The organism is Paenibacillus ottowii (genome assembly GCF_050516475.1).
Lineage (GTDB): Bacteria > Bacillota > Bacilli > Paenibacillales > Paenibacillaceae > Paenibacillus > Paenibacillus ottowii.
In genome coordinates this window covers 1,727,041-1,810,582 of the sequence record NZ_CP191577.1, presented here as the reverse complement: position 1 = coordinate 1,810,582, position 83,542 = coordinate 1,727,041, and the positions used below count along the sequence as shown (strand labels likewise).

71 protein-coding genes and 2 pseudogenes are annotated in these 83,542 nt (G+C 44.9%); 41 read left to right on the top strand and 32 right to left on the bottom strand.

Going from position 1 to position 83,542, the window contains the following annotated elements; genetic code table 11:
• A partial coding sequence (locus ACQQ6X_RS08515) for an IS3 family transposase (RefSeq protein WP_305165070.1) occupies positions 1-93 on the top strand: 93 nt, incomplete at its 5' end.
• A 92-nt stretch (positions 94-185) separates the two neighbouring features.
• Here the strand turns inward: ACQQ6X_RS08515 and ACQQ6X_RS08510 are convergent.
• On the bottom strand, positions 186-1,190 hold the full coding sequence (locus ACQQ6X_RS08510) for an LLM class flavin-dependent oxidoreductase (protein WP_305165052.1): 1,005 nt from the start codon (positions 1,188-1,190) through the stop codon (positions 186-188).
• Positions 1,191-1,342: 152 nt separating this feature from the next.
• On the opposite strand from ACQQ6X_RS08510, the gene ACQQ6X_RS08505 reads away from it, so the two are divergent.
• Positions 1,343-1,666, top strand: coding sequence for a DUF3817 domain-containing protein (locus ACQQ6X_RS08505; protein WP_016324638.1), 324 nt, complete (start codon positions 1,343-1,345; stop codon positions 1,664-1,666).
• Between the two features lie 161 nt (positions 1,667-1,827).
• On the opposite strand, the gene ACQQ6X_RS08500 is transcribed toward ACQQ6X_RS08505, so the two are convergent.
• The gene (locus tag ACQQ6X_RS08500) at positions 1,828-2,784 is read right to left on the bottom strand and encodes an acetylxylan esterase (RefSeq protein WP_305165051.1); all 957 of its coding nucleotides are present in this window, start codon (positions 2,782-2,784) and stop codon (positions 1,828-1,830) included.
• A 38-nt stretch (positions 2,785-2,822) separates the two neighbouring features.
• Positions 2,823-3,086, bottom strand: a complete 264-nt coding sequence (locus tag ACQQ6X_RS08495) for a YkgJ family cysteine cluster protein (protein ID WP_197492064.1) — start codon at positions 3,084-3,086, stop codon at positions 2,823-2,825.
• Between the two features lie 295 nt (positions 3,087-3,381).
• On the opposite strand from ACQQ6X_RS08495, the gene ACQQ6X_RS08490 reads away from it, so the two are divergent.
• A complete protein-coding gene (locus ACQQ6X_RS08490) occupies positions 3,382-3,639 on the top strand; it encodes a GlsB/YeaQ/YmgE family stress response membrane protein (RefSeq protein WP_013372531.1) in 258 nt (85 codons plus the stop codon).
• A gap of 123 nt (positions 3,640-3,762) precedes the next feature.
• On the opposite strand, the gene ACQQ6X_RS08485 is transcribed toward ACQQ6X_RS08490, so the two are convergent.
• Positions 3,763-5,055: an MFS transporter gene (locus tag ACQQ6X_RS08485; protein ID WP_305165050.1), complete on the bottom strand. Its 1,293-nt coding sequence runs from the start codon at positions 5,053-5,055 to the stop codon at positions 3,763-3,765.
• Between the two features lie 280 nt (positions 5,056-5,335).
• Between ACQQ6X_RS08485 and ACQQ6X_RS08480 the strand changes: the two genes are divergently transcribed.
• The 3 genes from ACQQ6X_RS08480 to ACQQ6X_RS08470 are packed head-to-tail and all read left to right on the top strand — an operon-like array spanning position 5,336 to position 7,664.
• Entirely contained in the window at positions 5,336-6,187 is an 852-nt protein-coding gene (locus tag ACQQ6X_RS08480; protein WP_305165048.1) for an amino acid ABC transporter substrate-binding protein, read from the top strand.
• Between the two features lie 41 nt (positions 6,188-6,228).
• On the top strand, positions 6,229-6,897 hold the full coding sequence (locus ACQQ6X_RS08475) for an amino acid ABC transporter permease (protein ID WP_025676010.1): 669 nt from the start codon (positions 6,229-6,231) through the stop codon (positions 6,895-6,897).
• A 14-nt stretch (positions 6,898-6,911) separates the two neighbouring features.
• Positions 6,912-7,664 carry an amino acid ABC transporter ATP-binding protein gene (locus ACQQ6X_RS08470; RefSeq protein WP_305165042.1) on the top strand — a complete coding sequence of 251 codons (753 nt, stop codon included), beginning with the start codon at positions 6,912-6,914 and terminating at the stop codon, positions 7,662-7,664.
• A gap of 85 nt (positions 7,665-7,749) precedes the next feature.
• Here ACQQ6X_RS08470 and ACQQ6X_RS08465 read toward each other — a convergent pair whose 3' ends face one another.
• The 3 genes from ACQQ6X_RS08465 to ACQQ6X_RS08455 form a co-directional block, all read right to left on the bottom strand.
• Entirely contained in the window at positions 7,750-8,910 is a 1,161-nt protein-coding gene (locus tag ACQQ6X_RS08465) for an MFS transporter (RefSeq protein ID WP_305165039.1), read from the bottom strand.
• Positions 8,911-9,168: 258 nt separating this feature from the next.
• Positions 9,169-10,452 (bottom strand): AAA family ATPase, encoded by a 1,284-nt coding sequence (locus ACQQ6X_RS08460; RefSeq protein ID WP_305165037.1) that lies wholly within the window; start codon positions 10,450-10,452, stop codon positions 9,169-9,171.
• Positions 10,452-11,909 carry an RtcB family protein gene (locus ACQQ6X_RS08455; protein WP_305165035.1) on the bottom strand — a complete coding sequence of 486 codons (1,458 nt, stop codon included), beginning with the start codon at positions 11,907-11,909 and terminating at the stop codon, positions 10,452-10,454. The genes ACQQ6X_RS08460 and ACQQ6X_RS08455 overlap by 1 nt, the downstream gene beginning before the upstream one ends.
• A gap of 542 nt (positions 11,910-12,451) precedes the next feature.
• Between ACQQ6X_RS08455 and ACQQ6X_RS08450 the strand changes: the two genes are divergently transcribed.
• The 5 genes from ACQQ6X_RS08450 to ACQQ6X_RS08430 all read left to right on the top strand — a co-directional run bounded on the left by ACQQ6X_RS08450 (position 12,452) and on the right by ACQQ6X_RS08430 (position 23,308).
• Positions 12,452-12,781: an ArsR/SmtB family transcription factor gene (locus tag ACQQ6X_RS08450; protein ID WP_007431533.1), complete on the top strand. Its 330-nt coding sequence runs from the start codon at positions 12,452-12,454 to the stop codon at positions 12,779-12,781.
• A gap of 29 nt (positions 12,782-12,810) precedes the next feature.
• Entirely contained in the window at positions 12,811-14,592 is a 1,782-nt protein-coding gene (locus tag ACQQ6X_RS08445) for a SulP family inorganic anion transporter (RefSeq protein WP_305165032.1), read from the top strand.
• 515 nt (positions 14,593-15,107) lie between these two features.
• A complete protein-coding gene (locus tag ACQQ6X_RS08440) occupies positions 15,108-16,730 on the top strand; it encodes a S8 family serine peptidase (protein ID WP_305165030.1) in 1,623 nt (540 codons plus the stop codon).
• Between the two features lie 527 nt (positions 16,731-17,257).
• Positions 17,258-22,771 carry a S8 family serine peptidase gene (locus tag ACQQ6X_RS08435; protein WP_305165028.1) on the top strand — a complete coding sequence of 1,838 codons (5,514 nt, stop codon included), beginning with the start codon at positions 17,258-17,260 and terminating at the stop codon, positions 22,769-22,771.
• A 186-nt stretch (positions 22,772-22,957) separates the two neighbouring features.
• Positions 22,958-23,308, top strand: a complete 351-nt coding sequence (locus ACQQ6X_RS08430) for a hypothetical protein (protein WP_305165026.1) — start codon at positions 22,958-22,960, stop codon at positions 23,306-23,308.
• A gap of 8 nt (positions 23,309-23,316) precedes the next feature.
• Here ACQQ6X_RS08430 and ACQQ6X_RS08425 read toward each other — a convergent pair whose 3' ends face one another.
• A complete protein-coding gene (locus tag ACQQ6X_RS08425) occupies positions 23,317-23,904 on the bottom strand; it encodes a hypothetical protein (RefSeq protein ID WP_149033927.1) in 588 nt (195 codons plus the stop codon).
• A 220-nt stretch (positions 23,905-24,124) separates the two neighbouring features.
• Between ACQQ6X_RS08425 and ACQQ6X_RS08420 the strand changes: the two genes are divergently transcribed.
• Entirely contained in the window at positions 24,125-24,496 is a 372-nt protein-coding gene (locus tag ACQQ6X_RS08420; RefSeq protein WP_305165022.1) for a DUF4190 domain-containing protein, read from the top strand.
• A gap of 92 nt (positions 24,497-24,588) precedes the next feature.
• Entirely contained in the window at positions 24,589-24,864 is a 276-nt protein-coding gene (locus ACQQ6X_RS08415; RefSeq protein WP_305165020.1) for a hypothetical protein, read from the top strand.
• A gap of 79 nt (positions 24,865-24,943) precedes the next feature.
• On the opposite strand, the gene ACQQ6X_RS08410 is transcribed toward ACQQ6X_RS08415, so the two are convergent.
• Together ACQQ6X_RS08410 and fabV are read right to left on the bottom strand one after the other, a co-directional pair.
• Positions 24,944-25,096, bottom strand: a complete 153-nt coding sequence (locus ACQQ6X_RS08410; RefSeq protein WP_142613222.1) for a DUF1540 domain-containing protein — start codon at positions 25,094-25,096, stop codon at positions 24,944-24,946.
• Positions 25,097-25,358: 262 nt separating this feature from the next.
• Positions 25,359-26,546 carry an enoyl-ACP reductase FabV gene (gene fabV / locus ACQQ6X_RS08405; RefSeq protein WP_305165018.1) on the bottom strand — a complete coding sequence of 396 codons (1,188 nt, stop codon included), beginning with the start codon at positions 26,544-26,546 and terminating at the stop codon, positions 25,359-25,361.
• A 189-nt stretch (positions 26,547-26,735) separates the two neighbouring features.
• Here fabV and ACQQ6X_RS08400 point away from each other — a divergent pair, with 189 nt between their 5' ends.
• The 5 genes from ACQQ6X_RS08400 (at position 26,736) to ACQQ6X_RS08380 (ending at position 37,230) form a co-directional block, all read left to right on the top strand.
• Positions 26,736-32,978, top strand: a complete 6,243-nt coding sequence (locus tag ACQQ6X_RS08400) for a WIAG-tail domain (protein ID WP_305165016.1) — start codon at positions 26,736-26,738, stop codon at positions 32,976-32,978.
• A 157-nt stretch (positions 32,979-33,135) separates the two neighbouring features.
• Positions 33,136-33,669, top strand: a complete 534-nt coding sequence (locus ACQQ6X_RS08395) for a hypothetical protein (protein ID WP_305165014.1) — start codon at positions 33,136-33,138, stop codon at positions 33,667-33,669.
• 174 nt (positions 33,670-33,843) lie between these two features.
• A complete protein-coding gene (locus ACQQ6X_RS08390) occupies positions 33,844-34,554 on the top strand; it encodes a response regulator transcription factor (protein WP_305165012.1) in 711 nt (236 codons plus the stop codon).
• Positions 34,555-34,557: 3 nt separating this feature from the next.
• A complete protein-coding gene (locus ACQQ6X_RS08385) occupies positions 34,558-35,937 on the top strand; it encodes a sensor histidine kinase (RefSeq protein WP_305165010.1) in 1,380 nt (459 codons plus the stop codon).
• 225 nt (positions 35,938-36,162) lie between these two features.
• Complete coding sequence (locus tag ACQQ6X_RS08380; RefSeq protein ID WP_063211243.1) at positions 36,163-37,230, top strand: ABC transporter ATP-binding protein; 1,068 nt, start codon at positions 36,163-36,165, stop codon at positions 37,228-37,230.
• 144 nt (positions 37,231-37,374) lie between these two features.
• Here ACQQ6X_RS08380 and ACQQ6X_RS08375 read toward each other — a convergent pair whose 3' ends face one another.
• Complete coding sequence (locus tag ACQQ6X_RS08375) at positions 37,375-38,658, bottom strand: pectate lyase family protein (protein ID WP_305165006.1); 1,284 nt, start codon at positions 38,656-38,658, stop codon at positions 37,375-37,377.
• 400 nt (positions 38,659-39,058) lie between these two features.
• Here ACQQ6X_RS08375 and ACQQ6X_RS08370 point away from each other — a divergent pair, with 400 nt between their 5' ends.
• Entirely contained in the window at positions 39,059-39,796 is a 738-nt protein-coding gene (locus tag ACQQ6X_RS08370; RefSeq protein ID WP_305165004.1) for a cyclase family protein, read from the top strand.
• 161 nt (positions 39,797-39,957) lie between these two features.
• On the opposite strand, the gene ACQQ6X_RS08365 is transcribed toward ACQQ6X_RS08370, so the two are convergent.
• Positions 39,958-40,371, bottom strand: coding sequence for a DUF4183 domain-containing protein (locus ACQQ6X_RS08365; RefSeq protein ID WP_149033917.1), 414 nt, complete (start codon positions 40,369-40,371; stop codon positions 39,958-39,960).
• A 484-nt stretch (positions 40,372-40,855) separates the two neighbouring features.
• Between ACQQ6X_RS08365 and ACQQ6X_RS08360 the strand changes: the two genes are divergently transcribed.
• From ACQQ6X_RS08360 to ACQQ6X_RS08345, 4 genes and pseudogenes are all read left to right on the top strand, one after another.
• A complete protein-coding gene (locus ACQQ6X_RS08360; RefSeq protein WP_305165002.1) occupies positions 40,856-41,446 on the top strand; it encodes a DUF4183 domain-containing protein in 591 nt (196 codons plus the stop codon).
• Between the two features lie 357 nt (positions 41,447-41,803).
• Positions 41,804-42,388, top strand: a complete 585-nt coding sequence (locus tag ACQQ6X_RS08355) for a TetR/AcrR family transcriptional regulator (RefSeq protein ID WP_063211232.1) — start codon at positions 41,804-41,806, stop codon at positions 42,386-42,388.
• 71 nt (positions 42,389-42,459) lie between these two features.
• Entirely contained in the window at positions 42,460-43,041 is a 582-nt protein-coding gene (locus ACQQ6X_RS08350) for an NAD(P)H-dependent oxidoreductase (RefSeq protein ID WP_305164999.1), read from the top strand.
• 31 nt (positions 43,042-43,072) lie between these two features.
• A pseudogene (locus tag ACQQ6X_RS08345) lies at positions 43,073-43,453 on the top strand (endonuclease V); the annotation flags it as partial.
• Positions 43,454-43,536: 83 nt separating this feature from the next.
• Here ACQQ6X_RS08345 and ACQQ6X_RS08340 read toward each other — a convergent pair.
• Both ACQQ6X_RS08340 and ACQQ6X_RS08335 read right to left on the bottom strand, forming a co-directional pair.
• On the bottom strand, positions 43,537-43,866 hold the full coding sequence (locus tag ACQQ6X_RS08340; RefSeq protein WP_305164997.1) for a hypothetical protein: 330 nt from the start codon (positions 43,864-43,866) through the stop codon (positions 43,537-43,539).
• A 250-nt stretch (positions 43,867-44,116) separates the two neighbouring features.
• Positions 44,117-45,310, bottom strand: coding sequence for a glycoside hydrolase family 5 protein (locus ACQQ6X_RS08335; protein ID WP_305164996.1), 1,194 nt, complete (start codon positions 45,308-45,310; stop codon positions 44,117-44,119).
• Positions 45,311-45,565: 255 nt separating this feature from the next.
• Between ACQQ6X_RS08335 and ACQQ6X_RS08330 the strand changes: the two genes are divergently transcribed.
• A complete protein-coding gene (locus tag ACQQ6X_RS08330) occupies positions 45,566-46,009 on the top strand; it encodes a HEAT repeat domain-containing protein (protein ID WP_305164992.1) in 444 nt (147 codons plus the stop codon).
• A 926-nt stretch (positions 46,010-46,935) separates the two neighbouring features.
• Here the strand turns inward: ACQQ6X_RS08330 and ACQQ6X_RS08325 are convergent.
• Positions 46,936-47,304, bottom strand: coding sequence for a hypothetical protein (locus ACQQ6X_RS08325; protein WP_326399968.1), 369 nt, complete (start codon positions 47,302-47,304; stop codon positions 46,936-46,938).
• Between the two features lie 453 nt (positions 47,305-47,757).
• Between ACQQ6X_RS08325 and ACQQ6X_RS08320 the strand changes: the two genes are divergently transcribed.
• From ACQQ6X_RS08320 to ACQQ6X_RS08310, 3 genes are all read left to right on the top strand, one after another.
• Complete coding sequence (locus ACQQ6X_RS08320) at positions 47,758-48,018, top strand: MerR family transcriptional regulator (protein ID WP_369425851.1); 261 nt, start codon at positions 47,758-47,760, stop codon at positions 48,016-48,018.
• Between the two features lie 719 nt (positions 48,019-48,737).
• Positions 48,738-49,007 carry a hypothetical protein gene (locus ACQQ6X_RS08315; RefSeq protein ID WP_305164990.1) on the top strand — a complete coding sequence of 90 codons (270 nt, stop codon included), beginning with the start codon at positions 48,738-48,740 and terminating at the stop codon, positions 49,005-49,007.
• A gap of 63 nt (positions 49,008-49,070) precedes the next feature.
• Positions 49,071-49,172 (top strand): hypothetical protein, encoded by a 102-nt coding sequence (locus ACQQ6X_RS08310; RefSeq protein ID WP_305164988.1) that lies wholly within the window; start codon positions 49,071-49,073, stop codon positions 49,170-49,172.
• 116 nt (positions 49,173-49,288) lie between these two features.
• Here ACQQ6X_RS08310 and ACQQ6X_RS08305 read toward each other — a convergent pair whose 3' ends face one another.
• The gene (locus ACQQ6X_RS08305; protein WP_326399973.1) at positions 49,289-49,927 is read right to left on the bottom strand and encodes a TetR/AcrR family transcriptional regulator; all 639 of its coding nucleotides are present in this window, start codon (positions 49,925-49,927) and stop codon (positions 49,289-49,291) included.
• A 186-nt stretch (positions 49,928-50,113) separates the two neighbouring features.
• Between ACQQ6X_RS08305 and ACQQ6X_RS08300 the strand changes: the two genes are divergently transcribed.
• From ACQQ6X_RS08300 to ACQQ6X_RS08290, 3 genes are all read left to right on the top strand, one after another.
• The gene (locus ACQQ6X_RS08300) at positions 50,114-50,320 is read left to right on the top strand and encodes an SDR family oxidoreductase (protein ID WP_305164984.1); all 207 of its coding nucleotides are present in this window, start codon (positions 50,114-50,116) and stop codon (positions 50,318-50,320) included.
• Positions 50,321-50,765: 445 nt separating this feature from the next.
• The gene (locus tag ACQQ6X_RS08295; RefSeq protein ID WP_305164982.1) at positions 50,766-51,524 is read left to right on the top strand and encodes an SDR family oxidoreductase; all 759 of its coding nucleotides are present in this window, start codon (positions 50,766-50,768) and stop codon (positions 51,522-51,524) included.
• A gap of 52 nt (positions 51,525-51,576) precedes the next feature.
• Positions 51,577-52,401, top strand: a complete 825-nt coding sequence (locus tag ACQQ6X_RS08290; RefSeq protein ID WP_305164981.1) for an SDR family oxidoreductase — start codon at positions 51,577-51,579, stop codon at positions 52,399-52,401.
• A gap of 385 nt (positions 52,402-52,786) precedes the next feature.
• Here the strand turns inward: ACQQ6X_RS08290 and ACQQ6X_RS08285 are convergent, their stop codons facing one another.
• From ACQQ6X_RS08285 to ACQQ6X_RS08275, 3 genes are read right to left on the bottom strand one after another with little or no spacing between them, the layout of a single operon-like run.
• Positions 52,787-53,080 (bottom strand): hypothetical protein, encoded by a 294-nt coding sequence (locus ACQQ6X_RS08285; protein WP_326399979.1) that lies wholly within the window; start codon positions 53,078-53,080, stop codon positions 52,787-52,789.
• An 18-nt stretch (positions 53,081-53,098) separates the two neighbouring features.
• Positions 53,099-53,527 carry a MarR family winged helix-turn-helix transcriptional regulator gene (locus ACQQ6X_RS08280; protein WP_305164979.1) on the bottom strand — a complete coding sequence of 143 codons (429 nt, stop codon included), beginning with the start codon at positions 53,525-53,527 and terminating at the stop codon, positions 53,099-53,101.
• A gap of 14 nt (positions 53,528-53,541) precedes the next feature.
• A complete protein-coding gene (locus tag ACQQ6X_RS08275) occupies positions 53,542-53,949 on the bottom strand; it encodes a hypothetical protein (RefSeq protein ID WP_305164978.1) in 408 nt (135 codons plus the stop codon).
• A 503-nt stretch (positions 53,950-54,452) separates the two neighbouring features.
• Here ACQQ6X_RS08275 and ACQQ6X_RS08270 point away from each other — a divergent pair.
• The 5 genes from ACQQ6X_RS08270 to ACQQ6X_RS08250 all read left to right on the top strand — a co-directional run bounded on the left by ACQQ6X_RS08270 (position 54,453) and on the right by ACQQ6X_RS08250 (position 60,342).
• Positions 54,453-56,213 (top strand): cache domain-containing sensor histidine kinase, encoded by a 1,761-nt coding sequence (locus ACQQ6X_RS08270; RefSeq protein WP_305164976.1) that lies wholly within the window; start codon positions 54,453-54,455, stop codon positions 56,211-56,213.
• A 2-nt stretch (positions 56,214-56,215) separates the two neighbouring features.
• Positions 56,216-57,016, top strand: a complete 801-nt coding sequence (locus tag ACQQ6X_RS08265) for a response regulator (protein WP_305164974.1) — start codon at positions 56,216-56,218, stop codon at positions 57,014-57,016.
• Between the two features lie 139 nt (positions 57,017-57,155).
• Positions 57,156-58,496 (top strand): extracellular solute-binding protein, encoded by a 1,341-nt coding sequence (locus ACQQ6X_RS08260; RefSeq protein ID WP_305164972.1) that lies wholly within the window; start codon positions 57,156-57,158, stop codon positions 58,494-58,496.
• Positions 58,497-58,522: 26 nt separating this feature from the next.
• Positions 58,523-59,404 (top strand): carbohydrate ABC transporter permease, encoded by an 882-nt coding sequence (locus tag ACQQ6X_RS08255; RefSeq protein ID WP_063211210.1) that lies wholly within the window; start codon positions 58,523-58,525, stop codon positions 59,402-59,404.
• A 56-nt stretch (positions 59,405-59,460) separates the two neighbouring features.
• Positions 59,461-60,342: a carbohydrate ABC transporter permease gene (locus ACQQ6X_RS08250; RefSeq protein WP_305164969.1), complete on the top strand. Its 882-nt coding sequence runs from the start codon at positions 59,461-59,463 to the stop codon at positions 60,340-60,342.
• 193 nt (positions 60,343-60,535) lie between these two features.
• Here the strand turns inward: ACQQ6X_RS08250 and ACQQ6X_RS08245 are convergent, their stop codons facing one another.
• The 3 genes from ACQQ6X_RS08245 to ACQQ6X_RS08235 form a co-directional block, all read right to left on the bottom strand.
• The gene (locus tag ACQQ6X_RS08245; protein ID WP_305164967.1) at positions 60,536-60,958 is read right to left on the bottom strand and encodes a hypothetical protein; all 423 of its coding nucleotides are present in this window, start codon (positions 60,956-60,958) and stop codon (positions 60,536-60,538) included.
• A gap of 408 nt (positions 60,959-61,366) precedes the next feature.
• Positions 61,367-61,732 (bottom strand): hypothetical protein, encoded by a 366-nt coding sequence (locus ACQQ6X_RS08240; protein ID WP_025365544.1) that lies wholly within the window; start codon positions 61,730-61,732, stop codon positions 61,367-61,369.
• 15 nt (positions 61,733-61,747) lie between these two features.
• The gene (locus ACQQ6X_RS08235; protein WP_305164965.1) at positions 61,748-64,822 is read right to left on the bottom strand and encodes a contractile injection system protein, VgrG/Pvc8 family; all 3,075 of its coding nucleotides are present in this window, start codon (positions 64,820-64,822) and stop codon (positions 61,748-61,750) included.
• A 381-nt stretch (positions 64,823-65,203) separates the two neighbouring features.
• On the opposite strand from ACQQ6X_RS08235, the gene ACQQ6X_RS08230 reads away from it, so the two are divergent.
• The 5 genes from ACQQ6X_RS08230 (at position 65,204) to ACQQ6X_RS08210 (ending at position 69,587) form a co-directional block, all read left to right on the top strand.
• Positions 65,204-66,166, top strand: coding sequence for a helix-turn-helix transcriptional regulator (locus tag ACQQ6X_RS08230; RefSeq protein ID WP_305164963.1), 963 nt, complete (start codon positions 65,204-65,206; stop codon positions 66,164-66,166).
• A gap of 109 nt (positions 66,167-66,275) precedes the next feature.
• Positions 66,276-66,902 carry a type 1 glutamine amidotransferase family protein gene (locus tag ACQQ6X_RS08225; protein WP_305164962.1) on the top strand — a complete coding sequence of 209 codons (627 nt, stop codon included), beginning with the start codon at positions 66,276-66,278 and terminating at the stop codon, positions 66,900-66,902.
• A gap of 51 nt (positions 66,903-66,953) precedes the next feature.
• Positions 66,954-67,478: a VOC family protein gene (locus ACQQ6X_RS08220; RefSeq protein ID WP_305164961.1), complete on the top strand. Its 525-nt coding sequence runs from the start codon at positions 66,954-66,956 to the stop codon at positions 67,476-67,478.
• 266 nt (positions 67,479-67,744) lie between these two features.
• Positions 67,745-69,250 (top strand): alpha/beta hydrolase family protein, encoded by a 1,506-nt coding sequence (locus ACQQ6X_RS08215; protein ID WP_305164960.1) that lies wholly within the window; start codon positions 67,745-67,747, stop codon positions 69,248-69,250.
• Between the two features lie 88 nt (positions 69,251-69,338).
• Complete coding sequence (locus ACQQ6X_RS08210; RefSeq protein WP_305164958.1) at positions 69,339-69,587, top strand: helix-turn-helix domain-containing protein; 249 nt, start codon at positions 69,339-69,341, stop codon at positions 69,585-69,587.
• Positions 69,588-69,645: 58 nt separating this feature from the next.
• Here the strand turns inward: ACQQ6X_RS08210 and ACQQ6X_RS08205 are convergent, their stop codons facing one another.
• The 10 genes and pseudogenes from ACQQ6X_RS08205 to ACQQ6X_RS08160 form a co-directional block, all read right to left on the bottom strand.
• Positions 69,646-71,073 (bottom strand): pyridoxal phosphate-dependent decarboxylase family protein, encoded by a 1,428-nt coding sequence (locus tag ACQQ6X_RS08205; RefSeq protein WP_305164957.1) that lies wholly within the window; start codon positions 71,071-71,073, stop codon positions 69,646-69,648.
• A 612-nt stretch (positions 71,074-71,685) separates the two neighbouring features.
• Positions 71,686-72,045 carry a putative zinc-binding protein gene (locus ACQQ6X_RS08200; RefSeq protein ID WP_013311396.1) on the bottom strand — a complete coding sequence of 120 codons (360 nt, stop codon included), beginning with the start codon at positions 72,043-72,045 and terminating at the stop codon, positions 71,686-71,688.
• Positions 72,046-72,232: 187 nt separating this feature from the next.
• Positions 72,233-72,565, bottom strand: a complete 333-nt coding sequence (locus ACQQ6X_RS08195; RefSeq protein ID WP_305164956.1) for an Imm8 family immunity protein — start codon at positions 72,563-72,565, stop codon at positions 72,233-72,235.
• Positions 72,566-72,775: 210 nt separating this feature from the next.
• Complete coding sequence (locus ACQQ6X_RS08190; RefSeq protein WP_430493563.1) at positions 72,776-73,426, bottom strand: hypothetical protein; 651 nt, start codon at positions 73,424-73,426, stop codon at positions 72,776-72,778.
• 329 nt (positions 73,427-73,755) lie between these two features.
• Positions 73,756-74,355, bottom strand: coding sequence for a hypothetical protein (locus ACQQ6X_RS08185; RefSeq protein WP_305164953.1), 600 nt, complete (start codon positions 74,353-74,355; stop codon positions 73,756-73,758).
• 260 nt (positions 74,356-74,615) lie between these two features.
• Positions 74,616-74,807 (bottom strand): hypothetical protein, encoded by a 192-nt coding sequence (locus ACQQ6X_RS08180; RefSeq protein ID WP_305164952.1) that lies wholly within the window; start codon positions 74,805-74,807, stop codon positions 74,616-74,618.
• A gap of 36 nt (positions 74,808-74,843) precedes the next feature.
• Entirely contained in the window at positions 74,844-75,143 is a 300-nt protein-coding gene (locus tag ACQQ6X_RS08175) for a hypothetical protein (protein ID WP_305164950.1), read from the bottom strand.
• A gap of 354 nt (positions 75,144-75,497) precedes the next feature.
• On the bottom strand, positions 75,498-75,983 hold the full coding sequence (locus ACQQ6X_RS08170; RefSeq protein WP_430493562.1) for a hypothetical protein: 486 nt from the start codon (positions 75,981-75,983) through the stop codon (positions 75,498-75,500).
• 2 nt (positions 75,984-75,985) lie between these two features.
• The gene (locus ACQQ6X_RS08165) at positions 75,986-79,219 is read right to left on the bottom strand and encodes a contractile injection system protein, VgrG/Pvc8 family (protein WP_305164948.1); all 3,234 of its coding nucleotides are present in this window, start codon (positions 79,217-79,219) and stop codon (positions 75,986-75,988) included.
• A 1,107-nt stretch (positions 79,220-80,326) separates the two neighbouring features.
• Positions 80,327-81,157: pseudogene (locus ACQQ6X_RS08160) on the bottom strand (methyltransferase domain-containing protein).
• A gap of 565 nt (positions 81,158-81,722) precedes the next feature.
• Here ACQQ6X_RS08160 and ACQQ6X_RS08155 point away from each other — a divergent pair.
• On the top strand, positions 81,723-83,542 hold a 1,820-nt coding region (locus ACQQ6X_RS08155; protein WP_430493561.1), incomplete at its 3' end, for an ATP-dependent nuclease.

Sequence of the window (83,542 nt, the reverse complement as noted above, 5' to 3'; positions counted from 1 at the left end):
TATATTCACTACTACAACTATCGAAGAACCAAACAAAAGCTCAGAGGACTGTCGCCGGTAGAATACCGCATTCAGTCCTCTGTAGCAGCCTAAGTCTGTCTGTGTCTAACTTTTTGGGGTCAATTCATTATAGGCAGGCGGGGGTTTTAATGTTTCTGAAAATTAGCCTTAGTTCAACCGTATGTTTATACCAAATTAAAAGCTTTGGCCAGCAGCCGGTAGGACTGAACACGTTTATCAAAGTCATGAATCGATGAAACGATCAGTAACTCATCAGTAAGATACTGCTCAGCCAGTCTCAGCAGCTGTTCCTTACACTGTTCAGGTGTACCCACGACACGCCATGCTGCGGACTGACGCAGCCGCTCACGATCAAATTCCGTATATGGATAGGACAGGGCTGTTTCCACCGACGGAAGAGAATTCATTTCTTTACCCTGCATGAGTAAAAGGAAATACAAACTAGCACTGGACGCCAACTGTTCAGCTTCCTCTTCGGTTTCAGCGCAGGCTACTGTAACTGCTGCCATGGAGCGGGGCTTATCTCCTAAGATCGAAGGCATGAATTGCTCGTGATAACGCGCAGTAGCTTCTACGCCGCCCGGAGTACCAAAAAATTGGGCAAAGGCATAGGAGGCGCCCATCATCGCGGCCAATCTGGCACTCTCCCCGCTGGAGCCAAGCAACCATAACTCAGGAACGGTCGATATCATCGGGGAGGCGTGAAGACCGGCAAACCGATGATTGTCAGGCACCGAATCATGGAAGTAGTCAATTAAATCTAAAATCTGCTGTGGATATTGTTCGACAGCTTGGTATTTCCCTTCCTGCAAAGCGCGGGTAGCCAGTGGCAAGCCGCCTGGAGCACGCCCTATTCCCAAGTCAATACGTCCAGGGTGGAGCGCTTCCAGCAAGCGGAAATTTTCAGCTACTTTATATGCGCTATAGTGTGGAAGCATAATCCCGCCTGAACCCACACGAATGCGCGATGTATGAGCAGCCAAATGCGCGATCAGCACCTCGGGGCTGGAGTGCGCTAGTGTCTTGGACGCATGATGCTCGGATACCCAATAACGGCTGTACCCCAGTTGATCAGCTTCACGTGCTAAATGGGTTGTATTAGATAATGCATCTTGAGCGGTACCGCCTTCAGGAATATGAGACTGGTCCAGTATACCCAGTTTAAGCATTTTGCAATCACCTCTTACACAACTTTATCAAACACAACTCATTAGGTCAAAATTCAAAATGGATAGGTTGGAGTTTGGGCATCTTTTCGTTATAATAAAAGATGCATAAGGGATGAGAGAACATCCCTGCTCATGGAGAGGGGATTGAATTTGTGTTAAGAACACCTTTGGGGCGTGTACGGCTCATGCTCTGGATTCAAGCTATAGCGTATTTGGCGATACTATTCACCCACCAGCCGCTGCAAGCTGCGGGCATGACCCAGGCGGTTATGGTGATTGGTAACATATACCGGGTGAGCTTTCTGTTGCTCCTCGTTGCTTTGATCTATGGAAAAACCGCATTGCATTGGTCGATACGAAGACCTCTTTTTATTATGTTTGCCTCCTTCATTCCGTTTGGTCTAATGATTATGGATTTTGTTTGGGTGCGAAAATGGACAGGGGATTCGGCAGCAGAACAGCGAACTGCATCGTAAACCTGGTAGAGGTGTTTTGTTGTGAGTGCCATAGGAGCTTGTCTTTTGTCTCCTGTCTGTGGAAGCGGGACTTGCTCCGATGCAGTAGAAAGAACATTGCGCAGATGGATGCGTGGTGTTCTTTCTTTTTTTATGCACCGAAACCGGAGGAAACCGTCAACTCAATGTAATGCTAGGGTTTGAACTAAAAATTCAGCCGTCTTGCGTCTGTGGAAACCTTCAACCCAATGTCCGGTGAACGGATAAACTTCAATCGTTTTGGGTGATTCAATGCGGTTATAAGCGGCAAAAATCGTCTCTGGCATGCACACCGTATCCTTCAGCCCTACAGATACCATGACCGGGATACGAATGCGATGAGCCAGATTCATCACGTCAAAATAACTTAATGTATGTAGTACCTGCTCCAAATGCTCAGGGAAGCGGTTTGCGAATTCAGCAGCTTCGGTCAGTGAACTGGTAGAATTCATCATACCAAAATCCATATGACACATATTGGGAATGTCTGCTACTGTAGTTGCAGCTTTATCGCTGAGCGCAGCCACCACTAATGCAAGCCCACCGCCCTGGCTCGCGCCGCTAATGGCGATTTTAGCCGAGTCGACATCGGACTGCTCCGCCGCCCAATCTACAGCTCTAAGGGCATCGGTTGTAATCGTTTTGTAGTAGCAGGTATCCTTGTCCAATATTCCTTTTGTGACCCAACCTTTAACCGTCCCGTGAGGATCATTCTGATGATCTCCCGTTTCTCCTCCCTGACCACGGACATCTACCGCCAATACAGCAAAGCCCAGCATTAGCCAGGATGAATAATCTTCAGGATAGCCTTTTCCGCCTGTGTAGCCATGGAATAGAACGATGCACGGCAGCTTTTGATCTCCAGCAAATCGGGGGCGGACATACCAGGCATGCAGAGGCGTATCATCGACCCCCTCAAAAGTAACCCGATAGGCCGTCATATGAGGATATGGTGTTTCTATGGGCGTTTTGAACGCACGTACAGGTTTGGCGTGAACTTCTTCCAGTGTTTTGTCCCAGAATAAATCCATATCTTTAGGGGTGGTAAGATCGGGATCATACTGCTTCAATTCGGCAATTCTTTTTTCAATAACATTCATAATCAAAAATTCTCCTTACATATAGAATGGAGTTCGACTTATGCTTCACTCGGTAAAGTGGACTTCTCCAGCTCTCTCAGCAGTTCAAATGCTTGTTCATTAGTGTTTCCGCATGTATCTTCATCAGCATGAAAGCCACTGCATACGGCGGGCCGCTCAGGTTTGCCAAATAATTGGCAACGGTAATCGGGCGTGAGCTGAGGGCAAGGAACACCGGCGGGTTTTCCATCTGGCATGCCGGGAATAGGGGAAGAAATCGTAATGGCAATGCAACACGCAGCACATCCTACTCGACACTCCAATGGGGTCACTCCTTCTAATCTGTATTTTTTTAACTTATGCATGAAGTGACTTGAATGAAGCCATAATGTGAGGATGGCACAAAAAAAGCAGGAATACAAGGATAAAACGGATAGGAGACACACTTTCCATACAAAGAGCATAAATAGTCTGGGAGGAACGTAGGATGGTATCGAGCCCCCAAATCAGCGTTCCATTGAGTGGGAATATTAACCATTTGGTCTCTGTGTGTTCAAAAGGAGTTCGAGTGGTTAATAATAGAACACAACGATAAAAACTAAAACGAGGTGACGCAAAATGAGTTGGTTATGGGCATTGATTGTTGGTGGTATTATTGGTTGGTTGGCAGGAATTATCGCAGGTCGTGATGTTCCGGGTGGTGTGATTGGTAACATCATCGCTGGTTTTATCGGTGGATGGTTGGGTAGCTTGATTCTGGGAGACTGGGGTCCTGAAATCGGATCGTTCTACATCGTTCCTGCACTAATTGGTGCGATTGTGCTGGTCGTAATTGTAAGCTTGATCTTCCGTTCGGTTGGACGGAGCAGAGGCTAACTTTACGAATCAGTGAATAGACTTGCCCCTATGGGGTGCAGGCAAAATGGAGAAAGCTGCTTCCACAAGGTTCACAAATGACCTGTGGGAGCAGCTTTTTTTGCGAAGAGTTTACATAGTTTCCTATTGAAAACGCCTGATATGAGGAACAATTAGAACTCCCAATACGATACACATGCCAATGGTTGCAAACATGGCAATGGTAAGGATCCCACCAAGCTTGTCCGCCACGGCACCTACGGCCAGATAGCCAACAGGAAGCAGTGCAAAGGAGAACATCAGATCCAGACTGGCTACACGTCCAAAGGATTCAGCAGGAACTAATTCCTGCAGGCTTGTCTCCCAGATAATCGCAAAGATCATAATGCCAAATCCTTCGAGCATCATGCTTAGAATCAATCCAGGCATCCAGGTGACTATAGACAACAGCAGCAAGGCAAGACCACTGACAAAAGCTCCTAAGTAAGCGAGCAGGCCGCGGTGCTTCCAATGCTTGCGTGATCCATACACAAAGGCGCCCAGCATGGCACCAATACCACTACTTGCCATTGCCGTGCCATATACGACTGGATTATAGCCATGATGAACCTTGAACAGCCACGGAATGAGTACAGCGATAATGCCGGAATAACAAATATTAATGAAGGAAAAGGCAAGAATCGTAATCCATAGCCAAGGATGGCTTTTGAGAATAGCAAAGCCTGCAATAAAATCCTTGAGAAAATGTTGTCCGCCCTGATCCTCCTGTTCTGAATCGGATTGACGTTTGCCAATGACGGAGGCCAAATGAGCACTTAGCATCCAAAAACAGGAGAAGGATACCAGATAAGCGATAGAATCCAGTCCAAAGCCGACACCTGTGGAGGAAAAGGATACAATAAAGCCTCCTAACGGAGGACCGAGTAAACGAACGGCTTGTATACTGATTTGACTTAGCGCATTGGCAGCATTGCGGATGTCCGGCGTGAAAATCTGTGCACGTAAGGCCGAATAAGCCGGATTAAAGATACCATCCATCAATCCGTACAACGCAAGGCCTATGAATAGATACGGCAATTTCATTCCGTCCGTAAACATCAGCACAGCTGCAACGAACATCAGACCAAAGCGGGCGATATTCGTGAACAAAAGGAGACGAATCCGGTCAATTCGGTCCACAATCATTCCTGCGAAAGGAAGAATAAGTACGTTTGGCAGCATATAAACCGTCATCGCCAGTCCCATGATGGTGGTCGAGCCTGTCAGAGAATAGATAACCAGTGGCAAAATGACTGTCGTGACGGAGCTCCCTAACATAGCAATCCAATGTCCAAGCCACAAGAGGGTAAACGCTTTGGACTGCTTTAAAGGTGAAGTAAAGGTAGCCCAGGCTGAGTGCCTTCCTTCGGGGGATAAAGTTGAATTTTGGGTATCCATGATCACACTCCGGTAAATATTTCTAATCTGCATATTAAAACCTATTATACGAAATCTCTTATGTAATGGTACACAAAAAGTTACTGCGAGGAGAGCGAAAAATGAATAGCCTACCTAGGATTGAGTCAACCTAGAATCGTATTGCATGATAAAAATAATATAACAAACCTTTTGGATAGGGATTATTGGATAAAAGCATTGACGTGTGAAAATGAATGATGTACTATTCAATGACCAGCCTGCGCTAGGTTATCAAGAAAAGGGAAAGAGTGTGGATAACATGAGAAAACTTAATTTTTTACCGATTGTACTTCTCGTAATGGCATTGCTGGTTTCGGCTTGCGGCAACAATGATAAAGGCGCTAGTACGAACAATGCATCTACGGGAGAGAACGGTTCTAATAATGGAAAAGCAGATACAACTGCTGCGGCAACTCTTGAATCTGTCAAAGCGAGTGGCAAGCTTAGAATCGGTACGGAAGGTACCTATGCTCCGTTTACGTACCATGATGCTGCTGGAAAACTGACAGGTTTTGACGTTGATATTGCAACTGAAGTAAGTAAGCGTCTGGGTGTGCAACCGGAATTTATCGAGACACAATGGGACGGCATTTTTGCAGGCTTGAACTCCAAGCGGTTTGACACGGTATTCAATGAAGTGTCCATTACAGATGAGCGTAAGCAAAAATATGATTTCTCCGATCCGTACATCGTCTCCAAGGCGGTTCTGATCGTGAGTGAAGATAATACCGACATCCACAAATTTGCTGATCTGAAAGGTAAAAAGGCAGGACAATCCCTGACCAGCAACCTGACTCAAATCGCGAAAAGCAACGGGGCGGAAATTGTAGCAACCGAAGGCTTTAACCAAGCTATTGATCTTCTCACTTCCAAACGGGTAGATGCGACCGTCAACGACGGATTATCCTATCTCGATCTGAAAAAGCAAAAGCCTGATGCTCCGATCAAAAAGGTGGACGAATCTGCGGATGCGTCACACAGTGCAGCTGTATTTAATAAAGGCAGCGAAGATTTGATCAAGGCAGTCAACAAAGCGTTGGCTGATATGAAGGCTGACGGTACGTACTTGAAAATTTCCGAGAAATATTTCGGAGCCGACGTTTCCAAATAATAAATGAAGACCAAACCTTCTTTTTAAAGGATGTCTGTACAATGGATGATCGCCAAATACAAATTATTATGGATTCATTATTGCCTCTGCTAAAAGCAGGGGTTTCTTTTACGATTCCGCTCACCCTGATCTCATTTGCTCTGGGACTGGTGCTGGCGCTGATTACTGCACTTGCCCGGTTGTCCAAATGGAGAATACTCAAGCTGATTTTCGGCTTTTATGTATGGGTGATTCGAGGAACTCCTTTGCTGGTGCAATTGTATATTATTTTCTACGGTTTACCTTCTGTTGGTATCACACTAGACCCGTTTATTGCCTCAGTGATCGGCTTTACGCTTAGCGTAGGGGCCTACAGCTCTGAAATTATGCGTGCGGCTATTATTTCCATTCAGGAGGGGCAATGGGAGGCGGGATATTCCTTGGGGATGACACGCTGGCAAGTGCTGCGGCGGATCGTGCTTCCTCAAGCTTCCCGAGTGTCCGTACCTCCGCTGGCCAATTCATTTATCAGCTTGGTAAAGGATACCTCACTGGCTGCCACCATCACCTATGTGGAAATGTTCAGAACGGCTAATCAGATTGTAGCTACCACCTACGAACCGTTATTAGTGTATACCGAGGCTGGAGTTATTTACCTGCTGTTTAGCACGATATTGACTGTGCTGCAAAATTATTTGGAAAAGCGCCTAAGCCGTTTTTCCGTTAGATAAAGGAGATAGTACCGGTGATCCAAATTCGGAATATACACAAGTCGTTCGGCTCGCTGGAAGTGCTTAAGGGGATTGACGTGACCTTGGATAAAGGGAAAGTGCTTGTGATTATCGGTCCTTCCGGTTCGGGTAAAACAACGCTTTTACGCTGCTTGAATTTGCTGGAGGTTCCCGACCAGGGAGAAATTCAGGTAGGTGATATTGCCCTGAATTTTGCGAAAGGAACGAAGCTTCGGCAAGAAAACATTTTGGCGCTGCGTAAGCGGACAGGGATGGTATTCCAATCCTACAACCTATTTCCGCATATGACTGCCGTACAAAATGTGATGGAGGGGCAAGTCACGGTTCAGAAAAAGAGCAAGGACGAGGCGCGCAAACGGGCATTGGAGCTGCTGAAGAAGGTAGGTTTGGCTGATAAAGCCGAATCCTATCCACATCAATTGTCGGGAGGACAGCAGCAACGGGTCGGTATTGCCCGGGCAATGGCGGTTGAACCCGAGGTGCTTTTGTTCGACGAGCCCACCTCTGCTCTTGATCCCGAATTGGTAGGTGAGGTGCTCAAGGTCATGAAGCAATTGGCTGCCGAAGGGATGACGATGGTTATTGTCACCCACGAAATGAAATTTGCGGCAGAGGTTGCGGACCATGTAATCTTAATGGATCAGGGCGTCATCATTGAGCAGGGTACGCCATATCAGGTGCTGGAGCAGCCTACCAGTCCACGGGCTATCCAGTTTCTGGATCGACTGAGTGGGGAAACGGAATAAACTGAACAGACAGGCAGCTACAGCCGGGGGTTAAAAATAACGCCCCCAGGCCAGTAGCTGTCTTTTTTTCATCAGTGATCCTCTTTTATTTCACTTTCATTTTTAATGTAATCAAGAAGGTCATCAAAAGAATACAACAGCCTGTTAAAAATGGAGCGAACATATTCGCATCAAATAAAAAACCCGCTAGAGTGGGACCTAAAATATTCCCGACACTCATATAGGCATTGTTCATACCAGCTACATATCCTTGCTCATTGCCTGCCATCTTCGACAATTGTGTATTAAGAGCTGGACGAAGCGTAGCTGTGGCAAAGAAAATAAGGGAGGTCACAAGAAAGATGCTCCAAAAATCTTTGGCGAAGAGGAATAAAATATAAGCAGCAGAGGTGAAGAGAAGCGAGCCTTTGATCAACCTTTTTTCGCCAAACTGCTTGATCATTTTAGCGACAACCAATGCCTGCATACCGACACCGATCACAGCGCCTGCGGTTAGAAGGATTGAAATATTTTGCGGTGAGAATTGGAAGCGGTTCGTTACATATAAGCCAAGAACGGATTCAAAGTTAGCGAGTCCAAAAGTCATCACCAGGACAATGACAAAGAACATCGCATATTTTGACTTTAAAGACCTTGCATACTGTTTGAAAATAGACTCTCTTTGATGAATTGTTGCCCGTGCTGCCTTCATTTGTTCTTTGGATAAACTTTCAGGTAAACAAACGATTGAAAAAATAACTGCAATCATAGCCGCACCTGTTGCTGTATACAGCGGTACTCTCGTTCCATATGCTGCAAGAAGGCCACCAAGTCCTGGACCAATAACAAATCCAAAGGACATCGCTGCCGCTAGTAGACTATTCCCTTTGGCACGTTCTTCGGTTGTGGTGATATCAGCTACATATGCCATCATGGGCGGAATAATGAGGGCTGCTGCCACTCCTTCCAGAAGTCTTGAGGTATACAGCATCCACAGCTCATCTCCAACTGCAAACATAAATTTAGCTACAGCAAAAACTATAACACCTACAACGATAAAAACTTTTCTCCCATACCGATCAGACAGCTGCCCAGTCATGGGCGAGAGCAGGAATTGCGTTATGCCATAGGCTGCTACTAATAAACCGATGGCCCGCCCACTGGCACCAAATTCAATGATTAGTTCCGGCAGAATAGGGGTAATCAAACCAACGCCGACCATCACAATAAATATATCGATCATGAGAATTGCGAGTATTCTTTTCATACAAAAAAACCTCCTTATCCATTGGTTTCTGGATAGGAGGCAGACATGCAACAAAAAGACACACTGCTCCCGTCAACGAGGCAATGATCTTATTGTGAATCCCCAAAAGCCTACACTAATCCTATCCAGAAAATTCGTAAAATTACGTTTTTTCTTTGCAAATAGGATTAGTAGATCATTGGCTTAAGGTCACCCTTTCGGTACTTTATTGTTGATCAGTGTAACATAAATTTGATAATAAGGCAATAAAAGGATGGATCAGAAGAACCCAACTCGTCCTTCGGAGGCATTTTTTAGCCAGTCCTGCTTGCGGCTTTTATCAAGCTCGCCTCGCATGCCCTTAATAATCAGCTCAATATCGGCTTTTCCTTGCTCATGCCATTCCAGCGCCGTACTGACATACAGTTCTCCGAGCTGAGCCAGGGAGAAGCCGTCCGTCATCGCAGCTGCCTTCTGTGTACCTGTCTCACCTGCAAAAACAAGGAAGTTACGCAGCTTGAGATACGCGAGTCGCAGCTCTTCGTCAGGCAAACTGATTTCATAAGCCCGGTCGAAGCGGCCTGCCCGGTTCATCAGACCTGGGTCGATTTTTTCTGGATAATTGGTCGTTCCGATCAGGAAGATGCCCTCCTTGGATGTAGCACCGTCGAGCGTATTCAGGAAAAAGGAACGAACCTCCTGAGGCATAGAATCGATGTCCTCAATGACCAGCACCATCGGCGCCAGGCGAGTAGCTGCCTCAAACACCTCTTTGACCGATTCGCTGGTTGTATATTCTGTAATTTGCCAGTAAGCGGCCGGACCCGGTACACTGCTGGCAATAGATTTCACAAGAGTTGTTTTACCGTTGCCCGGATGGCCGTATAGCAGAATCCCACGCTTGTAAGGGATGTTATAAGTCTGATAGAAGGTACGATCTGCTTCAAAAAACTGATCAAGTGATCGGAAGATATCCCGCTTGATTTCCGCTTTCAAAATCACATCATCCCGTGTAATGGCACGGGTTATCGGCTCTGCCTGCCGGGAGAGTCCTCGGCTTGTATCGGTGAAGACGGTGACACGCTTCATATTTTGCTTGCGTTCACGCCCGCGTACGCCTGCGAGGAAGCGTTGCAGCTCCTGGTCGCCTGTAGCAAATACGTAATCTTCATTGTATACGCCATTCTCACGGAAAAAGGGAACTCGTGCCAGTGCGATGCCCCACTTGGGATAGGCAAATACATTATTACGCATCGAAAGGTGCACACCGTATTCAGGAGTCGGTCCGTCATCGTCATACTGGATAGTGCGTTCCTCCAAACGATCGAACACCCGTGCCACATGCTCCAGCTCAGGGCTGCCTGAACGAATATCCTCCTCTAGCAGATCCCAATATTCAATATTGGGATCGTCGCTGGCATATAGCTCGTATTTTACGCCATAGCGGTTATAAAGTGCCTCACTGATACCGTCGATCAGACGGGCATAAGCAGCATAACCAGTAATGCGTCCATCTGTACGTTCGTCAAATTCATAAATAGCTGGAGTGTCTATACTCAACATTATTTTGCTCCTTTCAGGGCGGCCAGCGGTTTGCATTTGGCTACAACAGCTGCGAGTCCTGCCCCGGTAACACTTTCGATAATATCATCTACATTTTTGTAGGCTTGTGGAGATTCGTCGATAATACTTTCCAGAGAGGCTTGGTTAACCACAATTTCGTCGTCCGTCCCTACACCCAGGGCGCCTGCAAAATCGTCTACACTCACGAGCCGTTTAGTCGCAGAACGTGAGCGAATACGGCCCGCTCCATGACAAATGGAGTGAAAATTATCCTGACCGCCCGGTAAACCTACCATAATATAAGAGGCAGTCCCCATCGAACCAGGGATCAGCGCCGGATGCCCGGTCGCCTGATAGGGTCGCGGATTGTCGGGGTGTCCTGCTGGAAGCGCGCGCGTCGCACCTTTACGATGTACAAACACGCTGCCATGATCCGGATGGGACTCATCCCAAGCATAATTGTGCATCAGATCGTACAGAGTGCGCAACTCGCACTTTGTACCAAAGACATCGCGGAAGGCTTCTCGCACGGAGTATGCAATCAGATGTCGGTTCACCACAGCATAATTCAGCGCTGAGTACATCATATTGACATAATGTGCTGCCTCGGGATGATCCAGCGGTGCGAATACCAGTCGCGGGTCGGAGGTGCCAAGACCGAGACGGCTCATCGCTTTGGCAATAGCAGATGAACTGGCCTGGCTGACTGCTCCACCCCAAGCACGTGATCCCGAATGAATCATCACGGCCACTTGACCATCGAACATCCCCCAAGCTTCAGCGACTTCTCTATTTTCTTCCGCAATTTCAATCGCCTGAATTTCAACGAAATGATTGCCTCCGCCCAACGTGCCCAGCTGCCGATGAGCGCGGTGCCAAGTACGGTCTTCGACGAGATTCAGCACTTCCTCGTCAAAGGAAAACTTACTGTGCTCTACGTGGGTCAGAGAGGTAGATTTCTTAGGAGTGTAGCTATCCGGGATATATTTATTAGGCAAGCCATGCAGCCCCTTGCGTACAATATGCTCCAGCCGTATATCCGAATAATGTCCGCGTTGGTGGGCTTCCATCGGCAAGTATTTGTCGATCGTCTTAACCAGCTTGCGTCGCAGCTTGATTTCCTTCAAAGCATCCTTGTGCAGATTGGTCAGGTGTACGCGCATGCCACAGCCAATATCGCTTCCGACGATGGAGGGAGATACATAGCCGTCTTCCATTCCCCATACCGCAGTTGTACCGATGCAGGTTCCGACGCCTACATGTACATCCGGTGTGTATCCCATATAGCGGATACCTGGAATTTGTAAATTGTTATTAGCCATCTCGAACACTTTGTAATCCAGTGAGGCGAAGAGTTGCTGCGAAGCGTACACCGTCAGATCCCCGGCTGGAAGCTTCATCAGGTGACTGTATGGTCCTTCAGGAAAAAGTGAGTCAGTCATAGATTGTGTATTCATAATAAATGGGTAGTTCCCTTCTTCATGTAAATTCATAACATCGTATAGAAAGATTTTAAAAAAACAAAAAAACCGCAGACTTGTCGTCTACGGCTTCTGCACCGAAAGTGTCATTACATTTTATGATCAGTACATCATAAAAACATAAATAACCTGTTCTTTCAATAGCATACAAAATTAAAAAAGCCTGGTTCATCACGCTGCCAGACAGCGTGATACCTCCATCATGTCGCCCGAACGGGGCCGATGAGACGAAATTTTGAATATGTGATTGGATCATGCTGACTAATCGTCATTAGCGTGTAAAACTTGGTCATGTCTGTCGGCCCCCTTTTCTTAAAGTTAATTGCTATGTTAATGGAAACCTGTGGAAGCTGTCAACCCCAAAAGGCAAAAGGGTGGAAAAACGTGACTATGCGCATGGTGAAGTGTGAGTAACATCATAGTTCAATTGACCCAAAGCTGTTATTGTACTGAATATTCAAATATTCAGATATTGTTGATCGTTATGAAAACAATTCTGTGAAGGGGGACGGCGCAGCATGGAAGGAGATCTCCAGAAGTTTAAGGCTGATTTTTTCAAAGCATTGGCTCACCCTCTGCGCATCCGCATTTTGGAGGTGCTGAGTGAAGGGGAACGGAATGTGAACGAGCTGCAGACTGCGCTTGGTTCCGAAGGTTCTGCCGTATCGCAGCAATTGGCTGTTTTACGGGCTAAAAATTTGGTGAACAGCTTCAAGGAAGGCACAACGGTCGTGTATTCACTACGTGATCCGCTCTTAACGGAGCTGCTAGCGGTGGCGCGGCGAATTTTTGACAATCATTTAGTCGAAGCGATCTCGTTGCTGGAAGGCATACGCAACGAGAAGTAATGCTACTACAGAAAAGAAGGGTTACAGGGATGAAGTGGAGAGGAAGGTTTGAAGGCTATAACGCAGGGGCTTTACGAAAGGATTTAATTTCCGGAAGCATCGTGGCGATTGTGGCTATCCCACTCGGTATGGCGTTCGCCATTGCATCGGGGGTAAAGCCGGAATATGGTTTGTACACAACCATCATAGCGGGAATTTTGATTTCACTGCTGGGTGGGTCTAAATTTCAGATTGGAGGACCTACAGGCGCGTTTATTCCGATTTTGCTGGCTATTGTCATGCAGTACGGCTATGAGAATTTACTGATAGCCGGTTTTATGGCAGGTGTTATACTCATTTTAATGGGTGTTCTAAGGCTGGGAGCCTTGATCAAATTTATTCCCAAGCCCGTAACCATTGGCTTTACGGCCGGGATTGCCGTGACGATCTTCAGTGGTCAAATTGCTAACTTTCTCGGCTTGCGCGGGGTAGAGCGACATGAAACCTTTCTGCCTTCGATGGCAGAGATCATCCATCGGCTTCCTTCACTCAATGTGTACAGCATCCTGACAGCTTGCATCTGTCTTGCTGGGCTTATTGTGGTGCCTAAAAAATGGCCCAAGATACCTGGCTCGCTGGTCGGCCTACTCTTGTCAACGCTGGTGGCAGCTTTGTTTTTTCCAGGGCAAGTGGCTACGATTGGCTCTGCTTATGGCGAAATTCCGGCATCTTTGCCTGAGCTGCATATTCCTGCGATGACGTGGGAATTAATCGTGAAGCTGTTGCCGCCAGCGCTGGTTATAGCAATGCTGGGGGCTATTGAGTCGCTGCTTTCAGCGGTGGTAGCTGACGGGATGACGGGTACCCGCCATAACAGCAATCGCGAACTGGTTGGACAAGGGATTGCCAATTTGCTGACACCACTATTTGGCGGCATTCCTGCGACAGGGGCGATTGCCCGTACGGCCACCAATATCCGCAACAACGCGGTTTCTCCTATGTCAGGCATTGTGCATGGGGTCGTTGTACTCCTCATTCTGATGCTTTTTGCACCTTATGCATCTAACATTCCATTGGCCAGTATGGCACCGGTGTTGATGGTAGTCGCCTGGAATATGAGTGAACGCAAGCATTTTGCGCACATCCTCAAAACACGGACAGCGGATTCTATTGTGCTGGTCGTCACCTTTTTGCTGACGGTTTTTACGACGCTGACAACGGCTGTGGAGGTAGGTCTGATCTTGGCAGTTGTATTGTTTGTCAAACGTATGAGCAGTACACTTTCAGTCGATAAGGTGCTACCTGACCCTTCTGTGAAGCATGAAAAAGTAGGCGCACATATGGTTACAGAGCAGCACGATTGCCCGCAGGTGGCTATTTACAATGTGGAAGGCCCCCTTTTTTTTGGTGCAGCTTCGGCGTTGGAAAACTCAGGGGTAGGGGGACAGACTGGCCATCAGCAGGAGATTTTGTTGTTGCGTATGGGAAAGGTCCCTTTTATGGATATGACGGGAGAAGCTAACTTTACTGCATTAATACAAAAATACCGCAAGTCTGGTGGGACCGTGCTTGTGTCCGGACTCCAGCCTCAACCGCTGGAACTACTGCAGAAAACCGGATGCTACGACATGATCGGGCAAAATCATTTTTTTGAACATACAGGGGAGGCTCTGACAACAGCTCTTGCAATGGTGAATCAGGATCGGTGCAGGGGGTGCAGGCAAATGGCTTTTCGAGAATGTAAGAGCCTCTGTCGCAGAACCCAGGAAACCAAATCTTCCTTTCCAGAAGGAGCCGTTTCGGTTCCCATACCTGTAAATAGCGGCAGATAGCACTCTTTTACATTTGTTGCTGATTGGCTAAAAACCTCTTCCATTTTCGAAAATAAATGCGAGTCTTCACGTTGCATTTGGTTTCGGATCATAGAAGAGGTTTTTCACTCCTTCAAGAAAAAAAGGAATAAAATTCAAAAAAAATGCTTGAATATCTGTTTTTATGACACTATACTAGATTCAAAAGATACCATTTGTTTCATTCTTTTGTTTTAAATTGTATTTTAATATATGTTATATTAACCTCCTCGATCACTTCTAGTATTTTACCCTACCTTTTTCTTCATCTTTTTCACTTACTTTTTCCTAGACTTATCCACAATTCTTAATTGAATGTCCTTCCTTGCGGTCTGCGCCAAAGGTGGTTCACCTCAGAATATGACCTATGACTTCACACCGGGATCTATATTTTTAAAGGAGGTGAGTACCAGAGGCTATTTGTGAGCTTTTTACGCTGCTGCCCTTAAGGTTGTCATTGAAGAATCAAAAAACCAAGTATAAGAAGATGAAAAGTATTGATTAAGTCGAAACGTATTAAAAAGACGCTGTCGGTCAGTTTTACCGCTATTCTTGCTTTTTCTCTGATTTCTCCGGTGTATGCGGATTCCAGCACAACTTCTACAGCAGGGGCATCGACGATTTCCGCCAAGGTTTCAGCCAAGTTGAATCAGCAATTCAGTACCAGCGAGTATGTCACCTATCTAGTTAAATTAAAAGATCAGGTAGATACGGAGTCTGTGGCTAAGCATGCTTTTCAGAAGGCTTCGGCCGAGCAGATTTCCCCCGCCGCTGCTAAGCTTTCTGTACGTAAAACGGTTGTCAACTCTCTCATGGATACCGCAGAGAAAACTCAACCCTCTGTGGAAGAATACTTAAAGAAGGAAGTCAATAACGGAAACGTTAAAAAGTATAAGAATTACTTTATCGTGAATGCATTTGCGGTAACCAGTACCAAAGAGGTCATGGATAATCTCGCCACCCTACCTGAGATCGACAAAATTTTACCGGATGAAAAGCGCGAGCTGCAAAAGGTAGAAATCGATAAGGATGCCCAGCCGGCAGGGGAGCAATCAACAGACCAAGCAGTTGCAGATCAAACTGCTATCGACCCGGCTGTGACGGAAGAGAATGCACAAAAATCGGTGCAAGAATCCGTGTATAAAGATGCGGTAACGCCAAGTCGTGTCGAGTGGAATATTTCTAAAATTAAAGCACCACAGGTTTGGGCCAAAGGTATTGACGGCAAAGGCATTGTCGTTGCTAATTTGGATACGGGTGTTGAATATACTCATCCAGCATTGAAAAGAAAATGGCGCGGGCTGAATGCTTCTGGTCAAGTCGTCAATCCAGAGCTGAGCTGGTATGATGCGGTGAATGGAGCAGCGCTGCCAACCGATTCCCATGGACATGGTACACATACGATGGGGACAAGCGTTGGCTCAGACAGCAACGGTACGAATCAAATTGGTGTTGCCCCAGGGGCCAAGTGGATTGCCGTGCGGGTATTCAATCCAGATACCACAGATTCCATCTTGCTGGATGGTGGGCAGTGGATTCTTGCGCCCGTAGATAAAAACGGCAAAAAGCACCCTGAACTTGCTCCAGATGTGGTAAATAATTCTTGGGGCGGTGGACCTGGCCTGGACGAATGGTATCGTCCAGTGACCAAGGCGTGGAGAGCGGCCCAAATTTTCCCTGAGTTCTCCGCAGGCAATACAACGCTGTCGAATCCCGGCGGACCTGGGTCTGTAGCCAATCCGGCTAACTTGCCAGAAGCCTATGCCACAGGAGCCACTGATATCAATAACAAGCTGACTAGCTTCTCGTTGCGTGGTCCTTCTCCTTATGGTGAAGTGAAGCCAGAGATTTCGGCTCCTGGTGTAAACATTCGTTCTTCTGTACCTGGAGGAGTTTATGAGGGAGGCTGGAACGGCACCTCTATGGCAGGTCCGCATACGGCTGGGTTAGCGGCATTGCTGCTGCAGGCTAAACCATCATTAACTGTGGATCAATTGGAGGATGTTATTTCGAAAACCGCAACACCGCTGACAGACAGTCAGTATCCGACTTCGCCCAACAACGGCTATGGAAATGGTCTGATCGATGCGCTTGCTGCGGTGAATTCCGTACTTAACTAAAAATAATCAGACAGGTTAAATAAAGATCTCCGAAAATCCCTTTGGCGGTTCGTATAAGGATTGCATGCAACGGCTAACCGTGGGTTGCAATCATGACGTAGCTGCTTAAAAGGGGTTTTCGTACATAAATAAACATAAAAATCATAGAATTTCAAGAAAAATGCAAAAAAATGACTTGTATATCTGTTTTGGTAACTTTATACTATCCATAATATATGATTTTATATCAATTTTTAATATAAAATGTAATGATATAACATGTTTTTTTCTTCGAATTGCTCCTGCTCTTTCTCCTAGGTATCTACTAGAGTTTTATCGCTTTTCTATTGGATTTTAAACTCACCTATGAAGTACTTCCATCTATGAATCGCCTAATATTTTTGTGTTTTTCACTATAATCTATGAAGGAGGTGGTCGCCAACACATCGTATTGTGTAAGCCGCGTGTTTGATGTGCAAGGCATGAGGTCTGACTCTGTACAGGTTATTTCGGAACCATTAAACCTAGTAAAAGGAGTGGAGAAGTAATTGATTAAACCTAGACGTTTCAAGAAACCGTTGTCTATTGGACTCTCTTTGCTTATGGCCTTTTCATTTGTTCAACCTGCTTTAGCGAATAACACCCCGGATGGCTCCAAGTTGGAGCTGAAATCAGCCTCACACAAGGTCACGACCGCGAAGGTGTCCCCGAAACTGACCAAACAGTTTGAGGAGAACAACTATGTTACTTATTTGGTCAAATTAAAAGAACAGGTAGATACCAATAAGGTTTCCAAAAATGCCCTCCAGAAGGCCTCACTTGAGAAAATAACACCTTCCGCTGCCAAAATGGCTGCGCGCAGCCATGTAATCAGCTCTCTGCGTGAAACGGCTTCCAGAACCCAATATGGGCTTGAAAGTTACTTGGACAAGCAATCAGAGAGCGGCGGAGTAAAGGAATATAAAAGCTATTTTATAGTCAATGCTTTGGCTGTCACGAGCACCAAGGAGGTGCTGGATCATATTTCGAAGCTGCCCGAAGTTGATAAAATTTTGCCAAATGAAACACGTTATCTGCAAAAGGTAACGGTTGATAAGCAGCCAGAGGATACAGGCGCTACAGCAGCTGGAACAGCAACGGCAGCAACAGCAGGAACGGCAAAGTCCGACACAGCACAGAAAGCTGTAGAACCGAAAAAGGACGATGGCAAAACATCAGCACTGCCTGGCAATACAGGTAAGAACGCTGTGGACCCATCTACGGTGGAATGGAACATATCCCATATCAACGCACCTCAAGTGTGGGAAAAAGGAATTGACGGAACCGGAATCGTGGTCGCCAATCTCGATACAGGCGTTGACTACACGCATCCGGCCCTGCATCGCAAATGGCGTGGTCTGGATGCGGCGGGCAATATCGTGAACCCTGAGCTGAGCTGGTACGATCCGCATAGTCATGCACCGCTTCCGGTCGATCAGGAAGACGATTCTCATGGTACGCATACGATGGGCACGATGGTCGGATCCGAGGAAAATGGGACGAACCGAGTGGGCGTTGCTCCTGGTGCGAAGTGGATTGCGGTTCGGATTTTTAATCCGGAAACGACGGATGCGATTATACTGGACGGCGGTCAATGGCTGCTTGCGCCAAAAGACGCGCAAGGTAATCTTCATCCCGAGCTTGCTCCAGACGTAGTGAACAACTCGTGGGGAGGCGGACCGGGCCTTGACGAATGGTTCCGTCCTGTAGTTCAGGCCTGGCGGGATGCTCAAATCTTCCCTGAATTCTCCGCAGGGAATACCTCTCTCTCCAATCCGGGAGGACCTGGATCGGTCGCCAATCCGGCCAACTATCCGGAATCCTTTGCCACTGGGGCAACCAATATCAATGATAAACTAGGCAGCTTTTCATTGCTGGGACCCTCACCTTATGGTGAAATCAAGCCCGAAGTTTCCGCGCCAGGAGTAAATATCCGATCATCCGTAGCTGGTGGCGGCTATAAAGGTGGGTATAACGGTACTTCCATGGCGGGTCCTCATGTTGCCGGTCTTGCTGCTCTGCTGCTGCAAGCGAATCATTCTCTTACAGTAGACCAGCTGGAGGAAATTTTGATGAACACAGCCACACCACGCACGGACAGCACCTATCCTACTTCGCCAAACAATGGATATGGACATGGTGTTATTAATGCACTCGATGCAGTCGGATCTGTTATGCAGGGTCTAGGCTCCGTATCCGGTAAAGTCGTAACGGGTGGCGACGACTTGGAAGCACCTGTTCTTGAGCATACCCCGCCTGCAGCTGCATTCGAGGGTCTTGATATACCTTTGACAGCTCATGTAACCGATAATGTCGGCGTAACAGCCGTTGAGGCATTTGCCAAAACAGCGGGTTCGTCAAATTATGTATATATTCCGTTGGAGCGGACCTCCGGAGACAGCAAAGACGGTACATATCAAGCGTCCATTCCGACCTTTTTGGTGGACAGCGCAGGTCTGGAATACTATATCCGTGTAAATGATTACGGTAATAATGGATTTGAAACGGAAGTATATAAGGTAAATGTCTCCAAGGGTGTTACACCAGGCTACACACAAGACTTTGAAAAAGACATCGCCGGTATCAATATCGGGGGTCAAGGTGGTGTTTGGAAATGGGGAATCCCGACAAGCGGTCCTAAAAGCGCACATTCGGGTACAAAGGTCATTGCGACCAATCTCGAAGGCCAATACCAGGCTAATACCAACAGTTATTTTATGGTCCCTCCCATTGATTTGACCAAGAGTTCCAAGGGGGCGCTGGTCAGCTTCAAGCATTGGTATGATCTTGAAAATAATTCTGATTTCGGCAAGGTGTATGTAGCGACCACAAACAATCAGAATGCGTTTGAACAGGTACTATCGTTTACTGGCAGCAGCAACGGCTGGAAAACACAATATCTTGATTTGCGAGCATTTGCGGGTCAAAAGGTATACCTCCTGTTCAACTTTACTAGTGATAATACGATCGTGAAAGATGGCTGGTACATTGACGACCTGTCCATTCAGGAACCAGATGCTGTCGCACCTGCTGCACCTGGTCATTTGACGGCTGAGGCAGATACGGTAGGCAACGTCACACTCGCTTGGGATGCTTCCTCCGATGAGGATGTGAAGCAGTATAAGGTGTATCGCTCTACCCAGTCCGGCAAAAATTATACTTCTATTGGTACAACCTCTGGACTGACTTACACAGATACAATCACCGTCGGTGGTGCGACCTATCATTATGCAGTGGCGGCCGAGGATTACAGCGGTAACGAAAGCGTCAAGTCGAACGAGGCTTCACTGAGAGTGGACGTGCCGGATACGCTATATAGCGATCATTTTGACGGCAGCACAGACAATGGCTGGACTCATTCCGGTACCAAGGATGAATGGGAACGCGGCGTTCCTAAGGAAGTAGGACCGGAGAGCGCATTGTCCAAACCGAATGTGTGGGCCACTGATCTCGATGGCAACTATGAGAATGGTGCCGACTTTTCACTGGTTTCTCCAAAAATTAATTTGAATGGTATACGCAACGCAACACTGACCTTCAATCACTGGTTTGAAATTGAGGGCGGCTATGATTATGGATATGTAGAAGTGTCCAAAAACAATGGCGACACATGGAGTGAGCTGGGCAAATTCTCACATAATACGAGTGGAAAAAAATGGACTCCTGTTTATTACAACCTGGATAGCTATACTGGCAATGAAATTCAAGTTCGCTTCCGCTTAAAATCGGATAACAGTGTGAACAAAAATGGCTGGTATATTGACGATTTCCGTGTGCTGGGTGTTCCAGCTTCGACCGTGACCAAGGATATCGTACCTGAGTCCAAGATCAAGCCGGAAAAAGCGGAAGAACAGTTCCCGTTGTTCAAAATTACAAGCACTGAAAAGAGTGAATTCCAAGAGAAGGTGAAACCGGCAGAAGCATCCGTGGAGCGTGGACGTGTCGGTCTCGATAGTCTTCCTGCTAGTGCTACGGTTACGGTACTGGAAACCGGACGTTCGGTGAAAACAGACCCGACCACAGGCAAATACAGCTTCACTCATGTGGCAGGTGACTATACATTGAAGGCAGAAGCCTACGGCTACGTGCCTCAGACGAAAGCAGTTACGATTGAGAATAATAAAGTCATCAGAGCAAACTTTAGTCTCCAGGCTGTCCCTCATGGTACGATTCACGGGGTCATTACCGACAAGCAATCTGGTGAACCGATCCAAAAAGCGAAGGTATTGGTGCTGGAGGATGCACGTGTTGCTCCGGTAGAGACGAATGAGGCTGGAGAATTCACGTTGGACGTGTTGGAGGGAACATACACATTATCCATTGCAGCCGAAAATTATTATAGTGACAGTATTTCCGTTACGGCTCCTCCAAATGGCAGTGTAGAAGCGAATGTCACGTTGAAGCCTTTCATTGGCTTCCAAGGAGGGATCGCCTATGATGACGGTACAGGAGAAAATGCCAGAGCCTTTAACGCGGCGGGGAATTCATGGGCAGTGAGAATGACACCTGAGTCCGAAGTGGCACAAGTGACTGGGGCATCGCTGCTGTTCTGGAACTCTGCCTTCCCGAATCCGGGAGGAACGGCATTCCAATATTCTGTCTATGACGCCTCCGGTGCAGCAGGAGCCCCTGGACGACTATTGGCTGGTCCATTCAACGGGACTGCCGTACGGGATGAGACACAGTGGACGACGGTACAACTTCCAGAGCCGGTGACGGTTCAAGGCGATTTTTACATTGTATATACACAGTCTGCTGTAGGCACACAGTCACCGGGGCTTGCTACAGATGAAAACAGCCCCAATGCGCTTCGCAGCTGGCAAGGTGTAAGCGGCACATGGAGCCAATCACCTGAAGCGGAAGGGAACTACATGATCCGGGCGATCGTCAGATATCCGGTGAATGCTCCAACGATTACGACTCCTACGAAGGCAACGTATACACAGGAAGATACGATTACCGTCACAGGGACTTCTCCGGCTGAAGGAGCCGATATTCAGCTCTTTAACGGCAAGGAGCTGGCCGGCACAACGAAAGTGAAGGATCGTCAGTTCAGTTTGTCGGTCGATCTTCAGCCAGGTGCTAATCCGCTGAGTGTCCAAGCGGCGGTATACGGCAAAGTAACAGATCGTTCCGAGCCAGTGGTTGTGACGCTCGATCAGACGAAACCGGGTTTGATCCTGACTTCACCGGATGAAGGAGCCCGTACGAATGCGGGTGTAGTCAGTGTAACCGGTACGGTGTACGACGAGTTCCTTAGCGAATTGACGATTAACGGCGAGCCTGCTGAATTCGGAAGTGACGGCAGCTTTAACAAGCGGTTGCTTATTAATGAAGGTGAAAATCAAATTACAGTGACGGCCAAAGATCTTGCCGAAAATGAAACGACTGTTACACGCTCGGTGTATGTCGATACAGCGCTGCCGAAGCTTGAAAATATTAATCCAGCTGAGGATGTACGTATCACTCCAGGGCAGCCGGTACGAGTATCTTTTGATAGTGCATCTGGCTTGGAGGCGTCCTTTCATGTGGAGCTGCCCTTTAATCTGTCCACTCTGGCCCGCAACGAAATTCCATTAAATGAAACTTCGGCAGGTCACTATGAAGGTATTTATCTTACTTCATCTTCTCTGAACCTGGAAGGCGGAGTCATCGTGATCCGGGCAAGGGATGCAGCGGGGAATCAAGTGGAGACGGAGGCGCCGGGAAGATTGTATGTAACCCCTGGTGGAGGAGAGGGGCCTGGTCCTAATCCACCTACATCGAATGAAAAGCCGGTAGCTATTATTCAGGCGAATGATTCAGCCAAGAAAAACAAAAATGTACAATTTAACGCCAAAGCTTCCCGTGATGCAGATGGTGAGATCGTCAGTTACAGTTGGAATTTTGGCGACGGCGATACGGCGGTTGGTTCGAAGGTGAAGCATAAATTCACCACAGCCGGAACATATACCGTGGAGCTTACGGTGACGGATAATGACGGCGCAAGCGGTAAGGCAGTGCATACCATCACGATTCGCTAAGCAGTAAGGGATGAAATGCCCTTTTTAGGACAGCAATGCAAATGCAGGCCCACAGCAAGTCCCTATTCATAGAGACTGCTGTGGGCCATTTTTAAATTGTCGAACAGTCCGGGAAGCGATACAATGAACATTAATCTATAAAGTGAACCATTTCACAATAATATTTTTTAGCAGGAGAGGATCATATTGATTCATTTGCAAAAAGAAAGCGGACGTATCCGTCTTGTGCTGGATGCCTATTTTATGGGGGAAGATATCGTGGTGCTCATATCAGGCGGCGATCAGCCTCACTTGGGAACGATTACAGCAGGGGCTAGGCTTGAGCCGGTTCAAACCGTTCAATTGCAAAACCACAAGGAATTTTATATTACCGAAGAAATTGCAGTCCGCTTGCGAAAAGAGTTTGCAGGCAACTTTGCCATTTGCTGCGGGGCGCATTTGGATCATGCAACCAAGGAAGAAATCCGAGTGCTGACAGATATGGCTATACAATTGGGAAAAGAGCTCATTGAAGAACTTAAGCAAGCACGCTTGTAGCGACTTTTCTAAGTGAACTCCCGAAAAAGTAGATGGCGATAGGGGTACTTACTAAAGGGGTATTTAAAAAGCAATGCAAAGCCATCATCCTCAATGAGTACGGATTTTAGCGCAGAGGAGGGAATTAAACTACGGATCATGACATGAACGGCACGCTGGTCTTGCCTGTTGATCGCTTTGGCTAATGCAGAAGCAAAGCATTGATTGCGTGCCAATTCGCGATACAGCGGAAAAACGGCTTTGGCGATGGCGCGATGAACCTTTGGCTCAAATGTAAACTGCACTGTCCCCGGTGGAATCGTCGTACCATTCGTATAATAGAGCATCGGTGGCTGAGTGAAAAAGGAAATAAAGTAGCCGATGCCATTCGTGCCTAAGCCTTGTTTGGCGGCAAATGGCGCTACCGAGCAAAGTAGGGATTTCATCCGATCCAAGTTGCCTTGAACGACAGCTCGCGACCATTGGATGGCAAAAGCACGGCGGATTGCGATAGCTTTGTAAAATGGCAGCATGGCGGCGGATATTTTCTGAAGTGTTTTTGCATGTAAACGTTGGTGAGGCGAGCCCTTCTTGCGAGATGTTCCACGATATGGCATAGCTCCGTCCTCCTTGGCAGGATGCTCTCATGGAGCGTAATTTATCTGTAATTAGGTAATACTGTATGCCTGGTTATCCCAAAAAGTGCTCAGATGCTATGCTTCTTCTTTTTAGCGTTCTCAGTTGAAAAATTGAAATAAGTACTGTCCTGATTTGTAAGATTGTGGTACCCTAGAACGTATATATTGCTATTTTACATAATGGAGTTGAATTAAACAGATGAGTGACTTGTACAAGGAGCCTCGATCTTCCGATCCTTTTCAGGACCCGAACGATTATAACGCCCCATTTAACCAGCCCCCAGTAGTCCCACCTACAAACAGTAAAGCGGTTGCCTCGATGGTGCTTGGGATTTTATCTGTGGTCATTCCCTATCTTGGGTTGATTATCGGAATTGTGGGCATTATTTTGTCCAGTCTTTCCCTAAAGGAAATTAATCGATATGGTGAGCAAGGCCGAGGTATGGCCATCGCTGGACTGGTATGTAGTATTATCGGCACACTGATTTATGCACTGATCATTATTTTCTTGGTTATCGTGTTTATTGTGGCGGCCTCCAGTGGCGACTCGGATATTTTTTCAGACATTTAATAAATTAGGAATGCTTGAGTTAGACAAACCATTCACGATTTGCCTATTGGATGCTATGATAAAAGGAGTCCAATCAAGGAGAGTGAAGTTGTATGGCACGTACTCAAACACAAAAGGCGTTGAGCAAGGCGAAACGCGCGGGGATCTATTGTCCGGCACAGAGCCGCAAAACGAACGATCATTATGCTGAGATCTCACAGCACACGCGAATGAAGCCAACCAAGCAGGAACAATTACAAAAGGTCAAGCACAAGAAGCGACTCGTTCAGGGAGACGCTTCTTTTTTTGTTTTGATCGTAGTCGAAAAACTTCGAATAGCATTATACATAGGCCAAAAAGGACTTGATAATAATTATCATTCTTGTTAGAATGATAAGAAAGAAGGAACCCTGGCAGGGGCTCCTTCACTATAAAGCTATAGTTTGGTTCAAAAACTAAAACTAAGGTTTACTTTGCTTCAAAGGTTTTGCAGTCTGTTTCTTCGGACGTGTGAGTGTCCGCAGGCTTGTTGCTTACGATATAAATAGAGCTTGCGCTGCATTTATTATCTTGAGCCCAGTACGTGCATGAGTTGACTTCGCACAGAACGTCTTTTGCCATATTGTTCACCTCCTTGTAAGGATGTGATGGGCTGAGCAAATACAATCACAGTCAGTCAAGGTAGGACTTGTCCAACTGTGTTTACCCTTTTGGTAAGAAGGGGGATTTTGCTATGCCTACCCGTACAATATCAAAACCATTTTAAAATTGCAATGTTACGTCATGTAGCAGTAAACAAAAGCTGTCCCTATGCAGAACGAAACACTCTTCTGCTGGGGACAGCTTTTTATGTTTTTCCAACCGAATGGCGGCACTAAAGGACTTAGCGCACGTTAGGAATATTTACGATAGGATCAATGTCAGCCTCATAGTCCACACCCTCGAACTCAAAACCGAACAGCTGGAAAAATTCGCGACGATATCCTTCAAGATCGGACAATTCATAGATATTTTGGGTCGTCAGTTCCTCCCATATTTTCGCTACTTCTGTCTGCACATCCTCGCGCAGTTCCCAATCATCAATGCGAATACGACCTTCTTCATCTACAGCCGTTTCTGGTGCGTACAGACGCTCGGCAAACAGGCGGTAGCTCTGTTCTATGCACCCTTCATGCAGCCCTTTTTCCTTCATCACCTTATATAAAGCGGAAATATACAGAGGGACGACAGGGATGGCAGAGCTGGATTGGGTCACGAGTCCTTTGGTGACTGCGACGAAGGAACGTCCCCCTGTAGTTTTTAGCTGGTCGTTCAGCTGACGCGCTGTCGCTTCCAGATGATCTTTTGCACTTCCGATACTGCCTTCTCGGTAGATGGCTTGGGTAATATCTGAACCGATATACGAAAAAGAGAAGGTAGTGGCATGATCAGCGAGTACACCGCCTGCACGCAGGGCGTCAATCCATAATCTCCAATCCTCGCCGCCCATAACCTCTACAGTCCCCTGTATTTCTTCTTCTGTAGCTGGCTCAAGCGTCACGCTGCTGACTTCACCGGTGTGGAAGTTAACGGTCTTATTCGTGTAGGACTCACCAATAGGCTTGAGCACCGAATTAGATGTTTCGCCCGTGCGAGGATTGGTGCGGCGACCTGAAGCAACACTGTAAACTACCAGATCGACTTGTCCCAGTTCTTCGCGAATGGCTTCCACCGTTTTGGCTTTGACTTCATCCGAGAAGGCATCCCCTGTCACGCTTAAAGATTTAAGCCCGGCTTCCTGAGCAGCTTTCTCAAATGCAGCAGAATTGTACCAGCCTGCAGATGCTGTGCGTGTAGCCGTAGCATTGCTAGGACGATATACACCAATTGTATTGGCACGCGCCCCAAAAGCGGCCGTAATTCGAGAAGCCAGCCCATATCCGGCAGATGCCCCGATCACAAGTACATTACGAGGTCCCTGGATAGCCGGACGGGCTTGTACATAGTCAATTTGCTCCTGAACATGTTGGGCACAGCCCACCGGATGAGCAGTGGTGCAGATAAAGCCACGTGTTCTTGGTTTGATAATCATGTTATTGTAGTTCCTCTCTTCTTGTAGCAATCTTCACCCTTACTATTTTAACTTTTAACAATTTTTTTTCAAACGTGGATTTCAGTGAGTATTCTTTTTGCCCAAAAGTGAATCCCTGTACAGGGTGGCAAGTGCCTAAGAGTCTGCATATGATGCTGTAACGATAAACATGAGAAGGGAGAGAGCTGCTTGAAGAACAAGAGCCGCAAAACCAATAGAAACAAAAAGCCGCTCTATCGTGTAATTGACCCGGATATGAATGAGTTAAGTATGATACAACGCTCAAAACCACTGCCTGCGGAGAGGGAGACAGAAGCAAGAATTCATCAAGTTGCTTCTCCGCCTCCCCCAACGACAGAGGAGTCGGAGCTACAGACAGTTGTAGAGCCTGAAGTCGAGGCTTTGCACGAGACAGAGATTGAGGTTGCAGATGCAGAGGAGACTCCAATTTCGATGGAGGAATCCCCACTGCCTGAGCCTGAGCTAGAACCAGTCCCAGAACCTGAGCCTGAGCCAGAACCAGATCCAATTGATGTGGAAGAAATTTTGAACAATAAAAAGGCTCCACATGTAAACAACGCGTTTATCTATACAGACGATTTGAGTGATTTCGCTGTGACAGGTGAAAAGATCGCTCCCGCTTCCATAGATTCCAGCAAACTGAAACAAGAGAGCATCCTAACGGAATTTATAGCAGATTATGCTGTTCATACAATTAAAATAGCTGACGGTGCTGTGACTGCCTCGAAGATTGCTCCCGACTCCATTACGGTCGAACATTTGTCGGACGCATCTGTGGCAGGCAGTAAATTGCAGGATCGATCCATCAGTGGTGAAAAACTTCGGGATGGAAGCATCACTCCAGAAAAGCTGGCGGATAAAATTATCAGCGGCGATCATATTGCGAATGGCTCGATTGAGAGCCGTCATTTCAAGCAATGGATCGTGTCCTCAGATATGCTTCAAGATCAGTCGGTCACCTCCGATAAAATTCGCAGCGGTACGATTCAATCGAACAATTTGGCGAATGAAGCTGTCGACAGCTCCAAGCTGGGCGATCAGTCTGTGACCACCTCCAAACTGCGGGATGGGGCTGTGGATGGAACTAAAATCCAGGCAGGCAGCATTGAGAGCGCACACTTGACTGAGCATGCCGTTCATGCCCGGCATCTAGCTCCTGGTTCGATTAATCGCCAGCAGTTGACCAACGGAATTGTGGGCAGAGAACAATTGGAGGAAGGTGTTGTCAGCGGGCGTCATCTGGAATCTGAGGCAGTCACCAGTGTGCATATTCAGGCAGGAGCGATTGAAAGAAAGCATCTCAGTCCTGGCTCCATTGGGGAAGAGCAGCTTGGAACGGGCCAAGTGACAGCCCGGCATATCGCAGATCGGAGTATTCAATCCAATAAACTGGCAGATCAGTCTGTAGGCTCATTGCAAATTGTGGATCAATCCGTCACTTCATCCAAAATATCGGATCAGAGCATTCTCCCACACAAAATTGCCGATGAGGCAGTACTTACCAGACATATTGCAACAGCAGCCATACAAGGAGCTCAGATTTCTCCGGAGGCAGTCTCTTCCGTGCATCTTCAATCGGAAATTATACGGAAAGATCATATTGCACCTGAGGCGGTTACGGAGCAGCATTTGCATGCCGGGGCTGTGACAAACGAGAAAATAAGGAAGGGTGCAGTTCTGGATCATCATGTGGCAAATCAGGCTGTCAAGGAAAATCACATTGCTCCGAGCGCTATTAAGTCTGACAAAATCGCTGATGAAGCAGTGATAGAAACTAAAATTGGCACAGGCGCGGTCACCGGCAATAAAATTGCGTCTCAAGCCGTTACCCACGTACACATTGCATCCGGAGTAATCCGTGAAAACCATCTTGCCGACAACAGTGTGGGTGGAAAGGCGTTACAGCCTCAAGCGGTTGATTCGACCCATTTGGCCCAAAGCTCTGTACAGAGCAAGCATCTTGGGGAAAACAGTGTCGGAACCGCGGCGTTGCAGGATCAATCTGTTACCGCAGACATACTAAGCGAAGGCGCTGTTCAAACCGCGCATTTGGCCAGTGGAGCGGTATACTCCCACCATTTGCAGGATCATGCCGTTACTTCGTTGAAATTATCGCCGGAAAGTGTGGCTACGGATAAAATTAACGATTTGGCGATTACTGCGCCTAAGCTAGCTGAGGGCAGTGTCACTTCCTCCAAGCTGTCTGCTCGTTCGGTGCAGCCATGGCATATTACGGATAAAGCAGTGCTGAGCAACCATCTGGCTGTTGAGGCAGTGGAGGCGTCTCATCTCGCTCCGGAATCCGTTACCTCCAACCATTTGCAGTCCGCTTCGATCCAAACCAAACATCTCGCCCCAGATAGTGTGTCCGGCCATGCACTTCAGTCGGAAAGCGTCACTTCCGAGAAGTTGGCGGCTCGGGCTGTGCAGGCTTCCAACCTGGCGGAAAATAGCGTGGGCCCTGGGCATCTGGCTGCACAGGCCGTACAAACCAGACATTTGGCCGCAGGCGCAGTAGAGGAAACGATATTAGCCCAGAATGCTGTGAAGTCTGAGCATCTGGCAGCAGAATCCATCCAATCAGAGCACCTACAAAGCGGGATCATTCAGGAAGAGCATATTGCACTGCAGGCCATATCAACTGATGCTTTGCAGGATGCGTCTGTTACGTCCGATAAATTGGCGGATGAGGGTGTGACTTCCACCAAGCTGTCAGCCCATGCAGTGCAGTCCGAACATATTATGGACGAAGCTGTACAAAGCAATCACTTGGCCGTGGCGGTTGTAGACTCGACACATCTGGCATCTGGAGCGGTCACCTCGGTGCACCTACAGGCCTCCTCGGTGCTTACGAGACACCTGGCTCCGGATAGTGTGTCTGGTCGTGCACTACAAGCGGAAAGTGTTACCTCGGAAAAGCTGGCGGCGCGCTCGGTACAAGGAATGAACCTTGCGGAAGGTAGTATTGGCCCTTCACATCTATCTGTGCAGTCTGTACACACGCGACATTTGGCAAATGGATCGGTACAGGATAGAGTGCTGGCAGAGGGGGCGGTGAAGTCGGTGCACATTGCCCCGGAATCGATCCAGCCGCACCATCTGCAAACTGAAACCATTCAGGGAGAGCATATTGCATCCCAGGCCATATCGACCGATGCTTTACAAGATGAGTCTGTGACATCTGACAAACTGGCGGATGAGGGTGTGACTGCCGCCAAGCTGTCGGCCCACTCGGTACAGTCGTGGCACATTACAGACGAAGCGGTGCGGGGAAATCATTTGGCAGAAGGGACCATTCAGTCAAACCATCTGGCGCCGGAAAGTGTCACCTCAGCCCACTTGCAGTCCGCGTCAGTGCTCACGCACCATCTGGCGTCAGATAGTGTGTCTAGTCGTGCGCTACAAGCGGAAAGCGTCACCTCTGATAAGCTCGCAGCCCATTCGGTGCAGGGAACGAATCTGGCGGAAGACAGCGTTGGTCCCTCACATTTGTCTGCACAGTCAGTACACGCCCGGCATTTGGCAACTGGCGCAGTACAGGATACAACGCTGGCGAAGGGTGCAGTGAAGTCGGTACACATTTCCCCGGGGTCGATCCAGCCGCATCACCTGCACGCTGGAATCATTCAGGGAGAGCATATCGCATCCCAGGCCATACCGACTGATGCGTTGCAGGACGCGTCCGTTACGCCTGATAAATTGGCGGATGAGAGTGTGACTGCCGCCAAGCTGTCGGTGGACTCGGTACAGCCATGGCACATTACAGATGAAGCCGTGCAAGCCAATCATTTGGCAGCAGAAGCCATCCAGTCAAGCCATCTGGCTTCGGAATCTGTTACCTCTCGCCATTTGCAGGCTTCCTCAGTCCTTACGAGCCATCTGGCGCCAGATAGTGTATCCGGTCGTGCACTACAGGCGGAAAGCGTCACCTCGGAAAAGCTGGCGGCACGCTCGGTACAAGGGACGAATCTGGCGGAAGGCAGCATCGGCCCGTCACATCTGTCTGCACAGTCCGTACACAGTCGGCATCTGGTAGCCGGAGCGGTACAGGATAGGGCGCTAGCCGAGGGAGCAGTGAAGTCTGTGCATATCGCTCCAGAATCGATCCAGTCCCATCATCTGTACACTGGAGCCATTCAGGGAGAGCATCTGGCATCCCAGTCGATATCGACTGATGCATTGCAGGATGCGTCCGTTACGTCTGATAAATTGGCGGATGAGGGTGTGACTGCCGCTAAGCTGTCGGCGCACTCGGTACAGCCGTGGCACATTGCAGATGAAGCCGTGCAAGCCCATCATTTGGCAGAAGAGGCCGTTCAGTCGAGCCATCTGGCCTCGGAAAGTGTCACCTCAGCCCACTTGCAGTCTTCGGTGATACTTGCAAGCCATTTGGCGCCGGATAGTGTATCCGGTCATGCGCTACAAGCGGAAAGCGTCACTTCGGAAAAGCTCGCAGCGCGCTCCGTGCAAGGGACGAATCTGGCGGAAGGAAGCGTCGGTCCTTCGCATTTGTGCGCACAGTCGGTCCACCCCCAGCATTTGGCAGTCGGCGCAGTGCAGGATACAGCGCTAGCCGAGGGGGTAGTGAAATCCGTGCACATTGCCCCAGAATCGATCCAGTCGCACCATCTGCATATTGGAACCATTCAGGGCGAACACATCGCATCCCAGGCCATATCGACTGATGTTTTACAGGATGCGTCTGTTACGTCCGACAAACTAGCAGATGAGGTCGTGACTGCTGCCAAAATATCTCCACATTCCGTACAGCCATGGCATATCACGGATGAAGCGGTGCAAGCCAATCATTTGGCAGAAGAGACAATCCAGTCGAGCCATTTGGCGCCGGAAAGTGTCACCTCAGCCCACTTGCAGCCTTCGGCTGTACTTGCAAGCCATCTGGCTCAAGATAGTGTGTCCAGTCGTGCACTACAAGCGGAAAGCGTCACCTCGGAGAAACTGGCAGCCTACTCAGTGCAAGGAACGAATTTGGCGGAAGGCAGCGTGGGTCCTTCACATTTGTCCGCACAGTCGGTCCACTCCCAGCATTTGGCAGCTGGAGCAGTACAGGACACAGCCCTGGCCGAGGGGGCAGTAAAGTCCGGACATATTGCTCCGGAATCGATTCAGCCGCATCACCTGCACGCTGGAACCATTTACGGAGAACATATCGCATCCCGGGCCATATCGACCGATGCATTACAGGATGCGTCCGTTACGTCTGATAAACTGGCAGATGAGGTCGTGACTGCTGCCAAAATATCTCCACATTCCGTACAGCCATGGCACATTACGGATGAAGCGGTGCAAGCCCACCATTTGGCAGAAGAGACGATCCAGTCGAGCCATTTGGCGCCGGAAAGTGTGACCTCAGCCCACTTGCAGCCTTCAGCAGTGACGACCCAGCATATTGCGCCAGGGAGTGTATCTGTTCACGCGCTCCAGGCAGGCAGCGTGAACGCTGAGAAGCTTGCGCTTCGGGCCGTGCGTGCTTCGCATCTGGCGGAAGCCAGCGTAGGCTCCGTGCATTTGACAGAGCATGCCGTACACTCTCAGCATTTGTCCGATGGGGCGATTCACGAGTCAGCATTGGCCGAGGGGATTGTGCAGTCCCGGCACATCGCCCCGGATTCTGTCCAGTCCGAGCATTTGCAAGCAGGAGCTATTCAATCACAGCATATCGGCTGGCAGGTGGTGTCAGAGCAAGCTATACAAGATGGAGCAGTGACGTCCGGCAAACTCGCAACTGGAACGGTGGAGTCCCGCCATGTGACTGAAGAGGCAATTGAAGGCCGTCATATTGCAGAGGAAGTCATTGATTCGCATCACTTGAAACCCGGCTCGGTGACACTGGCGCAATTGTCCACAGATATTCATCTCTCGGGGCTTTTGCCGGAGGAAGGGGTCAGTGGCGACAGACTTCAGGCGAACAGTATATCCCGCAGTCATCTGCAAGCTCAGGTCGTCGACAGTGAGGTGCTGAGTCCAGAAGCTGTAGGTCCAGAGCATCTGCAGGCCGCTGCGGTACAAAGTCATCATGTGGCAGAGCAGAGCATCGAAGGTCATCATCTGGTAGAAGGTTCCGTGGGCTCACGTGAGCTGGAACTGAACGCAGTGAAACCAGAGCATTTGAGCATCACCCCGGTCCGTACTTGTGCAAATCAGCCTGCATTGCAGCAGTTTGGTAGAGCGCCGTTTCTTTTAAAGGGAAGCGAAGGAGAGACAGAAGTAACCATTATATTCGGGGAGCCGTTTGTGAACCCGGACTACACATTGGTAGCGATGACGAACCATCCTCTCTTTCATGCGACGCTGAAATCTCAGACGACTCATGGAGCGGTGATCGTCGTAACCAAGTGGAGTGAAACCGCGCATAACTACGGGATTGTTTCCTGGATTGCCATCGGTTAGCGTAGGTAATGATGTAACACTTATAGCGTGCAGACTCATGTATTTTCCAGATACAGAGCTGTACGCTTTTTTCATATACTTTTCACATATTTCTTCCACAATTATCCCGAATTCTCCTGATAAGCTAAAGATACTTTAAAGGAGAGGTGATTCAATCATGAAAAAATGGACTAAAAATGCAGCAGCCGTATTAACCGTAGTAAGCGTACTGGGAGGAGCAAGCAGTGCATTCGCTGCTACAGCAACTACAACTCCAACAACCACAACCCCAGCCACCACTGCACCTGCCGTCAAAGCTCCTGTGGTTACGACTCCTGCTAGCAAAACACCGGCAAAAGCACCTGTAACGAAAGCACCTGAGGTGAAAGCACCTGTTAAAAAAGCTGCAACAGCTCATAAAGCAACAACTAAAGCAAAAAAGGCTCCTGCCAAAAAAGCCGTTGCGAAAAAAGTGGCAAGCCACAAAGTAAAAGCAGTAAAAGCAAAACACCGCACAGTTAAACATCATGCAAAAAAACATAAAGCTGTTCAACGCAAGGTAGCAGCACATAAAACCCGTGCACACCATGTCGTAGCTAAAAAAGTGACCCATAAAGCTCCAGTAAAAAAAGCAGTTCAAGCAAAAACAGCTCCAAAAACGGTGAAAACAACTCCAAAAGCAGCTGCTAAAGTAGTAACAAACAAAAAATAAGGTAGAAGGTAGAAGTTAGTTAGCTTTCAGTTCACCTGGCATATAGAGCAGCGATTCATGATAAGAAAAGACGGGACCGGGAACGGTGTACCCGTCTTTTGTCTATTCTGCGGGGCTTCTGTTAAGCTTAGGAAAGGATGCTAGCATTCAGAACAACAGCAAGGGGTTAAGGCTATGACAAAAATAGTAGTAGTGGATGACGATGTGTTCATTTTGCAACTAATATCTGAATATTTGAAAAAAGAGTCCTATGAGGTAACTTCCTTTTCCAGTGGGAAAACACTGGTAGAGCATATCCGAACCAACCGTCCGGATTGTCTTGTGCTTGATATTATGATGCCAGGCATTGACGGGCTTTCTTTATTGACTCAGCTTCGTGAGTTTACAGAAATGCCAATCATCATGATCTCCGCGCGCGGAGAGGAAAATGACCGCATCCATGGACTGGAATTGGGATGCAGTGATTTTTTGACCAAGCCCTTTAATCCAAGGGAGCTGGTGGGAAGGGTCAAGGCGATGCTAAGGCTTAGCAAGGCGGGCACATCTGCATCTGATGACAAGCAAGCAACAGAGAACGCAAACCTTTGCCATGCGGGCAATCTATGCATTTTTGCTGACTTTCGTAAAGTTACAGTAGACGGACAAGCGGTGAATTTGACCTCACGTGAATTCGATCTGCTGCTGTTTCTTGCGAATCATCTGGAACGACCTTTTGGCCGAGAGCATTTGATTCAGCAGGTGTGGAGCTATGATTTTATAGGAGATGTGAGGGTCGTAGATGATCTGGTCAAACGGATTCGCAAAAAGTTGGCAGAATACCACTCCACACTCGTCATTAACACGGTATGGGGCTTTGGATATAAAGCAACGGTTCAGGAGAAGTAAGCCATGCGTACGATGAGAGCTAAAATTCTGCTGTCCCTCTCCATTGCAATGCTGATTACCGTCTGTATAACGGTGGTCTTGTTCATTAGGCTCATTGATGACATTCTGGTAAATCAGGCCAAATCTAAGCTCCATGATCAGGCACGGAAAGCCGTTCATATTATGAGTGACGGAGGATTTGATCGGCTGGATAATGCTGAATTTCACTATGTTATCAAGGGTGTGCTTTTATCTGCCGATTATTTTATTTTAAGCACGGACAACCGCATCATCGACTCCAGCGTCGCTGGAATGGAAGGCAAAAAGCTTGAGCGTTTGCTGTTGACCCGCCAGGGCTTTTTTGCATCGGTTCATCCGTCTGCCCACGAGTTGGTTACTACACATGAGGGTGTTGCTGTCCTTCAAGGTAAAAAGATACTGTTTACGAATGAAGAATTGCCTGGGCAACCTTTTCGTATTTTTGTATATTCACCCTTATCTTCCTTAAGAGCTCTTTATGTACCGTTAATGAGAACTACGCTGCTGTCGATTATCGCGAGCTTTATGGTGATTCTCGTTATTGGTCTGATGGTTGTTTCACGTCTGGTACGTCCGCTCAAACGATTGAAGGAGGCGGTGGGCAACTATGAGCCAAATCAGCCACAGGATAGTGATTTTCCACAGGCGGACAAAAGCGAAATTGGCGAATTGATTGGCACCTTTCATTCCATGTCCGCCCGCATTCAGCAGCACCACCACAGCCAAATTGAATTTCTACAAAATGTATCACACGAGCTAAGGACACCGTTAATGTCCATTCAAGGCTATGTATATGCCATTCAGGATCAAGTGGTATCTCAGGATGAGGGACTGAGCATTATTAGAGTGCAATCCCAGCGATTAATTGATATGGTGGAAAAGTTGCTTCAGCTATCGAGGCTGGAGGCGCTGAATGAGGAATGGCCTGTCTCTCTGGTTGATCTGAGAAGCATGGCGGAGGACGCTGTTCATCTGTTGATGCCGATGGCCAGTGAACGCTCTATCTCGCTGCGAGTGGAGGGAGAGGGTCTGCATGTGGCCGTGCCAGCCGAGCAATTATTCCGCATGATATTGAATTTGCTGCAAAATGCAGTTCGACATACCTCTACGGAGGTTGTCATTCATTTGGAGACAGGGACAACACCGGAGGTTGTGTGGGTTATGCATGTAGATGATGATGGGAAAGGCCTAACCGAATCTGAAGCAGCCGAGGTGTTTGGAAGATTCTATACGGGATCCAATGGTGTCACGGGTCTAGGATTGGCTATCTGCCGTCAAATAGCCTCGCGACTGAATGGAGAATTACTTTGTACACGGTCGCCATTAGGTGGGGCGCGCTTCAGCTACATTCAACGCATGTCATGACACATGTTATAAATGAGACAAAAATGGTTAAAAATGATCAATTTATCGCTAAAATATACCACTAATATGACGTATTATGTTAGGTTTTTGGTGATATTTTAGATATTGCTTGACTGGCAGGTACTAAAATGAGTAAAATTATTCGTATATACCTTGACTCATGAACGTCGTTTTTTTAGATAGTGGTCAATAATAATGATGAATAATAAATGAAAGAGTGATGAGATGAACCGCCTTTTGGAAGTGAAGGACTTAACGATATCTTTCAAGACCCGTCAGGGACTAGTGCAGGCCATTCGTGGCGTAAACTTTCATGTCAATAAAGGAGAGACGCTGGCGATTGTCGGCGAATCCGGCTCAGGCAAAAGTGTAACCTCGCAAGCTGTCATGAAGCTGATCCCAACTCCTCCGGGCGTTTATCAAAAGGGTCAAATTTTGTTTGACGGGGAAGAGCTGATTCATAAAACGGAAAAGCAAATGCAAAAAATTCGTGGTAAGGAAATTGGGTTGATTTCTCAGGACCCTATGACTTCGCTTAACCCGACGATGAAAGTCGGCAAGCAGATCACGGAAGTGCTTTTCAAGCATGAAAAGATATCCAAAGATGCTGCTCGCAAGCGGGGCATTGAGTTGCTGAACCTGGTAGGTATTCCACACCCTGAACAGCGTTTCAACCAATATCCGCATGAGTTCAGTGGTGGTATGCGCCAACGTGTCGTTATTGCGATGGCATTGGCAGCTAATCCTAAACTTCTGATTGCCGATGAGCCGACGACTGCGTTGGATGTAACCATTCAAGCTCAAATTCTGGAACTGATGAAGGACCTTCAGAAAAAGATCGATACCTCTATCATCTTTATTACTCATGACCTTGGTGTTGTGGCAAAGATGGCAGATCGTGTAGCTGTTATGTATGCAGGACAAATCGTGGAAACAGGTACGGTTAATGAAATTTTCTATAACCCGAAACATCCATATACATGGGGACTCCTCGCTTCCATGCCTAGTTTGGACAGCCATGGTCAGAAGCTGGCTGCGATCCCGGGAACACCACCGGATCTGCTTCACCCACCTGTAGGGGATGCCTTTGCAGCCCGCAGTTCTTATGCTATGAAAATTGACTTTGAGAAAGAGCCTCCACTCTATCAATTGTCCGATACACACTTTGTGAAATCATGGCTGCTTCATCCAGATGCACCTGCGGTTGAGCCACCAGAAGCGGTGAAGGCTAAACTTCGCAAGCTGGATAACGCATTTGAAAAGCCGGTTTTAGTTGAACAATACGGCAGTTAAAGCACAATATAATTTGTAAATAATCAAATAATAAATAAAAAAGGCTGTTTTCTCCGTGTGGATTAATATTACGGAGGAACAGCCTTTTTGCTGTAACACCGCAGGCTACATGGGCCTGTGGTGCTTTGTATTATATGGCAACACTTACAACTTGCCGGAACCGGCTTGGGAAGTGACTTCTGCCTTCACGCTGGCGGATGGGGAGATTTTATCATTCAAGGATGGCTTCCAGCCAACAGAGGAGCTAAGACCCGCACTGGAGCCTGCGTTAACGGCCTGTCCATTCAGAAGTGTGCCCGTATCTGCCAAGGCAGTTCCACCAAAAACAGACACAATTTTGGCTGCGGATAGTCCCGCAACGTCAATGACATTGTTTTCAGCAAAGATTTTGGAGGATTTGCCCGCACCCCAAATATACAGCGTAGGGTATTCAGAGCGATTCACATCCCCTGAATAGTAATTGTTATATAAGTGGACTTGTCCATAACGTACGCGCGGTGTACGTTGTACTGTGTTCTCATAATAATTGTGATGCAGGGTTACACGTAAAGCTCCTTCATCTGCTGTTTTGCTGTCGCTGTTGCCGATAATGGATGTTTTGTCATGATCGTAAAAGTGGTTGTATGAAATAGTAACCAGATCGCCTTGGTTAATCACATCGAGCAGTCCATCATGATGCTGGTATTCTTGACCGTAGAAGGTGCCATTTCCGCTATCGGGGTGAGACCCGTCGTTGAACGTGTTGTGATCCACCCATACATGTGTAGCTCCATTAATTGTAATGCTGTCATACTCTGAATTCCAGTTGCCTGTGCTGCCATCCGTTGGGTCCCACTGCGGGAAATAATCGTAGGCGTCCTGAAATTCAATATTACGGATGATGACGTTGTCTGTACCCTTTTTCAATTGGAAGTTCGCACCGTTAATGACGGCGTTATTGCCCAGACCAACAATCGTCGTATTGGAGGGGATATCAATAACGACACGACTGGCTTGATTTTTCTGTGAAGCCTTACGTGCATCTTCTAATGTACCGGAAGGAACCTTTTTTCCCCACGTAGATGGATCGTACGCCTTGAGATACGCGTTAAAATCATATTTAGGGTCCTTGTAATCATTTAGTCCTAACGGTTTATTGTTATCATCAACGTTGGCATTGATTGTGCCTTTAACATAAATAATTTTAGCCGTAGTGTTGCTGCTTTTACCTAAGGCATCGACAAGTTGTTTACGGTTCGTTACGGTGAAAATATTGGAGGAAGTAGCAGCAGCTCCACCTGTTGTACCCGTAGAAAAGGCGGCCCAGCCGTTTTTGCTGCCGAGTGTCTCCTTGCCGATATCGCTGGCTGCATGTGCAGGTGCACCTATAGGAGCCAGAGTAGCGAACAGTAACACGGCTGCGATGCCGAGTGAACATCTTTTTTTCATAAAATACCTCCGTATATTGGATTAATAGAGTAGACGAACGATGGGAGTCCCGGGTGCTCCTGTAGTTTCTACATGTTCTATCATACTTTGTGTTCCAGTATTTGTTAATATAATAAAAGTTACATACTAAAATTTTTGTCGAATTTTTTATATAATTCAATAGGGCCCTTGTTTTTCCAATCAAAACGTATATACAAGAATGAAAACGTTAACAATCACATGAAATAAGAATTGTATATATGATTATATGGAATTTTTCGGTGAATAAAGATAGAATCATTTTTCTCGTAGTGTTAACGATTTCAAGTCAAAATGCGAAAAAAAATGACAGGGGAATTATGGATTTTTGTAGAATCCTCAGGTACAATGCTTGTAATTAAGCTGAGGAGGAATGGGCATCATGGCAGAGCATTTAGCAGGCATCTTGAAGTTGTTGAAGCAAAAAGAGTGGGTGGATTTGTCCCACGCCTTTTATCCCGAAATCCCCCATTTTCCGGTTTTTGATAATGTTCAGGTGGATACCCTGTTTACCCATGACGATGGCTTTTTTGTAAAACAATATTGCTTTCCAGGGCAGTATGGAACTCATATCGACGCTCCCGTTCATTTTGTGAAGGGTAAACGTTATTTACATGAGCTTTCGTTGAAGGAGCTAGTTTTGCCGCTCGTTGTCATCGACCGTTCAGTAGCCGTGGCAGCCAATTCCGACTATGAGCTTACGGTTGCAGATATTCTGGATTTTGAAAAAGAGCACGGACGCATTGCCGATCAGTCCTTTGTCGCCTTTCGCAGTGATTGGAGCAAGCGTTGGCCTGACCCTGATGCCTTCTCGAACAAAGACACCGCCGGAGACGCACATTGCCCGGGTTGGTCGCTGGATGCACTGCGCTTTTTGGTAGAGGAACGAAATGTTGCTGCTATCGGACATGAAACACTGGATACTGACTCCTCTGTAGCTTATCGAAAAGCGGGCAAGCTGGTAGGAGAATACTACATATTAGAGCAGGATCGGTATCAAGTTGAGGTGCTGAAGAATTTGGACAAGCTGCCCCCGACGGGTGCAGTCATTTATAATATTGTTCCGAGCATTCAGGATTCTCCCGGATTTCCGGTGCGCTCTTTTGCCATTTTGCCTTAATCATGCAGTAGCCATTCAATTTTAAAATAGACTAGATTATTGAGAATTTAAAAGACCGATGCAGATATTAACATCTGAATCGGTCTTTTTTAGCTTATTCGGGGTAATGTACAGCGTGAATAACCATTCAGTCCAGCTTGGTTCAAATTTATTGAAACGTCTTATGTGAGAATCGTTACGGTAGGCGCAGAGATGGTAGGCTGAGTTGTGATGGTGGAGGTTGTGCCGCTAAAATCAGATATTTCTATGACAGCGGGGACACCTGGTGTAATATCTACGGAGGCAATGACCAGACTTGCCGTGGTTAAGGTGAATAAGGAGCTCTGCTGAATAACTCCATTAATATAATAATTAGCAGAATCAGTAGCCGTTAATGTTGGCAAAGCAACGACTGGAGTATCGGCGTCATCTACGAAGCTAGCAGCAGGAATAGTTGTTGTTGTTGCTCCGATCATCGCAGCTGTAATTGTTGCAAAAAAACGAGTCACGGCTGGGGTTACAGTCGTGCTTATGGCACCACCAGTTGCTACGGGAGCAGTAGCTACCGCTGTGTACACAGGTTTTATGATTGGCATAGTTTTCATCTCCTTTCTATACTGGTATGAGCCACTAAGTGGCTCTTAATCAATAAATGATTTTTCAACCAATTCGGAAACGGCATATGAACCTTCCTATTAATAATAGGGTAAATGAAGAAGGCCCTAATTTGCTGCGCCAAAAATGTAAGCGAATACTTAGGATCTGTATGCTACAAATGCCTAAGACTCTAAGGGGAGATGTGCATATAATACATAAGCATGAGAGGAGGGGGATACGGCTGGTATGAGGAGACGTGATGCATCACTAAGGAGGCAGGGAAAGAGAACGATACATTGCAAGATTAACAAATGTAAAAAGTGTAAACCCAGGTATCCATCCAAAGGTAAAACAAAAACAGGGTTGCATGCCCGAAAGCATCCAAAACTAATTATTATACACCCTCGCTTCAAAAATACTCCTGCCAAGCGGAGGAGGGGATCGGGGCAGACAGAAAAGAAAGGTCTACCGGGCCCAGCAGGAATGCCAGGCGAAGCCGGGGTGACAGGAGCGCCAGGCGTACCGGGAACTGCGGGAGCACCAGGAATACAAGGAGTACCCGGAGTACCCGGTTCAACTGGAGCCCCAGGTCATGCAGGCGCACCCGGTTCTTCCGGGGCACAGGGTATACCAGGCCCTCCCGGAGCACAGGGAATACCTGGTCCTCCCGGGGCACAGGGCATACCCGGTCCTTCCGGAGCACAGGGTGTAACCGGTCCAACGGGAGCCCAAGGTATAACTGGTCCAACCGGTCCGGCACCTGACATCTCCAATATTGAAATTGTCCCTACGGCTGAGCGGTATTTTTATTTTACTCCTGACCCGATTGAATCTTCAGTTACGATTATGGCGGATCAATTTTCTGTAGATGGTGTGCAGAGGCCTTCTCAGCGGTTTCATGTCGGAAGCAATAGTTATGCCAATCTGTACATTAACGGCATGTTACAAGAAAGAACATTATTCAGCTTGACACCTTCATCGCTCACGATCCACCTCGGCGAAGGGGAGACTATTTCTTCCGGTACACCTATTATTGTAGAAATTGTTCAATTTAGTGTGCGCTACAGTGCATGACATCGCTCGTGATGAGTACTTCATGGATTTTTTTATAGTGCATAGGTTGCCCGTTCGCGGTAAGGCAAACCAGAGGCGGATACAGCAGCCTCTTGAGACCATGAGTCCTTGCGTCCTCAATTAGTTTAATTCTTTTTATTAACGGTTCAAAACGCCCGCTTTTATTCGGTTACATATATATTTTATAGGAATAAAACGAGGCGATACGCGTATCATTTAACGTATTCATGACCATTCATTTATAAAAACATGATATTTTAGGTTCATTCCAATGGATTTTAAATTAAAGCATACAGACAGGATGAATATGCATAAATAAGATTTGCATTTTAGTTAGTAATCACTTACTATTATCCTATGAATAAGAAAACTCATGTAGACAGCAAAAAGAAGGATATTCTGCAGGCAGCGATGTGTTTATTTGCAACCAAAGGAATTGACGGGATTTCGGTCAAAGAAATTGCAGAGGCTGCCGGTGTGACGGATGCCGCCATTTATAAGCATTTTAAGAGTAAAGACGCTATGGCTTTGGAAGTATTCGGACAGTATTGCAATAGCTACACCACCTTAATTGACTTTTATCGCAAGCAGAGTGGGAGCTTTCTCAGTCGTTTCCACCAACTGGTGGATGAAGTGCTGAATATGCATGATGAGGACCAATATGGATTGCTTTTACTGTCACAGCATCATGAGTTGTATGTCGAAGCAAGCCAGAGTCAGAACGTACGTCAGCCGCTGGAGGCGTTGACTGAATTTATCGAACAGGGGATTCAACAAGGTGAACTGCCGAAGCAGGATGCTCAGCTATCCGGCGTGCTCGTGATTGGAGCCATTACACGCTTGTCCGTGTCCAGCCTGGAAGGTGAACTGCCACAGCGGCTAGTTCCATTGGCAGCAGAGATCAAACAACGTTTAACGGCTTTATTAAGTAAAGGTCAGTAGTGGCCTTTTCTTTTGAATATAAAGTTAGTGTTTTCTAACCAAAATTATTATTGGAGTAGGGAGTGGCTTATATGTCTAAAAGAATACTGGTGATTCAGGGGAATCCGATCGCTGACAGTTACGGAGAAGCGCTGGCTCAATCCTATGTAAAAGGAGCGGAAGACGCAGGGGCTGAGGTTCGTTTGTTGCAGCTGTCCGCGTTGGAGTTTAATCCCAATCTATCAGGTGGATATCAGAATAAGCTGGCGCTGGAGCCTGATTTGATTCAAGCACAGGAATGGATTAAATGGGCAGAACATCTCGTATTTGTCTTTCCGATCTGGTGGGGCAGCTTGCCTGCATTAATGAAGGGATTTATTGACCGTACCTTTATGCCGGGTTTTGCGTTTAAATATCAAAAAGGAAAGCCCCTGCCTGATAAGCTCTTAAAGGGAAGAACGGCCCGCCTGATCAGCACGATGGATGGTCCGCACTGGTACTACCGACTCGTTCAGGGTCAGCCTGGGCACCGGATGATGAAGGATTCCACGTTACATTTATGCGGAGTCAAGCCGGTGCGTGCTACGACTATTGACCTCATGAATAAGAGGACAGACCAGCAGCGTAACGAATGGCTGAGCAAGATCGAGCAGCTAGGTCGTAGCATGAGCTAGGCTTTTGCCTGCATTCGGAAATCTACATTCCCAACTGGTCGTCTGCGATGGACAAGGAATTGCCCACCCCAGACGATTCGGATTAGCCAGTCATCTAGGTGTTATGTTTGATATTCCTGCAATCGGATGTGGCAAAATGAGGCTATGGGGTGAATTCAAAGAGCCCTCTCAAGAACGAGGAGCATGTTCGTTATTAGTGGATCATGAGGAGATTATCGGCGGAGCGTTAAGAACCCAGGACAACATTAAACCTCTGTTTGTATCTGTGGGCCATCGTATTCCACTAGAAACGGCCTGCAACTGGATACTAAAGCTGTGTCCACAATATCGCTTACCTGAGACCACTCGACAAGCTGACCAGCTTGTGAGAAAAGCTTTATCACAAATAAACCAGGGGAGTATTCAATCATAATCGTCTGTAAAAAGAAAAACACCGCAATGGGAGTGATTGGCTCGCATTGTGGTGTTTGGAATGCTCATGTTCTGCAATCAACGTTATATAAAGATGGATGCAACGATTAAAACAAATCCGATCACTAGACCAGCAGGGCCCCAATAATGCATAGGGATATAAAACAAACTGTGCTGGGTTCCCATACGATAGTGTTGCCCTGTTTCCATATCAACTAGCACTTTGTTCGAGTCGGCGTTGAGTGCTTTTCCCAAATGCCAGATAATAACTCCTGACACAATGAACACAAAAGCCATCGGCAGTCTTGAATCTATAGAGTCAAGCCCTAGAGCGGATACTAAACTCCCGACAATAAAAAATAAAATCGCTGGAATAATGACGTTTAAAATACCGAAACCTTTCCAAATAATCACGTGCAAACTTCCTTTCTGATTAGTTTACGTTCATGGTGCGTCCTGCGTCGAAATGATTTTCAAATCCAACATATGTATTTATCGGTTAAAAGAGAGAATTAGTTTACAAAATGACCCATTCAATGTGGAATTTAAAATGTGTAAAACTGGAAGAACAAAAAACCGTTTCTCCACCTCTTCATAGTCTCAGCATAATCTGACCTGAAGGAGGAAAATCGGCTTTTTGAATAAACAAAGTGAAGTCCTGTGCCTATTCGGCGGCTGCTTTTGCTTGCTCTGCTATGAAATGAACAGGCTTCATAATCCGGCTCAGCATATCCTGTTTCGGACGATTCCAGGTAGTCCAGTCATCCAGCAGTAGACCGCCTGTGTCGCCGCTATTCGGATTGAGGGACCAATACGTGAAGTACAGGTTGTTGGCACCGATATAGTCAACAAGCGCATTTTGCCATTTCCCCTCAGGGGAGGACAAATCAACATTACGGCCGCCGAATTCACCGACCAGCACCGGGGCAATGTTTTGCTTGCTGATGTAGCCCCAGGTTTGATCCCAGATCGCTGGTAGGTTGGACGGGAAGGTCGAGTCGTTGAACCATGGCTGTGAAGACACACCAGGGCCGTAGTCATGTGGAGAATAGACGACACGGTTCGGTACATCCAAAACGACAGGATAATTAGCCACACCTGTCAAATTGCCACCCCACCAGTATTGGCTGTTGTTGCCTTTGACATTGTGATCCACACCTTCTACGAGAATCAGCCAATTCGGATTCACGGACAGAATGGCATTCCCTGCACGCTGCGCCGCAAGACGCCAGTCTGTGGAGACATCCCCTGTCCCCCAGCTTGCCTGACCGTGTGGCTCGTTGTGTAAATCTGCACCAATAACGGTAGGATTGTTTTTATACCGTTCAGCCAACATCTTCCAGTCGCTAATCCAGCGGGATTCAGGGTACTGGGAGGTATACCATAGCTCGGATTGCCCACCTGAGCCTGGACGGTGACGGTCAAGGATAATCTGGATACCGCGTTGTCCAGCTTTTTCGATCAGCTTGTCCATAATTTGAATCGGAGTCAACCCGACCAGATCAGGATTTTTGTAGTAATCAATACTGTCCGCACGGGAGCTGGAATCGAATAACTGATTGCTGTAAGGCAGACGGATGAGATTATAGCCTTCCTTCTTCACCTGATCCAGCATGTCGTCCATTGAGCGGCTCCACAGTCCATGCAAGGTGTAATTAGGGGTTTCCAGACCGAACCAGTTCAGACCGTTAAATGCAGCTTCTTTTCCGGACTCATCTACAATCTTGTTTCCTTGAGTGTGGTAATATCCTTTCACACTGGCTGCATCTGCTGAAGGGGGACTGTAGCTATACAGCGTAAAGCCCATAACGAGGGAGGCAATGACGAAAAATGTTTTGTTCAACCCTTTTTTCTTCATGATTCTACTCCTCCTTGATTCAAATTGAATTGTAACCGATTACATTTTCATTTTATGTTCAAATCTTCCATCAGACAAGTTCATAAAATTCGTATATTTTTAAGATTTTGTTTGAATTTATTGATTTTAACAACGAGATTCGACACATTTCATGATGATCTTTTTTAGAAGAAGACCTGCAAGTATGTTATATTTAACAAACGGCAATCGTGATGAACAGAAATATAGTGATTTTTAGAAAAGGATGAGATTATTTTGGAAAACAATGAAACTCAACAGGAATTTGCAGAAGTATATGAGCAGCTTAAAGTAGCTGCAAACCGCACCTCCGATTGGAAAACGCGTCTAGCTGCGGTGAATGAACTAGGGGCATGGAAAAACCAGCAGACGATTGACTTGCTGACACACCGTTTGAACAATGATACAGTATATGCTGTGCAGGAAGCCGCTTACCGCACACTTCAGGAATGGGGCGAGAATGTACAGCCGCCTGTGCGCAAAGAGGGTGAGCTTGTTAAGGGGTTGACGAAGATCCTGGTGCGGATTAAAAAAAGTCTGCCAGCCGACCATACCTATAACGATTTTCGCGAGAAGCTGCGTAAGATGAGAGTCGATATTTATGATATCTATGAAGGCAACAAGGGTACTGAATTCGATCAGTGGCTAGAACAAAAATGGGCTTCGTTATCGACAAGATAATGCCTGAATCCTGCCATTGATGTACTCCTGAGGACTGCTATTGGTAAAGCAAACAAAGTCTTAACAAGGATAAGAATATATCTTTGTTAAGGCTTTTTTAATATTCGGAAGAAAAAATGAAGAACGGGCTATACATAAAATTAGAGGAACATCGAGAGTAGCTCTATCAAGTGTCAGACTGACTTAGAAATTGAAACAGCGACAGCTAAGAACGAGAAAATAAAGTCCTAGACTGCCGCTGTTTCATTGAACTAACGTTCCTACGATAGCTTAATGATCTGTGTGTTTATAGCTTGCCCTGTCTAATCCAGGACCAAATTCGGTAAGATCCAAATAAGGCCATAAAAAGTACAAAATGATACCGGTAATCCAAATACCGAATCGGTTTATCTCCTTTAAACCTTCTGTATTAGTTAGTACAAACACAGTAATAGTCTACAGGACAAGTTATCTGACGCTATTTTGTGAAATAATGTCCTTGCTCCAGCTCTGCGAGAAGTCCATCTTGGACAGGCTTCCACCGAGCAACTCCTTCGTCCCATCACTTGATCTTGGGGTACCGCCAGCCAACTAACGTAAAACCCACGCTAATACAGTTTTTACCAAAATAAAAGTCGGTTTTCCTGCGCTAAGGATTACCGACTTTTTGTTTTTAGGGGTCCCGCCAACAAAACGCGAAAAACGTACGGTAAGCGAATATTTCTTGAAACAAGCCGTAAATTCCGTATTGTTCTCAAATAATGACTCATGTTGTGTACTATTGGCTGGAGAACGGTATGTTGAACGGTAAAAAGAGAGGCCCAGGATTTCCATGGGACATCTACCTCGATGAGCAGAAAGAAGCGGAATTACAGAACCGAGTGCTAGAATCGGGGCACTTAGTAAAAGCCAGAAAACGTGGCTAAGCTGTACTTTACTATAAAATCCTAAACCAAACTGGGAGGCGTGCAGTATGAATTCACCGTGGGAATGCCGAGCGGTCTTGATTTGCCGGTGTCTTTTTCAATGAGTTTTCGTCTGACCTTCTTCGGGCGGTAGTTCTGCAGTTGATTTTGGATTTCCGAAACTAATTCCTCGTCGGATTGCTTTTGAATGTCAGCGATAGTTTTCCCATCTGTTCCCGGTGTCTTTGACCCTTTATTGGATTTCATTGAACGGTATGCAAGCAGGATGTTTTCTCTGGAAGTGATAACGTCGTATAAGTCCCGAAAAACTTCCTGTTTCGCCGATCGCTCGTGCAAATCCGTAAAGCGTTCCGTCATTCCGTAGTAGTCCCAATATCTTAAAGCTTGCACTGTGGCGCCCCTCCTACCTGAGGCGATGTTCCCACGTTCTTACCCGATCGGTGCAATGCACGTTTGGAAAATGATCGTTCCTTTCGTTAGACTTGGGGCTGTTCCTCCGCTTCCATTACAGAAGGTTCATCGGTCGTGCCCCTACCCTCGCAAGAATAAATGCATTTCGGCTAGGCGCCTTATAGCAACCACCTTGGGTGACAGCCCTCGAGACAGTGTTCCCTGCTTTCCAAGTTCCTTACAACCTAGCTTTCCGTACTGGACTTAGGTGCTCCCTTTGAGCCTGTGAGCTGGATGCCGCCATAGTTCAGCATAGCGTATTTCAGAGGGCAGATTTTTACTTTACGCCACTCACACCATCGCTTGATGGCCCATATGTTTCCATATGGTCTAACTTTAGATCCGTACATTCAGTTGTTCGTCAGTCAGCGATTCAAGGTGATGTTATGAACAATTACCTTCGGAAAACTTATTGCCCAACTGGGCCTTATTGCCCAACTGGGCGTTAGCAAAACCACGATTTCACATTGGATCAAATACTTTCACGAGTTTATTCCTAAATCTAAACAGGGCGATATTTGGGTCTATGGACATGAAACGATTAAAGTACTGAACCGAATAAAATCATTGCGTGAAGAACTGTTATCTTGGTCATCGATAAAGAAAATTTTAATAGAAGAAGGCTACAGAATTCATAACGATGATCATGACTAAAACGCCTACCTTAAAGTCAGAGAAGTGCATCTATTCCCTTCAAAAGGGGGTTTGGATTCGAAAAGGTTTGAGCGAGCGCTATTTTTAATGGAGATCCCGCAAACATTCTAAGGTTTGTTGGAAAGGCCCCGCTTAAACTCTCTGATTTATTAACATATATATCCATCTATTTTGCGGGTGGTGTCAGCTTCGCTGGTACTACAATGAAGTACTCCCTAATATTTGGTAGATACTTTTTGAATATCAAGTATTTCACAAGAGGTTACACAAAAGGCAAGAAGGAGCCATTTTCGAAACCCTCAGCTAGAATACAAAATGGGTATTCGGATTTTGTGGTGGAATTGGTATTTTAAATTTCCAGCATTGTATCTAACCCTAACAGTTATGATGATCAAAAAACAGTGGTTCCGCTTACCGTAGCCAGATATTCTTCCATTGGGGATTTGGAGGGTAATATGCTCAAATTCCAAGTGTCCAAGTATAAGATGCTCCATTTCTTTATGCCCTACAAGAGAACTTGTGGGCAATTATAGCGTAAATCTAGACGGCGTGATGTATTCGGTCAGAGGACTGGAGGAAAAGCCGCATATATTAAAAGTTTCACTGAAAAATAATGTAAGGCAAAAAGACTATATGGATACCGAGGAGTCAATATCTACAGCACTCCTAAAGCAGTTAGCTCTACTAGTAGTATGATCTTCAATTTTGAAGGGTCAGGCTTGAATTTATTCGGAGCGACCCCTGATGCACTAATTCACGTGTATATCGATGATACATTAATTGATGAGAACTTTAGAGTTTATGCTAAAGGAGACAGACAAACATCTTATAGCATTAGGGGACTAAAAGATACCAAACACACTGCTAAAGTCGTTGTTAAAGGCGGTACATTTGTTTTGGATGGTATCGATGTAATTACAAGCATAAATAAAGTTGAAGTAAATAAAGAAAAATTGCAGCATTTGTATGATGCGAATCAAGATAAATAGCAAAAAAACTACACCGAGGAAAGTTGGAGCGATTTCCATTCAGCACTACAAGAAGCTAAAGCGGTGTTAAAAAATCCACAATCCACACTAGAGGAAGTGGCTGCTGCAATAAATTCTTTACAGGCAGCGGTAGAAGGATTAACTGAAACACAAGAGATGAAGTAAGCAGTATCGATAGCTGAATGGATAGGTCAGAGGAGAAGGAGCCGCGAATATGCGGCTCCTTTTTCCAATGGGGGAAGTCAAATTTTGTTGGGAACTCCCCGGGAGAATGAACATGATTATGAAATGTTTTGTAAAATTTTAACGACCCATTCATCAATAATGGAATTGTCTACGGTATCTAGATATTCAGGTTTAAGCAATTGATACTGTTTCATTCTATAAAAATCAATAATGGCTTGTTTCAAGGTGACATCATACTGAATGGAAAATGAAGGCTCCATAAAGCGCCGTAGCACAGCGTCATCTTGAAGCATAAACAGCACCGCATTCAATCTGTTGAAAATGTTCCGATCCATCCCGGCTTCAAAAAAGGCTTGTAAATTTTTATTTCGATTATGTTGGGCGGCGGCAAGCTTCTCAAAATGGTGAGGATAAAATTCTTTGAGATCATCTAAGAACAAATCTGTAAAATAAATAACACTCATCAACGATTGAAGAAACGTTCTTTGAAAGCGCTCGATATAAGGGACGGAATCATCGTTTACAACGGTATCCGCTTCTTGCAAGAAGTTAATAGAATACTCTACAACCTGCTGGATAATTTCATCTTTGGATGAAAAATGCTTATAAAGCGTCACTTTGCTAATATCCATATATTTTGCGATATCGTCTATTTTTAGTTGGCTGAATTTAATTTTACTTATAACAGGTTTTATTTTGTAAATATATTGATATGCGCTCACGGGTTTTCTCACGAATGGAAGCCTCCTTTGATACTCATCAATCATATTATACCAAATTCGCGAGCACCTCAAACACACTTTATGAAAATTAGTAAATTAACTAATACAATAATATTTGTTTATTTTATTAATGTATAATCAGTGTTTTGTACCTACAAATCTTATACCTGATAAACCAAGGAGGAATGAGGGACAATTATGAGATTCAAGGATCAAGTCGTCGTCATTACGGGAGTGTCCAGCGGAATCGGCGCGGCGGCAGCGAGGCGGTTTACCGAAGAAGGCGCGCGAACGGTGTTGACCGCCAGGAACATGGAACGTCTGGAATCACTGGCGGCCAATCTGGGCGGAGGTCCTGTTATGAGACGTCTCGATGTGACGGTGCAGGGCATGTGCAAGATGTGATAGCGCTCGATTATCGAGGATTATGGACGTGTAGATGTACTAAATAATAATGCGGGGATCGGGAAATTCGCCGCATTTGCCGATATGCCGGTTAGGGAAGCGGAAGCGATGATGCGATCGGGTAGCCGAAGAAATCATAAGAGCGGTTGCCCGGAAAAGGGCTGAAGTAGTTGTGCCGGCTTATATGGGCTGGTCAGCTGCGCTGATGTCCGTACTGCCGAAAGCATGGAGCGATAGGATCATGAAAGGCTAAGAATGTATCCGAAAAGCGTTGATACTCATCAATAATATTATACAAAATCGTTGTTATAATAAACGTTATTTATAAAAATAATTAAGTTAACTAAATTAAGTAATTAAGTTTACTTTATTAATACTTCGTTATATAATCAATCCTGTACCCAATCATCCGATTGCGGATTATGCAGAAAGGGGAAAAATTAAAATGGAACATTCCAGTAAGGGCAAATACGCCGGCAAGAAAGTCGTGATCACAGGAGGTAGCAGCGGGTTAGGCCTCGCGACGGCGAAGCTGCTGGCGGATGAAGGAGCGCGCGTTCTGATTACCGGGCGTACTCTGGCAACGCTTGACTCGGCTCGCGAACAACTTGGCGACAACGCGGTCGCTGTCCAAAGCGACGCCGCGTCGTTGACTGATATTGATGCGTTGGCCGACCGGGTGAAGGTCGAGTTCGGCACGATCGATGCCTTGTTCGTTAACGCTGGCATCACGCGCAACGTCCCTTTTGAGTCGATGACCGAGGAAGTGTACGACGAGCTGCTTTCAATCAATGCCAAGGGTCCGTACTTCACCGTTCAGAAACTCGTTCCAATGCTGAATGCAGGAAGCGGCGTAGTTCTCACCACCTCTGTCGTGAACGTGCTGGGTATCCCGATGATCAGTGCGTACGCGGCCAGTAAAGCAGCGCTGCGCTCGATGACTCGTAGTCTGGCCCGCGAGCTGTTGCCGCAGAAGATTCGCGTCAATGCGGTCAGCCCCGGCCCAATAGATACAGGCATCTTGGAGAAGTCGATGCCGAAGGAAGCTGCCGAACAGACCAAGGCGCAGATGAGCCAGCAGATCCCTATGCTGCGTGTCGGCGACCCCCTCGAGGTTGCCAAAGCAGTTGCATTCCTTGCATTCGATGCCACTTACACAACCGGGGCCGAATTCCCCGTGGACGGGGGCGGCTCTCAGATCTAAGTGCGTGTCCGAGCTCGAAATTAGTTAAAAAAGATAACAGGAGGAAATAAATATGCGTGTATTTGTAACTGGAGCAACTGGATTTCTCGGTTCCGCCGTTGTACGTGAACTAATTGATGCCGGTCATAAGGTCGTTGGCCTTACCCGCTCAGACAATGGCGCCGCGGAACTGAAGGAAGCTGGGGCCGCGGTGCACCTCGGTGCCCTTGACGACCTCGATAGCCTTCACAGCGGCGCCGCCGCTTCGGACGGCGTCATTCACCTGGCGTTTAAGCACGACTTCACGGACTTCGCCGGATCGCTCACAACCGATCTGCGCGCCGTCGAGACAATGGGGGCGGCGCTCGAGGGCTCCGGCAAGCCGTTCGTGATGACCGCTCACGCGAACGGGGAGGCTTCGGAGAACGCGGCGTTTGCGCTGGCTGGAGTGCGATCATCGGTCGTTAATCTCGCACCGTCCGTGCACGAAGAGACAAAAGCTGGCTTCGTCTCATTGTTGATCAACGTCGCACGCGACAAGGGCGTCTCGGCCTATGTGGGAGACGGGTCCAACCGCTGGCCGGCCGTACATCGCCTCGATGCGGCGCGCTTGTTCCGCTTGGCGCTGGAAGCCGCCCCAGCAGGGTCACGGCTTGACGGGGTCGGCGATGAGGGCGTGCCATTCCGCGATATCGCCGGTGTCATCGGTAAACACCTGAACATGCCGGTGGTCAGCATTTCCCGCGAAGAGGCAGAAGCCCACTTCGGCTTTCTCGGTGCCTTCGCGTCGCTCGACATGCCGAGGTCGAGCGTACAGACTCAGGAACTCTTGGGATGGCGGCCTGTGCACCCCGGGATAATCGCGGATCTTGAACAGGGTCACTATTTCAACGTCTAAACGGTCATCGACTCTCTCGATGTCGAGGCGTGAAACTATACTTCGAAGCTGCCGACAACGATCGGCAGCTTCACTGTGTTACTGGCCTTTTATTGCAGATGAGTAGGGGCAGTAGCGCGTGTAAGTTCTTGTGTTCATTAACGATTTATGTCCTTGTTCCTCCGACACGTTTTCATTAGGCATTCAATCTTCTTTTCCGTTTAGAAAACCATATTTCCTGTAACCATATTCTTGAAATATTGGATTGTGGCTTTCGCTCATTCCACCACACTGAGCCATCGTCTTCATCGTGATCACTTGACGAAGAATAAGCAAAAAATGCCGAATGTTCCTTAGCGTAAGGAATTCGGCATATTTCATGGTAAATAATGTCATAGCGTGGGTTTTACGTCATTCTGCTGGCGGTACCCCATCTTGCTAAGTCAAGCGACGCGACCATGCCTAGAAAACTGAAAATCGCATGTGCCTCTTCACGCGGGATGCTGACTACAGGCACATCCAGGTGACAACCGATGACGCCGGCAATGTCGCTGAACGGAATGCCTTCGTCGTTCACGCCATCCAGTCGTGGGCCTGCAGGAGCAGTATATGAAGAACTCGGGCTCGTCGAATAAATAAAAGGTAAATATTTAAAAAGGACAGGAATACTCGAAAGTATCCTGCCCTTTTGCTGCAGCATTAAGTTTTTAAAATATAATCATTTAACCAATTTTCGTAGAGAATCTTTAAACTGTGCCAATTCAGGCTCTAATGTCCCAAAGAACTCTAAATCTATAGATTCAACAATGGGTACAGCTTTACTGATAATTTCTACACCTTTTTGGACAATTTCAATGGAATTGGCCCTTGAATCTATAGGACTTTGTTTTCTACTTACAAGTTCATTTTTCTCAAGTGTACGGAGCATTTGTGAAACTGTCATTACATCAATTTCTGAAACACTCGATATTTTGGCCTGCGTTATATGTTTTTCAAATTGACTTAAATAATTAAGAGTACTCAACACAACAAACTGAGGATGGGTTATTCCTAAATTGCTTAATGCTGACTTTATTCTGCCATGCCACTTATTATATGTTTTAACAAACAGCAATCCAGTTGATTCATCAGCATTGTTCTTAAACATGGAGTTAAATTCCATTAGGCTTCAACTACTTCTTTAAATTTCCACAATACTTTTGGGAAATCCGAAAAAATTTGAGTCAAAACATTTAATGCAATTTCATTTTCCTCATCAGAAGAAATTGAATGTTTTACAAATAGTTGTCCGTCTTCTTCGGTGATATCATGGCAAAAATAAAATGTACCTGCGTCTGGGATAGTATACTTATCGTGATAGACTTCGTTTTCAACTATCTTTGATAAAACAAATTCCATTGCTGGCATGTCCTTTAATTTCATTCGCCCAGTAGTGCCATTTTTTATTTCCCCATCAAATTGAAGCTCTTCTAAGTCTTCCTCCCATAAAGCACGTTTTTCTTTGTCAATATAGTGTTCCCAAATTTTCTCTCTTGGTGCATTAAAAGCAATCTTAATCCCAATTTTCATTATCACAACTCCTTTATAAGTTCACTTATTATATGTATACTTATAATAATGTATCATCCAAGTAATGTCAATAAAAAAGGGTGCAGATAATCACCCAGTTAAGTAACGCTGAATTGGATGCTGACATACAGGAAGCTGCTGAATGAAGATCCACAGCAAGCTGAGGCTATGATGGCGGAATTACGTCTTAGAATTAACATCTAACTGTATAATAGTGAAAAAGCTCTTTGGACATAAATTCCGTCACAAGGAGCTTTTCGCGGCTCACAAATAATAACCATCGCATAGTTCAAGCCATTGGCTGCTCGTTAGCTTAAGGACGCATCGGAAGTCTAATACTTTATTTTCCCAATACATCAAGCGAAATAATTCCAAGGAGAGCTGTCTGTTTGATTAAACTGTGCTAAAAATATGCCAACAAAGGGGAACGATGCGCTAGAATAGAAAAATAGAAAGCGTTATCATTATCGACTTGTTTGTGATGATTCAGGGGGAGACGGCATATGCGTTCAAGGTTTCAACCATTCAACACGTTACGTAATCAAATTTTTATCGGCTTTATACTGGTGATGCTCATTATGATGAGTGTGGCGGGGGCGTTCATTTACCTTAATGTCTCTCACCTGTTAAAGGACAGCGCAGAGCGGCACATTGGTCAGACTGCAGTACAAGCAAGCGGCAGGCTGGATGCTTTAATCGGCCAGATGGACAGCCTGACCGAGCAGGTGGCGAATCACCCGTCTGTTCAGCATATTTTGCATGAGGAACGCAACGGGAGTCAGGTGACTTTCGAACAGCGCCAATCGCTACTGCAAGTAATGCATAGCTATCAGGCTTACATGCCGAGTGTTGGTTCATTGGAGCTGTACACCGCCGAAGGGAAGATGTTGTTTCCAATTCGAGAGGGCAGTCTGGAGGATCGGATCGGACAGGCGGACATCCGGGAAGCAAATCAAATGAAAGGCAGGCTGGTCTGGATCGGCATAGATCCCGAGGACCCTCGGTCGCTGCTGGCGATTCGGCAAGTGAGCCTGGTGGATCGCTGGTTTTCACGCGGCGGATATCTGATTACCCGCATGGAACGAAGTTATTTTGGGTTGAATGGTTCTCCAGCAACTAATGATGAAGCGAATGAAACGATGCTGCTTGTAGATCGCCGAGGGCAGCTGCTGTCGGGTGAGTCTATGGAACGGACCAATTTGTTAGATATTCTACACAGCAAGACACAGACGGTTCATATTGGGGAACGGGAATATGTCAAGGCGGTTCAGCAGTCAGAGCGGACAGGCTGGTCGCTTCTAATCCTGATTCCGGTTAGCGTCGTCACAGACGGAATTACGGTTTTACGGACGACACTTATTATTTCCGCGTCTCTAGGGGCCATATTATTCCTGTTCATGTCCTTTATGCTGTCCACGTTGATTACAAGACCGATAGGTCACTTGATTCAGGCAATGCGCCGTTCACGGGAAGGGGCGTTAGTCTTGAATCCAGAACCAGCAGCAGCGATTGAATTACGGGAATTAAACGCAGAGTACAACACGATGATTGTCGATATCAATGATCTGATCCGCGTCATTTGTGAAAAGGAGGCTTTGCAAAGCCAAACCGAGCTTAAAGCTCTGCAGGCGCAGATCAATCCGCATTTTCTTTTTAATACACTGGATGCTTTTAACTGGTCGCTACAGGAGAAGGGGGAAGAGGAGCTTGCCGGGCTGATGGTGTCCATGTCACGGCTGTTTCGTTATGTGATCGAACCGGCTCACCATGACGCTTGGGTGACACTGGGGGAAGAAATGGCACAAGTCCGTCGTTATCTGGAACTGATGGAGATGCGTCTGGGTGAACGACTGAGCTGGCAAATTCATATGCCGTCAGAGGCGGCGAGAATTCCGCTTCCAAAACTGTTGATCCAGCCGATTCTTGAGAATGCAATCTTACATGGCGTCGAAAATCGTATCGGCAACGGCCGGGTTGAGATTCGAGTCACTCCTTCGGAGAGATTGGGTTGGACCAAAATTGAGGTTATAGATAACGGACCTGGAATGACAGAGGAGGAACTTGCAGTTGTGCGTTCGGCGTTGACGGAGGGGGCTGCCTGCCAGAGCAAGGGAACCGGTATGGGACTGGTTAATGTACAGCGTAGGCTGGCCCTCTACTATGACAGCGCCGCTTATCGAACAGACGGCGTGCTGATCCATAGTGCTGTGCAGGAAGGAACAGTGGTTATTTTTGAAATTCCTGATGAATACGGAGGGCGGTAGGAATGAGCATTTCATCCAAGACCATTGTCATTGTAGACGATGAACAAAGAACACGTCAGGGGATACATCAAACACTTGAGCAGTGGGCCGCCGGGAAATACCGGATTATGACATCAGGTAATGGCCTGGAGGCATCACATATGCTGCAAGCAGAGAAGGTGCATCTGCTGATTACAGATGTCCGGTTGCCGGAATTCAGCGGGCTGGATTTAATCCGTTCTCTGGAACGGGATTCACATCGACCAGCGATCATTGTGATCTCGGGATATGCGGAGTTTGATTATGTCCAGCAGGCGCTTCGTCTGGGAGCGGTTAATTATTTGCTCAAGCCGATTGATAAGCAGGAGCTGCTGAATGCGGTAAATGAAGCGCTGCAGCTGGAAGAGGAACGGCAGCGGTACAAGAAGCTGGACATGCTGGCTGACCCTGTTCTGCTAGAGCTTGACCTCCAAACAGCTACGCTTAGTGATCCGGTACGGCAAGCCTTTGCCTATATGGCGGAACATCTTCACGAGCCCATTACGATGGCGCAGACTGCGGCGCATTCACACCTGAATGCGAGCTATTTTAGCGTTTTGTTTAAGGAGCAAAGTGGTTTGTCCTTTAGTGAATATCTGCATCGACTACGGATTCAACGGGCTAAAGAGCTGCTACTGCATACTCAGCTAACAATTGCTCAAATCGGCGAGCGCTCAGGCTACCGGACAGATAAATATTTTACTAAAGTATTCAAAGCGACCGAGGGAGTCAGTCCCAGCCGGTATAGACAGCAGATGCGTACAGGACCGGAAAATATCGATTGACAGTAGAGGCTGCTCACAATCCAATAAAAGTGGAATTATACCCAATGAGCGTACCCTGTTGGAAGCAGAAATAGAGTGCTAAACTTACAAATGATAACGATTACAAAAAATATAAATTACAACAAACGGAGGTCTAACGATGTCCAATAAGTCTTTTTTGCGTAAGCGCTCTCAACGAAAATGGGTTGCTGGGTTGACCCTGCTGCTGTCATTCATGCTAGTGCTGTCCGGTTGTGGTGGTAAGGATGGTCAAGATGGTTCCAGCGGAGCAGGAGGAAAGGTTACACTCAAAATGATGCACCTGTGGCCAGAGGGAAGCTCGGCACAGCAGAGCAAGCTTGTGACTCAGATTATAGATCAATACGAAAAGGATCATCCGAATGTCGTCATTCAGCAGGAAGTGCTGGAAAATGAACAATATAAAAACAAACTCAAAGTGCTGTCAGCTTCCAATGAATTACCGGATATCGGCATCACCTGGGCAGCGGGCTTCATGGAGCCTTACGTTAAAGGTGGATTATTTACGCCGCTGGATGACCTGTTGCAAGGTTCCAAGCTGAAGGACAAATTCGTACCAGGAACGACCGAAGCGTATGCGCTGAACGGCAAAACATATGCGCTTCCAATCGAATTGAACATAACACCCATTTATTACAACAAAGCCATATTCGAAAAATACAACTTGAAGGTACCTACGACATTCGACGAATTTAAACAGGTGGTGAAGACACTTGTAGATCACGGAGTTGCACCGATTGCATTAGGCAATAAAGACCGCTGGACGGGTTCGCTTTGGTACATGTATCTGGCAGACCGTATAGCAGGCAGCGAAACGCTGAAAAAAGCAATTGACGGCTCAGGCTCGTTCGATGACCCTGGTTTAATCCAGGCGGCCTCCGAAATCCAGACCCTGGTGGATATGAATGCCTTTAACAAAGGATTTAACGGCTTGTCCAATGATGAAGGAAAATCCGAGTTTATGAACGACAAAGCGGCGATGTATTTGATGGCTACTTGGGAGCTGCCGAATTTTACGACTAATCCCGAAATCCCGCAAGCGTTTAAAGATCAAGTCGGCTTCTTTAAATTCCCGATGGTTGCAGGCGGCAAGGGCAACGAGAACAGTTGGGTAGGAGGCCCGGGAGTCGGCTTGTTCGTTTCGGAAAATTCTAAAGTGAAAGAAGAAGCCAAAGCATTCGTTGAATACTTCGTAGAAAAATGGGGAGAGCAATCGGTCACACAGGCGGGGGTTATTCCGGCAACGAAGGTGGACACTTCCAAAGAAAAATTGCCCAAGCTGTATGTCGATCTGTTGAATGGGCTGAACCAAGCCAGCAACATTACATTGTTCGCCGATGTACAGATGAAGCCGAATGCAGCGCAGGTGCATTTGAACATGATTCAGGCATTGTTTGGTAAAGCGGTGACACCGCAGCAATTTGCCGACCAGCATAAGGCTGCCATCGAGAAAGGAAATTGAAATTGACCACCTAAGGAGGTCTGACCGTGGATAAGGTCATGTCTAATAAGCTCGTCATCGCTCTCTATGTGTTGCCTTCCCTGCTGCTGTTATTTGCCGTGATTTATGTGCCCATCGTACTGACCGGCTATTACGGTCTGAATCAGTGGAATGGAATCGGCGCTATGACTTTCGTAGGGCTGGATAACTATCAACATTTGTTCACAGACAAGGCGTTCTGGCAAAGTGCCTGGCATTCGCTGCTGTTGGCCTTGTTTTCAGGCGTCAGTCTGATCGGTTATCTGGTCGTTGCAATGATTTTGTCAGGAAAAATCAAGGGAGCGAACCTGCTGCGGAAAATTTATCTGATTCCCATGCTGCTGTCTTCTGTAGCGATCGCTCAATTGTGGCTCAAAATGTATCATCCGACCAACGGCGTGCTGAATTCTTTGCTGGCGTCAGTCGGAGTTCACAACCCGCCCGAGTGGTTAGCTAATCCGTCTCTGGTGCTGCTTGCCTTGTTCATTCCGATTATTTGGCAATATGCAGGCTTTTATATCCTGATCTATTATGCTGGGCTGAAAAACATTCCCGAAACGCTGATGGAGGCTGCCCGCATCGACGGAGCCAGTGCCTGGCAGATTGCGACTCGTATCAAATTGCCTCTGCTGCGCGAGGTGATTAACGTGACGATCATATTGTCGATTGTCGGCTCGCTCAAATATTTTGACCTGATCTACGTCATGACGGACGGTGGGCCGAACGGCGCCAGTGAAGTGATGGCTTCGTACATGTACCACCAGGCGTTCCGCAGCTTTGATTTCGGATATGGCAGCGCTACAGCCTTTGCTCTGCTGCTCATCTGCCTGATTGCTACGTGGGTGATTCGTAAGGTGACCGCTACTAATGATACCATCCAGTATTCATAGAACACTCATGCCATTAGATCAGGGGTAACAGAGGACAGAAAGAGGGAGGAACGGATATGAAAACCCAGGCAGCCGCCAACTATCCGCTTGGAGTCGCTACCCGCGGCAAAATGTTAACTCGGGTCGGTTATGCCGCTTTGTATATCATTTTAATCATCTTGGCGGTGACACAGCTTTTGCCACTAGTGTGGCTGATGCTATTCTCGCTTAAAAATAATCAGGAAGTGTTTAACCTTCCACCGTTTGCACTCCCGTCCCAGCCGCATTGGGAAAACTATATGAATGTGTGGACCAACGGCAATATCGGACGGTATTTCTTCAATAGTGTGTGGATCACAGTCATATCTGTGGCGCTGACAGTGTTGCTGGCCAGCTTTGTTACGTTTGCCATTACACGTATGCGGTGGAGAGGGAGTCAGCTGGTCCTCGGGCTTTTTATGGTCGGACTCATGATTCCGGTCCATTCGACCTTGATCCCGTTGTTCAGTATGTTTCTCAAACTGCATCTAACAGATACTTCGGTATCCATCATTCTCTCGTATGTCGCTTTTAATCTACCGACAACAATGATGATTTTGCTAGGCTTCTATTACGCCCTGCCCCGTGAAGTGGAAGAGGCGGCCGTTATGGATGGCTGCTCCGTCAACCGGATGTTCTTCCGAATTGTGCTGCCCATGACCACCCCTGTCATGGCAACGACGTCTATTATTAACATGATCTACAACTGGAATGAGTTTATTTTCGTCAATACGTTCATCAGCTCGGACGAAAATAAAACGCTGACCGTCGGCGTTCAGAACTTTATCGGACAGTATACGACCGACTGGGGAGCAATCGGAGCCACGCTGATGATCAGCATTTTGCCCATATTGCTCGTGTTCCTCATCATGAGTGACCGAATTGTGGAAGGGATCGCAGCCGGGTCGGTTAAGGGGTAAAGAAAATTCGCCTGATTAGAAGAGCACCCCCTAGTGTAGACATTGGATCAAACCTCTTGGTTTGTCCGATGGTTGCTAGGGGGCATTTTTATGTGAGTCTAGTTTGTGGTGAATGAAAATGAAGTAGAAAACCCATAATGTTAAGCCTTTTAAGAAAAATTATCCGAATTTATTGACAAACTATTGACATGGCTTATTTGAATCTTTCTAAACTATGATATGGATTCGAAATATTTCCACCAACTTCATCAATTGTTTCTATAATTTCTTTTAAAATTAATTCGTCTATATCCTTATCTTGATTTATTGAATCTTTAATTTTTTGAAAGCAATTTTTTAGTCCGAGGTTTACAACAATTGAAAGAATGATATCTACATCATCATAAGAGTCAGTATTCCACAACCTGTGAAGCACCTTATCTATACTATTTCTTACTTCGATTTCCAATAATTCGTAGGTCATAACTTGTCTATCTGTTAATTGACTAAGAATTAATAAAAAATCCTTTTTCTCAATTTTACCAGTATCAAATTCATTCAATACGTATTGAAACATCAACGCTAATGTTTCTGTTGGTAATACATCAGGTAAAATCTCAATTTCTTTAAGATTCATTCTTTTGTTTCGCCTCTAATGGAATATGAACTTCATTTAAAGATTAATTTTAGTCCATGTCCTATCGGTTTTTATAAACTTATTTTTGCCCAACTGTCGAATAGATGCTTCATCTTTTGATAGAATGTATCCTTTTGTTCACCGGAAAATCTTTGATAAAATCATTTCACCACACTTCGAGAAACCAATCTGACATTACACATCTCCCTCCTGTGGTTGGTGTATATTAACTCTGAGGGGAGGAATGGCAAATCATTTAACCTGTGTAAAAAGGCTTATTCCTACAGTCAAGTTGTAAAGAGCATTGAAAGTTTATCAAGTATTGAACTACTAGTGTTTGATTTATTAGTTGTATTGTATGATTCTGCTCTTGGTTTGTTAAACTACAACAGCTAATTATATTGCGTACTACTCATCAGCAATCCACACAGTTTCGTTTAATCTCCAAGAATCAGACAATAACTTGCAAAGCTCTATAAGCAGTTCCTTTGTCTCCACATTTAATTGCTCTGTTTTTATTTCTTGTAGTTGTTTTAAGGCAATTGCTATATCTGGGATCTGCCATGGTCTTTCCCACCAAGGCTCTTCAACATTGTAGTAATATGCCAGACCTGTCCAACCGCTTTCTTCTGGCTTTATTCCCCTCATTATTTCATCAAAGTAACCATCCCAGATTCTTATTACATACTTATCACCATTAGAGAGATGCCTTATAAATTGTATCTCTCCTTCGCCCTCATAACCTTCATAGTATTTACTATTTATTATTTCCATGACTCCATCTCCTTGTTATGGTGCTGGCCAGTGTCCATTTTCCAACATCTTATTTTGTTCTGCTGTCGCAGTACCATTCTTTCTAGCGTTAATAGCAGTTTGCCATTCATGTCTTGGAGTCCATTGATTATCACCAGTTAAAATATGATACGTCCTCTGCTGTCCAGTAGTATTTCCTGGTGTGGTTCGTTCAATAACCCAAGTATTTCCTTGATTTTGAGGCGCTCCAGGTGTGCGCGTATGCCAACGTCCTTCATACTTGTAATAACCGTCTGACCATTTAAACTGTATCTGCTCATACCCAGTCTTTGACTGTATTTTTACTGATGCAGTAGGAGGAATACTTATTGGGGAAGATTGAGAGAGATTTGAGCGTATTCTCGCTTCTCTATCCTGCGCTTTCCAATCTTCTCGTGTTGTCGTTCTTTCATCGGGTTGCGGCTTATAGCCTCTGTTTTCAAGACCTTGTCCGGTCCCCTCCATTTTAGGCGCTTTCTCATTTGGGTTGCCTGCTTTTGAAGGCATAACTTCTGATGCGTTCTCAATAGGCTCGGACGCATTTTTTGTAGTAATGCTTTTTTGATCTATTCGCTGTTGAATTCTCCTCACATTTACTCTTGCGAGCCTAGCGTTCTCAGATGCCCCTTCTTTGCTCATTTTGGAGAATTCATTTTTAAAGGCTCTACCTTCACCACCTCGACCGTCGAGTGCAAACGGCTCTGCTGTTAGGTTTGCATAGCTCATCCATCGTTGTTCTTCCGGTGTGATGCCCTCTTGATTAGATAGAACCAAAAAATCTCCTGGATAGTTTTGTTTCCAGTCATCGTAGTATTTAAAATCTGGATCTCCATTCGCCATACGAACCACCCCGTCCTCAGCACGGTAGCTTCCTAGCGGAATTTCAGGTCTGCGATCACCTTCTAATGAAGCCCAATAGACATAATCACTATAAATTCTCTCATACTCTTCATCTGTAAGCTCTGGTGGCGCAGCTTCTTTTTTCGCTTTAAGGGCTTTAGCTCTAGCTTCTTTTTCTGCTTTAAGAGCAGCTTCAGCCCTTGCTTTTTCTTGTTCTTTATATTCCCTCAGCATTCTATCTTTAACACTTTTAGGTACCTGTTGATAGGCATGAACCATGGTTTTCGATGTTGTCAGCAAGTTTTGGATCAACTCTAATCGGCTGCCGGAATGTACTATTTGACGTGCGCTTGTATACACTTTCCCCAGAATCCATTTGCTATAGTAGGCATGTCTCGCTTGCTCATGTTCATACTCAGTAATTAACCCTTGTAATGCTAGACCAGCCAAGTGTTTCAACGGATGAATGCCGTTCCCCTTACCGCCTCCTCCAACGGTAGGGGTCCCTTTGCTCCGAACTGGGATCGCTGCGGTTGCTCTCAGAATCACACCTCCTGCAGGTCCACTTAGCGCTCCTGCAACAACGCCAGCCACTTTTCCCATCACTGGAATGGAGCCTAATAGCTTGGACACCGTACCCATCAAGGCATTCGCCTGTTTAAGCTCTGCTGGACTGGTGACTTTTGCTTTAGGGGTAGAGGCTTGGCTGCTAGATGAATCCTTGGCTGCTGATTGAGCTGCTTCATAGGCTTTGATGCTCATGAGTGGCGGCTCGGGCACAGGAGGGAGGTCAGCAACGAAAACAGGTGCTTTTACCGTTCCTTCCTGATAAATCACTGGAGCTTTGGTATCCGTCTCACCATCCAGTACCATGCTGCTGGCTCCACCTTTTAAGTATAGCGCCGTGCCAGCTTTGAGTGATAGTTCCTCGCCTGCACCCAGCTTCACATGACCACCCTGAATCTGCACATTCCCCGGACTGTCGATGGTAATGCCGCTACTTTCATGCAGTGTAATGGAAAATTCACCGGAGGTGGATAGGGTCAGTTCATGTTCAGACATTTCTACGCCGCTACCTTGGATATGTTGCCATACCTTCACATTCGGCTGTCCATTGGTGTGGCGTTGTTGTCGCAGCGAATCCGTTACATAGGCATCCTGTTCGCGGTGGGTGGGCAGATACAATTCCACCTGTTCCCCGATCTCAGGCATATCGAACCAGCCACTATGTTCTTCCGCGACATAACGGGTGGCGATGGGAAACCAGCACGCTTTGGCAGGATCTTGCTTCGGGTCAATGTCCAGTTGAAGCTGTACAAAATCCTGCTGTACCTTCAGCACCGTTCCTGTCAGCGAAATTCCAGTAGCCTGATCGTTTTCATACCGTGAATAGCGGATATCTTGTTCGGCTTGAAGATCGTAACGGGTGTGCAGTAAGCCATCTGCTAAGATTGTCACGGCTCGAACCACGACCAGTTCTTTGCCTTGTCCAATAGGTAACGTGATGAGGTCGCCTAGTGCATAGTATTGCAGGCTTTCAATCATATAGGTGACATACGAGCCAGCACGTTCTCCCGGCTTTTCCGCATCCAACTCATGAAACGTTTTTCGTACACGATAAAATACATCCCGCTCTACCTTATGCTGCTTGCCTTCGGGCATCCCGAAGAAAACCTTGGGCGAAGCTGCGGTTACCTCTGGCACAAGTACGGAACCAAAGCGAGAAGCGAGGCGTTTTAAAAACGCCCAATCAGTTTCCTCATATTGTAAAACAAATGTCTCTAGTTTGGCATAGTGGCTTACCGTATCAATGGCATCTCCGTACTGATATTTTCGAATCATCGTAGTGACCAGATCATCATAAGTGCGGTGAATATCTTGATAGGAGCGTCTTTTTACCTTGATATCCGTCTGGTACGAATGGGAAGCGGCCTCCAGTTCAAATGTATACACGCCTCGTACGCAGTGTACGGACATACGTGTAACAATTCCGTGAAACAGTCTTCTCAGCGATTGTCCCTGATCATTTAACTGACGAATGACAATCGGCTCTTGCTCCATATTTTGGCTGATACAAGCGGCTCCCTGTTCTTCGGAGAGTATGCCACTGATATGTAAATAGGCATGATCGTTAATGGTACGTGTTATTTGAAGTTGTTCGATGTGTAATGGCTGAAAGGGACCATAAAAGCGTAGGCTTTCATATCCGATCCCAGCTGATAATACGCTCAAGTGAGTTCATAACTCCTTTCTAGATGCGATGGGTATTTCCAAGTAAAGCACTTCATCTTGAAATTGCTTGTGATTAAAGAAGTCGCAGATGAGCACAAACGGTGATTAAAGATAGATATGTAATGTATTTTGGGGGTGTTTTGTATTAAGAAATGAGAGGTGATATTTAATAAACAACCCAGCATATGTATTTATCGGTTAAAAGAGAGATTTAGTTTACAGAATGACCCATTCGTTATGGTTTTTACTATGTGTAAATCTGGAATTGGAAGATATGAGAGGGACGTATAGAATGGAAAAAAGCATATAATAGGTGGTAAGAAGAATCCAAAGAGTTATTTATAAAAGATTGAGCTTTAATGAGAGAGGGGGGGTCAGGTTATGCCAAAAAACGATAATATGCTGGCCATTTTATGGATGCTGAATTCGGGTGTAAAAATGACCGCAAAACAAATATCTGAAAAGTTAGAAATAAATATAAGGACAGTTTATCGGTATATTGATGCTCTATGTGCCAGTGGAGTGCCTATCATATCCGACACGGGTCATCATGGCGGGTATAGCTTGCTGAATAATTTTATTAGAGCACCCTTACTCTTTGATATGGAGGAAAAAAAGGCACTCCTTCATGCTGCTGTTTTTGCAAAAGAAGCTGGATATCCTTTAAGTGAGGCATTAAGCAGTGCGACGTCAAAGTTGAAAATGTATTCGAATCAAGAACAGGAAAGTATACTTAGCCGTCATTTAGCCGGATTTGAAGTGATAAATCGCATGGGAAATCCTTCTCTTCAGCCGGTATTGGCCGAATTGGAGCAGGCTGTAGCCAACCAATTTTCTGTAGAAATGGATTATCGCACAAGCCATGAAGAACAACCCAAGAATAGGGTGATAGACCCCTATGGCATGGTGTACTGGAACAACAAATGGTATACTGTTGCATTTTGTCACCTAAGGAATGAGATCCGTAGTTTTCGGGCAGAGCGTATTTTACAGATCAAGCGTACTCCAAGCCTATTTAAGCGTCCTGAGGCTTTTTCGGCTCGTGAATTTTTTATGCAAAGTCTGTTACCTGATTTAGTAGGTAAGGATGGTTTAATCTCTTTAATGGTCGGAGGCAGGTCAAAGGCATTGGATGACTTATGTCTACATTGGTTTTTGGGGCATCATCTGAAAGAGCGAACCGCTAATCAAGCCATCTTTTTGCTTGAGGAAAAATCAATTCATACATATGTGCCTTATTTACTCCTGCCCTACGGGAAATCTATTCAAGTCATCGAACCACAGAGTTTGAAGAAAAAACTTGCCGCTGTTGCGTCGGATTTAATGGAATATTATCAGCGCTAAAAGCTTCACTGACAGTAGATGTCAGTGAAGCTTTTTTATAATGGGGATGATCACGGGTTACCGAGGGTTGGTATCACTTGATAAATTATAAAATAAGGAGAACCTGTGAATGAATAGTACGGTATATCTTTATGTATTTGACACTATGGCAGACTGGGAGATCGGTTACTTAACTGCCGAACTGAACTCGGGGAGATATTATAAAAAGGGGCTGGTCCCATCCAAAATAGTTACCGTGGGAATAGAGAAGACTCCTGTTACTACCATGGGCGGATTGAAAATCCTGCCTGACATCAAACTGGACGAGTGCCGTATTGAGAGCACGGATGCATTGATTTTACCCGGTGGAAATACATGGACAGAAACCATTCATCAACCGATCTTAAAAATTGTTGAGAGATGTATAGAGGAAGGTATATGGGTGGCGGCGATTTGTGGTGCTACCATCGGACTTGCCCAGGCAGGACTGCTGAATTCACGTTGGCATACAAGCAATGATCTGGAATACCTTAAAATGATCTGTCCCACCTATACGGGCGAAAAGTATTACAAAATGGAGTCTGCTGTAACGGATGGAAAACTAATCACTGCATCTGGAATGGCTCCGTTGGAATTCTCCGTACACGTGTTGAAAGCCCTGAGTGTGTTTTCTTCTAAAACATTAGAAGCCTGGTATAGTCTTAATAAGACACGTGCTTCCAAACATTACTATGAATTGATGGATTCCATCCAATGAAGGTATAAGTATAAAACTGATCTGTTACGATCATTTAAAGGAGGAGTCAAAATGACTGAAAGCAGAGAATACATGGGAGTGTCAGGTAAATATACAAAGAAGGGGGTGCCCAACGGCTTTACATCTATTACTCCGTTTATTACCGTGAAGAATCCTCCGGAAGCGATAGAGTTCTATAAAGCTGTTTTTAATGCAAGAGTTAAGGATATTACTGAATATCCGGATGAGAATGGCAATAAAATCATCGTTCATGCGGAATTAGATTTTGGAAATGGTTTTTTGCAGCTGGGGGCAGCGAATCCAACATATCAATTGGTCTTGCCGCCAGATGAAGGAAATGCGTGTTATTCTTTCGGAATTTACGTAATGAATGTGGATCAGGTCATTGAAAATGCGGTAGCAAGAGGAGCGAAAGTAAGGGAACCCGTTACAAACTTTGTTTCAGGCGATCGATTCGCAAGTATATTGGATCCCTGTGGAGTAAGATGGTCTATTATGACCAGGATCGAGGATTTGTCAGAAGAAGAAAGCAGTCGTAGGGTTGCTGAATGGGCCAAAAGTTTTAGTGGAGAATAAATGCATGCGATCACTTTTTGTGTATTAAAAGTGACTATCTGCTTAAATGAGGTAATTACTATAGGAGATATTGGATAATTAATTTTTTGTGAAACAAACAACCCCGCCCGAAAGGCAGGAATCAGCACATTACATGCTGTTTTCTGCGCAGTCGTCACGCGACCTTACAAGAGTGTTAGGCAATTGTCATCTAGATCAATGGTATCAACCTAGCTGCTCCTCTATACTAATCCATTGATGGGATTATTTTATTAGGGGGAGTTGGCGTGAGGGTTTTTGAAATGCTGCTATTCTTTTCAAGTGCTTGTTTGTTGGCACTCCTGTTCATTACCAATCAACGTATCCGAAGATCAGCTTTGCTCCTGACAAGTGGAGCAAGCTCCATTTTTTTAGTGATACATTTGCTTGTCGAAGGATACAGGATTCAGCTTTTATTTTTATACGGATTTACGCTCCTGATGCTTATGCTTTCGCTTATAAACGTTTTCATAACGCCGAAAGTCGTTCGGACTGCCTCGCGAATCCGTAGGGTGCTGGGCCGCCTTTTTATCGTGATTGGGCTAATCGCAACAGGGTGCTTCCTCTATGTGTTTCCCGTATTCAACTTTCCCGCGCCAACCGGCGAATTGAAGGTAGGCACGCAAGTATTTCATTTCATCGATCCAAGCCGGGAGGAGAAATTTGGCAAAACTGAGACAGGCAAGAGGGAATTGATGGTTCAGGTCTGGTATCCGACTCAAGCTAGCATCGGCAAGTACGCTCCCTTTATTCCCGATACTCAGATTTTACGTTATATGGCCGCGAACTATGGCCTTCCCGGGTTTACGTTTCAACACCTGAAGTACGTATCCAGTCATGCTTATTCGGGAGCCGAAGTCTCTTCGGCACAGACTTCATACCCGCTGATCCTTGCGAATCCCGGCAACGGCTCGTCCAGGTTCTTCCACACGTCGCAAGCCGAAAATCTCGCGAGTCACGGATATATCGTGGCAGTGATCGACCACACCTACAATACATTTGCAACCGAGTTTCCGGACGGTCGAATCACGACCAGCACAACCAACGACTTATTCTCGCCCGACCATGATTACCGGACGGAAAGCGGAAATCGTGACAAGTTGGGAAAAGTTTTAACCGGAGATGTAGCGTTTACGCTGGACCAATTCGAGCTCATTCAATCGGGGCAGATTCCAAGTCATCTAAAAGGGAAGATTGATCTCGGTCATGTCGGGGTGTTCGGCCATTCCATCGGTGGAGCGACGGCCTATGACGCTTCTTACGATCCGCGAATCGCGGTTGGAATAGACTTTGATGGAGGGCTTTATCGACTGCGTGACAGAGAGGGTCTGCGAAAGCCGTTTTTGTTTATCAACTCGGAAAGCTATTTCGAAAAATTAAAAATGGTGATGGATAACCGGGTCTACACGGATGCAGAGCTTAAACGTATGGGATCAACAAGAGAGTGGGAGGATCAAGTAACGGAAGATAAAAAGTTGGAGCTTGAACGGATGCGCGAAACGGTCGACGAAGGGGGACAAATCCTCTATATCGAAAATACGGAGCATTTGAATTTTACCGACGTACAGTTCATTTCTCCGATTTTTAAAATGTTGGGTATTACAGGAAAGATTGCGCCTGAAAGAGCGAACTCCGTTATCAATGCCTACATGCTGGATTTCTTTGATATGTATCTGAAAAATCAAGGCGGAATCTTAATGAAAGGACCGGATAGCCGCTTTCCAGAGGTGAAGTTCGTAACCTCGCTATTATAAATTATGGAACAGGCAACCGATTTTGATATGCTCCCTTTCAAGTAGACAGGTTTAATAAATAAACCGCTACTTGAAGGGGAATTTTCCTATGTCTAAGAAGAACGAATACAATACGATTGAGAAACTAGCCATCATACAGGAGTTAAAAGCAGGACAGAGCAGCCGTATGGAAGTAGCAAAAATACATAACATCAGCGTTACCACCTTAGTAAAATGGCGACATCGCTATGAGTTGTACGGAATTGAGGGGTTAGAACATAAAAATTTCAAAAATATATTTTGGCCTGCTTCAAAGAGTGGGCCAAAGAGGGGCGGCTTGCCCCTCTTATTTTCGTAATGCTGAGCATTTTTATTTATTTACAGAAAGTGTAGCACTTTATTTTCACAATTGAACATCATAAAAAAACTTTTTTCTCATTCAATGATCTTGCTATATTCGATAATAGCTGAACTGTATTTCTTATCTCATCTTCCGTAGTGTCTGGGTGAATTGCGCAGATTCTGAGAACAGTCTTTCCATTGAGTTGTGTAGTAAGCACTGTGGCGTACCCATTAGTTACCATTTCTTGGGAGATCCTTTTATTGAGTGAATCTAATTCCTGGTCGGATAGCCCAGGTGGTGCATATCGAAAATTAACAATCGCTAATTGCGCGGGGCATACAATTTCCCAATGATTATGTTTTTTGATTTCATCTTCAGCCCATTCTGCGAGTTGAACTCCATGCTCTATCACTTCACCGACAGCATTCGTGCCTAAAGCTTGCAGTGTCACCCATAGTTTCAGACTTCGAGCAGGCCGGGTTAACTCTGGACCCAAATCCCAATAATTAATATGTTCTTCATCAGTCTCGGCATCCTTCAAATATTCTGGGCGTGTGCTGAAGCAGTTTTTAAGTTGCTGCTTATCTTTGGCTAAAACCACGCTGCAGGAATAGGTCTGCATTAGCCATTTGTGTGCATCCCAGGTGATACTATCTGAACGCGATATCCCGCTTAAAAGAGACTTATATTTCGAAGAAGCCAAAATCGACGCACCGTAAGCTCCATCCACGTGTAACCAAATATTATGTTTTTCACATAAGTCAGCAATTTCGTTTAGCGGGTCAATGCTTCCTGTATTGGTTGTGCCTGCCGTGGCAATGACCGCAAAAGGCTTCATGCCAGCCGCCTGATCATCCATTATTTTTTTCTCTAAGGCCGAAACAACCATACGAAAATTTTTATCACTTGGAACCTTCCTGATTTGATCACTACGGAATCCGAGGATGCGTAGCCCTTTGGCGACCGATGAATGAGTTTGATCTGAAACATAAGCAGTTCCAATGGCATATTCCTGCTCGGATAACCTTGCATTGCGTGCAGCGGCTAAAGCGGTCAAATTCGACAGCGATCCGCCCGACAGAAATAAGCCCCCAGCAGTATCGGGGTATCCTGCCTGGTCACACATCCACCGGATCACTTCCCCCTCTAAAAGGCTTGCGCTCGAACTCTGCATCCAGCTTCCGGCGTGGGTATTATAAGCACAGGTCATGATATCTCCTAACCAAGAGTAAACAGACACGGGACTAGGAATCATTGCGAAAAAACGAGGGTGTTGCATGAAGGCTTGATGAGAATAGACGTTTTTCCTCATTTCATCGACAATCTCTTTTACGGGTCTTCCTTTTTTGGGAAAGCCAATTTCCCTTAAATGAGCTATTGTATCCTCATCTGCAATGTTGATTACTTTTTGAGATCGAATGTTATTGTTTTCTGCTATAAATGAATGTACGAACTGCTCAATAATCTCACCTAATTGCTGATTTGGTTCTTGATTCATCATAAGCATCTCCATCTCCTTTGTTTAACTTCAACCAAAGTACAATATAACATCTGTTGTCATTTTGTGATATTTACCGATTTTATCATTACGTTTATTTTTAGGCTCTTCGCTATTACGTAAAGTAATTTTTAAGGGCAAAGCAAAGATAGCTGTAAAATCGCCGTTCAGTGCAAATGTTGGAAACGTGATGTTGAGAATGTATAGTACTCCAACTCAAGGTTGTTAAGCAGGCAGGTACATAGTTGCTGTATTGCTTGGATGGTAACGACGAGTAATTTTTACAAGGCAGCTAAGGAGGTGGGGGAGCTTGAATATAGGAGGGGGAACCTTAGTTATCTGAAAAGTATTCAAAAAAGAATGTATAGTCACTTGTAAGAAAAGGGTTCGAAAACGCTTTGCCATATGTTGCAAATGAGCTGCTTAAAAATTTGAAAAATGACTCTAATTAGAGCTCCAAATTCTTTAGGGTTTTTATATCCAATGATTAAACTGGGATTAAAAAAATACTGGTGGCCCTTAAAGATGTGTTAGGAGCCACCAGTGAAAACTATTTATGATATTGTTACATAATAAGAGCCATCTTTCGGTACATACCTTAACTTTGACTAAGAATTATTGTCCGATTTGTTCTAAGATTTGTGTGTAAGCATTTCTATAATGATCGGGGTTAGGATCTTCTCCTATGATCTTGGGTACGTCAAAGTCAGACAGCAGGAAATGGTGTTTGGGTTGAACCTCATGCCTTGCTAAGCAACTCTTGCAACAGGACAAGGGACAGCCGTCAATTGCAATGATGTCACGTCCCGATTTCGCTGTTCTGACAAGGGGTTTGACATCACCACCAACACCAGCTATACAGGACATTTCAGCGACTTTTTCTCGATCCATTTGTATAGCGATCATGTTAGCGGTTTGTGCTGCGGAGGAACATCCAGAACAAGAATAGACAAGAGGTAAATCAGTTCTTTTCATCTTTGTACACTTCCTTGTTTTTCTTTTTGATCGATCACGGTATCTTTGGTTTCAGCTGAAATAAATTTAAAATTGTTTGTATTTTAACTTGAATTTACAGTCTAAACCGTGATTGTGATCACTACATTATTTTTGTGAAATCTGCTATAGGGCTAACTGTGTGTATGTAAATCAGCTAGATCTCCAATTATTCATCCATCTCCCAACGAAAATATGTAGATAGGTTTTTGTATGCCTTCTTAATATCATCATCTGTGCATTTATTAATGATACGATTTAATGTGGCTTCAAGTGTATTTTCATTAAAGTCTTTTGCTATAAAATGACCATGCCCGATAATAATATCACCTTGATCTGTCATTCTATCTAACCTTTTAGGACTTACTAGTTCAAATGAAAACATGTCTGATGCTCCATTTATTTCACTGGGTCCGATATCTACATTATAAGTAATATAGAAGTCGTCTATATCTTCACCCCAATCCTCATACATCTTTGTTAAAGCCTTTATTATAAGCATTTAATTATTCTCCTATTCTTCAATATCAATATGAACATTACTTATCTGCTTTGGTGCCCATGCTTTACCAGCGCTGTATTCTTCGAACATTTTCTCTTTCAAGTCAAACGCCTTTAGACGGGGAGAAGTGGCAAGTCATTGTTTTAGGGAAATGTTAGAGGCGGGTTCTACGATTTCTTGTCCGTAGTGATTTCTTTGGCGTTATGTTTTTTACTTTGGTAAAGTGTAAGTAACGTCAAATGGGTTCTTATCTTCAAAAAAATCGGTGTATAGCTTTGCAACTTCGTTTGAACTCAAGTTCATATTAAGTCGCAATAAGCCCCCTAATTTCACCAATATGTCAGCTTCTTTTGAGGTTACTATTTTCTTTTGTACTATATGTTCTGTATTTTTTGGGGTTACCCACGCCCAATCATTCATAGCCGCTTCAGTAAATGGATATCCAAAAGATAACGAACTGACATGAGTGTATTCTGAACACAGGGGATGAACAATTAATAAAAAGGCTGCAATTATTCCTGAACGATATTTTATCCTCTGTGCATTTTGAACCTCTTGAGCAAATGATTCTAGGTAATGAGGGGTTTCTCCCCAATTAGAACGTCCCATTGAAACTAGTATTTCAACGGCAAATTTATTATTTAATTTATTGGCCAATTGTAAGAATATCTGATTGTTTGTAGAGCCAGAGGCGGTAAATGCACCTAAACATCTTGCAGCTTCCTGAACGTTAGTCGCACCTTCTGATATAAGTTTCACATATTCGTCCAACATCGTATCGTCGCTAACGAATTCTGGAGATTCCACAATTGTTTCGATTAAAAGTGCCTTTGTGCTCTGTTCTTTAACCAGAGGAATCATACTAACAAGTTGAGCAAAATAGTCACCCTCTAATTCTTCTAAATTGCAATCATTTTTTAATAAATTTAGAGCAGCTACTATAACACTATCATCTTTACACTATCATCTTTATCTAAAGACGCGTTTGTTATGAGGTGTATAATTTTTTCAATCACATATTTCTTCCTCTCGGGTTTAGATTAAAAGTCATCTTAATCATTTAATTTGTTCTTTTAGTAGGCTAATGATAGGGAGGGATGAAAAATTATTTTTTTCGTGGAAAAAAGGCTCATTCCTCATCGTTTCAGATAGAATGAGCCATTATATGATCCTTTTATTTAACATTTGAACTACTCACTCTTAATAGCTCTTCTCCCAGATCCAAAATACTCTTGGAAAAAGTTGAAGTCAAACAACTTCCCTTGAGGTTTAATTTGTTTAGGCTCTACTTTTTTTAAATTTGCTTGCTCTATGCTACTGCTATTCATAAAATTAAAAGGAACTGTTTCTTTAATATCAAATGTTAATGTTATTTTAGGTTTACTTTCAGTAACAATCATTAATGCTACGTAGCAATCCTCTAGGAAAGATAACTTCCCCCCGCATTTACATACAATATCACCGCTATCAATTGTATGGTGCCAACTGTAATATTGCTCACGTCCTGCAAGGAGGTTACCTTCAATTAGTTTGAAATCTGCTCCCTTGACCCCCTCAATTCGAACTTTCATTTTTCCAAATACAAAAAGTGAATCATCTTTTGCGGGGAATCCTATATATTGCAATTTGTCCTTAAAATTATAAATATCTATCACTGTATTTATGAGTTCAAATTCGTATATGCCTCTGATATCACTTGGAAAATTCAAGAAAATAGTTGGTGTAAATTCTCCATCACCATCTATAATTCCATCAAATTCTTCATTACTTATATCAAGAGTAAGTATCATCCACTATAACCTCACTTTCTTATAAAGGTATACTGATCTAGCATTGGCGATTTAATATTTTCCCCATCTGTAGTTAAATAGCTGCCGTCATTGGGTATTTCTAGTCTTTCACCTTTTACCTTCAACCCTTTATCCTCTAATGTTCTCACCAGCTTGTTCATATTACCAAACGGCATTAGGGCCAAGAGGAAAGTAAAAAGAACAAGTCAATCATGGCAGTATTTGACCATAATCGACTCGTTCGACTTAATTGGGAAATGTTACCTCCTATATCGGCTATCTTTAAAAAAGTCCTCTTCCAAATAAGGATAATTCAGTAGCTCTAGATTTTCTTTAGTGATATACCTGGTTTGATATTCATCTAGATTATTATTGATAAATAAACGCCCTTTAATTCTTTTTAATAGTGGGTATGATGAATCATCTTCAACGACCAAATCTTGATCGTTCATTCGTAATAGTTTTCCAATAACTTCGAGTAGCTTTAACTATCCAATGTCAAAAGTACGCGATACAAAATGAATACTAATAAGAATATTTGTATCTACGCCGTGATCTTCGAGGTTCATTTCTCGAAAACGTTCTAAATAGTCATCCTCATCATCTAAATTAATGCTTATAGAAAAATAAGTACAACTAATACTTACCTGTCGAGCATCAGACCAATCTTTTACTTCTACTTCATAAAAATTTATTTCCATTGCTAACACTTCACCTATCATATTATAAAGCAACTTTCCCAAGGCTTCTCTAGACAGATTAGAGCCAATAGATAACCTAAAGTCCATTTTACTCAAACCTCCAGTACGCTCTAGTCTAGAGTTAATGCGGTGAGATCATATTCCTCCACATAATCTGCTCTGGGCTTCCCATTCCTCCCTTATACCATCCGGTAAGTACGTCAGCAATATTTCTTTTAAAAGTAAATGTGCAGTTTTCGCAAGCTTTTTTTGCATGCTTGCTATCTATATCTGTTTTGACATTAATTTCGTCTTCTTTTGATTTTGAGTATAAAAAAAGCTCATCCTACTCATAGATTCAATTCGAAATAAGCCTTTTAAAGTTTACTAATTTTATGTCTTTTCTAATGTCTGGTTTGTTAGTTGCATTGTACGATCTTGTTGTCACATTGTACTTATAAGTTAGTTTTTGGGATTCTTATAGCACCAATCTGGGTCATACGGTAATGATTTTAATTTTTGAATGTCTTCCCAACTGTAAACCCAATCATAATCTGCAATCCAAAAATAATCATCAGGATTTAGCTTGAGGTATTCGTAAATAAAATTGAATATCAACTCTTGATTACCATAAATATCCTCGATATGACCGACTTGACACAGCAATAGATTTGTATCTAATCCTAAATCTTCATGATAGTAAAAATCAATACTTAAACTATTAATACTATGAATATAAAAGATTAATGAAGTTTCGTTGTTCTCCGCAAATGATTTATTATTAATATTCAGCGTTGTATATGAAAACTTCCCCTCATTTGAGTAATTTTTATTGTTGTAGAAATAGAGCGATGCATCCGAATGAAAGGCTGCAACTATACTATCTGCTAACAGCTTCTCAGGAGAATATCTCTCTTTTTTCGTTAAAATAACTGCCGGAGTCCCCATCTTTACTTTAATACCCCCTTGAGTTCATCTATAGAGTTTACAATAGTAACACCTTTAGATTTAATGATTTCCAATTTTATTAGATCGTTCTGATGTAAATTAGTCAATGGCTTGTCAATATATAAAATGACTTTCTTCTGGTTATGATTAAAATAACCGTCATGATTTACATTAACGTATTTATCGAACTGTTCAACGTTTGTAACGGCTTTTAATGATTTCTTAACTTCAATAATTTCATCCTTAGTGACTACGTCAAAATCGCCCGCCGGGTTACCATCTGCCCTTTGAATTTTCTGGCCAAATGCTGTTACTTCCTTATTTTCTCTAACAGCGGAAGCTACTTTTGCCTCAGTAGCTTTGCCCGGGTCTTTACTGTTTAAAAGATTATCAATATCGCGATTAATATTTTTCGGATGTTGATCATCCCAAATTAACTCATTACCAGCCGAATTCGTATATTTTGTTTTATTTCCACTCTTGACTACACTACCAACATTAGAAGCTTTTAGAGTATCTTTAGGAGGCTTGCTCGAATTCGGCAGTTTAGGTGACTCCTTAGGTCTACTTGAATTTGCCCCATTATAAATCGCCGAATCATTGAACTCATCAATGGGTCTGTTTACACCTGGACCACCCTTTGGATTGGGTTTTGCAGGCGGATTTTCTGCAATAGGTGGTTGGCTGGACCTGGCAGGAGAACTTCCAGCACTCCCTATACCGATTCGGGTTGCCACAATCCCATAGGTCGTGTCTTCAACTAAATCGCTTAAGCCTGTCCTTTCCATGTAATCTCCAGATTTTTGTCCAATGAAGCCTTGATTGTATCGAGAAATGAGTGCATCCATTTTCTCTTTGTCCAACTCAATAGCATTTGAAGAATCCACACCCATCGATACCAAACCATCTTCAATGGCATTGAGAGTTCCTTCATCCCATACTTGCGTTCGTTTTGCGTTGATGATACGCTGGATGGCGGCCAATTTATTAGGATCTTTAATATCATACAGTGATAGTTTGCGCTTCATTGTAATTTCAGTGCGCAGTGCTTGCTCTGCTTGTTTTAGCTTATTTTCATCCTGCCACCAGTTGGCTGTAAAATAATCAGTTTGATTCCAATATGAAGTATATTCACTAGTTTTTCTTTCTCGCCATAATGCAAGTTTAGAATTCTCATGTTTCTGTGTTTGTGCTGCTTGAATGCGTTGTTTTTCTTCGTTATCCCGGAGCCATTTCTCTTGAATATTTTTAGGAACCTGCTGATATGCATGAGCCATGGCATTTGACTCTTTTAACAGGTTTTGGACCAGTTCCAGTGGGCCACCCGAAAGCGCTATGTGACGTGCACTCGTATACACTTTGCCTAAAATCCACTTGCTATAATAAGCTTCCTTAGCCCGTTCATGCTCGTATTGGCTTATTAGCCCTTGGAGCGCTAAACTAGCCAGATGCTTCAGTGGATGCAAACCACCTTTAGGAGCACTACCTACAGCGTGATTTGTTCCTTTGCTCCGAACAGGGATTGCTGCGGTTGCTCTCAGAATCACACCTGCCGCAGGTCCACTTAGCGCTCCTACAACAAAGCCAGCCACTTTCCCCATTACCGGAATGGAGCCTAATAGCTTGGATACTGTCCCCATCATGGCATTCGCTTGTTGAAGCTTTGCTGGACTGGTGACTTTTGCTTTAGGAGGAGAGGCTTGGCTGCTTGACGATGTCTTAGCTGCTGATGGAGCTTGCGCCGCCTGATATGCTTTGATGCTCATCAATGGAGGTTCTGGAACAGGAGGGAGGTCAGCTACGAAAACTGGAGCTTTTACCGTACCTTCTTGATAAATCACTGGGGCTTTGGTGTCTGTCTCACCATCCAATACCATGCTGCTGGCTCCACCTTTTAAGTATAGCGCCGTTTCAGCTTCCAGTGAAAGTTCCTGTCCAGCAACAAGCTTCACTTGACCACCCTGAATTTGCACATTCCCCGGACTGTCAATCGTAATGCCGTTACCTTCATGAAGTGTAATGGAAAATTCACCGGAGGTGGATAGAGTCAGCTCATGCTCAGACATTTCTACGCCACTACCTTGCACATGTTGCCATACCTTCACATTCGGCTGTCCATTGGTGTGGCGTTGTTGTCGCAGCGAATCCGTTACATAGGCATTCTGTTCGCGGTGGGTGGGCAGATACAATTCCACCTGTTCCCCGATCTCAGGCATATCGAACCAGCCACTATGTTCTTCCGCGACATAACGGGTGGTGATGGGAAACCAGCACGCTTTGGCAGGATCTTGCTTCGGGTCAATGTCCAGTTGAAGCTGTACAAAATCCTGCTGTACCTTGAGCACCGTTCCTGTCAGCGAAATTCCAGTAGCCTGATCGTTTTCATACCGCGCATAGCGGATATCTTGTTCAGCTTGAAGATCATAACGGGTGCGCAGTAGGCCATCCGCTAGCATAGTCACTGCTCGAACCACGACCAACTCTTTACCTTGTCCAATGGGTAACGTAATGAGGTCACCAAGCGCATAGTATTGCAGACTTTCAATCATATAGGTGACATACGAGCCAGCACGTTCTCCCGGCTTTTCCGCATCCAATTCATGAAACGTTTTCCGTACCCGATAAAATACATCCCGTTCCACCTTGTACTGTTTGCCTTCTGGTATCCCGAAGAAAACCTTGGGCGAGGCTGCGGTTACCTCTGGCACAAGTACGGAGCCAAAGCGAGAAGCGAGACGTTTTAAAAACGCCCAATCGGTCTCATCATATTGTAAAACAAATGTCTCCAATTTGGCATGGTTGCTTACCGTGTCAATGGCATCTCCGTACTGATATTTTCGAACCAGTGCTGTGACCAGATTATCATAAGTACGGTGAATATCTTGATAGGAGCGTCTTTTACGTTTGATATCCATCTGGTATGAATGGGAAGCAGCCTCCAATTCAAAAGTATACACGCCTCGTACGCAGTGTACGGACATACGTGTAACAATCCCATGGAACAGCCTTCTCAGCGATTGTCCCTGATCATTTAACTGACGAATGACAATCGGCTCTTGCTCCATATTTTGACTGATACAAGCGGCTCCCTGTTCTTCGGAGAGCATACCACTGATATGTAAATAGACATGATCATTAATGGTACGTGTTATTTGAAGTTGATCGATGTGTAGGGGCTGAAAGGGACCATAAAAGCGTAGGCTTTCATATCCGATCCCATCTGATAATGCGCTCAAGTGAGTTCATGACTCCTTTCTAGATTTGACGACTATTTCCAATTAAAGTATGTCATTTTTAATTCGCTTCTGATTATAGAAGACACGGATGAGTACAGCTTTGAGTCGAGATAGATATGTATTACAAGATTTGTACGTTATAAAGGGACGAGAGGTGATATTTAATAAACAACCCAACATATGTATTTATCGGTTAAAGGAAAGATTTAGTTTACAGAATGACCCATTGTTGGGGTAATTACAATTTGTATTTTTGGAAGTAGGTGATATAGGAGGGAATGCGGAAAAAAGCATATAATAGGTGGTAAGAAGACGTATATCCTTTCCATCGTCTCGACACATGTGGAGTGCGTGGTAGTAATATATCGAGATGAGATGTAGAAGCACACAAAGTCATCTCAAAGCATAAACAGTCGTACTAAAGCATAAAAAGTAGTGTTACGAGCCGAGCGAGAAAGGGGTTCCGTTCCTGTTTTCCTCGGCTCTTTTTCCTATTTCTACCGCAAAACATAGAAAGTTCGCCCAAATCTCCGCTATTCATCATTTTTAATAAAAAAGTCGCCCAAATCTCCGCTAATCATTGAACAGAGGCGGTTTTTCTCCTGTTTTTTTTCGATCATTTCCTTCGATTTTCTTTTGCCCTATCCCCAGCTTTTCCTGTCATTTCCCCTACCCTTAGTTCGACTTTAATTGCTTTTTTTACCCCCCGATTTTTCCCGTTCTGACTCAAAAATTCCTCTGTTTCTTCTTACGACTATTATTTCAGGGAGAAATTGGGTGAGAGCGTGAGTGAGAGGCTGTGAAGCCTTGTGGCTGTAAGGCGAAACTGCGGTGGGGCAAAGGTGACATGGATGATACGACTATTTAGGAAATGCACATAAGAAGCAGTGATGTACAGGGTTTAAGAACAACTTTAATATGTTCGTGCATTCAGAAAATCGCTTTAAGTTTAAGTGCGGGAACATATTTTATTTACAATGGCATGTGAAGTGTACAGTGTTGCTGGTACGGAGGGGCAATTAATTTGGAAGATATACTTGCTTAAATAGTAAAAAGGGGCGGCAAAAGCGAACCCCTCTTTTTGTTGCCTTAAATATGGAAGCATCTTTAGCCTAATGAGGTTATCTTTTGTGCAATAATTTTAGTCATGGCATGTTTGTGAGGAATGCCTGACGAGTTACAGTCGAAAATAACTTCCGAACTTTCTTCAATGAACCAGTCGTGATAATGTGTAAGCAGTTCACCAGAGTACCACTTATACGCATTAGGTTCTTTTTCAGGTGGTGGAGCAATAAAGGGCTTGTTTACAAACACATTAAAGATATGCAAGCCGTTTGGATTTGTATACTGCTTATAATTTTCAAATATTTCTTTGCGGAATTCCGGTTTTATGTAGTGTAGGACACCGCTTGAAAAGATAACGTCAAAATGCGTATCCAAACGATAATCTAAAATATCTGCCTTAAATACATTAACATGGACACCGACTTTTTCAGCAAGTCTCTTGGTTTTCTCTATACCTGCGTCCGAAACATCAAATGCAGTGACATCATATCCATTTCTAGCAAAAAATAGTGCGTCTTTTCCCTCACCACATCCAATATCCAATAATTTTATGTGTTTATTGGGGGGCATAAACTGCAAAACCTGATAACACACTTTATTAGGTTCAGTACCCCAGTAATATTCTTGCGTTTATATTCTTCCTCGTAAATGGTAATCGTTTTATCCCGTGATACATACCCAAGAAGCTTGTCTATGCTTACTTCTAAAGTTCTTGATAACTGAGGTAGTAACGAAATATCAGGCATTGTCTGAGCATTTTCCCACTTGGATACGGCTTGAAATGAAAGCCCTAGGACTTGTGCAAGCTCTTCTTGTGTAAGTCCTCTTTCTTTGCGGTAATATGCTTATGTTTCTTGCTAAATTCTCCTTCATAAATTCTCCTTCATAAATTCTCACACTCCTTTATGTAATCCAATTCTATTTGAGATTGTTGGTACGAACAATAACTTCATATTTGATTTTTTATAATTTTCAACCACCAGTTGAGCAAAAAGATTTATGACCAATCCTATAATTTATTACTGATATGTTACCTACGACTCCTTGTTTTTTACAGAACACGAATAATCTTGGTCTTCTCTTAATTAGAAGATGAATTGAATTAGGTCCTTGGTATTATTCAAGGGCTTTTTTGGTTCCATATATCCCCATGAATATGCTATAGTGTAAGAAATAAAGAAGATTTATGCAGAATTTAGTAGAGTATTGGGCGGGAGTATCCCCTTGGTCTTGGGTATATAGTCCTTTATATTGGTTGAGATATTTCGATGAGGCGTATTATGCAGAAGGCAGACAAGTTGCTTATGTATTGAGAGGGCTATTTACTTTAATGTACCCGGTCTGCATATGAAGGTGTCCTGATAAGATTTTATGCAATTTGATGTATTAAAGGCCTTTTTTTGGTATTACAAGATACGGGGTATGAAATAACTATCTTATGAGAGATAAAAAATATTGTATAAAGGTTGAGATCATAGTGTATCTTAATTCACTGAAAATTTGGAATTGGAGAAAGTTTGGAGAGAGTGCAAATGGTGAACCATGTATAGATATAATCTTTAACCCGTATTTAAATGTTATTGTTGGGGAAAATGACTCTGGAAAAACCTCGATTATCGATTCGATAAAATTGGGTTTGAGTACTAATAGCCAAGATCAAAACTGGATAAAAGAATCTGATTTTTTTGATATTAATAGACCAATTAAAATAGAATACATCTTTCAAGATCTAACAGAAGAAGAGGAGGCCTATTTCTTTGAATGGATATACTTTGAAGAAGATAGAACATATCTAAGAATATATTTAGAAGCAGAACAAATATTCGATGTAAATATGAAGAATAGGATCGTAAAGAATGTTACGGGCGGTGAGGTAGGAAGAGAGCAACTACTAAGTGATAGTGTGAAGCAACTTTTAACTGTTACTTATTTAAAGCCTTTGCGTGACGCTGAACTTGAGTTGAGTCCAGGGAACAGATCTAGATTTGCTCAAATTTTAAAAAATTTAAGTTTCTTTCAAGAAAATGAAGGTGCATCTAGGAAGGATATCGAAAAAATTTTAAAAGATGCTTTCAAAGATGTACAGACAATTATTGATCAACCTGTCCTTGGAAAAATGAGTACTGTTGTTGAAGCTTTTTTTGAGAAGAATCGAAAGAAAAACCCAAAAATAGAACCTAAACATATGAAATTTGAAGAAGCTTTGAGAAAACTAGAATTGAATTTGGGGGAAATAGGAAGTGGGTTAGGCAGCTCCAATTTATTATTTATGGCTGCGGAACTACTTCTTTTAAGTGATAATAAGATTGGACCAAAGTTAGCGTTAATTGAAGAGATTGAAGCTCATGTACACCCTCAGTCACAACTGAGATTAATTAAATATTTTGAGAAGAAAAGTAAAGAGGAAGGGATTCAGTATATTCTTACATCCCACAGTCCAATATTGATTTCTTCAGTTTCTCTAGAACATCTGATTTTAATCTATAATAATGCTGCTTTTCCTATGAGGTCAGGGTTTACTCTTTTGGAAAAAGATGATTACAATTTTTTTGAAAGGTTTTTGGATGCAACAAAGTCTAATATGTTTTTTGCCCAAGGGATAATCTGTGTAGAGGGAGATGCAGAAAACTTGCTGATTCCAGCATTAGCTGAAGCTATAGGAAGGCCTCTATACGATTATGGAGTTTCAATCGTAAACGTGGGTAATTTAGCATTTAAAAGATATACTTCAATTTTCCTAAGAAAAGAAGGGACTAAGTTGAATTTTCCTGTATCAATAGTCACTGATATGGATTTGAAGCCAATCTCATATTATCGTAACGAACTTTGCTATTTTGAACTTAACGAGGATGATGAGAATGCAATTCAATCAATAATCACTGAAATCAATGGAAAATCAATTAAAGATTTATATATAAAATTTAGTGATTTGACTGATGTTATTAGCGGTCATATAGGAAGAAAAATAACTAGTGATGAGAAACAAGAGATTCATGATTTAATAAAAATAAAAAACAAACAACAATACGGTAAATTTTTAATTAATCGTGAGAAAAGAATTAAAGAAAATTTTAGACACGAAACTGAAATGACACGTGTATTTCTTAGCTCACCTTGGACTCTAGAATATGCTTTAGCTGAGAGTTCGTTATCTACTTTATTACAAGAATCAATTCTAGAAGCTCACTATAAAACTCCTAAAAATAGAGTTTTAAAAAAGAAAGAATGGGATGAAATTGATTCAACTGAGCTAAGATC

What these genes read in the sequence shown, in the direction of transcription:
- ACQQ6X_RS08500 (WP_305165051.1), bottom strand. Translation starts at nt 2,784, where the DNA reads ATGAATGTTATTGAAAAAAGAATTGCCGAATTGAAGCAGTATGATCCC.
- ACQQ6X_RS08265 (WP_305164974.1), top strand. Translation starts at nt 56,216, where the DNA reads ATGAGCATTTCATCCAAGACCATTGTCATTGTAGACGATGAACAAAGA.
- ACQQ6X_RS08485 (WP_305165050.1), bottom strand. Translation starts at nt 5,055, where the DNA reads ATGGATACCCAAAATTCAACTTTATCCCCCGAAGGAAGGCACTCAGCC.
- ACQQ6X_RS08490 (WP_013372531.1), top strand. Translation starts at nt 3,382, where the DNA reads ATGAGTTGGTTATGGGCATTGATTGTTGGTGGTATTATTGGTTGGTTG.
- ACQQ6X_RS08250 (WP_305164969.1), top strand. Translation starts at nt 59,461, where the DNA reads ATGAAAACCCAGGCAGCCGCCAACTATCCGCTTGGAGTCGCTACCCGC.
- ACQQ6X_RS08190 (WP_430493563.1), bottom strand. Translation starts at nt 73,426, where the DNA reads ATGATTCCTCTGGTTAAAGAACAGAGCACAAAGGCACTTTTAATCGAA.
- ACQQ6X_RS08380 (WP_063211243.1), top strand. Translation starts at nt 36,163, where the DNA reads ATGAACCGCCTTTTGGAAGTGAAGGACTTAACGATATCTTTCAAGACC.
- ACQQ6X_RS08260 (WP_305164972.1), top strand. Translation starts at nt 57,156, where the DNA reads ATGTCCAATAAGTCTTTTTTGCGTAAGCGCTCTCAACGAAAATGGGTT.
- ACQQ6X_RS08375 (WP_305165006.1), bottom strand. Translation starts at nt 38,658, where the DNA reads ATGAAAAAAAGATGTTCACTCGGCATCGCAGCCGTGTTACTGTTCGCT.
- ACQQ6X_RS08415 (WP_305165020.1), top strand. Translation starts at nt 24,589, where the DNA reads ATGGCACGTACTCAAACACAAAAGGCGTTGAGCAAGGCGAAACGCGCG.
- ACQQ6X_RS08220 (WP_305164961.1), top strand. Translation starts at nt 66,954, where the DNA reads ATGACTGAAAGCAGAGAATACATGGGAGTGTCAGGTAAATATACAAAG.
- ACQQ6X_RS08225 (WP_305164962.1), top strand. Translation starts at nt 66,276, where the DNA reads ATGAATAGTACGGTATATCTTTATGTATTTGACACTATGGCAGACTGG.
- ACQQ6X_RS08455 (WP_305165035.1), bottom strand. Translation starts at nt 11,909, where the DNA reads ATGAATACACAATCTATGACTGACTCACTTTTTCCTGAAGGACCATAC.
- ACQQ6X_RS08370 (WP_305165004.1), top strand. Translation starts at nt 39,059, where the DNA reads ATGGCAGAGCATTTAGCAGGCATCTTGAAGTTGTTGAAGCAAAAAGAG.
- ACQQ6X_RS08245 (WP_305164967.1), bottom strand. Translation starts at nt 60,958, where the DNA reads ATGAATCTTAAAGAAATTGAGATTTTACCTGATGTATTACCAACAGAA.
- ACQQ6X_RS08195 (WP_305164956.1), bottom strand. Translation starts at nt 72,565, where the DNA reads ATGCTTATAATAAAGGCTTTAACAAAGATGTATGAGGATTGGGGTGAA.
- ACQQ6X_RS08460 (WP_305165037.1), bottom strand. Translation starts at nt 10,452, where the DNA reads ATGTTGAGTATAGACACTCCAGCTATTTATGAATTTGACGAACGTACA.
- ACQQ6X_RS08290 (WP_305164981.1), top strand. Translation starts at nt 51,577, where the DNA reads ATGCGTGTATTTGTAACTGGAGCAACTGGATTTCTCGGTTCCGCCGTT.
- ACQQ6X_RS08270 (WP_305164976.1), top strand. Translation starts at nt 54,453, where the DNA reads ATGCGTTCAAGGTTTCAACCATTCAACACGTTACGTAATCAAATTTTT.
- ACQQ6X_RS08390 (WP_305165012.1), top strand. Translation starts at nt 33,844, where the DNA reads ATGACAAAAATAGTAGTAGTGGATGACGATGTGTTCATTTTGCAACTA.
- ACQQ6X_RS08170 (WP_430493562.1), bottom strand. Translation starts at nt 75,983, where the DNA reads ATGGGGACTCCGGCAGTTATTTTAACGAAAAAAGAGAGATATTCTCCT.
- ACQQ6X_RS08510 (WP_305165052.1), bottom strand. Translation starts at nt 1,190, where the DNA reads ATGCTTAAACTGGGTATACTGGACCAGTCTCATATTCCTGAAGGCGGT.
- ACQQ6X_RS08240 (WP_025365544.1), bottom strand. Translation starts at nt 61,732, where the DNA reads ATGGAAATAATAAATAGTAAATACTATGAAGGTTATGAGGGCGAAGGA.
- ACQQ6X_RS08285 (WP_326399979.1), bottom strand. Translation starts at nt 53,080, where the DNA reads ATGCTGCAGCAAAAGGGCAGGATACTTTCGAGTATTCCTGTCCTTTTT.
- ACQQ6X_RS08200 (WP_013311396.1), bottom strand. Translation starts at nt 72,045, where the DNA reads ATGAAAAGAACTGATTTACCTCTTGTCTATTCTTGTTCTGGATGTTCC.
- ACQQ6X_RS08475 (WP_025676010.1), top strand. Translation starts at nt 6,229, where the DNA reads ATGGATGATCGCCAAATACAAATTATTATGGATTCATTATTGCCTCTG.
- ACQQ6X_RS08350 (WP_305164999.1), top strand. Translation starts at nt 42,460, where the DNA reads ATGTCTAAAAGAATACTGGTGATTCAGGGGAATCCGATCGCTGACAGT.
- ACQQ6X_RS08185 (WP_305164953.1), bottom strand. Translation starts at nt 74,355, where the DNA reads ATGATACTTACTCTTGATATAAGTAATGAAGAATTTGATGGAATTATA.
- ACQQ6X_RS08295 (WP_305164982.1), top strand. Translation starts at nt 50,766, where the DNA reads ATGGAACATTCCAGTAAGGGCAAATACGCCGGCAAGAAAGTCGTGATC.
- ACQQ6X_RS08420 (WP_305165022.1), top strand. Translation starts at nt 24,125, where the DNA reads ATGAGTGACTTGTACAAGGAGCCTCGATCTTCCGATCCTTTTCAGGAC.
- ACQQ6X_RS08280 (WP_305164979.1), bottom strand. Translation starts at nt 53,527, where the DNA reads ATGTTTAAGAACAATGCTGATGAATCAACTGGATTGCTGTTTGTTAAA.
- ACQQ6X_RS08175 (WP_305164950.1), bottom strand. Translation starts at nt 75,143, where the DNA reads ATGGACTTTAGGTTATCTATTGGCTCTAATCTGTCTAGAGAAGCCTTG.
- ACQQ6X_RS08445 (WP_305165032.1), top strand. Translation starts at nt 12,811, where the DNA reads ATGAAGTGGAGAGGAAGGTTTGAAGGCTATAACGCAGGGGCTTTACGA.
- ACQQ6X_RS08275 (WP_305164978.1), bottom strand. Translation starts at nt 53,949, where the DNA reads ATGAAAATTGGGATTAAGATTGCTTTTAATGCACCAAGAGAGAAAATT.
- ACQQ6X_RS08410 (WP_142613222.1), bottom strand. Translation starts at nt 25,096, where the DNA reads ATGGCAAAAGACGTTCTGTGCGAAGTCAACTCATGCACGTACTGGGCT.
- ACQQ6X_RS08210 (WP_305164958.1), top strand. Translation starts at nt 69,339, where the DNA reads ATGTCTAAGAAGAACGAATACAATACGATTGAGAAACTAGCCATCATA.
- ACQQ6X_RS08300 (WP_305164984.1), top strand. Translation starts at nt 50,114, where the DNA reads ATGAGATTCAAGGATCAAGTCGTCGTCATTACGGGAGTGTCCAGCGGA.
- ACQQ6X_RS08480 (WP_305165048.1), top strand. Translation starts at nt 5,336, where the DNA reads ATGAGAAAACTTAATTTTTTACCGATTGTACTTCTCGTAATGGCATTG.
- ACQQ6X_RS08385 (WP_305165010.1), top strand. Translation starts at nt 34,558, where the DNA reads ATGCGTACGATGAGAGCTAAAATTCTGCTGTCCCTCTCCATTGCAATG.
- ACQQ6X_RS08360 (WP_305165002.1), top strand. Translation starts at nt 40,856, where the DNA reads ATGCCAGGCGAAGCCGGGGTGACAGGAGCGCCAGGCGTACCGGGAACT.
- ACQQ6X_RS08450 (WP_007431533.1), top strand. Translation starts at nt 12,452, where the DNA reads ATGGAAGGAGATCTCCAGAAGTTTAAGGCTGATTTTTTCAAAGCATTG.
- ACQQ6X_RS08180 (WP_305164952.1), bottom strand. Translation starts at nt 74,807, where the DNA reads ATGAACGATCAAGATTTGGTCGTTGAAGATGATTCATCATACCCACTA.
- fabV (WP_305165018.1), bottom strand. Translation starts at nt 26,546, where the DNA reads ATGATTATCAAACCAAGAACACGTGGCTTTATCTGCACCACTGCTCAT.
- ACQQ6X_RS08205 (WP_305164957.1), bottom strand. Translation starts at nt 71,073, where the DNA reads ATGATGAATCAAGAACCAAATCAGCAATTAGGTGAGATTATTGAGCAG.
- ACQQ6X_RS08465 (WP_305165039.1), bottom strand. Translation starts at nt 8,910, where the DNA reads ATGAAAAGAATACTCGCAATTCTCATGATCGATATATTTATTGTGATG.
- ACQQ6X_RS08230 (WP_305164963.1), top strand. Translation starts at nt 65,204, where the DNA reads ATGCCAAAAAACGATAATATGCTGGCCATTTTATGGATGCTGAATTCG.
- ACQQ6X_RS08395 (WP_305165014.1), top strand. Translation starts at nt 33,136, where the DNA reads ATGAAAAAATGGACTAAAAATGCAGCAGCCGTATTAACCGTAGTAAGC.
- ACQQ6X_RS08335 (WP_305164996.1), bottom strand. Translation starts at nt 45,310, where the DNA reads ATGAAGAAAAAAGGGTTGAACAAAACATTTTTCGTCATTGCCTCCCTC.
- ACQQ6X_RS08365 (WP_149033917.1), bottom strand. Translation starts at nt 40,371, where the DNA reads ATGCCAATCATAAAACCTGTGTACACAGCGGTAGCTACTGCTCCCGTA.
- ACQQ6X_RS08355 (WP_063211232.1), top strand. Translation starts at nt 41,804, where the DNA reads ATGAATAAGAAAACTCATGTAGACAGCAAAAAGAAGGATATTCTGCAG.
- ACQQ6X_RS08425 (WP_149033927.1), bottom strand. Translation starts at nt 23,904, where the DNA reads ATGCCATATCGTGGAACATCTCGCAAGAAGGGCTCGCCTCACCAACGT.